The organism is Affinundibacterium danionis (assembly GCF_042432465.1).
GTDB classification, from domain to species: domain Bacteria; phylum Pseudomonadota; class Gammaproteobacteria; order Burkholderiales; family Burkholderiaceae_D; genus Undibacterium; species Undibacterium danionis.
Window position 1 is genome coordinate 1 of sequence record NZ_JBHLXJ010000005.1, and the last position, 115,343, is coordinate 115,343.

Consider the following 115,343-nt stretch of genomic DNA (forward strand, 5'->3'; position numbering starts at 1 on the left):
TACCAGGTACTTATGCTTACAGCTTAGGTGGCGGTACCGCGACATCTGGTAGCGACTACAACGCCACACCAACGTTTAGCAATGGTGTGACCTTAGTCGGTGGCAACTTGATCGTTCCAGCGGGTGTAGCGAGTTTCACGGTGACGGTAGCAACGATTGATGATGCAGTCGTTGACAGTGCATCCCCAGAAACTTTACCGTTGGTGATTGCTGGTGTGACTGGTGCCGGCGGTATCTTAGACAATGACCAACCGACGATTACGACAGTCGAACCAGGTGGCCCAGGTGTGGGTGACAACAATGTGGTCGAAGGCACGAGTCTCGTGTACACCGTCTCCTTATCGAGTACCACGACGGTACCAGGTACTTATGCTTACAGCTTAGGTGGCGGTACCGCGACATCTGGTAGCGACTATAACGCCACACCAACGTTCAGTAATGGTGTGACTTTAGTCGGTGGCAACTTGATCGTCCCAGCGGGTGTAGCGAGTTTCACGGTGACGGTAGCGACCATCGATGATGCAGTCGTCGACAGTGCGTCCCCAGAAACTTTACCGTTGGTGATTGCTGGTGTGACTGGTGCCGGCGGTATCTTAGACAATGACCAACCGACGATTACGACAGTCGAACCAGGTGGNCACACCAACGTTTAGCAATGGTGTGACCTTAGTCGGTGGCAACTTGATCGTTCCAGCGGGTGTGGCGAGCTTCACCGTCACCGTCGCGACCATCGATGATGCAGTCGTCGACAGTGCGTCCCCAGAAACTTTACCGTTGGTGATCGCTGGTGTGACTGGTGCCGGCGGTATCTTAGACAATGACCAACCGACGATTACGACAGTCGAACCAGGTGGCCCAGGTGTGGGTGACAACAATGTGGTCGAAGGCACGAGTCTCGTGTACACCGTCTCCTTATCGAGTACCACGACAGTACCAGGTACTTATGCTTACAGCTTAGGTGGCGGTACCGCGACATCTGGTAGCGACTACAACGCCACACCAACGTTCAGTAATGGTGTGACCTTAGTCGGTGGCAACTTGATCGTCCCAGCCGGTGTGGCGAGTTTTACGGTCACGGTAGCAACGATTGATGATGCGATCCTGGAATTAGCTACCCCAGAAACGCTACCTTTGGTAATCGCTGGCATCACTGGATTAGGAGGTATTACCGACAATGATAAGCCAACGATTACTACAGTAGAACCAGGTGCCCCAGGAGCTTCTGATAACAATGTGATTGAAGGGAACAATCTGGTTTATACGGTTACTCTATCTGCCGCTACATCAAACTCTTCAACCTACTCATATATATTGGGAGGTGGCACTGCGACAGCTGGTAGTGATTACAACGCCACGCCAACGTTTAGCAATGGCGTCACTTTAGTGGGTGGCAATTTGATCGTACCAGCGGGAGTGACCAGCTTTACGGTGACCGTGGCGACGATTGATGATGTAGCTTTGGAGTTAGCGACCCCAGAAACCTTACCTTTGGTAATTGCTGGTGTCACTGGGTTGGGTGGTATTATCGATAACGACAAACCAACGATTACGACAGTAGAACCAGGTGCCCCAGGAGCTGCTGATAATAATGTTGTGGAAGGTAATAATCTGATTTATACCGTTAGTTTATCGACAGCAACCACTGCGATTTCGACTTATGCCTACAGCTTAGGTGGCGGCACAGCGACATCTGGTAGTGATTACAATGCTACGCCGACGTTTAGTAACGGGGTCACCTTGGTCGGTGGAAATCTGATTGTGCCAAGTGGCGTATCAAGTTTTACTGTAACAGTGGTAACGATAGATGATGCTGTTGTTGATTCAGCTTTGGTTGAGACCTTGCCGTTAGTTATTGCGGGCGTGACAGGCGCTGGTGGTATTCAAGATAACGATTTTGCCCCAGTAGCAACGTCAAAAACTATCACTATCACTGAGGATGCAGCTTCGGTTGTCACTGGCGGAGGATCTGTTAGTGCTGCTACTTATCGTTTTGCTTGGGCTGATTTCGGTATTACTGATGCCAATGCTGGAGATACTTTGAGCGTTAAAATTCTCACTGGTCCAGCCTCAGGCGCTTTGCAGTTCTTTAATGGAACTAGCTGGGTGAGTGCGGTGGGATTAACGATTACTCAGGCTCAGGTGACTGGGAATAATTTGCGATTTGTACCTGTCGCAAATGAATCTGGTGATAGCAGTTTTGCTTCACCTGGTGTAGGTAATATGAAAAATGATTACGCTAATTTCACGTTCCAAGGCGTCGATAATAGCGGGAATCTGAGTGCGACAGCGACCTTGACAGTAGATGTACGTCCGGTGGTTGATGCGCCTAGTTTATCTGTAACCAATGTCGCGGCGTCGACTAAGTTCACGACGTCGTGGGAAGCAGCTGATACTGGCTTAACTCAGGCAGTTCTGAACGCTGATAATTCTTCGACAGGTATTAATCAAGCTGTATTGAGTGGCTGGACACGTATTGACACACCTGATACGTATGGTGCAGGTACCAATCGTTTTGAAATCTGGTCAACTAACGACTCGATGACAGCGCAAAATGGTAATACAGCGACAGTGTCCGCCATGGCTGGAAATGGTACTAACTGGCTGGAATTAAATAATGCCGATTCTATTGTTCAAACTTTGGGAATTCAGCGTGCCGTTACTACCGTTGCGGGTCGTGCATATGATCTGACGTTCGATTATGCAGGACGTAATGGTTATTCGAATGACTTTACTCTTATCACTGTATTGGTAGATGGTGTTAAAGTGGCTTCTTATTCCAACATCAGTCCTCAAGGTTCTTTGAACTGGCAGAGCTTGAAATTTAGTTTTATGGGCAATGGCGGATCGCAAACTATTTCGATTATTACCGATGCAACTCAGTTTGAGGCTGGTGGTCGTGGCGCAATGATTGACGATATAGTACTTACCGAGCGACAAGGCGTAATTGCAGGTAATGCGGGGGCAGGAAGTTTGACGCAGATTGCATTGACATCTTATGTCACAGGTAGTTTGGTCGATAATGATGGATCTGAAACACTCAGCTATAATTTCTCGAGCTTGCCAGCAGGATCGACAATTATTACTGCTGCGCATCCATCAGGCATTGCAGCAGTCGGTGGCATCGTTACCGTTCCCGCATCCGAATTTGCAACGGCTAAATTGCAATTACTTGCGTCAACGGTTGGCGACATTACGTTGGGTGTAACAGCGACATCAACCGAAACTGGTGGCACAACCTCCACAACCGCTTCGCAAAATTTGAGCTTTACGATATCTGATGGCTTAAATTCTAACGGGTATAGTCAAATTATTGGCGATGCTAATGCGAATACGATGAATGGTTCCGCTGGCAATGATTCATTGCAAGGCGGTGGAGGTAATGACACCATCAACGGTGGTACAGGTGATGACATTATTATCGGTGGTACAGGTTCGGATAGTTTAACGGGTGGAGCAGGTGCAGATACGTTTAAGTGGTCTCTAAACGATAATGGTACTACTGCTGCGCCAGCGATAGATCGTATCACTGATTTCGCGACGGCGAATTACAATGCGGGTGGTGATCGTTTAGATTTGCGTGATTTGTTGGTCGGTGAGACTAGCGCGACTTTGGATAAATTCTTGCACTTCAATTTTGACGGTACCAATACGACTTTGTATATCAGTACTTCAGGCGCATTTACAGCGGGTAATCCAGTCGCATCTAACCCAACCAATGTCACTAATAATGATGTGCAACAAATTATCTTTAATGGTGTGAATCTGACTGGTAGTTTCACGACAGACTTACAAGTTATTAATGATTTGATCGCGAAAGGAAAATTGATCACCGATTAATTTAAATCGTCGAACAAAAAAGGGACTATGTTTTCGCATAGTCCCTTTTTTACATCTGTATTATTTGAATTCTCAATTATCTGGCTATGATACTTTAAGTGAAATTAAGAATCACCGATGCTTACTTTAGTTCATAGTTCCTTTAAAGGAAACATACGACCAAGTTCAGGTCCAGTTGCGCCATCTAAACCTAACTGCTTGATCATGTCTAGTTCACCCGCACTGGTGACGCCTTCCGCAAAAATTGACAAGGCAAGTCTATGAACAATCACGCAAATACCTTTAATGAAGGCTTGATTGGCTTCATTAAGTTCAATGTTTCGCACGAAGCCGCCATCTAATTTGACGTAGTTTAGTTTTAAATCATGAATCAAATTAATCTTATCAAACTGACGACCGAAATGTTCCAAGCCCAATTTGCAACCGGTGCCGGAAATGTCTTTATGAAAGGCGCGGAACCCATCAATATTGGCAAATGCGCCGTTTTCAGGGATTTCCAACCAGAGTCGCTTACTCGCCTCTGGCTTAGCAAGCATCATACTTTTGATCTGCGCTCTGAATGAAGTACTTTGGGTAGATTGTGCGGAGATATTGACTGCAATATCATCTTTCGATGATGCTTTTTGCAGTTCATCTAATGCCAACTTAATCGCAATTAAGTCGAGCTTCTCGGTTAGTCCAAGACGCTCAGCGATAGGCAAGAAACGGCCAGCGGGGAACCATTCTCCGCCAAACATTAAACGTAATGCAGATTCTCTGTGCAATAGTTGGCCATCGGAAGAGATAACCGGGAAATAAGCTAATTTGACCCAATTCTGTTCTATCGCACGTAGAATTAATTTTGACCATTCATCAGCACTACGAGGAGCTTGGTCAATATTTAAAGGCGCTGATTTGCAAATATTGCTAATGCCATTGGCTTCTGCGCTAGCTAAGGCTGCATCAATTTGCGCTAATAAACTGCCTACGCTAATGCCATATTCGTAGTTGCCAAATCCTATAAATATCGCACAAGGTTCTGGCATTACTGCAAAGATTTTCTCGATGTCAGCTAATAATTTTTGGGCGATAGGTTCGGCATCCGCTTCTCTAAAAAGCAACGCAAAGTCGGTGCCGTTCAGACGTGCAGCAAAACCATCAGGCAGTTGCGCTTGATAGTGACGTAACAGTTTGCCTAAATCTTTAAGTAGTGCTTCGGTTTTATTTCTACCCAAAGTCTTATTTGCAAGCGCTAAACCTTGTCCAGACAGTTTGATCATTAATAAACTTCCGGCTGGCGCATTTTCTTCTTCGATGGCTACTTGAAGTTGCGCTAAGAAATGAGCACGATTAGCTAAGCCCGTCGCTGCATCTGAATTAGCTTGTTGACGTAGTGCTTCTAAACGTTCGGCTTCCGCCGCGAACATCGATTGCAATAGGCTGACGGTGGAATTCATAGCACGTGATAACTGCTTCAATTCAGGAACATTCGATTCTGGTGTAATAATAAATCGACGTTCAGTCATTCCCTGCGCTTGCGCAATGACCGCATTTAGAGGTTTCTTTAAACGTCGCAATACCAAGGCGCCTAAATAACATGCGATCAGACCTGAGAAAGTTAAAGCGATACACATTTCCTGAGCAGATTTCCACAAGGTTTGATAAGCGTCACCACTTTGACTGACCAAAGAAATAGTGCCTAATTGCTTCCAGCCACTGCTAATTTGTGCCAAACCTGGCGTCGATTGAATTGGAAATAGTTTCATAAACCAATCCGGTACCTGTAATTGTTCCGCCGCTGCTTTTTTCTCTATTAATACTTTGCCTGCCGTATCTAGTAGTTTAATCGATGCATAGTGTCCGTTATCAAACAAGGAGCTGAGAATCAACTCCAATTCAACTGGGTCTATATTTTTTTGGCTGATGGATAAGGCGAGGACGGTCGCATTATCTGCATTCTTCATCTTGAGTTGCTCATTAAGGTAAGCACGCGAACTCATCGTTGAAGCAAATAAACTGCCAGCCAGCGCAATTAAAGTGCTTAAGATAATGGCGAACCATAGTTGGCGATACATCGACATAGTCTTTCCTTTGAAAATTTTTTAATTCTTGTTACTGCGTAGTTTTTGCGTTTTTTCTGCATTGTTACTGCGTTGTTTTTGTATTTTTTTCGAGCTTGCTCATCCAATACAAATGCAAATGATGAATTAGCGACGCTTATTCAAATCCTTCTTTACGAGCTCGTTCCAACAAATCTTGCCAGCGTGAGAGACGACTAGTGCCACCTGGACCCACGGTGGCAGTGCTCGCTGAACCTGCAAATATTCCTAAGCCATTAAAACTGAAAATCGGGCTTAAATCCGTACGGCGCGAGGCAGGCCGTATATCAGTAATCAGGTTGTCGAGAATTAAGGGCTCGGCATCGCCTGAAGGATAAAATGCAAGCACCATATGGGCTTGTGTCACACTGCTGTTGGGGCCACCTATATGAGCCTTGACATAGACTAGGCGCAATTGCGTATCTGGAATATTGAGGCTCCTCAAACTGAAATACTTGGCGATCACATAGTCTTCACAGTCGCCTTTGCCTTTGGATAAACTCTCTAGTGGCGTTGCCCAGTAATCCGATTGTCCCCATAGTTCACTGTCTTCGGTATAGCTTAGTTTGCGGTTAAAAAATTGATTAACTTTTTGTAGTTTGCTATCGACGTTCGCGTCTTGTAAACCAGAGAGAAGGTTATTCCATTCATTAAACGCTTGTTCGTTGCTAGTTAGAGTACGAAAACTTTGTCTTAATTTATCCCAATTGAGTCCGTAGGAAAATGGCGCGCATAGCAAAGCAACGACAAACAAAATTATCGATAATGTAGTGACTCGAGCTTGCCGCAAATTGGAAAAAGAAGTGAACAATTTGAACTCTACCCATAGGGCAAAAAACTACATTGAAATATTTTAAGCGCAGCAAGCAAGATGTTGCTTGCTAAAGAACTAGATGTCATCTCTATTCTACAAGAAAAAATACTTCCTCCGAGAAACTAAAATCTTACCTGTTCAGTAGGTGTTGTCTGCTTACTTGTCGTTTTTTAATAGTCCGAAATTGCTCTCGTAAAAAAGCCCGCACAAAAATGCGGGCTAAGGAATGTTTATAAAAGCATGAGTGTCGCTGGATAAATCCTTATTACCATTGTTTGGCTTTGGGACCAGAAACTAACTCATTCACAATTTGCCATTTGCCGTTTACTTCTTCCCAATACAGCGTTTTCTGTAAATTATCTTGATAATTCAATGAACGATAATCTTGTTGGAAGCTAGTCGTTGCATGTTTCGCATCTTGCATATTGAATTTTATATCGGATAGATCCAAGGTGATTTTTTCGGCATTCAGCAAACGTGCACGTCTTGCAGATTTCCAAGATTCACGAGCCGTATAATTTTTGGCGTAAAAATCAAAATACGCGTCTGGATTGCGACTTATCCAAGCTTCGCGCCAGCCTTTGAGTGCATTCAAAATCGACATACGCGCGTGACTGCTTGTATCCGCTGTATTGGCTGCCACATTTGTTTTATTTGTCGTGCTGCTGTCCACTGGCATCGCCGCTGGCTTAGTCGCTTCGCTGATATTGAGACCCTCTAAGGCGCGCTTGTCTAACGCAGCCTTATTGATTACATAGGTTTCCGGTGATTCGATAGGGCAGTTGGCGGTGGCTTCGTCAGCTTTGACGTCCAACATTTTTAATGTGCCTGAGCCATCATCCCTGCGTGTCAAACCAAGCGCTGCGTGTAATTTGCCCATGCCCGCGTGGGTGCGTGCGTAAGATACGAACAAATCAATTTCAGCGTTGGTAAAAGAACGTTTGGCCTGGAACAATTCGTTTTCAGTATCTAACAAATCGAGCAAAGAACGTTGGCCGATATCGAATTGTTGGCGATAAGCGTCGCGTGCTTTTTCAATGGAGAGTTGATGCTGATCGAGAAAATTCAATTGCTCTGTTAATTTACGTGTGTCATTAAATGCAATCGCGAGCACTTGGCGTATGTCACGGCAGGTTTTGTCACGTAAATCTTTCGCCAAGTTGACTTGGTTGGCAGCTTCTTGAACGCGTGCTTTATCGCTTCCGCCATTAAACAAATTCCAAGTCATGACCACTTCAGCAGTATTGTTGTTAGTGCGCCCGGATAAATAATTAATATTGTTGGCACGTTCGGTTCTAGCTTTGAAATCAATGCGAGGTTGATAAGCAGAGCGCCGCGAATCTAAGCCGCTATTGACTGAGGCGATATTGTCAATACTTGCTAGCAGGGCAGGGTGCGTCGTGAAGGCTGTGTGCAATGCGGACGTAATGGAATTCGGCATGCCGTTAGAAAAGATGCTCAGACTTTCAAGATCCTTACCTGGCATCGTACCAACCAGCCTTTGAAAGCGCGCACTGACATCGTGCAGGTTGGAGATTTCAGTGACCAAATTAGATTCGGCTAGCGCTAGGCGTCCAGAAATTTGTTCCAAGTCGACGCGACGACTAACACCTGCTTTTGTCTTTGCCTGGATTTGCTCAAACACGGCGCGGTGGCGTACATAATTATCTTCAGAAAGCGCGACTAGCTTGCGAAAACGGACCACATCAGAGTAGGCGCGCACCACTTCCAGTGCGACGGCTTCTGACGTGTCTTGTAGTTCAAAAAAGCGAACTCGTTTTAAGTAGTCGAGCTGTTTGACTTGATTGCTGGTGAGGAAGCCATCAAACAACATTTGATTTAAGCTCAAGGCCGCGGAGTTGCGTGACAGATCAGATTTGCTCAGGCGAGTGTCATGATTATCTTTGCCTGCATCCAAACTTAAATTAACGCTAGGCAAATAACCACCAAAAGCAGCATCACGGCTAGAACTAGTCGATTGAAAACTATGCCACTTGGCTTGCACTTCAGGATTACTCAAAATGGCCTGTTGGGCAGATTCTCTTAATGTTTGAGTTTGTGCCTGTGCCCAAAATGTTAATGAAATTAAGCCAATGGCAAGGCTGAGTTTTCTTAGTTTTAATTGCATTTTTTTCTCGGAGGATCAAAGTAAGTGCGACGAAAGATATCAGAAGCTTATCGGCACGTATATTGAATAATGTAGTTCTTAATGCATATTTTTCAAAAATTAACAGATTTCGAAATGTCATGTAAATAGGCCAATGTTATTTACACGATAATTGCTCACATGTTAATCATTTACATGTTAATTCGCTAAACACGCTACGTGCTGCATTGATTGTTGTTTCTATCACTTTATCGTCGTGAGTAGCCGACACAAATCCTGCTTCGAAGGCGGATGGAGCAAGATATATGCCATGATCCAACATCTTGTGGAAGAATTGTTTAAATTGATTCGCATCCGACTTCATGACTTGTTCGAAACTCGTTGGTACTGTCTTACTAAAATACAGCCCAAACATGCCACCGATGGCATCAGCGCAAAAATCGAGTTGGGCTTCTTGTGCTGCTGCATTCACGCCATCGACGAGTTTTTGAGTTTGAGTGCTTAAATGTTGGTAAAAACCGGGTTTTTGTATGAGTTTTAAAGTTGTTAGACCTGCTGCTACTGCGACCGGATTGCCAGATAGCGTCCCTGCTTGATAGACGCCGCCCAGTGGCGCTAGATGCGCCATGATGTCGGCGCGTCCGCCGAACGACGCAACTGGCAGGCCACCGCCTATGACCTTACCTAAGGCAGTTAAGTCAGGTTTGATATTGTATAAAGACTGAGCACCGCCCAATGCGACGCGGAAGCCGCACATCACTTCGTCAAAAATCAAAATGCTGCCATGATGACTACACAGGCGACGCATCGTTTGCAAAAATGCTTCCGAGGCCTTAATTAAATTCATATTGCCAGCCACGGGTTCGACGATGACGCAAGCGATCTGGTCGCCAAATTGTTGGAATGCTGACTCAAGTTGTTCGCAATTGTTGTAATCAAGCACTAAAGTATGCTTAGTAAAATCTTCAGGTACGCCTGCAGAAGTTGGGTTGCCAAAAGTTAATAATCCACTGCCTGCTTTAACTAGGAGTGAGTCGGCGTGACCATGATAACAACCTTCGAACTTGATGATTTTGTCGCGTTTAGTGGCACCGCGGGCGAGGCGTAGAGCGCTCATGGTTGCTTCCGTTCCACTCGAGACTAGGCGTACTTGTTCTATGGACGGAACTAGTTTGCAGATTTCTTCCGCCATCAATATTTCCGCTTCGGTGGGGGCGCCAAAACTAAGTCCCAGCGTCGCTGCTTCTTGTACCGCTTGAATTACTTCGGGGTGAGCATGACCGAGGATAGCAGGGCCCCAAGATCCTATGTAGTCAATATATTGCCGGTCATCCGCATCCCAAAAGTAAGGACCTTGAGCTTTTTTGATAAAGCGCGGGGTGCCACCTACTGAGCGGAACGCGCGTACTGGCGAATTAACGCCACCAGGCGTTGTAATTTGCGCTCTTTGGAATAAAGTTTCATTTAATGACATAGGGATGTGCTCAAAAAATAATGTTAGAGTGATTTAACTATAAAGCTTTGCGTACCTATATTCATGGTCATGATTTACTATGGGGTATTGAGTTAAAGCAATATTGTTAAAATGTAGATGAAGTAAAAAGAAGTGAATAGCTAAGCTTGTGATGAATTTTGTGGAATAAAAAACGAAGATTGATTATGCTCTCGCGTTTTATCTCATAACGATGGCCTTGTACGTTAATATATTCATGACATTGTGCGCGTGATAATACCTCAAGCCATGGTTAAAGTCGTTATCTAAAAGGAATGGATCCCGTGGAATACAAGACATTGATGTGTTTAATTTGTGGCTGGATATATGATGAAGAACAAGGTTTGCCGCAAGATGGCATCCCAGCCGGTACCAAATGGGAAGATGTGCCATTAAACTGGACTTGTCCTGAATGTGGCGCTAGAAAAGATGATTTTGATATGGTGCCCATGTAATCTTGCTAATCTTGCTAATCTTGCTGTTAGTAAAATTTGATTAACAATTTGATTTTTAGTGCGCATCTCTACAATAAGTTGAGCAAATCTTGTCATTTTTTTTGTAGTGCCGTCATAATTGTTGTTTCACGGCGAAGAAAGCCTGAAAAAGTTGCTTCAAGCTAGTTAAATTTTGTTAAAGTGCTGTGTAGTAATAACTCTTTCCACTCCGAGAACGTCCCATGTCAAGCTCAACAGGCAATGAAAATTTAAGAATTATGGTGATAGATGACAGTAGTACTATTCGTCGGTCGGCAGAAATATTCTTAGGGCAAGTCGGATATAAAGTGGTTTTAGCAGAGGATGGATTTGATGCGCTCGCTAAAATCAACGATACCCACCCCCATCTTATTTTTTGTGACATTTTGATGCCTAGGCTAGATGGCTATCAAACTTGCGCCTTAATTAAGAAGAGTGCCAAGTTCCGTGATACGCCTGTCATTATGTTGTCTTCTAAAGACGGACTTTTTGATCGTGCTCGCGGTGCGATGGTCGGGTCTGAAGAGTATTTAACCAAGCCTTTTACCAAAGATAGCTTACTGAAAACCGTGCGCAAATATACTGCCGAAGTGCATACCCATACTAATTAGTTTTTATGTTTGCTTGTAATAGGTTTTTAATAAGTTTCAAATGAGTTCTAAAATATTTTTCGAGGTCGAAAATGGCAATACAAAAAATTCTAATCGTCGATGATTCTCCTACTGAACGTTACTTTTTGACAGATATTCTGGTCAAAAATGGTTTTTCAGTATCGACAGCCGAGAATGGTGAAGACGCGCTTACCAAAATCAAAGCGGATAAGCCTCAGCTCATTTTGATGGATGTCGTCATGCCAGGTCAAAATGGTTTTCAAATTACGCGTGCTATTTCGCGTGATCCAGACACCCAAGATGTGCCTGTGATTATTTGCACAAGCAAAAATCAAGAAACGGATCGTATCTGGGGATTGCGCCAAGGTGCCCGTGATTATTTGGTAAAACCCATTGATCCACAAGAATTGTTGGCAAAAATCGCGGCACTCGGTTAAACGAATCAAGCTATGACAGACAATACTCTCGATAAATTAGCGCTTACTGAACCTGAAGTAGCTAAATCCAAATCAGTCGGACGACGCGCTCGTTTACGTGATTTTCAAGCGCAGTTGATGGAGCGTATGCAGGCCGCTAAGTTGGGGTCTCACGTTCGTGCGAATCAACTCGGCGTGCTCATCGGACGTACGCGTTATCTGATCGATTTACGTGAGGCTGGTGAAATTGTTTCATCCGGCAATCTAACTCAAGTTCCTTTGACAAAACCTTGGTATCTCGGGCTTTCTAATGTGCGGGGAAGTTTGACCAGTGTGATTGACTACTCGCTGTTTGAGGGCGGAGAAGCAACCCATCAAGATTCGTCCTGCAGGATATTAGCGTTCTCGAATAGCTTATCGTTTAACAGCGGCCTTTTAGTTTCTAAGGTTTTGGGTCTGCGCAATGCGGACACTATGCAATTAATCGATGATAGTGAAGAACTGGCTGAGCAAGGAAAGGCGGCAAAGCCTTGGGTTTTAAATAAATTTATCGATGCAGACGGACAAATCTGGTCGCAGCTAAGTCTCTCGCTCTTGGTTCAAGATCAAGAGTTTTTGCATATTGGTCAATAAATAAGTACTGACGGACAAGTAATATATAGAAAGCCTAGCTTTTCAATCGTTTAGGAGATTTTGTAATGGCATTGAATACCCAACCACATTCGACTGAGGATCAAGAAGTCCAGCATTTAGACTTTGCGAATCAAGCTTCAGAGGCACCGACGCGTTCTGTCGAGAGTGAGAGTTTGCCAGAGGTAGAGATTGAAGAAGCTCAAAATGTTCGTATTGTGATCGATGAACCGATTGAAACAGTTGCTCCTGTTAAAGAGGAAATTCCGTTTGCAGATAGAACTATGGATCGCGTAGACGCGACGATAGTTGGCAATGCTATTGATAGCGGTCGCGATATCCGTTTGCCTTTGATCGGTCACTTGCCGCTACAAAAGCAAATTCGTTATTTGTTGATCGCTATGTCATTGTCATTGGCACTGAGTGCGTTCTTCGTTTGGTTGAATGCGAGTCAGTCCGCTTTGATTTCTACTCAAGCGCAGATCTCTGGTGAGATTCTGATGCACTCACAGCGTATTGGTAAAGCAGCGCCAAATGCGATTTACGGTAAGCCAGCCGCATTTTCTCAATTGGAGGAGAGTCAAAAAGCGATCAACTCCAATTTGAATATTTTGATCAATGGTGGCGACTACAAAGGTCGTACTATTTCCAAGCCAAGTTCAAGTCTGGAACCCGTTTTGAATGCAACCAAGCGCGCATGGTCAAATACCAATGCGGCGGCTTCAGTGGTATTGAAGACTAAGAAAGAATTGGCTGGGTTTAGGGAAGATCTGGAAAACATGAACTTGCTTTCTCCTACCTTGGCAAGTTTGTCGGATGAAATTTCTACGCAAAAAGTACAAAGTGGTGCATCCGCTCAAGCGATTTTCGCGTCCGGTCAATTAGTTATGTTGACGCAACGTTTAGCACGAAGCGCCAGTGAATTTATGACACCTGAAGGTATTAATCCTGAAAAAGCGTTCTTGTTAGGTAAAGATGCGAATACTTTCTTCGAATTAGTCGAAGGCTTCTTGAACGGTAGTGAAATTAATAAATTAGCGGCAACAAAAGAACCAGCAACTCGCGCAAAGTTGGCTGATTTGCAAAAAACTTTTGCGGAGTATAGAACTCACGTCAATAATATTTTGGCGAAAAATAATGACTTTATTGAGGCGAAAAAATCTGAGCAGTTAATTTTTAATGAAAACGAAGAATTAAAGCAAAAAATTTCTACCCTAGAAAAAACTTATACGGCGCAACAAGATTCTACTAATCTCTCTTTCTGGTTCTTGATTTTGACCGCGGTCTTAGCCTTGATCTCTGCGACCGGTATCGCGATTGTGTTGTTGCAAGATAGCCGTAACCGTACCAAAGAAGCGAATCAACGACGCCTTGAGGCCGATGCGCAAATGCAATTGGCGCAGAAACAAGAGGAACAAGCGAATGCCGTTAATGAACAAAATCAGGCTGCGATTTTGCGATTAATGAATGAGTTGCAAGAAGTGGCGGATGGTGACTTGACAGTTCAAGCGACAGTTTCTGAAGATATTACAGGTGCGATTGCCGACTCCGTTAATTATACGGTGGAAGAGTTGCGTGGACTGGTAGGTCGCGTTACTAATACTGCGGTACAAGTTACCAGCGCGTCTTCACAAGCGCAGACCATTTCTGATGAATTGCTGGAAGCGTCACATCAACAGGCGCGTGAGATTGTCGATGCGGGTAAAGCAATTACCACAATGGCAAATGATATTACCGAAGTTTCCCGTTCTGCGAATGAATCAGCCGAGGTTGCGCGTCAGTCGGTTGCTGCGGCAGAGCAAGGTGCTTTAGCGGTGGAAAACACGATCAAGGGCATGAACGAGATTCGTGAACAAATTCAGGAAACTTCTAAACGTATTAAACGTCTCGGTGAATCCTCACAAGAGATTGGTGAGATCACTGAGTTGATTTCCGATATTACCGAACAGACCAACGTATTGGCGTTGAATGCGGCGATTCAGGCGGCGTCAGCGGGTGAAGCAGGTCGAGGCTTCTCCGTTGTTGCGGAAGAGGTTCAGCGATTGGCGGAACGTTCAGCTGAAGCGACCAAACAGATTGGTGCGCTGGTTCGTACGATTCAAACGGATACGCATGATGCGGTTGCCGCGATGGAAAAATCAACACAGGGTGTGGTTGAGGGAGCGAAACTGTCCGACGCGGCGGGTACGGCGTTGTCAGAAATTCGTAGCGTTTCTAATCGTCTCGCGGAGTTGATTCAAGGTATTTCACTCTCCACTGAACAGCAAGCAACATCTGCGAATGGTGTTGCACAAAATATTGAACACATTTTGACGATTACTGAAAAAACGCAAAATGGTACGCAACAAACCTCTCTCTCCATTAAAGACTTGTCTAAGTTAGCGGAAGAATTGAAAAACTCGGTATCTCGATTCCGGGTTACTGCCTGATTTTAGACAGCAAGTTAATACTATTTAACTTGATCATGTATGCAACGCGAGAAACATGGTTTCTCGCCTATAGAGTTTGCGGGGTTTAAGAATGACATCAGGTTCTTCTAAGTCATCAGATTTGGGGCAAGAGCAATTTGATATTGCTCCTTTGTCTTGGGTGATGACGGAGTTGCGGGAAGCGCTCTCCAATGCAGGTAAATTATTGGTTTCTGCCATAGGGCAAGACGCAGAGGCGCAGGCAACGTCTTTATTGCAGGCTAAAAGCTATTTGCATCAGGCACATGGCGCATTGCAAATTGTTGAAATCGAAGGTGTCGCAATCGTTACTGAAACGGTTGAAGAAATCATTGAAAAAATTCAGTCTGGAAAACTCGAAAATTCACAAGATGTCGCCAACAAAATAACTGAGGCATTTTATGCCGTCTTGCGTTATTTGGAAGATTTGTTAGCGGGAAATCCGCAACAACCAGTACGACTTTATCCCGAGTATCGCGCCTTATTAGAATTAAAGGGCGCAGAACGGATACATCCAGCGGACTTATTTTTCCCTTCTTTGTCAGTACAGGAAAGAATCCCTGAGCTGACTTTGTCCGCGCATCCTGCGGCCATCAACTATGGCGCGATTCGTTTGCGATTTGAGAAGTTATTGTTGACTTTGTTAACGAGTAAAAACGCGGAAGCAAAGCAAGATTCCTCTGCACAAATGAGTGTGCTGATACTCGAGATTGAACAAGCTCAAACTACCTCACAAACCAAAGCATTTTGGTTAGTGATGCGTGCATTTGCTGAGTCAACTGCACAAGTTGAAGCGAAAGATGAGCGACATATTAAGCAAATTTGGGGGCGTATTAATTTACAGATACGTCGCCTGGTTGAGGGAAATACCAGTGTTCCTGAACGTTTGCTGCGCGACGCTTTGTTCTTTATTGCACAAGTCAAAGAGCCATCTGCATTTGTTTCACAGATTCGTAAGGCCTATCAGTTAGATAATCATGTGCCTTCAGACTATGACCAAAAACGCTATGGATTGATCGCCCCCCACGTACTGGCCTCGGCGAAAGAATTGCTGGGCAATATTAAAAACTTGTGGGGCAGAATCTCTAACGGTGATACCGGCTTGTCGGATAAATTTTTTCAGAAGATGAAAGATTTAGCCGATGTAGGTGCTGGTTTGCAATCTCCACCTCTTGCTAAGTTATTGCGTGAGTTGAACGGTATTGCAAGTCATGCCGTGCGTGCCAAGGATCAAGAACGAATGGGACTGGAATTGGCAACATGTTTGCTATTTTTGGAAAACGCGTTCGAACAAATTACTCATCTACCGGCTAATTTTGCCACCCGTGCAGATGAGATTTCAGCCCGTCTGCTATCTGTCGTCGGTGGCGAGTCACCGGGAAATCAAGCTGGCTGGATAGGAGAAATTTCACGCGAAGCTCAACAGCGTCAAACCATGACAGCTTTGGTCGGTGAAATGCAAATGAGTCTCAAGCATGCGGAAAAAGCGTTGGATGAACATTTCCGTGACGCCTCTAATACCACTATTTTGGCACCAGTTGATGGTACCTTAGCTCAGATTGGTGGCGCTTTGGCAATTTTGGATCAGGATGAAGCCTTAGCGGCGGTAGCGCATACACGTGACTTGGTAAAACAATGCATGAGCGGTGAAGCTTTGGCAGAGGCGGATGTCCCAGCTTTGCATCAAAAGGTCGCTCAAAATATTGGCGCGCTGTCCTTCTTTATCGAAACTTTGCAAAACCAGCCAGAATTAGCGAAAAAACGTTTTGTTTTTGATGCACAAGAAGGTATTTTTCAATCCAAGCTTTTAGAAAAAGCCCCGGAAAAAGAATTATTGCCTTCTGCGCCTTTAGAAGCAAATTTTACCGCTCCGCCAGTGGCGACAGCAGAACAAGATTTACTCCAGCAACAAAAAGAGTCTGAACGCTTGTTAGCTTCTCTAGTTGATGCGCCACAGAATTCTGAGTTGCAAGCGCAGCTAAAAGATTCTTTGGATCATGAACGTTCTTTTGCCGCTTTACTCGACGACAGTGAGGCCAGTGCTCGTGCTAAGACCGCGATTGAATTGCTTTCACATACGGATTTTTCCCAGCCCGATGCTGCATTGAATGAAATCGTTGCGGCTACCACTCAAACTGAAGCAGCACCTGAAATTCAGTTGACTCAAGAGTTACCAGAAACAGAAGCCGAAATAGATGCGGAGCTGTTAGAGATTTTTCTAATGGAAGCCGATGAAGTTTTAGAAGCGGTACGTGAAAATATTCCTTTATCTCGTCACGATAGTGCCAATCAAGAGTATCTAATTCGTTTGCGCCGCTCTTTCCATACCTTAAAAGGTAGTGGTCGCATGGTAGGCTTGAATGTGTTCGGCGAAGGTGCTTGGAATATAGAACAGGTCATGAACCTCTGGTTGTCTGACTCACGTTCAGGTACTGAGGCGCTGTATGCATTGTTAGAGTATGCGGCAGCGGAAATGTTTGATTGGGTAGAAGAGTTAAAACGTAATGGTAATTCCAACAGAAATTCGGATGCTATTATTGCAGCGGCATTGCGCGTCAAAGATGGATTGCCATTTAGCGTAGAGCCAGTAGCTTCGGCACCAGTTACACCTATTACACCCGTTGCTCCTATTGAGGTGATGCCACAGGTCGATGCCGTTATGGAAGCAAGGCCAGACGTACTAACGCCAGACTTAGCACCTGAGCCAAGCGTCAATGACATTACTCAGAGCTCAACTGTATTAGACTCGAATGAAGGTTCTGCTTCTGTTTTACCTGAATTGGCAGCTTTAGCCGATTTAGTTGCGCCGGAAGAACTATCGCCAGCGGTTGAGTTGAATTTGCCGATTGATCAGGGCTTAGTATTGGATCCAGTGTCATTGACAGTCGCAGAAAGCGAGATGATTGACGCGCAAGATTTGGTATTAGATACGTCCGAGTCAGTCGCGCCTCAAGCCGAGACTGAAGTCGCGGACGCAGCGATAGCATCAACAGAGGTAATAGAAGCAGCAAGCGCAGACATTCAGGCTACAACTGCTAGCGATAACTTGGATGACTTAGCATCTGAAGCACCGATCTTTGGTGATATCAAGTTTGATGAAGAAATCACTCTGGAAGCAGCTGACGTTGTCGAAGTTGATGTCGCTCATGATGAAGGCGTAATCGGACACGATGAAGATGCTGTATTGGTAGCGCACTCCGTTGAGTCAGAATTGCCGAAGATATCGGATGTTTTAAATGATTTGATGTTAGAAGCTAGTGAGTTAACTGCTACATCCGTTGAGCATGAGGTGGATGCGGAGGTAGAAGCAGACGCAGAAGTACCAGCAGCGTCCTCATTGATCGCTATCGATACCGACAGTCTTGTACAAACACCAGAATCAATTTCAGAGGCGGTGGTTGCAGACGATTTAACGTCACCGAATATGCTTGAGTCGGAAGTCGAGGAGCTTGCGGCTTCACCGGCGGAAACTCTGCAACAGACATCGCAACAAGCACAACAACAAACGGCGCAGATCATAGAGTTCCCAGATTTCTCTATGCCTGTTTTGAAAGAAAACGATAACACCAAGCGTATTGGTGAGATCGAAATCAGCCTGCCATTGCATACGATTTATATGGCGGAGACGGACGAAATTGTTCGTTTCTTACAGCAAGATTTCTCTGAATGGCGCCATGAGCCAGCACGACCAGTCTCTCGTCATGCTGTACATGCGGCCCATTCTTTAGCAGGAAGTTCTGCCACAGTGGGATTATTTTCTGTTCAGGAGTTGGCGCATAGTTTAGAGAACGTATTGCAGCGTTTGGAGCGCCATCCAGTCAACTTAGAAAATGCTGAATTTGATACTTTGGATCACGCTGTTGAATGCGTGAAATCGATGTTGCAAAAATTTGCCTTGTCTGAAATGGCGGATCGTGTACCTGCAGAGAATCAAAAACTGAGTCAATTATTGGAAGTAATCATTACTCGTTCCAACGTAGGTGATGATGAGGAATTTATTACTTCTACTAACGAGCGTTTAGACGCGGTGATGTTGGACACTAGCGCTACTTCGGCTGACGTTGCGATTGCGAATATTGACAGTAGTGATGAATCAAATGCATTGGCAGAAGTGACTGCAGATGAAGTTGTCGATGCTGTTTTAGATGCTGCGCCTGAATTGGTAAATCTGCCTGAGTCTGAGACATTGGCCGATGCAAGTCCTGTAGCAACAGAAGATGTAGAGGCCGTCCCTGAGTCCGCCGTGTTGGAATTAAGTGTTGAAGATACTTCAGCACCGCAATTCTCTGCGACTTTAAGTAATTCCGATGAGAGCAATCGTGTTGATGTATCTGGATTTGACACGGTGATTCCTGTTGTCGCAACGGCGCCAGCACCAGCACCATTGGCTGAAACGAATGCTGAAACAGAAAATCTAGCAAGTCTGGATCGTAGCTCTACCGATATTGAATTAAAAGTTCGCGATGAGATTGATCATGACTTATTGCCTGTCTTCTTGGAAGAAGGTAATGATCTGTTGCCTATGATCGGTCAGTTGTTGCGTTCATGGCAGCAAAGCCCGGAAGACGATGCGATTCCACAATCGATTTTGCGTTTAATGCATACGGTTAAAGGTAGTGCTCGTATGGCTGGCGCTATGCAATTGGGTCAACATACGCATGATATGGAAACCCGTATTGAAAACTTGATGCATACCGGTAGTACGATTCGTCAGCCTTTATTGGAAGATCTGATTGCACGTCAAGATTATGCAATGCATTTATTTGAGCGTTTGCAAAATCCTGATTTGGCTAGCGTCGAGCTTGAGTCTGAGCAAGTGGTTGAGTTGACCGTTGCACAGGAAATCAATCAATTTCAAGACGCGTTGCAATCTGGTTTTGATCCGCAGCTAGCGGCTGAAGAAGTATCGTCTGATCTATCTGAGGCGAACGAGTTAAACATCACGGATTCTGAGTCTGGACATACAACGGATCAGTTTGCAACAAATCAGGCGCCAGTAGCCGACCCAGCTGCATTAGTAGCATCGGAAACCTCAGCAGAATCTAATAAAGCACCTGAGCAAGCAAATACTGCAGTCGCTAGACCAGTCAAAATCTCAAGCGCGCCACGTCAGTTAGCGCCGCAGGCGGCAGTTTCTGCTGCTTCTGCGCCAGTACCTTTGGTGCGGGTTCGAGCCGATATTTTGGATCGCTTAGTCAATCAGGCTGGTGAAGTCTCCATTTCTCGTTCTAAATTAGAGAATGAAGTGGATACCTTGAAAGCATCTTTGTCTGAATTGACCGAAAACGTGAGCCGTTTGCGTGATCAGTTGCGTGAAGTAGAGATCCAGGCGGAAACGCAAATTACCTCACGCATGGCATTTTCGGGCGATCGTGAATTTGATCCTTTGGAATTTGACCGATTTACCCGTTTGCAAGAGTTAACTCGTATGATGGCTGAAAGCGTCAGCGACGTGGCCACGGTACAGACAGCGCTGAATCGTACGATTGAGGGCGCGACCACCGATTTGAACGTACAAGCTCGTTTAACGCGTGAATTACAGCAAGATCTGATGCGTGTACGTATGATTCCGTTCTCCAGCGTATCGGAACGTTTATATAGGATCGCTCGCCAGACAGCGAAAGAGGTTGATAAACGCGTCAATCTGGATATCCGTGGTACCTCAGTAGAGATCGATCGCAGCGTTTTGGAAAAAATGGTTGCGCCGTTCGAGCACATGTTGCGTAACGCCATTGTGCATGGCATTGAGTCACGTCAAGATCGCGTTGGTCGTGGTAAGAGCGAGGTCGGTGAGTTATTGATTGAGATTCGCCAAGAGGGTAATGAGGTTGTTATTCACTTCACCGATGACGGACAAGGTTTAAATATTAATCGTATTCGTGAAAAAGCGAAGACGGTAGGTTTACTCACCGACGAGTCTTTTATTAATGAATCGGATGTCGTAAATCTGATTTTTGAACCAGGATTTTCTACCGCTAGCGAAGTGACCGAGTTAGCCGGTCGTGGCGTTGGTATGGACGTGGTGCGTTCAGAAGCGGCGTCTTTAGGTGGACGTGTTTCTGTGACCTCAATTGAAGGACAGGGTGCGCATTTCACGATTCATTTGCCTTTGACCTTGGCGGTGACCCAAGTGGTCATTTTGAATGCAGGTGGTAAGACTTTCGCTGTACCTTCTGTGTTAGTGGAACAAGTGCAGCAATTGAAATCAGCCGCATTAGCTAATGCCTACAATGACGGTGCGATTATGTGGCAGGGTAATCGCGTGTCACTGCATTATTTGCCAAGTATGTTGGGTGAACGTGATGCAACGCCTGATACTCAGCAATACACGCCGATTTTGATTATGAAGAGCGATAACGAACGTGTTGCGATTCATGTGGATCAGATTATTGGTAATCGCGAGGTCGTTGTTAAAAACGTCGGTCCGCAATTAGCTCGTATGATCGGTATTGCAGGTGCGACTGTGTTGGGTTCAGGTAATATTGTTTTGATTTTGAACCCAGTCCCATTGGCGCAAAAACTTGAGTACGAACGTGCAAAATTACCTGATGCCAGCGTAGATAGCACGCCAGAGATGGGCGCTGTAGCCGAAATGGTAGAGAAAGTGGAAGTACCGACGACGTTGGCACCAGTTCAAGGCTTGCGTTCTCATCATATCGTTATGGTGGTCGATGACTCTTTAACGGTACGTCGTGTTACCCAACGTTTGTTGGTACGTGAAGGTTATCAAGTCGTATTAGCGAAGGACGGTATTGATGCGCTTGAGCAGTTACAGTCGATTACACCTGATGTGATGTTGGTGGATATTGAAATGCCTCGCATGGATGGATTTGACTTGACCCGTAACGTTCGTAGTGACTCCAGAACGACGCATATTCCGATTATCATGATTACCTCACGTACTGCTGATAAGCATCGTAACTATGCGGCGGAGTTAGGTGTAAATGAATACTTCGGTAAGCCGTATCGCGAAGATGATTTGTTAGCGGCGATCAGTGGTTTTGTGAATAAACCAGCGGAAGTGCTGTCATAGTCAGTTTGTAGTATGAAAAAAAACGCCTCGAATGTTTTGTTGTACTCGAGGCGTTTTGCTATTCTCCGCTAACTTTCTTAACCACGCTGTAACGTTCTAGTGTTTTTTTACGTGCCACATCATGTTCGATAATCGGATAAGGATAGTCAATACCAAGTGCCAAGTTAGCGCCTTTTAATTCGATGGGTGTGAGCTTCCATGGCGCATGAATGTGACGGGCATTTAAGCCAGATAATTGAGGTAAATAACGACGGATAAACTTGCCTTCACTATCGAACTTTTCCGATTGCGTAATCGGGTTGAAAATCCGGAAATAGGGTTGAGCATCGCAACCAGTAGACGCTGCCCATTGCCAGCCACCGTTGTTAGCCGATAAATCAAAATCATTCAAATGTAAGGCGAAATACGCTTCACCCCAGCGCCAGTCTATGCCTAAATCTTTCACCAAAAAACTAGCGACCACCATGCGTAAGCGATTGTGCATATAACCTGTCTGATTCAATTGCAGCATCGCAGCGTCGACTAGCGGGTAACCTGTTTTGCCATCGCACCACGCTTGAAATAATACTTGTGCATGGGCGTCGTTCTCCCACTGTATTGCATCGTATTCTGGTTTGAAAGATTGACTGACGACGCGCGGGTGATGATGCAAAATCATAAAATAGAAGTCGCGCCAGATTAGTTCTGATAGCCACACGCTAGCCCCAAGTGAGCTGTTGGCCGTGCGCGTATGGCGTATTGCTTGGCTCACTAAATAGCGTATCGATACCGTGCCAAATCGCAAATGAACCGATAAATATGAAGGGCCTTTAACCGCAGGAAAGTCACGTGCATCGCCATATTGGTCTATACGTGCTAGAAAATCATCTAATAGTTCTGCGCCAGCTGCCATTCCGCCTTGCAGTTTGAGTTCTTCTGCGCTGAGCGTCTCAAAGCCCATTTCCGCCATACTTGGTAAGCTAAGCTCGGTGTGTTGCGCAAAATGAGCTGCATATTTCTCTACTGGATAAGCTTTGAAGTAAAAATCCGGTTCGCCTGTGGTCTCGCTGGCTAATTTCTTTAGCCAGGCATTTTTGTAAGGGGTGAATACCGAGAAGGGCTTTTCAGCGAGACTTAGCACTTCATCCATTTCAAAAATCACCTGATCCTTGCAAGAGATAAAGTCGCAGTTAAAACTAGCTAGACTTGTACTAACAGCTTGATCGCGGGCTTTGGCCGTTGGTTCATAGTCTCGATTGACATAAACTGCGTTGACTTCTAGTTGTGCCGCAAGACGCGGAATTTCTTCTACTGGATCGCCGTACCGAACGATTAAGCCACCACCTAATTTTTCTAATTCTTGGCGTAGTTCAAGAATACTTTGATAAATGAATTGCATACGTCTATCGCGTTTGGGCAAATGCTTCAAGATGTTGTGATCGAACACAAAAACGCAATAACAAGCAGAGGCGTGTTTCAATGCTTGATAGAGTGCGGCATGATCAAAACTACGCAGATCCCGGCGAAACCAGACTAAGCTTTTTGTATAAGTCATTTTGTAAAATAAATAATTTGTGAGGGGTGTTACTGAGGTTGTGCAGTTCGCCATAACATTCAAAATGAAGCGTGAAGAATGTCATTAAGCTGCGCGCGGAACCATAGCACAGATAAAAAAAATCGGCTAAAAATGATAAAATACGTGTATGAAGAAGCAAAAAAACCTAAATTCCCTAGTCGATGACTTTGAGGGAGAAGAAATCGAGTTAGTTGGCTATGATTTCTCTGATACATTGGAATCTATGATCAAGCTTAGAGTCGGCGCTAGTAAAGACGAACGTGCAGCGCAATCACTGGATTTAAGCAATCATTTTTTGATTGCTATGCCAAATATGATGGACCCCATTTTTGGTGGCACCGTCATTTACATTTGTGAACATAACGCGCGTGGCGCCATGGGCGTGGTCATCAATCGCGCCACCGATATGACAGTCGCAGATTTATTTGATCGTATTGATCTACAACTCGAAATAATTCCTAATTCCCATCCTATGGGGCAGCATCCCGTGCTGTTTGGTGGACCGGTGCAAAGTGATCGTGGCTTTATTTTGCATGCGCCAGCAGGTTCATATTCCTCTACTTTAAAAGTCAGCGATGAAGTCAGTTTTACCACGTCTAGAGATATTTTAGAATCTTTAGCGGCAGGGGAGGCACCACAACGATTGCTGTTGAGCATCGGCTATTCGGGCTGGGGAGCGGGCCAATTGGAGCAAGAGATTTTGTCGAATGGCTGGTTGACTGCACCTGCCGATTTAGGTGTCATGTTTGATTTGCCTATTGAAGAGCGTTTCGACGCAGCGATGAAATTATTGGGATTTGATCCTTTGATGCTGGCCTCGGTGGCAGGACATGCTTGATGAATGGCATGCAATCGATTGAGACACCGCAAATCAATGGCACCGTATTGGCCTTCGATTTCGGCTTGAAGCGTATCGGCGTCGCAGTCGGCAATACCATGCTTAGGCAAGCTCAGGCTTTGAGTATTATCCGTGCGGCGAGTAACGATGCAAAGTTTGTCGCAATTGCCGACTTGATCCAAGAATGGCAGCCCGTATTATGTGTGGTTGGCTTGCCTATGCATCCTGATGGCGCGGCGCATGAAATGACCGTGCGCTGCCAGCGATTCGCCAACCAATTGCATGGACGTTACGGGGTAAAGATTGCCTTAGTTGATGAGCGTTATACCTCTGCAATGTTTAAAGCAAAGCAGGGCGAGCACATCGACGATCAGGCCGCAGCATTAATATTGCAGCAGTATTTTGATCAAGTAGGTTAGTAAATTGATGGCAATACGATGATCTCAATACGATGAGGTCAATACGATTCCATATCAGATAGACCAAATTGGAATCATCCAACCGAAGAATGAATAACGATGAAAAATCCACAGCTAAATAAACACGGCGAATTGCAACATCTGTTAGCGATTGACGGTTTGCCTAAATCTGTCATCAATCACATATTGGATACGGCCTCATCCTTTGTCAGTATCGGTGAGCGTGAGCTAAAGAAGGTGCCATTGATGCACGGGAAGAGTGTATTCAATCTGTTTTTTGAAAATTCAACACGCACTCGCACCACCTTTGAAATCGCCGCTAAGCGTTTATCCGCTGATGTCATCAATTTGAATATTGCGGCATCGAGTGCCAGTAAGGGCGAGTCACTGCTTGATACGATAGATAATTTAGCGGCGATGCATGCCGATATGTTTGTTGTGCGTCATGCCACCTCGGGTGCTCCATTTTTGATTGCGCAGCACCTCAACGATACCAAGCAACATCATGTGCATGTGGTGAATGCCGGTGATGGTCGACACGAGCATCCAACTCAAGGCTTGTTGGACATGTACACCATACGTCACTACAAGAAAGATTTTAGCAATCTGACTGTCGCAATTGTTGGCGATGTCTTGCACAGTCGAGTAGCCCGCTCGGATATTCATGCTTTAACTACCTTAGGCGCTGCCGAAGTGCGCGTGATTGGACCGCAGACCTTGATACCAAGTGGTTTGGAGCAAATGGGTGTGCGCGTATTCACCAATATGAACGAAGGCTTAAAAGGCGTTGATGTGGTCATTATGTTGCGTTTGCAAAACGAACGTATGAATGGCGCATTACTACCTTCGACACAAGAATACTTTAAGCAATACGGTTTAACTCCTGAGCGTTTAGCCTTGGCTAAATCGGATGCCATCGTGATGCATCCGGGACCGATGAATCGCGGAGTAGAGATTGATTCCGCGGTGGCTGATGGTTCACAAGCGGTCATTTTGTCGCAAGTGACATTTGGTATCGCGGTAAGGATGGCGGTGATGAGTATTGTGTCGGGTAGTCATGGTTGAAATTTCAGAAAGAACGAACATGAATCTTCATATTAAAAATGGTCGTGTGATTGATCCCGTCAGCGGTGTCGATGCCGTGCAGGATATCTTTATCAGTGCAGGTAAAATCGCCGCACTCGGTAGTGCGCCTGTTGATTTCGTCGCCGCACAAACCATAGACGCCAGTGGCCTAGTCGTGGCACCTGGCTTGGTCGATTTAAGTGCACGTTTGCGCGAGCCCGGCTTTGAATACAAAGCGACATTAGAATCAGAATTAGAAGCAGCGGTGCGTGGTGGTATTACTAGTTTAGTTTGTCCACCAGATACCGATCCTGTGCTCGATGAAGCCGGTTTAGTAGAAATGCTCAAGCAAAGAGCCAAGCTTCAGCACAAGGCCAATGTCTATCCTTTAGGCGCATTGACGATTGGTTTGAAAGGTCAGAACTTGACCGAAATGGCCGCTTTAACCGAAGCGGGCTGTGTTGGTTTTTCGCAAGCAGAAGAAGCCATCGTCGATACCAATGTGTTGCAACGCGCCTTATCGTATGCCGCCACTTTTGGTTACACCGTTTGGTTGCGCCCGCAAGATGCTTTCGTTGGTAAAGGCGGAGTTGCCCACAGCGGTCCGCTGGCATCACGTCTTGGTCTTTCAGGCGTGCCGGTGATGGCAGAAACTATCGCCTTACATACTTTGTTTGAATTGATGCGTGCCACGGGTGCGCGCGTGCATTTATGCCGAATCTCTTCAGCGGCTGGCTTAGCGCTCATTCGTCAAGCAAAAAAAGAAGGTCTGCCATTGACTTGTGACGTCGGCATTCATCATGTGCATTTGACCGATACTGATATTGGCTATTTCGATTCTAATGCACGTTTGACACCGCCTCTGCGTAGCCAACGTGATCGCGATGCGATTCATGCCGCATTGATCGATGGCACCATAGACGCAATCTGCTCCGACCACACGCCAGTCGATGACGACGAAAAAGCCTTGCCGTTTGCTGAAGCTTCGCCCGGGGCGACAGGACTAGAACTGCTTTTATCGTTGGTCATTAAATGGTCAGACGATAGTCGTGGCGCCATCAGTTTGCCACAAGCCATCGCCAAAATCACACGTGATCCTGCCAATTTGGTCGGTTTAGCTTGCGGACAAATCAAGGTCGGTGCAGCGGCGGATATCTGTGTCTTTGATCCCACTTCGCGTTGGGAAGTAAAAGCCGATGCGCTCGTGAGTCAGGGCAAACACACGCCATTCCTTGCTTACGAATTGCCGGGTGTGGTGAAAGCGACTATTGTCCATGGACGTGTTGCTTACCAAGCTTTGTGATGCTCGCGAATGCCATTTTTCAGTGAGCTAAATAGATAGCTTGGTACTCTTTTTTATTAATTTTGATTTGGTGATACATGCATAAACTGCGTTTCGCCCGTGTTTTTTTGCATGTTATGCGTGGCGTGGCCACTTGCGCATTTATTTTTCCGTGGATAGCGGCGCCTAAGCGCGAAGCCTTGGTGCGTCGTTGGTCATTTCAATTACTAGCGCTCTGCAAAGTCCGTGTTAAATTCATAGATCAAAGCGGCGGACAAATCGCCGACCATGCCTTGATTATCGCTAATCATGTATCGTGGTTAGATATTTTTGTCATCAATTCTTGGCAGGCATGTCATTTTGTCGCTAAAGCCGATATCCGCAGTTGGCCCATCGCCGGCTGGCTTAGCGCACAAGCAGGCACCATCTTTTTAGCACGCGGCAAACAACGCGAAGTGCGCCGCATTTACGAAGGCCTAGTACACCAATTAGAGCAAAACAAACGCATCGCCTTTTTCCCAGAAGGTACCACCGGTGCGCAAGGTGGCTTGTTGCCATTTCACGCGAATTTATTCGAAGCCGCGATTGAAGCCAAAGTGCCGGTGTTGCCGTTCGCGGTGCGTTATGTTGACGCGCAAGGACAACTTCATCCTGCAGCGGATTTTATCGGCGAGATGACTTTTGCAGAGAGTATGAAAGCGATTTTGCAAGCAGGTGGACTCACTGCCGAGTTGATTCAATTGCCGAATATTCCTACCGAGGGTGCGCATCGTAGAGATGTTGCCCAGCAGGCGCGGGTTGTGGTGGCTGGTGGTTTGGGTGTGGTGCTTGAGTAGTTGGATGTTTGATTTAGGAAAGCGCTGATTCAATAAGCGCAACGGTAAATTTATGTAGGGCGGGTGAAACCCGCGCTGTCAATGTTTACTCTCGATTTGTCGTTAAAATCTTCTTTGATCGTTTCAATTAACGCTACGGTATTCTTCAAATTCTGGCGGCGCGGGTTGCACCCGCCCCACGTATCGCATTTTTTTCCTCCATATTTACCGCCAAACATTCCCTTCGTTCACAGGTCGGTGGTAGACCGACAGCTACTCACTTTCTTTGCTTCGCCAAAGAAAGTAAACAAAGAAAGGCGACCACGCTGCCACTGGCCTTCGGCTTCCCAATTGTGCAGTGTGAGAAGTGGATGAGAGTCAAAAGCCATTTCAAAAGCAAGGATATTTTATCCGTCACTCAATCGGCAAACCATTCCTATTCGCGCACTGCAAAACCAAACGATCTTCCAAGCGTACCGCCGTCAATTGGCCACCCCAAACACAGCCCGTATCGAGGCTGATTAAGTTGTCGCGCAAGACTAATCCTAGGCTAGACCAATGGCCGAAAATCAGTGTGCAATCTTGGCTTCGTCGGTTGGATAAATCGAACCACGGTGTTAGATGATTAGGGGCTTTTTCTGCGCCTTCTTTTAACGCAAAATCCATGCTGCCGTCAGCGTGGCAAAAGCGCATGCGGGTGAGGGCGTTGATGATGCAGCGCTGGCGTTCTGTGCCTTGTAGTTGATCGTGCCAGAGTGTGGGCGTGTTGCCATACATATTGCGAACTAGGTCTTGCCATCGGTCGCTACGCAATTCGGTTTCGATTTCTTGTGCTAGTTGCAACGTTTTTGTTTTGTCCCAACTGGCGAAAACACCGGCGTGAACTAGCAGGTGATTTTCCATTTCTAATGCCATGGGACGATGGCGTATCCAGTGTAGTAATTCTTCTCTATCGTCTGCTTCGAGAATGTCACTCAGAGTATCGCTGCGGTGTAGTGAACGTGCGCCGCAGGCGACTGCTAGTAGATGTAAATCATGGTTGCCCAATACCGATTCTGCGCGCGTGCCTAGACTTTTTATCAGACGTAAAGTGGCTAATGAATTTGGGCCGCGATTGATTAAATCACCAGCGAACAATAAGCGGGCTTGCGGATCGATGTGGTCGATCTTGGCGATCAATTCGACTAACTGATCGTAACAGCCTTGTACGTCGCCGATGACAATAGTCGTCGTGGACATTAGTGATCTGCGCCAATACGTTTTGCTTCACTGCGGCTGATTAAAGCAGCTTGTTTTTCCTGTTCACGCATGCTGGCGGTAATCATGGTTGGCCAACCGATTAAATGTTGCTCGCTGATTTCGGCCAATGCGCGTAGCCCATCGGGCGATTCGTTTAAGCAGCGAATGTAATTAAAAGTTTGACCGCCAGCCGTTAAGAAAGCTTGTCGCACTTCCATCGCGATTTCTTCTAAAGTTTCTAAACAGTCTGCCAAAAATCCTGGGCACACCACATCGATACGTTTGACACCTTGTTTCGCCAAAGCTTGTACCGTTGGCTCTGTGTAAGGTTGCAACCATTCGGCGCGACCTAGGCGTGATTGAAAAGTGACGATGTAGTCTTCTTTGCTTAAGCCTAATTGCTCAGCCAACAGACGCGCAGTTTTATAACATTCACAGTGATAGGGGTCACCGCGCAGTAAAAATGCTTTGGGTAAGCCATGAAAACTCATGACGAGTTTTTCTGGTTTTCCATTTGTTTCCCAGGATTTTAAAATGGAATTTTTGAGAGCTTGTATGTAGGCCGGATGGTCGTGATAATTTTTGATGAAACGTAATTCTGGTAAGTTGCGAACTTGTTGGTAGTGCTGAGTTATCGCATCAAAATTAGACGCGGTAGTCGTCGCAGAATATTGGGGGTAGGCGGGCAAAATTAAAATACGCTCATAGCCGTCAATTTTTAATTTTGATAAAACGTCTGGAATCGACGGTGCGCCATAACGCATAGCAAATGCCACATGAATATCATGACCGCGTTCCCCCAAGTAACCTTGGAGTAGCAAAGCTTGTTTGCGGGTATGGACTAATAATGGCGATCCATCATTGGTCCAAATCGAGGCATATTTTTCGGCAGATTTTTTTGAGCGAAAAGGCAAGATGATGAGATTTAAAATCAGCCACCAGATGGCGCGTGGAATTTCTACGACGCGTTGATCCCATAAGAATTGTTTTAGATAGCGTCTAACGGCACTTGTAGTCGGCGCATCAGGTGTGCCCAGGTTAATTAGAACGACCGCTGTTTTGGATAATTTGCCATGCGAATAATCGGGTTCTTTTAAGAAAGCCATTTTTGTTTTTCCTTACTTTTATATTTCTATTAGGTGAGCGCACTGTCTCTAGCATTGCGGCTTTATAAAGCGAGCAGCTCTCTCGCGTGTTTGCGCGTGGTTGCGGTGATCTCTAGGCCGCCTAACATGCGAGCAATTTCTTCTACACGTTGTTTATTATCTAGTGCTGCGATTTGGGAATAAGTCTTGCCAGCGTCTTGCGTTTTGCTGACTTCAAAATGTTGGTTACCCTGACTCGCCACTTGCGGCAAATGCGTAACGCATAAGACTTGTCGATCTTGTCCTAAGCGCTTTAGTAGGCGTCCTACGACTTCAGCCACAGCGCCACCGATACCGCTATCGACTTCATCGAAGATCAAGGTCGGTGTCGCTGTTGCGCAGGAAGTGATGACTGAAATTGCTAAAGATATCCTTGCTAATTCACCACCCGACGCTACCTTAGCGAGAGGGCGCAGTTGAACCCCTGCATGCCCCGCGACCATAAATTCTATTTGCTCTAACCCAGTCGCGCTTGGTTCGCAAGCGCTTAATTCAATCGCGAATCGTCCGCCCGACATGCTCAGGTCTTGCATCGCTGTGGTGACGGCATTGCCCAAATCGTGCGCGACTTGCTGACGTTTTACGCTAAGTTTTTTTGCTACTTTTAAATAGTTTTGTTGCGCTTGCTCTTCTTGTTTTTTTAGCGACTCAATATCGGAGGCACCGGATAATTGTTGTAGCTGTGTATTCAATAGTTGTAACTCGTCGATCAAATTATCTGGCTCAACGTGGAAGCGGCGTGCAGTGCTATGCAGGCTTTCCACGCGCGCTTCGACTTCCCGTAAGCGAGCAGGATCAAGCTCTATGCGTCCGAGATAGTCATTTAATGCATACGAACATTCTTGCAAATTAATTCGCGCCGAATCCAGTGATTCAATGACTGGCTTCAATTTACTATCAAATTCTTCGAGTTTGCTGATTCTTTGCAATAGCCCGGAGACTTGCGACAGTAATGGATGTTCAGATTCTGAAATCAGATCCGCTGCTTCTTGTGCAGCTTCTAATAAACTGGCGGCGTGGGCCAGGCGACTATGCTCTTGATTGATTGCATCCCATTCGCCTTTTTTTAGCTTTAACTTATCTAACTCACCGACTTGCCACTCCAGGCGCTGACGTTCTTGCAAAATGTTTTTTGCGTTTTGTTCAAATTCTTCACGTTGTTTTGCGAGATTGCGCCAATGTTTGTACAGGCGGCCAACTTCGGCAGTATCTGCCTGTAAACCACCTTGCATATCGAGCAGATGACGTTGCGCTTCACTCTTTAACAATGACTGATGAGCATGTTGTCCGTGGATGTCGACTAAGAACTCACCCAATTCGCGTAGTTGTGTGGCGTTTGCGGTAATACCATTGATGTAGGCTTTCGAGCGACCTGCATTGTCGACCACACGTCGTATGATGAGTTGTCCATCTTCGTTAGCAAAATCTTTGTCGGTCAGCCAAGTCATGGTTTCTGCATTGCAGGAGAATTCAGCCGAGATATCCGCTTTTTGCGCGCCTTCTCTGACCATGCTGGCATCACCACGACCACCCAAAGTTAAGGCTAGGGCATCAATCAATATCGATTTACCCGCGCCAGTCTCACCCGTGAAGACGGTAAAGCCAGCAGAGAATTCTAGTTCTATCGTATCGACGATAACAAAATCACGAATAGCAAGCGTGCGCAGCATAGGTTCTAATTTAAAAGTGGAGGACAATGAATAATCAGTAATTAATAATGAGGGCGGCGTGCAATGCAAACAAGAGGCTTTTATTTTACCTTAGCGCGCTCAATCGAGTGCTGAAAACTACTGTATTAATTCACAGCTCTTTGCGGGTCAAGGGGGCAAGAATTAATTAAGCGCGCCTTCTACGGAAGGGTATTCATTCCAGTGTAATTTTTCACGTAAGGTGTGGTAATAGTTCCAGCCTTCTGGATGTAGAAAAGTAATGTGGTGCGTGGAACGGCTGATGATGATTTTATCTTTGTGATTTAAGTTAGCAAATGATTGCATATCAAAATTCACGCTAGCATCACGACCCGCCACGATTTCTACGCTGATGACGCTCGTTTCTGGAAGCACAATCGGGCGATTCGACAAAGCATGCGGTGCGATCGGCACCATGGCGATACCGCCTAGGCTAGGATGAAGAATGGGGCCACCGGCCGATAAGGCATACGCAGTCGAGCCAGTCGGTGTTGAAACGATCAATCCATCAGAGCGTTGGTTGTACATAAAATGTTCGTCCACTTCGACCCGTAATTCGATCATGCCGGAGCCTGCGCCGCGCGAGAGGACGATGTCATTGAACGCGACACCGCTAAATATCTGCTCACCCTCGCGCACTACGATTGCCTCTAACATGCAGCGTTGTTCTTCTACATGCTTACCATCCAAAATTTGGGCGACTGCGAGTATCATTTGGTCGCGTGGAATATCGGTAATAAAACCGAGTCGGCCTTGATTAATGCCAATTAAGGGAACGTCATATGGTGCAAGTTGTCGCGCAATGCCTAACATAGTGCCATCACCGCCCAAGACGATGGCGACATCCGCATTGCGTCCGATATCAGCGACCGACATGGCAGGAAATTCGTTGAGCGCTAAATTTTGGGCAGAATCTGTGTCAAACAATACTGAATGTCCAGCTTCAGCCAAAAAATGCGCTAATTCATTTAACGACTCTCCCATGCCCAATGCATTGTATTTACCAATCAAGGCGACGGTTTTGCTGGTCGTTGTCATAGAGAAGCTGCCGAGTTTTCGAGAAGGCTTTAGATTACACTATTCTTTGCGAATTGAATAAGCCCGTATTGCTAAAGCATAGGCTAAAGCGTCTGCTTTGTTGTAGATGCCGGTGTTTTTTAAGAATTCCGTCAAAGCTTGGCGCTGTTGTTTGAGTTCGTTATGTCTTTTTCTAAGCCGATTCTTTCTACGTCACATTCGTCATTTCTACCGCGTGACATCTTGTAAGTCCAAAAAGTAGTAGAACTCAGAATTTTTCTTATACCCCAAAGATTCGTATAAAGCTTGCCCTTTGATATTGTCATGGGCTGTTTCTAGGAACAGGCCCTTCGCGTGAGTGTCGATGGCAAATTGACGAGCTCTATTCATTAGTAGACGCGCTACGCCAGTGCGCCTGCTCGCTTCGGTAACAAACAAGTCGTTTAATATCTATAGTCGTTTTGCTGAGACGGACGAGAAACTAGGATAAAGCTGAACGAAACCTAAACACTGCTTGTTTTCATTTATCGCAAAAAAGAGGATGGACTCTTGTTTTTCCAATCGCTCTCTAAGAAAAGTTTTGGCTAGCGGCAGATCACTGGGCTGTTGATAAAACATACGATAGGCATCGAATAAGGGGGCAATGAGGTCAATGTCACTGATACTGGCTTGTCGTACGGTGCTTGGCATGGTCGTTTATCTTGTGGTGATTGTGCTTTGTTGAGTGCGGTTTTTAGTGAGCACACGTTGAACGTGATGCTGTGCTTTAAATCATTGGTTGAACATTATAAATCGGTATTTGCTTGCTTGAGGACACGCAGGTTTGCTCCAGCGTGATTTAAGATTTACGTATAATTCATTTTTCACTTTAGTTAACTTTATGACTCAATTTGTGATTGCAGGTGCGGGTATTGCTGGTTTGGCTTCTGCTATTTGGCTGACGCGCCAAGGACATCAGGTTAGCGTTTATGAGCAAGTCCCTGATCCTACGCCGGTGGGTGCAGGTTTACTATTGCAGCCTAGCGGGCAGGCGATGTTGCACAAAATGGGATTACTGGAGGCGGTTCGAGAAAAAGCCGCTGTAGTGCATAGTTTGGAAGGTTATACCGGGAATTGGAAAACCTTAGATCTGCATTACCAGTTCGGACAAGCCGATTGGCATGGTTTAGGCATACATAGAGCCAATTTGCATCAGATCTTGTGGCAATGTGCGCAAAGCTTAGGCGTCGCCATTCATTTGGGAAATGGAATTAAAGAATTTAGCCAAACTTCACATGGTGTAAAAATCGAACATCAACAGGGTACAGTGCAAGCGGACGGGCTGATCATAGCCAATGGCACTCGTTCCTCATTACGCGATCAATTGGATATTTCACAAACGCACCAACCTTATCCTTGGGGCGCTTTTTGGGCGGTTTTGGATAGCGCAGATTGGCCATTTCCTCATACCTTGATGCAGCGTTATCGCGGTGCGAACCATATGCTGGGAGTGCTACCGACAGGGATTAATCCTGCCAGCGGTAAGATTTGCTATTCTCTCTTTTGGAGTTTGCCCAAAACCTCATTTGCTGATTTTCGAGAAGCGGGTATGCCGCAATTAATTGCTAGTATCCGTACGATTTGGCCGGAAGTCGCGGAATGGCTAGCGCTTGCACCCGAGACGGCGATTGCGATTGCCGAATATGCGGACATTCGTCTGTCCAGATATCATCAGCAGAATGTGGTGGTACTGGGAGATGCTGCACATGCGATGAGTCCGCAGTTGGGACAGGGCGCGAATATGGCTTTGATTGATGCGATGGTATTGGCGGACTGCGTTGCGCAGGGTGTTGCTCAATGCGTGGCACCGAGTGAACCAGAAAAGATAGAACGATACAATCACAATACTCAAGGTGCACCAGATAAATCCTCTTTAGCGTCAGCGTTTGCTAGTTACTCGCAAAGACGTCGTAAGCATATAGCGTATTACCAGATGGCGAGTCGCATCATGACACCCTTGTATCAATCTCATTATCCGCTTGGGTGGCTGCGTGATATAGGAACTGTCGCTGGACGGCATTTACCTATGATGTATCGACAGTATCTATTGACGCTTTGTGGTGCCAAGCAAGGTATTTTCGATACAAAGGCCGCGATTGCAGATTTGTAAAACAATCAAAAAGTACAAAACAAATGAAAATTAAAGCGCTGATCTTTGATCTGGATGACACTTTATGGCCTGTAGCTCCTGTAATAAGTCAGGCTGAAGCAAGCCTACACGCATGGATGTCAACACAGGTGCCGTCAGTCGTGGCGCAGTATTCAATCGATGCCTTGCGTGAGCGCAGACAGGCACTAATTCCCACGAATCCACGTTTTAGCTATGATTTGTGGGCGCTGCGGCATACTTTGCTACAGCAAGTATTTAGTGAGCACGGAGTGGATGGCAGTTTGGCTGATGAAGCTATGCAAATTTTCTCCGAGGCGCGCAATCGGGTAAATTTTTTTGACGATGTAATGCCAGCGCTCGATGCGTTGAAACAACGTTATATATTAGGTTCTATTTCTAATGGTTTTGCCGATATTACCGCGATAGGATTGAGCCAGTATTTTTCCGTATCTGTGGCGGCGCATCAATTTGGTTGTGCAAAACCAGACCCTAAAATTTTTCTTGCTGTGATTGACTACTTGAAACTTAGTCCCGGTGAGCTCATGTATATTGGTGATGATTTACGTTTGGATGTGCAAGGGGCGCAGCAAGTGGGTATGTCCGCAACTTGGCTTAATCGACGTGGAATCACACTTGAAAATACTGGGCTTAATGTAAAGCCTGATTTAATTGTAAAAGATTTACAAGAGTTGTTGCGAGAGCTCAAATGAATTAAATAAGACTGATGGATTCGTGCAAAAACGATGTGTTTTCGCCTTAGTTAGCCTAAAATAAACCTATGCAACTCGATAATCGCGCTCAAACTTTATTAAAAGCACTGGTAGAACGTTATATTGCCGACGGCCAGCCGGTAGGCTCACGTGAGCTTTCAAAGATTTCTGGCTTGGAGCTATCGCCCGCAACCATACGCAATGTGATGTCTGATCTTGAGGACATGGGTTTTGTCGCAAGTCCACATACGTCTTCTGGACGTATTCCAACCCCGCGCGGATACCGTATCTTTGTCGATCAATTATTAACGGTACAAGATATTGATGAGTCCGTATTAGAAACCGCACTAGGTACGAAATTGCAGTCGTCCATTATCACTGGAATTACTGGATCGCCACAAAAAATTATTTCGAATGCGGCTCAAGTGCTGTCCTCCTTGACGCAATTTGCCGGTGTCGTTATGACTGCCAAGCAGGAGTCTATTTTTAAACAAGTTGAATTCCTGCGTTTATCAGAAAAACGTATTTTATTAGTTATCGTCGCCCCTAATGATGAGGTACATAATCGACTTTTGCTAACCGATGTGGACTACACGCCAGCGCAATTGGTACAGGCTGCTAATTATTTAAATCAACATTTTTCTGGACAGAGTTTTGATCAAGCCCGTCTAAGCATTAATCATGAGCTGCGTGCCTTGCAAGGCGATATGAATCGTTTGATGCAAACGGCGTTGGAAGCAGGCAGTCAAGCTATGGCGGATGACGCAGATGATATGGTGATCTCTGGAGAGCGTAATTTATTAAACGTCAGTGATTTGTCGTCCAATATGAGCTCTTTGCGCAGGCTGTTCGATTTGTTTGAACAAAAGAGTGGTTTAATGCAGCTATTGGATGTGTCTGGCAATGCGTCTGGGGTCAGAATTTTTATTGGTGGTGAATCACAACTAGTGCCGATGGAAGAGATGAGTGTGGTAACCGCGCCATATGAGGTTAATGGACGGGTAGTGGGTACTTTGGGGGTGATTGGTCCGACTCGTATGGCTTATGAGCGGGTAATTCCTATAGTTGATATCACTGCTAAGTTATTATCAAATGCTTTGAATCATTAAACTTTAAGCCTAAGTCTGAATTTAACTCCGAACCTAAGCCAGTTCGACTGTGATTCGATATAAAATCAGAGCAATTTCTTCAAAACTTAAATTTTAAAAAAACTAATCGACGTAATTAAAATGGCAGACAATAAAGACATCTCAGTATTGATTGTTGATGACAACGATATGACACGCGAAACTTTACGTGTGATTTTGCGTCACGATGGTTATAACGTGGTGGGTGAAGCGATGGATGGTGACGGTGCATTGGAAATGGCAACCCGCCTGCATCCTGACATTATCCTGTTAGATGTCGTGATGCCCAAGGTCAGTGGGATCGAGGCGTTGAAGAGTATCAGGATGGTGATGCAAGATGTGCAGGTGCTAATGGTGACTGCAAACAAAGATCAGGAAACCGTGACTGAAGTCGTAAAGAGCGGCATCAGTGGCTACATTATTAAACCATTTAATGCTAAAAAAGTGCTTGATACAGTACAAGTCGTTGCCTTGAAAGTGCGAGCGTCTCGCAGCGGCAAAGCGGTTTAAAATTTCAGTGCATGACCTGTAAAGTAAAAAAGCAAGCTGATTTGGCTTGCTTTTTTGTTGTGTGTTTTAGAGCTTATTATTTTTTATTTTCACAATTGATTTTTGTGCAGTTTCCATAGAGCGCTAGAGAGTGTTCCGCGATCGCAAAACCCCGCTCTTCCGCTACTGCATGCTGGCGCTTTTCAATCTGTTCATCAAAAAATTCTTCGACTCGTCCGCAATCTAAGCAGACTAAATGATCGTGATGCGAACCTTCATTTAATTCGAAAATCGCTTTGCCAGACTCAAAATGATTGCGGTGCAATAAGCCCGCTTGTTCGAATTGGGTCAATACACGATAGACCGTCGCCAAGCCTACATCCATATTTTCAGTCAAGAGTATCTTGTAAACATCCTCGGCCGTTAAGTGGCGCACTGAGCTGTTTTGGAAGATTTCTAGGATTTTGAGACGTGGCAAAGTGGCTTTCAGTCCGCTGGCTTTCAGGTCGGGCGTGTTATTTGTCATGTTTTCAGTCAAAAGAAGGCTAAGTGCTTTATGATATAGGGTTTTAGGGCTAGGTAGAAATTTCTGATATCTTATCTGAAGTTTTACCAGTTCGACATTCTTGCTTGAAAATTTGAGGTAGTTTATGCCATTGAACGTATTTAAGAAATCCCAGCGCAAGTTAGCAGTATTTGGTGCAGTCTCCCTTTTTGCCTTGCTCACTGGCTGTGCTAGCCAAAAGGCGGTGGTGGCAGAAGCGGATGCGAATGCTACAAAAGGTACGCAAATTGTAAAGCCAACTGGTTTCGATAAATTATTTGGTTTCATCTCCCCTTATCGAATTTCTGTACAGCAAGGCAACTTTGTTTCGCAAGAAATGGTGTCTCAATTAAAAGAAGGCATGACTCGCGAACAAGTGCGTTTCTTGCTCGGTACGGCACTGTTGACTGATATGTTTCACGAAGACCGTTGGGATTATCCTTTCCGTATGTTGAAACCGAATGGCGAAGTGATTTCTAGTCGTCTAGCGATTTTCTTCAAATCCAATACCGTAGAGCGTTTTGAAGGCGGCAATTTGCCGACCGAGAAAGAGTATTTGGCGCATATCACTAATTCTGCTATCGCGTCTCGTATTGAGACTATGCCAACTTCTGAAACACCTAAGAAAAAATAAGCCGAGTTAATTATGTTTGGAATGAAAATCGCTGTGGCCGGAGCTTCCGGCCGCATGGGTAAGATGTTGATTGAAACCATCGCAGCAGCTGATGACGCGAGCTTGGTTGGTGCTTTGGATACGCCGCAATCTGCTTTATTAGGCACCGATGCGGGTTTGTCTTTGGGTAAGACGACAGGTGTGTTGATTGAATCAGAATTCGCTAAAGGCTTGGCAGATGCTGAATTTTTGATCGACTTTACCCGCCCAGAAGGTACTTTAGAGCACCTTAAATATTGCGCCGAACACGGTATCAAAATGATTATCGGCACCACTGGTTTTGATGATGCAGGTAAGGCCGCTATCGCAGAAGCCGCCAAAAAAACGGCGATTGTTTTTGCACCTAACATGAGTGTTGGTGTGAACGTTACCTTGAAATTATTGGAAATGGCCGCCAAGAGCTTTTCTCACGGCTACGATATCGAAATTGTGGAAGCGCATCACCGCCACAAGGTTGATGCGCCATCTGGCACTGCGCTCAAAATGGGTGAAGTAATTGCCGACACGCTGGGTCGTGATCTAAAAGAAGTTGGCGTATTTTCGCGCGAGGGTGTAACCGGTGAACGTGATCCATCGTCGATAGGCTTCGCGACCATACGCGGCGGCGATATCGTTGGCGATCACACAGTCTTGTTTGCAGGTATCGGTGAGCGTGTAGAAATTACCCACAAGTCGTCGAGTCGCGTCACTTATGCCCATGGCAGTTTGCGTGCCGCACGTTTTCTCGCTGATAAGACAGTCGGTTTGTATGATATGTATGATGTCTTAGGGCTGAACTAGGTTTGGCGACGTTTAGAAAAAAACGCTGGAAGAACTTATCATGCCTATTACTATCACCCAATACTTGATGCAACTCGATACGCTGGGACGCGCGGTTGCCTTGCTTTTGATTCTAATGTCCCTCGTCAGTTGGTTCACGATTTTTTCTAAAGCTTGGTCATTTTGGCGCATACGTCGTGGTACTTCTGCCTTGCATTTCTTCTGGCAGGCACCCACTATGCAAGACGCCGTGAACTCTTTAGCGGTATCTGACGTCGAGAATATCTATACACCTTTAGCTAAGCAAGGCCTTGCTGCGTCCGATCCTCAAGTTCGTGCTAGGTCCATGATGGCCAATACAGATGCGGCTGACGTTATGACGCGTGTTTTGCGCGAAGAGCTCACGAGCGTTACTGTGCGTTTAGAATCTGGTTTAACCTTATTGGCATCAATCGGTGCGACCGCACCTTTCGTTGGCTTATTGGGTACGGTTTGGGGTATTTATCACGCGTTGACGGCAGTCTCTGGCTCATCGGCGATTCAAATTGATTTGGTGGCGGGGCCGGTGGGTGAGGCCTTGGTGATGACGGGGCTTGGTTTGATGGTGGCGATTCCTGCGGTACTTGCTTATAACGCCTTCAATCGTATCAATCGCATTACCTTTGCTGAATTAGATGGTTTTGCCTTTGATTTGCATGCTTATTTCACTAAGCTCAGTTGAGCACGACTAAGTCAATATGGGATTCGGTCAATTCAAAAGTTTGGGTGGTAATTCAGGCAAGCCGATGACGGCCATGTCGGATATTAATGTCACGCCCATGGTTGATGTCATGTTGGTATTGCTCGTGATTTTTATTATTGCGGCACCCTTGTTGAATCACGCCGTGCGGCTTGAATTGCCATCAGCCCAGGCACAAGCGGTTCCTCAAAGCGTCGAAACCGTGACGCTATCCTTTGATGCACAAGGTGGATTATTTTGGGATGCTGAGTTACTGCAATTAGATGAAGTGGAAAAACGTTTGACGTTGGTCGCTAAGCAAAAAACTCCACCAGAAATTTTATTGCGTGCGGATAAAGCGACCCGCTATGAATTAATCGCCAAAGTAATGGCTGCAGCGCAGAATAATGGATTGAATAAAATAAGTTTTGCAACCGAAGCAAAATCGAACACTCAGCCCGCAAAAACATCCCCGAAGAATACTGCAAAAGCTGCGAAAAACTAAGTAAAAGCGCGCTTTTTCTAAGCGGATTCCCTCATGTCTTCGCGCTTTAGCCTTATAATCTAAGGTTAATGTAGCCTTCACTTTTTACCAATTTTACTTATTTCTTCAATCGAATTGTCATGCAAGAAAAATATAGCCCAGCAGAAGTCGAATTAGCCGCCCAACAGCATTGGACCCAAACAAACGCGTTTAAAACGGTAGAGAACGATCCGCGTTTCCCCAAAGGGAAGTACTACGCTTGCTCGATGCTGCCATATCCATCTGGCAAGCTACACATGGGTCACGTACGTAACTACACGATTAACGACATGCTGGCGCGCCAATTACGTATGAAGGGCTATAACGTCTTGATGCCTATGGGTTGGGATGCGTTCGGTTTGCCAGCGGAAAATGCGGCGATTGCTTACAAAAAATCGCCAGCAGAATGGACTTACGCCAATATCGAAGACATGAAATCGCAAATGCAGCCATTGGGCTTGGCATTTGATTGGTCACGAGAAGTCGCGACCTGCGATCCAGATTACTACCGTTGGAACCAATGGTTGTTTTTGAAGATGTTGGAAAAAGGCATTGCTTACAAAAAAACCCAAGTGGTGAATTGGGACCCGATCGATCAGACTGTATTGGCGAACGAGCAGGTGATTGATGGTCGCGGCTGGCGTTCTGGTGCGATTGTTGAAAAGCGTGAGATTCCAGGTTACTACTTCGGTATTACGCAATACGCTGAAGAGCTGTTGTCCAGTATTGATCAACTCGATGGCTGGCCTGATCAAGTTCGCACCATGCAACGCAACTGGATTGGCAAGAGCGAAGGTGTGCGTTTCGCGTTCAGCCACGAAATTAAAGATGAAACTGGCGCTTTGGTACAAGACGGCAAGATGTACGTTTTCACCACACGTCCTGACACCATCATGGGTGTGACTTTCTGTGCCGTTGCCGCAGAGCATCCCATCGCTACTGTCGCTGCGAAGAATAATGCGAAGCTAGCGGCATTCATCGAAGAATGCAAAGCGGGTGGCACCACAGAAGCGGAAATGGCGACCAAAGAAAAAGAAGGTTTGCCAACAGGTTTATTTGTGACGCATCCATTGACTGGCGAGCAGGTGGAAGTCTGGGTGGGTAACTACGTCTTGATGAGCTATGGCGATGGCGCTGTGATGGGCGTTCCTGCGCATGATGAACGTGATTTCGCGTTCGCGAATAAGTATAAAATTGAGATTAAACCAGTCTATCGTAGCGTTGTAATTAAAGATAAAAACAGAGGCGAAGGACAATCGGTCGAAGATGCAACTGTCGAATTTGACTCGAATGTTTGGCATGACTGGTATGGTGATAAATATGATCTCTCTTTGTCCACAATTAACAGTGGAAAATACAATGATCTTACATTCAAGGAAGCATTCGATGCAGTTGCTGCTGATCTAGCTGAGAAAGGCGTAGGCGAGAAGAAAACCACATGGCGTTTGCGTGATTGGGGCATTTCTCGTCAGCGTTATTGGGGTACACCGATTCCTATCATTCATTGCGATGACTGTGGTGATGTGCCAGTGCCTTACGAAGATTTGCCAGTGGTGTTGCCGACCGAATGTATTCCAGATGGTTCAGGTAATCCATTAAAAACGCATGCAGCTTTCTTGAACGTGCCATGTCCGAAGTGCGGCAAACCTGCGCATCGTGAAACCGACACCATGGATACCTTCGTCGATTCCAGTTGGTACTTCATGCGTTATACCTGCCCTGATGCGACAACGATGGTCGATGAGCGTAACGATTACTGGATGGCGATGGATCAGTACATCGGCGGTGTCGAACACGCGGTCTTGCATTTGTTGTATGCGCGTTTCTGGACGAAAGCCATGCGTGATATGGGCTTGGTGGAAATTGACGAACCATTCAAGAACTTGTTCACGCAAGGTATGTTGTTGAATGAGTCTTACTACCGTGAAGATGCAAGCGGCAAAAAAGTATGGTTCTACCCGAACGAAGTGGAAGTGCAGCATGATGACAAAGGTCGTCCAATTTCCGCTAGTTTGAAGAGCGATGGACAGCCTGTGCAAATGGGTGGCATTGAGAAAATGTCCAAGTCCAAAAACAATGTGGTTGAGCCAAAAGATATTATCAGTCAATTTGGTGCAGATACGGCGCGTTTGTTCACCATGTTCGCAGGCCCACCAGATCAAAGTGCCGCATGGAGCAGCAGCGGTGTGGAAGGCGCATCACGTTATCTCCGTCGTCTGTGGGCGACGGCGTTGAAATTCTCTGCAACGATTGCCGCTGGCGCAACCCCTGCTGCGAACTACGCAGCAGATGTCAAGGCTTTGCGTTTTGAAGTACACAGCACCTTAAAACAGATCGATGGCGATTATGATCGTTTGCAGTACAACACGGTGGTTTCTGGTGCGATGAAATTGTTGAATACAATTGAATCGTTCAAATCAGAAGCAGAAGGTTCAGCCGCCGCAATGCGTGAAGCCTTTGGCATTTTGTTGCGCGCTTTGTATCCTGTTTGTCCGCATATTACGCATGCTTTGTGGAATGAGCTTGGCTATGCGAAAGACCTCGGCAGCATCATCGATGCACCGTGGCCACAAGTCGATGCTGCGGCATTGGTGCAAGATGAAATCGAATTGATGGTGCAAGTGAATGGCAAATTGCGCGGTAGTATCAAGGTCGCGAAAGATGCTGACAAAGCGACGATAGAAGCGGCAGCTGTAGCGAATGAAAGTGCGGCGCGTTTTATCGAAGGTGCACCGAAGAAGATTATTGTTGTGCCGGGTAAGTTGGTGAATATTGTTGTTTGAGTTTGCATAGTATTGCAGACGCAAAGTAAGTGGATGTCCTGTAGATTAGTTCCCTCTCCCGCAAGCGGGAGAGGGTTAGGGTGAGGGGCGTTCAGCAGTGAAAGAGTCGTAAGAAGGCAAATGAATTTGGAAAGCCCCTGTCATTTGTTTTCAATAATTTTATTCGAAGTTGAACCACCCTCATCCCCGACCCTTCTCCCGCTTGCGGGAGAAGGGAGTTTGAAATTCCAAGTTGTTAAGTAGAGTGAAAGCCTCATGAGCATAAAGCGTTCTCTAAAAATTGTTAGTTATATTGTTTTCATCATGGGTCTTAGCGCTTGCGGCTTCGCGTTACGCGGCGCAGTCGCGTTTCCGTTCCAAAGCATTTACGTCGGCTTGCCAGATAGTTCCGCTCTAGGCGGTGAACTCAAACGCAATCTACGTGCGAATGGCAAAACGGAAGTCACTACTCAAGCGACTTCGGCGGATGTGATTTTGGATGTGTTAGGTGAGTCGCGTGATAAGACGATCTTGTCACTGAATAGCCAAGGTCGTGTGCGTGAATTCAATTTACTGTATAACTTAAAATTTCGTTTGCGTGATAAGGCCGGACGTGAAGTATTAGAACCGACCACGATTAGCTTGAAGCGCAATCTCAGTTTTAAAGAAAATGAAGTCCTCGCGAAAGAAGCAGAGGAAGCTTTGTTGTATCGCGACATGCAATCAGAATTAGTACAGCAAATTATGCGTCGTCTCGCCGTTGTGAAGATGGACGCACCTGCTAAAGCAGACTAAGCAGGCTAAGGTTAAAACAGAATATGCAATTACGCTACGACGCTATTGATTCCCATCTCGCCAAAGGTTTGGCGGCGATGTACGTCATCTCTAGCGATGAGCATTTGCTAGTTCAAGAGACCGCTGACAAAATTCGTAAAGTCTCGATAGCACAAGGTTTTTTAGAGCGTGAAATTCTCACGGTGGAACGCTATTTCAAGTGGGGCGAACTGCTCGCTGCAAACCAATCACAATCCTTATTTGGCGATAAAAAACTGATTGATTTGCGTATTCCGACTGGCAAACCTGGCAAAGACGGCGGTGCGGCTTTACAAGAATATGTGCGAGATCTATCGCCCGATAATATCACTTTAATTACCTTGCCCAAACTCGATTGGGCAACGCAAAAAGCAGCTTGGGTGACGACGTTGCAGCAGGTTGCCGTCTATATCGACATCCCTTTAATTGAACGTGTTGCCTTGCCAAATTGGATAGGACAACGATTGGCTGTACAAGGCCAAAGTGCTGATCGTCAAAGCTTGGAGTTTATTGCGGATAGGGTGGAAGGTAACTTACTCGCAGCGCATCAAGAAATTCAAAAACTCGGTTTGCTACATCCACAAGGTAAATTGAGTTTTGACGTGATCCATGACGCCGTTTTAAATGTCGCTCGTTACGATGTATTCAAATTAAACGAAGCGATGTTAGTCGGTGATGTGGCACGCTTGGTCAGAATGTTAGATGGACTCAAAGGTGAGGGCGAAGCGCTACCTTTGGTCTTGTGGGCGATGGCAGAAGAGCTACGCACCTTACTTAAATTAAAATCCGGCGTCGCACAAGGACGCCCATTGGGGGCACTCTTAAAAGAGTACCGTATCTGGGGCCCAAGAGAAAAACTCATGGAACCCGCACTACGTCGCGTGAGTTTGGCGACCCTACAAGCAGCATTACAAGACGCTGCGCAAATCGACAAAATGGTGAAGGGCTTACGTGCACCAAAATTTGCTGGTGATGCTTGGGATGCTTTGTTACATCTCGGTTTGCGAGTAGCAAAAGCAAGTTAACGCTTCGCCAAATCGATTATTTGTCCGCATCGCGTTGTTGCTCATGCTCGCAATATCGGCATATAGGGTGATCTTGTAACACGTGCTCAGCATCTAGCGAAGTATCCCAAAAAGCGAATTTGCGATGCTTCGCGCCAACCAATCAATGATACTAATAGAGTTTAGATTAAACAAAAATGAGTACGGATCTCAATACCTACAATATCCAAGATTACATGCAGACATTGGGTCAGCAGGCTCGCGCCGCTTCACGTGCGATGGCTAAAGCCGATACCGCGACTAAAAATAAAGCTTTGCTGGCAATCGCAACAGCAATCCGTCGTGATGCCGCTTCTTTGCGTGCCGCCAATGAACTCGATCTAGTAGCCGCAAAAACTGCAGGAATGGATCCCGCGATGTTAGATCGACTTGCCTTGAGCGATAAAGCGATTGCCACCATGGCAGAAGGCTTGGAGCAAATTGCGCGTTTGTCTGATCCCATCGGCGAAATCTCGAATATGAAATATCGTCCATCTGGCATACAAGTTGGACAAATGCGCGTGCCGCTAGGTGTGATCGGCATCATTTATGAAGCTCGTCCGAACGTGACGGTGGATGCCGCTGGCTTGTGCATCAAGAGTGGTAACGCGACCATCTTGCGCGGTGGCTCCGAAGCTATTCATTGCAATCGCGCATTAGCGTTACTGGTGAAAGAAGGCTTAGCTGCGGCTGGTTTGCCGGAACAAGCGGTGCAAGTAGTTGATACCACCGACCGCGCAGCGGTTGGTGCCTTGATTACCATGCCAGAATATGTCGATGTAATCGTCCCGCGTGGTGGCAAGAGTTTGATAGAACGCTTGATGCGCGAAGCGACTGTGCCAATGATCAAGCATCTGGATGGTATTTGTCATGTTTATATCGATGATAAAGCGGATATTCAAAAAGCGATCGATATAGGATTTAATGCAAAATGCCATCGTTATGGTACGTGCAATACAATGGAAACTCTATTGGTGGCTGAAGCAATTGCACCGAAGGTTTTGCCCTTGTTAGCCGAGCGTTATTTGACTGAAAAAGTAGAATTGCGTTGTGATGCACAAGCAGCACAAATCCTACACGCTTATCCTCATCTAGCCCAAGTACAAGAAGCTGATTGGTCCACCGAATATTTAGCGCCGATTTTGGCAATTAAAGTCGTCGCGGACATGGCGGAAGCGATCGCACACATCACACAATATTCGTCCAAACACACAGAATCCATCATCACCGAAGACTATAGTCGCGCGATGGCATTTTTGCGTGAAGTCGATTCAGCTTCTGTGATGGTGAATGCATCGACCAGATTTGCGGATGGATTTGAATATGGGCTGGGTGCGGAAATTGGCATTTCTAATGATAAACTGCACGCGCGCGGACCCGTTGGTTTGGAAGGATTGACTTCTTTGAAATACGTGGTCTTTGGTCATGGTGAAGTTCGCCAATAACAGAAATATAGTCAAAAATAAGGTCATCCATGCTCTACGTCAAAGCATTTCATATCGTGTTTATCGCCTCTTGGTTCGCTGGCTTATTTTATTTGCCTCGTATTTTTGTCAATTTGGCGATGGAAAGTCATCAACCTAGCGTTGAACGCTTGCTGCTAATGGCACGTAAGTTATACCGCTTTATGACCATCTTGATGATTCCTGCATTGGTATTGGGCTTTTGGTTATGGCTAGGCTACGGTATCGGCAAAGGGCCGGGTAATGGCTGGATGCATGCGAAGTTAGCGATTGTAGTTTTGTTGATCGGCTATCACCATGCTTGCGGCAGTATCTTGAAAAAATTTGAACGCGGTCAAAACAAACGCAGCCACAAGTGGTTCCGCTTTTTCAATGAAGTACCAGTATTAATGATGATTGCGGCAGTGATTTTGGTGGTGGTGAAACCATTCTAAGATGTTTGTTAGCCGATAGTATTTGGTGTAAGTGATGCATTGATTGACTAATTTGTGGAGTGTCTTGCATGAGCAAAGTTTGTGATTACTATTTCGCACCCCATTCACCTTGGTCTTATTTAGGTCATCAACGCTTTATCGACATTGCAGGCAAACATAAAGTAAAAATCGCTTTAAAACCTTGTGACTTAAGCCGTGTTTTTGCAGCGTCGGGAGGTTTGCCATTAGCCAAACGCGCACCGCAACGACAAGCTTATCGTCTGATTGAGTTACAACGTTGGAGCGATTTTTTGCAAGTCCCCATGCATGTGCAACCACAGTTTTTTCCGGTTACGCCCGATCCCGCAGCGCGATTAATCATCGCTGCACAAATCGCGCATGGTAATGAAGTCGCATTGACTTTATCAACATCGATCATGCGTGCCATGTGGACAGAACAAAAAAATATCGCCGACGAAGCAACTCTAATTGGTCTCGCCTGTGATGCAGATTTAGATGGAAAGCAATTGGTAAAGTCAGCAGAAACCGCAGCAGTACAAGCTGACTATGAACGCAATACGAATGATGCGATTGCCGCCAATGTTTTTGGCGCCCCTTGGTATGTGTACAAAGGCGAAGGTTTTTGGGGACAAGATAGATTAGATTTTCTTGAACGCGCATTTGAAGAAAAATGAATAAATTTAAAGCCACTCAGCACAGAGACACAGAGAAAAAGAGTTTCTTGACTCCTGCTTTTCACCTTTACTCTGTGCCTCCGTGTTGAGAGGTTTTGTGAAGTAAGCAGTCAGCACGATTTAGTAAGCCCTCTGATCACGCAGCGTGTTCAGAGTTTTTAAAACCATGACGGAAAAAAGGTCCCCCATGAAAACACGTTATTCTTATTTTTGCCCATGCCCACGCGGTTTGGAAACGGCTTTAGCCGAAGAGCTCAACGAGATCGCCGATCTCAAATCCCCTAAGACGATACACGTCCACACACAAGTGCCAGGTGGTGTCCATTTCTCTGGTGAACTCAATGATGCGTATCGCGTCAACTTGCATTCACGTATCGCTTCCCGCGTCCTGTTGCGGATGGCGCACGGTGGTTACACCAACGAAAACGATATCTACGATTTGACGCTAGAACAGCCGTGGGAAGATTGGTTTGGCTATCACCACACGATACGCGTTGATGTCACTGCGGTGAAGTCGCCACTCAAGAGTTTAGAATTCACCACACTTAAAATTAAGGATGCGATCTGCGATCGTTTCCGCGATCAATTCACGCAACGCCCATCGGTTGATACCAAACAACCGGATATGCGCATCGTCGGTTTCTTAGATGCACACAACTACACCGTTTATCTCGATACTTCAGGTGAAGCCTTATTCAAACGCGGCTGGCGTTTAGAAACAGGCGATGCGCCTTTGCGCGAAAATTTGGCAGCAGGTTTGCTCCGTACTTCAGGCTGGAAACCAGGCGTACCTTTGTTTGACCCTATGTGCGGTTCGGGCACGATTTTGATTGAAGCAGCGCAAATGGTCGCAGGCATTCCACCTGGCATGCGCCGCGAATTTGCCTTTGAAAAATTTGCCGCTTTCAATGAAGAAGAATGGCAAGACATCAAAAAAAGCATACGCGCTAATCCATTACCAACCGAACCAACAATTTTCGGCAGCGATATTTCTGGCGACATGGTCAGCATGACGCGCAATAATTTGAACAAAGCGGGTATCAAATTTGAAGTACCACTCAAACAAATCGAAGCGCAAGAAATCAAAGCACCAACTGAGCAGCCAGGTATCTTGTTAACCAACCCACCGTACGGCGAACGTATCGGCGTACGCGGTGATCAAAGCTTCGAACCCGACGATCTAGCACGTGAATTTTTCGCCGCGTTCAGCGCCACATTGAAGCAACGCTTTGCTGGCTGGAGTGTGTTCTTGTTCACTGCCGATTTGAGTTTGCCAAAACTTTTACGCTTAAAAGAATCGCGTAAAACACCATTCTTCAACGGTGCCTTGGAATGTCGTTTATTCCGCTTTGATATGGTGGCGGGATTTAATCGTCGAGAAGCAGCTAAGCCTAAAGACGCTGAGTAATGTTGATGCTTTTTAGGTACGAATAGCGTAGCGCAGTCGTACCTATGCGTACCTATGCGCGCATCGAAAGTTCCGTAAGTCATGCCGCCGTTTTATATCTGTTTTTGATTTGTCTTTGAAGAGGGAAATTTGTGAAAAAGATTTTAGGACTATTTTTGTTTTGCGTCTTAACTGCGTCTGCACATGCACAACAAATGAGTGCCGGAAGCCAAGTGCTAGTCTCGGGTCGTGCGGATATTAAAGTAGTGAATGATCAGGCCGTGATTAGTTTTTACGCGGAAGAAGTCGATAAAGACAAAACGCTTGCCGCTACCCGCGTCAATCAAAAAATGAAAGCGGGTATCGAGTTTATTAAGCGGGAGTACAAAGAGATTGAGCTTAGTACGCGTAACTATCATTCTTCACAAGTTTATGAAGAGGTCGCGAGCAAGAATGCGAATGGTATGCCGACTGTGAAGCAGCAAGCAAATGGATGGCGCGTCGGGCAGTATTTAGATTTGAAAACGCGTGATTTAAAAAACTTGCCAGCAATGGCCTCCTATTTACAGAAAACTTTGGCATTGAATAATGTACGATTTGAGTTATCTGATGAAGCGAACAAGCGAGTTGAAGCCGAGCGCATCGTAACTGGCTATAAGAATCTCAATGAAAGAATAGCGATGATCGCACAAGCGATGGGGCGCCATTCATCTGATTTTGTAATTGACTCGGTCGATTTTGAAGGTGGTGAAATTGATCGCAGCCCTAATCGTGCTTACGGTAGAGTAGTTACCGTCTCTGCTAGCAACGTTCGTAGCGACAAAATCGTCGAGCCTGATTTTGAGCCAGGTATGAGCATGGTTAGCATTCGAGTGGACGCTAAGTTGCGGGTGAAGTAAACAAGCGTTCTTTTCGCTTTGCCGACACACACTTTTTATAACCTGTTCATATTTAAACCTCAACCACATGCGGGTTTGCAGAGAGTTGGATAAATAGTCTTTGTTTGGCACTCGTTAGACAAACGAAGCCATGAAGCCACCAACGCCCCCTGATCAATCATCTCTAAGCACCCGCGAATGGTGGAGCTGCGCTGGGATTGTCTATTTTCTTGCAGTTGGTGATCCGTTTATTGCTATAAAGATCGGGGTCGCCGCGCAGACCGGGACTAAAGACTTACGATCTACCGTCAAGCGCAGGCTCGATCAAATCCAATCCTCCAATCACGAGCCAGTTCAATTGTTTGGTCTAATTTATTTCGAGAAAAGTGTGCATCGATATACGATGTGGCAAGCTGAAGCCCTGGAACGCGAGCTTCATAATGAGTTCCAGTCTCATGCTCGTTTTGCGAGAGATACGCGAGGCTCGGAATGGTTTAATGTGTCAGACGATTTGATCAAACGTATACAGGAAATTGCAACGTCTCCAGAAAGTTTGGGACTGCCAAGATTCTTCTGTAGTCCAATTGCAGAACCTTGAGTCTGAAAGCCTTCCGGACTTCAATTGTGCATTGCAAATTGTAGTCATCAATCTAGGTCTTACCAGAACTCAATTCCTCAATGATCGCCTGAGCCGCAAAGATGGCTTTACCCACCACGAACACACGGAAACGTGGGGCCCTAGCTCCACCATAAGGTATCTTGTCTTGCCAAGATTGGATGTCGCCTTCCTTGAGTTTGGCAGTCAATCTATTCGCGTCTTCTTGAGATCGAAAAATACCCACACAGTGATCGTGGCGCATTTCCATGATGTGTTTGAAAAAGAACTCACAGGCTAGCGGCTCTTCTTTTGATACATAGATCGGTGCGTCGTCTCTGCCACGTTCGGTATAGTAAATCTGCCATTCAGTTCCGTTGTGTGTCAGACAGAACGCATCGGACGCATTTCCGCGTGTGCCGATGGCATATAGATGAGGGTTGCAGCCTTCTTCAGCGAGGCGTTCAGATAGCTGGTGGGTGTTCATGGTCTTGAATGAAGTTGGGTACGTGGGGTTTGTTTGGCATGAATCGCTTAGCGTGGATAGCTCAGTTTTTTTAAAAACAGAGGATAGGGATTTGAATTTCATAATCCAACGCCCCACCGTTGCACGCTAATTGATGTGACTTTCTCCGCGCTTGAGATTTCCACCAGCACGACAACGTCGTATTCCATTAAAAAATGATGTCCGACTTTACGTTCTATCATTAAATGATAAGAAGGACCAGGCGGCGCAGACACGCAGCACTTTAGTTCGGCACCACGCGCTCTAAAAAAATCTTGCGCTTGCAGTTTAGTCGAACCAATTGGCAAGTTGGCGCTGGTTTCTTTTTCCCAATAGTGAATTCGTGTATCGACGGCTGTTGTTGAACAGCCAGTGATAAGTGTTATTAGTAGAAAAATCAGTGGTAAATAACAGGCAGCCAAGCTTAGCGGTTGATATGAGTTGAGGTAGTGTGCTTTCATTTTTTTGACTAGATATTCATTGCAGTAGTCCTACAGTTCTGTCTACACAAGGGTTTACGTATAGGACTTAATCTTGGTGTATTGCTCGAGAAAGCTACCGTATATGTCGACAGATGCATCATAAAAATCCTGAGAGTGCGCAATTTTTTCGGATGCATCGAGTAGTAGTTTCTTCGTTTCACTCGACATCAGTTCTGGCATCTTGTCCAACAACCACGACATACGAATCAAGAATGACGATGCACCGTCTGCGTCACCGCGAGCACGTTCAGATAACAGGTAGGCGACTAGGGCAGGCGCATAGAAATTAAAAAGCCCATAAGGCATAGACAATAATTCTTCTCCGTAGAAAATGGCGTTATTTTCAAAGAGCTCCAAAGCATCCTCAAAAGATTTTCCGAAAAAGTGCTCACGTATGTAGGGCGCCTCAAGATCGTTTGGATCTAACGCCGCCCAGTCAGCTTTGCTTGGTAGTCGCATTGATAGTCTATGTTGAAGTGAACTGTGGTTTAAGAGCTGCCCGATGAAGGCTGGATGTGCGGGAGAGTATGGTACCGATTGATTAGTTCTTAATAGTATATTTTAGCGTAAATTGTTTCGTTTGCACTGAGCTGATTTCATCAGCAAAAGAGTGCTTAGGCGTGGCCTGGCGATGCCTGCGCACATCGTGTTTTGTATATTTGGTCAAATGAAGGTCAAGCTATTCAGTTGCTGTTTATTCAGTTGCTGTTGGAGAGGGCGCGTTTGCTTTTGGCTTTAAAACCGTTTGTATGACATTGGCGTCATTGAGAAAGCGTTTTGCGGCTTTTTGAATTTCTTCTACAGTGATGGCTGACATCCATTCTGGTGTTTTGATAAATAAATCTAGGCTAGTGTTGTACCTTCCAGCTTCTAACATGGCGTTACGCCACGCAATATTATTTACCATATTTTCTTTGTGGCTCAGTATGGCATTTTTCTTTACTTGTGCGAGTTCTTCTGCAAAATTTTCACCTGCAGAAATCGCCTTAATTTCTTCGAACACGGCAGCGATCACTTTGTCAGTATTTTCAGGCGCGCATGGTAGGTTAAAGGTGATCTCGAACTGAGGGTGAGGCACTCGCATATAGTCACTATCAATACTTGCTGTATATATTAACCCCAGTTTTTCTCGAACAATTTTTTCCAACTTTATTTGCAGCACTTCCATCAGCGTATAGAAGCGTGCACGTTCTTCTCTTTCGTAATCAATCGAACCTGAGAAAAATAAATTCACAATACTTTTATTGTCTGATCCGGCAAAAAAATCTTTTTTAATATTCCCTGATAGTGCTTGTAGGCCAATATCTCGATAGCGTGTTGGCTCGTCTGTACTGGGTAATGTTGCTATATATTGCTTAAGTAATTGGCGCATTTTTTTCAAGTCAAAGTTCCCCACAATGACCGCTGTGGCGCCATTGAAGTTGTTATATCTTTGCTGATAAATTTCTAGCTCGTTCTCCATATTGAGTTGATCCAAATCCTTAGGCGATAATTGGCGCGGTGCCCGAGGATGTTGGTCGTAGATAAAGGAACTACGTTGATTAAAATAGATAATTTCAGGGCTTGATGCTGCGTGGACTAGCGAGGCTTGGAAGTTTTTTCTACTCGATTCAAAAAGCTCAGTATCTTTTCTTGGACTTGTGATTCTCAGGAATAATATTTGTAAAAAGCTTTCAATATCCCTTGTGGTAGAGCTTCCATATAATGAGTCCGAGTATGTGCCTATATTCTGGATTAGCGAGTATCGTTTGCCAGTTCCAAGATCACCTAGTTCTGAGGGAGTAAACCGATCTAAACCCATCGAAGTTACCAAATGATTGGAAAAATTTGCGGCCATTATTTCGTTGTCAGGAAATAGCGATGTGCCACCAGATTTTTCTAAGGTGAATATGATTTCATCATTTTTGAAATGTGTAGGCTTTAGTAAAACCCTAATGCCATTCGATAAAATTAAGTTGCTTACGTTGAGCGCCTTGTCATAGGTCTCGTGCAATATTTTTCCTGGGATTGGTTTGTGCTCCATCAACTGAGTGAGTTGTCTACGGGTTACTGGTACGGTGACTATCGCATTCTCGGCATTCACGACTTCATCGACTAACTCTGACTCGGTTGGGATGAGTTGGTTATCCTTGCTATTACCCAGATATGCCAAGAGTTTATGTTCGGTATTTTTATATACCGTTTTTGCATGTGCATTGACATTTTCAAGGGAGATTTTTACCAATACTTGTTTGGTGTAATTCACATCTTGTTCTGTGCTGAAGATGCTTGTTCCATATAAAAAATGGTTGATGTATTCCGTAACATAGCTGTTTGATTCGTAGGTTTTTGCTTCTTTTAATTGAGTGTCTTTTGCTGCCACAATTTGCTTTTTCGCTTGATCGAACTCTGTGTCACTAACTCCGTATTCATGGACGCGTTTTATTTCTGCAAATAGCGCATCAATGGCCGCTTTGCGGCCTGCGGAACCAATTCCAACAATGAGCGAAGAAAAATTATGACTGCCAACCAGTTCGAGATCTTTTAAAGCAAAACCCGAGAAAGGTGCATTCGGTTTTTGAGTCACATCAGTTAAGCGACGGGTTATTATCTTGCTCAATAATTCTTCGATTATGGAGCGTTTATAGTCCGCTATGGTCGTGTCGTTGCGATATGTTTCGGGTGAGTAGGCGAACAACAAGATATTTTGTGTTTGTTCTTTGTCAGTCAAAATAATCGGTTTGCTAGCAGTAAATGCTGGAATGCTTTCGTTCTTTTTTTGACGCGGCATATCAGGGTTTTTCAAGCCAGCGAAGTGTTCGCGTATCAATGCTTCAGCAGTTGCTGTGGAAACATCTCCTACGACGATGACTGCCATCAAGTCAGGACGATACCAATCTCGATAGTAACGGCGTATGGTCTCAGGTTCCGCATTCGCTATAGTGGATTCTAATCCGATCGGAATTCTGATCGCGTATTTTGAATGGTTGAGGAGTTCGGGTCGTAACACGGTCATCATTCTTTCCATAGCGCCTTTTCTTAAGCGCGCTTCTTCCAGAATGATCTTCCGCTCCTTTTCTATTTCCTCGTCGCGCATGTCAAGACCGCTGGCCCAGTCTTGTAGTACCGTAAAACCTAGCCTTAAGTTGTCTTTTTTATCGGTAGGTACTGGGAGCAAATAACTCGTGTTGTCGAATTGTGTAGTGGCATTTAAATCAGCGCCAAATTGCAAACCGATTGAGCGCAGTGCGTCCACTAGACTATTACCCGGGAAATGACGGCTGCCATTGAAAGCCATATGTTCAACAAAATGGGCGACTCCTTGTTGATCATCATCTTCGTCGATTGAACCCGCTTTGATCACTAGACGGAGCTCAACTTTTTGCTTGGGATGGTCGTTTGGTTTGATGTAATACGTCAATCCATTTGCCAGCTTGCCTATTTTGACTGTGGCGTCAGTTTTTAAAAGCGTATTTTGTTCCGACGTTGACGATGTTTTGAATTTATCCGTATTCGTATTATTCGCATTACTGGCATTAGTAGGCGAAGAGGTCGCTGCTTGTGTCAATGCTGATGTCGATGTAGAGCAAAGTGCAATGCAGACCAACATACAGAAGAGGGAAATTCTATTGTGCTGAAATAAGCTCATGAGCGTATGTTTTGATGAAAAATAAGTGGCAAATTATACAATTTATTTGAATTTATATAAATATGGTTGTGATAGTTTTTTGAGTTGTTGAATAGATGATAGATAGTAGCGACGGCATGCTTATGTAAATGGTATCGCTAGGTAATACATGCCTGAGCATGTTGCTTACTTTTGGCGTATCCTTACGGTCTTCCATACTGGATGAAAATAGCGCACTTTTAGGTAGTTTTTTTGATCGTAGCGCTAGCCTATCATCTTGAAACTAGCCTCATTTACTGAACGTCATGACTTCATACACACGCCCCCAACTCAAAGACAATACACTCATCCACGACCATGCCTTCATCCAAAATAACTGGATAGAAACCCCAACAAAATTCGCAGTGCATAACCCCGCAACCGGTGCCTTAATCGCCGAAGTAGCGAACCTCGATATCTCGCATGCGCAAGACTCAATTCACGCCGCGCAAACAGCATTGCCAGCTTGGTCAGGATTAACCGGTAAAGAACGCGCGAACATTTTGCGTAAGTGGTTTGATTTGATCGTGGCGAATGCCGACGATTTGGCCGCCATCATGACCGCGGAGCAGGGTAAGCCTTTGGCGGAAGCGAAGGGCGAAGTTTTGTATGGTGCGAGTTTTGTCGAATGGTTTGCCGAAGAAGCGAAACGGGTATCAGGCGATGTATTGGCATCGACTTGGGCGGATAAACGCACGATGGTATTGAAGCAACCTATTGGGGTTTGTGCAGCGATTACCCCTTGGAATTTTCCGTTAGCGATGATTACGCGTAAGGTAGCGCCCGCGTTGGCAGCAGGTTGTACGATCGTGATTAAACCTGCGGAGCAAACGCCATTGTGTGCGTTGGCTTTGGCGGATTTGGCTTTGCGGGCGGGTATGCCGGCAGGTGTGTTGAATGTGTTGACCGCCGATGCGGAGCAATCGATCGCGATTGGTCGCGTGCTGTGCGGTAGTTCGGTGGTACGACATTTATCGTTCACTGGTTCGACCCCAGTCGGTCGTATTTTGATGCAGCAATGCGCGCCAACTTTGAAGAAACTGGCTTTGGAGTTGGGCGGGCATGCGCCGTTTATTGTGTTTGAGGATGCCGATGTCGATGCTGCGGTAGAAGGCGCCTTGCAATCGAAGTTCCGCAATGCCGGACAGACTTGTGTCTGCACCAATCGCTTTTATGTACACGAATCTTTATACGAAGAATTTTTAACGAAGTTTGCGCTCGCCAGTAAGAAAGTAGTAGTAGGCGATGGCACGCAAATCGGCGTGAAGCAAGGCCCATTGATTGATCAACAAGCTTTGGAAAAAGTACAAGCGCACGTTGCTGATGCGGTGGCACAAGGTGCTCGCGTCTTGGCGGGCGGCAAGTCGCATGAAAAAGGTGGATTATTTTTTGAACCAACCATCATTGCTGACGTCAATCATCAGATGCTGGTGATGCGTGAAGAAACCTTTGGTCCTTTGGCAGCGGTAACGCGCTTTAGTAGCGAAGAGGAAGTGATCGCTGCTGCGAATGATACGGATTTTGGCTTGGCGGCGTATTTCTATGCTCGCGATATTGGCCGCGTGTGGCGCGTTGCTGAAAAATTAGAGTACGGTATGGTCGGTGTCAATACAGGATTGATCGCGAATGAAGTGACGCCGTTTGGTGGCGTTAAACAATCTGGCTTGGGACGCGAGGGTTCTAAATATGGGATGGATGAGTATTTGGAAATGAAATATGTTTGTTTGGGTGGGATGTGATTTTTTTAAATTCTCTTCTATAAGGGATCGCTGTCATTACCTGAGGAAGGTAAAATTGTAGGGCGGGTGCAACCCGCGCCGCCAGCCCTCCGAGTGTCTATGCAGCGCGGGTTGCACCCGCCCTACGAGATAGTTGAACTTAGTGGTTTAGTCGTTTGAAACCCATCCCCATCCCAGCCTTCCCCTTGAAGGGGAAGGCGCTTCAATAACAATCAAATAATGTTGATCTGAGATTGGCAACTAATAGTCAGCGAGTCAGCGATTTTCAGTAATCATTAATATTGGCAATTAGTAGCAATTAGCTGCAATCATTAGCAAACACTAGCAATTCACCAGCATTTGTTTTGCGTAAAATAAAAAAGAACAGAAAGTAGGCGATGCATTCCAAAATTAAATTGAGTAACGCGGGTCTGGCAACTTTACTCGCTGCCTTGTCGATGCTGGGGCCTTTTTCGATAGATGCCTATTTGCCAGCGTTTTCTTCGATACAGGCTAGCTTGCATGCATCGTCGATTGAGGTGCAACAAACTTTAACCGCCTATATGTTGTCGTTCGCCGTGATGACCTTGTGGCATGGCGCTTTGTCAGATTCTTTTGGGCGTCGTAATGTAGTTTTAGTAGCATTGGTGGTTTTTGCGATTGCGTCTTTTGGTTGTGCCTCGGCGCATAGCGTGCATTATTTGTGGGGCTTTAGGATTATGCAAGGTGTTGCCGCTGGTGCTGGGATGGTGATTGGGCGTGCGATTGTGCGTGACCTGTATTCCGGTGCGCCTGCGGAACGCTTGCTATCTTTGGTAACAATGATCTTTTCGATCGCGCCTGCAATTGCGCCGATTATTGGCGGTTGGGTGGTGTCGAATTCGGATTGGCGCACCATTTTCTTGCTATTGTTTGGCTATACCGTCGTCTTATTTATTGGTTGTTATAAATTTTTGCCAGAGTCTTTGCCGGTTGAAAAGCGCCAGCCATTTAATGTGGAATTTTTGTGGCGTAGTTATGGCGATGTATTTAAGTCTCCCGGTTTTCATTTTATGGCGGGCACGATAGCTTGTAATTTTGCTGGGATATTTTTATTTATCTCATCGGCTCCCGCCTTCATCACACAACATTTGAAACTGGATGCGCAAAGTTTTGGTTGGCAGTTTGTACCTATGGTGGGAGGAATTTTTCTTGGCTCATTGGCGGCTAATCGCTTAGCAGGACGTTTGACAATTCCTAAACAGATCGGGATTGGCTTCATGTGTTTGATGGGCGCTGCAACAGTGAATGTTCTGTTCCATTTCTTTTCTGCGCCTATGCTGCCGTGGTCGGTGATACCTTTGTTTTTTTACGCTTTTGGTATGTCGATTGTATTTCCTGGTGCGACTCTGATGGTGTTGGAGTTATTCCCAAACATCCGCGGTATCGTCGCGTCCTGTCAGTCAGCTTCCGTTACTTTGTTAAGCGCATTTGTGGCCGGTGTGATGGCACCCGCACTGGATCATTCTGTGTTGTCTTTGGCTTTAGGGCAGTTAGCTTTTGCCACCATGGGATTATGTCTTTGGTATGCAGGTCGGGGTTATGCACGCTCACAAAAAGGAGAATGATCCACATACATAAAATTGTTACTATTACTCGCATTGATGATCAAACTATATTAAATCAGATCTTCTCATTTTAAATTTTCTTGCGACACAAAACGTCGCACTGTAGTGACATAATCTCTTTGCTTACCCAAAGACACTGTATCCTCACTATATGAAGTCCCAACAATGAGAACTCCACCTGAATTCGAAGATCGTTTACCTGCACTTATCGATGCCTATCCTCGGCTTTTTAAAGGTAGTGTACGAGACCCCTACTCTTATCTTGGACCTGGCTGGTTTTCGATTGTTAATCAACTCTGTCAAGTCATCAATGCAAGCTTAAGTGATGCGGAATCAGATCAATTTTACGTGACGCAGATCAAGGAAAAAACAGGTTTTTTACGATTCCGGTTTGCGTGTTCAGAAGCAATGCGTCCTCAGATTCGTGCGCTTGTGAGAGCCACAGAAGATGCCACCATGACTATTTGCAGCGATAGCGGTAAAAGCAAAGAAAAGCCCATTTAAAGACACCTACTCCAAGACTGCAAACTCGATACGTACGCGATAGTTCGTATGTGGGAATTTTTTTCGCGGGTAATAACTTAAGAAAAGGTAGAAATATGTCAGGTGAATACGAAGCATCAGATGCAAAAAAAATGGTCTTGGAAATTCTTAAACGCATTCCCAGACAAGGCTTCATTTCAACAAGCACATTACATCAACAACTAAAAAGCGCGGGTTTTGTCAGAGACAAAAGAAGCATACAGCGGCAGTTGAAAACCTTAAGCAATATGTTTGATATTGAGCGCGATGAGCGCAGTAAGCCTTATGGCTATAAATGGAAAGCAAATGCTGGTGGCCTATCTTTACTTTACCTAAGTGAACAAGACTCACTGCTGCTCGCTTTAGCGGAACAGCATTTGAAAAATTTATTGCCTGTGAGCGTGATGAACTCAATGAGCGGCTTCTTCGAACAAGCTCGACTCAATTTGAATTCATTGGAGCAGCCCCAAAAATATACGGAGGCCTCACGATCACGTGAATGGCAATCAAAAGTCAGAATCGTTCCAGAAACGCAAACACTCATTACACCTAAAGTTAAGGCAAATGTATTCGAGGCAGTCAGTTCGGCCTTATACGCTAATCATTGGTTAGATGTCTCGTATAAACGAGACGGTAAACTTAAAAAATACAAGGTCATGCCACTAGGCTTAGCGCAACAGGGGCCGCGCCTGTACTTGGTCTGCCGATATGATGGGCACACTAATGAGCGTAGTCTTGCTATGCATAGACTACTGTCAGCCACGGTGTCAACGCTCACTTTTGAACGACCAGTAGAATTTAATTTGGATACCTATACCAATGACGGACGATTTGGCTTTGGTGAGGGCAAACGCATTCAACTTATTTTTACAATCGATAAAGCCATGGGAGAACATCTACTGGAAACGCCCTTATCGAAAGACCAAACAGTGGAAGAAGAGGGTGACACCTATCGCATCAGCGCCACCGTTGTGGATACTAGGCATCTACGTAGGTGGCTACTCGGTTTTGGTGATGCGATTACTGAGATAGATGGATTTGATCTTTAGATCAAAAACGCTTGAAGGCTCAAAAAATCTCGCAACATCTAAAGTAATTTAAGGACTTGACCACTAAACATGCTTGCACCTTTTGTGCTGGCAGGGGATTTATTTTTCTTTTTTCGAGAAGATAACGTAAATACCAAGCGTATGCTGTGGTTATCACTGGTGTTTCGACACACTATTTTCAACAATCACATGGAGTTTTGTATGGGCCGCTTTCTGTATTTTTCTCTGTATTTCTTATTTATGCTACCGACGTATCTTCTTCCGTACTTAGGTTCGAATTCGTCTGTTATCCACGCCGCACTTAGCGGCGCTGCGAATAAATTATGGATATTAACCACTGTACACCTAGCCTCGTTACTCATTCTGGTGTTCGTCGCTTATCTTCGAGGTAGAACAAATGGTAAAAGCGCATTATTTGCGTTGCCTCTTTGCGCAGGTCTATTTGATGTCATTCCAATTCTCAGCCTAATTCCACTCGTCCCCACTATTTTGCATGTAATCGCTTTGGTCATGGGCATGCAGGTATCCAAAACAAGCGTAGATGAATCAAACGATCGACGGGATATGAAAAAATGTCCGCAATGCGCTGAATACATCAAGAGAGAAGCGATCATTTGCCGTTATTGCCAATGCCACCAAAATGCAGGTGTAACGAGGACTAATTCTGCACCAGACAACGCGCCTGATGCCGTGTTGTCATCCATCAAAAAAGACCAAAGCATCACCGCCACATCGACATCAGTAAATTCAAAAGAGACGCGTCAATTTACCTCGTTGAATGAATTGCGCCCATCACCAACCGATGAGGAGAAACCAAAGAAGTACTACTTTCTGATTGCGTGTGTAGTGGTTGGGTTAGGTACAGTTGGCTATTATTTTAACCATCACAGCGCACCAGTTGCAATGACACGTCAAGTTCCGTCATACACAGCACCAGCGACGATTGTGCCTCTTTGGACTACGCCAGAAGCCGTGAAAGCCTCCGTAAAACAAGCGATGACAGACATCTATGGGAACTACGATACGACGCGTGATTGCAGTTTAACTTCGGAAACCCAATACAACAACCGCTATTGCATGGAAATTTTTGAAGCGACCAAGCGACAAACTGCCACCGGAGAGCGTATCTACGTCACCCTCAGTAGTAATGCAATGAATCAAGATGACGAGATCGCTGATGGCCACGTTTCACCTGGCATGGTTGGTCTATTTGTCTTAGAAAATCAATCAGGAAAATCGACGCGCATTGCTAGTAGTCCGCAGATATTACACGGCACTTTTGGTATGCCGCCATCCGACATGAAGCTAGTCAAATTAGGCCCATCCGACTACTGGGGATGGCAGATCGCCAGCGCCGAGTGCCATCAAGGTGCATGTGCAGGTTTTAATCACCTATACGCGCCTTATGGCAAAACTATAAAAAATCTCGCAAGCATTCTGACTTCCTACCACTATGATGATGCGCATACCGATTTAGACGGAACGCTGGTAATTGATACCACCGCAATGAGCGAAAAAGTGTTTCCACTGTCAATGCGGGTGGTTGGAAAAAAAGACGGTATCGATGTCGGTGCTGCCCAATGCCTATATGCGTTTAATGCGAAGACGTGGGGGTATGTTGAGGCTAAGGATTGTCCTTTGGGGGATATTGGGTTTTAGTTTTTACGCTTTTTGAATTCGAGAATTCAAAAAAGCGCTCAAACAATCTCGTTCGTCGTGAAGTTGAAAGAATTGTTTTTTAAAAATAAATTTTGAAGTGTTATTTTTCTTTGGCAGGATTTTATGGGTTAATATAAATCCAGCATTAACTCGACACCTTTTAACCCCTTTCAAAAAAGGCGTCCATTCCAATAAAACTGAAATTTAAGGATTAGCTATGGCAAGAGCATCGATCACGAGAAGACTATTACGAAGAATGTCATTTTCTGACGTCAAATTTATCAACGCTTATTATGAATTACAAGCTCGCAAGAGCAAAGAGCAAATGATCGGCCAAGTTGTTTATCAGGTTGGAACTAACTTGCAACTATTAGTCTCTCCTAAAGGCCCCTTTTTATTAACTAGATGGAATGAGATTGTCGCTGATTTTGGTGGTGCACCTAGAAATTCATTCGAATCACTTTGCGACGAGATCGAAGCAAGTTTGGATCCGGTATTTGACGAATTGGATGGCGACATCTCAATTGTTGATCTTCGCGAAGATAAAACAGCAATTCGAACGCTTTCTGAAAAATTAGGTATTGAGCAAAGTGTACTCACAAAGACATTGGGCGAAACACATGGACGTATGCTGCTGGGTACTTTCGTAAGGCAAATGCGCGACCGTGAGGTAAATAGGATTCATATGCCGCACGTTAAATCTACATCGATCAGTATTGCGTCAACAAAAATAGAAGCAGATTCTATAGAGAAGATGTCGCTTCCTTGGATGAAGCAAAAAATGGTTGATGCCAATGAAATCGGTATTATTGCAGGATTTTATGATGTGAAATTTTTGAGATACATACTAGAGCATAGTAAAGCGACAAACATTAGGTTGATATTTAATGGTCTCGGTGGCAGACGATGCTTTGAGCAATGCGAAGAACTCAATAAACTTAAAAAGACACTTTCTTGCGTCGGACAAAATGTTGAAATTCGTCTGGCATTTGCACCTGGATTGTTTCATTCAAAGTTGTTTCTAATAGCTGAAAATGGGGTCACTCAAGCATTAATAGGATCGGCGAATGCGACTTGCGCTGCTTTCGAAAAAAATGAAGAAATATTAGTATGCTTACCTGAGGCTCAGGCATTAACTGGGTATTTTTCATTAGCGTGGGAGGAAGCTAAACCGATCGAGGATCTTCAACAACAGACCGCGTATAGTTTGATTAATTTTTTCCGAACAGGCATTCTTTACTTTAAACCTGTTGCGACGCTTTCTACAACTTTAAATCCTTTCCATGACTTACTAAAGTTGATGACAAATGATGAGCGTGCTCTACTAGGTGGAATAAAATTACCCTATGCAGATCAGGCAACAGGGATTGGTCCATTTAATTTGAAGCAAGCTGTGCAAGGTGACGAAAGTCCAAATGATTGGGATGAAAATTTAGAAGAAGCAAACGTTGAATTTGAAAAGACAACAAGAGCAAGCATTAAACCATGGTCAGTGGAAACGTGTTTTGGCTATTGGGTTCCAAGTCAAGTTGATACTGAATGGCGGTCTAGATTAGAAAAAACTGGCTCGTATAAGCATCAAAAACTAAGAGCATTTTATAAGGATCTTGTAGATACTGACGAAGATCTTCTCCTTTCTAAGTATCAAGCATATTTGGATGAAGTTCGTAACACGTTATCTGAAAAAATTCCCAAATTAAAAACGTACTTAAATAGCCTTAAGCGTGACCCATTTGATGAGTCTATTTTCACGAAATTTCTCGCTCGAGTCCGTGGTTATCTTGAAGATGAAACTCGAGTAAAACGTCTTGCAGAGCCTTTCATTTCAGGAAAAATCCCTGAAATTTGGGATGATACTCAGGCATATGAAGATTTTAGAACGAGTTTTTACGATTCACTTGACCAAGCTGCACGCCTAATGAGCAATAAGCCAAAAGTCATGAAGATAATTTTGGGAAAATTGCAAGTGACTGATCCAATCAATGACCCAGATGAATGGACTAAAATTTTTGAAGAATTTTTAGAAAATAATGGTTGGGAAAATGACGATTGGTTAGATTAAATTTCTAGCAGGAAATAACTCATCGCACAGTAGTCACATCAGGAATATTTTAGCCAAGGTAAATTCCAAAAAATAGTGATTTATTGTATGACTGTTTGTTGTGCATTACGCACCACAATGAGAAGATGAAACATCAATTTCATCCTCTCATTGAAGCACCTCAAGAAAATGCACATCAGCAAATGCGACTCCTACCATGGTCTGCCACCAGCCCCCAAATAATCAACTTCGCACTTCCACTATAGTAGCGAAAATCAAAGTAGTGCTAAGGCAATATCTAATCAATGATTTGCATAAAATATCTAGCAAACACTTACCATCACTGATCTACCCAAGCGACAGAGCGAGGTGTCGCACTCATGTTGCAATCTTAAATCGGTGTGGCGACCTTGCTTCAATTCTGCTTAGTGTATGTCGTCAAACTACCATGTATCCATATACACCTCTGCATCATCAGGAAGCATGAACCATTCGCGTAGATCGCTTTCTCGAGAGAAGTGATATTCTGAAAAAGGCGCGTCGCTAAACATCGCCATCCATTTGTCATTCTCAGCCTTGAAGATAACGCCATGTGTTAGTTTGTCTGGGTTTAATAGATCGTCTAATTTTAATGAGCTTAGTTCTGGCCAGAGTTTTAGCGCGTGCATCCATACATCGCGAGGTTCTGCTGGCGCATGGTCGGCTTCACTTTGGTAGTAAATAAAACCTATGGGCGTATCCCACCAAGTGGTGGTGCGGAGTTTGGTGGGGCGCTCGCGCGTTGGAATGCATTTACCGTGCTCGGCAAACCAGGCTTTATATCCCATGATAAAACACCTTAAGCGAGCGTCATTGCTCTCGCCTTTTTCGTCTTCCCAGTGAGCACAAAATTTGGCGAGATCTTCATCCGAGAAATCGACACGGATATCACCGAAATAGCCTTCTATCCAACCTGATCTTTCCGAGGGGGCCATTCTCTCCACTTTGACGTGTGGCAGGTGTGTTTTCAGCCATTGACGAAACTCTGAACTTGCTGGCGATTGCTCATCGATGCCATGACCAAAACCATTTTCCTTGTTTATGTCAAAAAAACGTATGAAGTAAATGTCTTTTGCTTCTTCACGAAATATCTGGTCTGGTGTTCTGATCAGGAGCGGCATGTTCTCTTCCTATTTTAATATGTCGTTAAACCTAAATTCCTATCCTACTCAAAGCTCGCGACAATTCGTGTCGTAGGCAAATGCCGTAAGCGTGTGAGTAGATTAATTTATGGCTTTTTCATAGGTACTTGAAGATTTTAATCTAGGTATGATTGCTTGCGACAGGAAACGTCGTACCGCAATGCGATGATGCTGCATCAATTTCATCATCGCATTGAAGAGGCTCTGAAAAATGAAAATCAGTGAACGTGATTTTTACTACGGCGCGGTACTCGCCAAAATAATCGACTACGCGACGACGACCAGCTTAGCAAAAGTCGAAGGCGTAAGAGGGCAGTATGTCATTAATGATGATCGTCATATCCTGATTAAGTATTCTGCAGGACAAGGACGCGAATGGACGTTCAAATTCCATCCCAATGAAATTGCAAACGCCCGACCTAATCAAACTCAGCGCTTATTTTTTATTGTTTTAGTTTGTGGCGTCAGAACGATGTGCATGCTTGATAGTGCAAGTATAGAGGCGCTATTTTCTGGTAATGCAGATCAATCTAATTCCCTCACAGTTTGTGATATCAGAGGTTCCAGATTACACGTTTATAACGATAAACAAGGTCACATGGTAGAAACGAGGTCGATTGCACGAGCCGATTTTCCATCAGTGTTGCTTGATACACCTGCACCCTATGAAGACAATTATGCTTGGCCGTCGCTCAGCACCATTAATGTCTACGATGAATTGTCCCAGCGTATATTTTCATCGAACGATCGTGGTATCGATCGCAGTGATGTATTTCCCCACAATATCCCACGCGAAGAATCACAGATCCGTTATGTCGGCGTCTCTACACAAAATAAGGCATGGGCCACTTGGGGAAAATTAGAAAAAACGCATATTGAAGAACGGCTGCGCTACCTATTAGAGCTCGAAGCGTTTGTGATCGATATTGAAGCGATTGATGATAAGGCTGTCCGTGCATGTAGCCAGGAATTTGTCTGGAAAATCGAATTTTGGCATGCGGATTCTCGTTTTGTTCGAGAGTACAAGCAAGCAGTTGATTTGGTTAAATACTATCAACGTGCTTCGGGTGCATTAATCAGTCGGCATTTGAATATCGGCTACAACAAAGCACAACGCCATTTGGAACAAATGGAAAGAAATGGCATTGTGTCTGAATTACGATCGAACGGAAGTAGAGAAGTGCTTCGTGCCGCAGATGACAAGTAAGGGAAGAAACAATGGCGAATTCAGACTCCGAGTTGCAGGATAAGTTACGAAAAGCAGCGTATTTATTGAGAGATGCAGATGGCGTGTTAATTACTGCTGGTGCAGGAATGGGTGTTGATTCTGGCTTGCCGGATTTTCGTGGAAATGAAGGGATGTGGCAAGCCTATCCGGCTTTGAAGCAAGCCCAATTGTCGTTCACGCAAATCGCAACGCCTAGTGCATTTGAATCGATGCCCGAATTGGCGTGGGGATTTTATGGACATCGCTTGCAAAAGTATCGTGATGTCGTTCCGCATGCGGGATTCGGTATCTTGCTCGCCTTGGCAGATAGGATGCCACAGGGTGCTTTTGTTTTTACCAGTAATGTGGATGGACATTTTCAAAAGGCGGGGTTTTCGGCATCAGAGATTGTCGAGTGCCACGGCTCTATACGGCACTTGCAATGCTGCACACCATGTAATGATTCCATCGTTTCTAGCGATAGTCTGGTTGTTGATGTCGATAATGAACGTTGCTTGTTGCGTTCGCCGCTCCCGCGCTGCCCACATTGTGGTGGCCTAATGCGTCCGAATATCTTGCAGTTCAATGATTCTACGTGGCTGACGTCGAGAACCGATTTACAAATTACGAAGCTACAAGCGTGGCTACAACAGATGAATTCGCAACAAAAAAAGAAGCTCGTTGTGCTCGAAATCGGTGCTGGTGTCGCCATCTCTACGGTACGTAATTTCGGCGAACGGCAACAAGTTCCCATGATACGTATTAATCCGCTCGACTATGGGGTACGCGACCTGAAAAGTGTGGGCTTGCAGTTAGGCGCGCTTGATGGATTGCAACTGCTGTGGGCGACCTTGAATGCCATCACCTGACATCGATGAATAAGGAGAATTATTGTAACCGTGTCGCAACAATCCCATCGTTTGATCTGTAATTGAAAGAATAAGACCTCCATGTGTGAATTAACGCTAGATGAGATCGAAGCGCTCAAAGAACTGAATCAGCTTCTGACGCATATTCAAATCATTTTGAAGCATCAGTGGGAAGTGTTGACAGCGAAAGCTGCTAGACGATATGAGGGCATCGACATACAGGCACAATTTTCTAAAGCAGTCATCACCGCCACTTATTTTTTACGAAAAGATGACTTTGCATTCAATCATCGCGCCAAGCATGTCATCGCGCTTCGCGCCGGAATTTTCGGAGCGCAAATGTTAGAGGCCTTTGACTGGGCTGCCGATGGCGCGGTAGATACATTTGGTTTTGATCAGCATTGTTGGCTGTTTAATCAACTCTATGCGCCTGTTCAACAAGGTTTTCCCGTTTCTATTGTTGATCTTCTACGCATAGGTGATATTCACTTTATCCTTCAATTTGAGGGATGCGAAAAAATTGATTTGTCGAGTCGTCAGTTCTGTTTTCGCTATACGCATCCCTACGACCCCGCATGGGAGACAACGCGTCAACTAAGCTATACCGGAAATTATTTGCCAGTTTTTCCAGAGACGCCAAAGCAAAATGATTTCAGGATTGAAGACATCATTCAAGGATTAAGTCATCAGTGCAAATTCTTAGGGCAAACTAGGTTTTTTTATTCATTTGCTCAGCATTCTTTGTTGGTCGCGTCTCTGTTACCTGATGAATTGAAGCCTGCTGCATTATTGGGCTTAGCACAAGTTGCCTACGCTGGTGAAATAGGCCATTTTGTACAAGGGGGACAAGCTAACTTACGACGTTACGAGGAGCGCCTACGTTCTGCTATCGGTAATCGTTTTGGTATCGCAAGAAGTCAATTTGAGGAGAGTGCATTGCTATCCGCGCGATCTCGAGTGGAATTAACTGAAAGGCGAGATGTGCTATTTGACCCCTATTTTTGTTATAGGTCGAAAGAACGACGTTTACTGACACATCCCATTATCAGCTTAGCGCCACAAGAGGTTAAAACGCAATTGACGATTGCTTTACAAAAGTATTTGCCGAATGCATTTTTATGAAAATAAATGTTAACAGACCCTAGTAATTTACCTTTGCGGTCATGTCATACAATCGTCACGATCGTGTCATATACATGTCATTTTTACTCTCTATACTGGCGCCTGTCGTTGGATCGCTGAACTGGTTCAAGGCTTTAAATTAGGCTTGTAATCCGCTTTTTGCAGTGCTATCTCGATAGTCTGTGAAAAAACAAATTTTTTAATTTTCTGGAACTTTAGCTATGAAAAAATCAATTCTTGCACTGGCACTGTTGGGTGCATTCTCTGGTGCTGCTATGGCGCAATCTTCTGTGACTATCTACGGCATTATTGATGCTGGCGTTGCTTACAAAGATGCAGGTGCAGGTAAGCTCACTTCTTTGGACAGCGGTTTGAATTCCACATCACGTTTGGGTTTTAAAGGTACTGAAGCTTTGAGCGGTGGTTTGAAAGCCAACTTCAATTTGGAAATGGGTTTGAAATCAGACACTGGCGCGAACGACACAGCCATTTTCGCACGCGGCGCATGGGTAGGTTTGTCTGGTGATGATTTTGGTTCTGTGAACTTTGGTCGTCATAAATCTTTGACTTATATCTACGGCGCGCAAATCGATCCATTCATGGACGGTTTGTTAGGTAAAACAGATTTGATGTTCAAGATTAACAATGTACGTGATAACTCTATCACTTACACATCCAATAGCTTCAGCGGTTTCTCAGTTGCTGCGCAATACGGCTTCGGTGAAAAAGCAGGTGACGCAACTGCTAATCGAGTAACTAGCGTTGCAGCTTCTTACATCAATGGTCCATTAAACGCGAACATCGTTTGGGACCAATTGAAAGATGCAAACGGTAATTTGGCGGTTGGTGGCGAAAAATTATTGGCGGGTGCTTCTTATGATTTGGGTAAAGATTTCTTCGGCGTAAAATTAAATGCGATGTACGAAGAAATTAAAGGTTCTACTAGCTTGACTAACTTGAAAGAAACCAAAGAGCAGTTGTACATGGTCGGTGGTTCTATCAAATCAGATGCAAGCACCTTTATCCTCAGCTACACAGATTCCAATGTTAAAACGAGCGTCAATGCTAATTCTAACCGTGTTGCTTTAGGCTATACCTACGATTTGTCTAAACGCACGAATTTGTACGCGTCAATTGCAAACGTTAAAAATGAAAAATCAGTTAAAACTTTGGCCGACGTGAATGGCGCAACAGCACGTTTGTTTAACGTTGGTATCCGTCATAAGTTCTAATAAATTTGGTCAGACAGCAATGCGTTTAGCATAAGCTGGTCTGTACAAGTTTGAAAAAACTGCCTATGCAAAATTTGCTAGGCAGTTTTTTTGTTAAGAATTGTTGGGAAAATGCGGGTAATTTGTTAGTAAAGTGTAAAAACGCTTGTTTCTAATAATGGTTGAACTACAATGCAGGCACTGGTTTGATTTTTTAATGTGAGGTGTCATCATGAAAAAACTCGTATTTACTTGCTTTTCAACTTGTTTGCTATTAAGCGCATTTTCTGGGCAGGCTCATGCTGGAGACGTTACGTTGAAATGGGGCAATTTGGATGATTTTACAGATGTAAACCCTGGTAACGAACTTAAGGAGCCCTTCCGGGAGCGTATGGTGAAAGACTTTGGGCGAGTCTTCTCGAAATTTGCGAAGAAGTTACCTGATGGCTATCAGTTAGATGTGATGGTAAATGATGTTGATTTGGCTGGCGATGTGCGTCCCAACATGTCATCTGTCGCTCAGATACGATTGATGACTACAATTTATTGGCCGCGTATGAAATTTCATTACGAGTTGCGTAATGATAAAAATGAGATGATTAGTTCAGGCGATGAACAGTTGAGTGACATGGGATATTTAACAAATACTCGTATGACATTAGTAGGGGCTACCAGCTTTGAGTTCGAAGAAAAAATGATTTCTGACTGGTTTAGAAAACAAACTAATGCGGGCGTGTTTCCCACCAAAGATATGAAGGCGGTCGTAGCAAAGTAAGTATCGCTTGCTTCCACCTTAAATGAGCTCAAATAGGCTAATCTTTAACTAGATTGGCCTTTTTTATTGTCCATTAGTAATTCGTAAGGTTTGCCAATTACACCTCTAGCCACGTAAAATGGCGGTTTTATGAAGTAAGTGCGCTTAAGTTGAGCTTTGATTGTGTTTTAAATAAGCTTAGTTGAGCTTAATTAAGCTAATCGTACTGATTGCTAATTTCTGATTGCTTGATCAGACCAAAAGCGCAGCAGTCATTGCCAATCTACTTCACTCATCTACCTTCTATTCGATCATGTCCACAGATAAATCACAAACAGACGTGCAAGCGACTGACGCTGCACCTAATGTTGAACACGAAGCACGCAAAGCGCTTTTTTACGATCCGACCGAGCATCGTATTCGTAGTTTCGTCACGCGCGCAGGTCGCCTGTCCGATGCTCAGGCAAAAGCCATAGAAACGCTGGGTCCTAAGTTCATGATCCCTTATCAAAAGGCATTGTTGGATGTCGATTCAGCATTTGGACGTCATGCACCAACGGTATTTGAAATCGGCTTTGGTATGGGAGAAACCAGTGCGAAAATTTCTGGCTTAATGCCAGAGAAAAATTTCATCGGGGTGGAAGTGCATACGCCTGGCGTTGGTAGTTTGTTGAAATTGACTGACGCAGCGGATTTGCAAAATCAACGCATTATTCAGCATGATGCTTATGAGGTGCTGACCAATATGATTGCGCCACAATCTTTGGCTGGTGTGCATGTGTTTTTCCCCGATCCTTGGCATAAGGCTCGCCACAATAAACGCCGCTTGATACAAGGCCCTTTGGTCGCTTTGCTTGCATCGCGCCTACAACCGGGTGGTTATTTGCATTGCGCGACAGATTGGGAAGAGTATGCGGTGCAGATGTTAGAAGTATTAAGTGCCGAACCGACTTTAAAAAATACCGCAGATGGCTATGCCCCACGTCCTGATTATCGTCCCGTGACCAAGTTTGAAAATCGTGGTTTGAAACTGGGTCATGGTGTCTGGGATTTGGTGTTTGAGAAGAAGTAAGTAAGCTTATAGACACTTTCGAGGGACTTCATAGCTACTCAATAGTTACCCTCTAGCCTTCTGTTTGAATAAACAGCTGGTGAATAATTTTCATCAGCTGTTACTGTCACAAGCGTGTCATATCGTCTTTGTAATATCCGTCGCATATGACAGATATTCTAGAAACCTCCGGAAAAAAAATTCTTATCTTAAGCGTCTCAGCCGGGGCCGGGCATGCGCGCGCCGCTGAGGCAATACGCGCCCATGCCGCGCTGCATGACCTTACTAGCACCGTGGTTCACCTTGATGTGATGGACTATGCGACGGCTGGGTTTCGCAAAATCTACACCGATTTTTACATCAAGCTGGTCAACAAAGCACCCACCTTGTGGGGCTATCTCTACAACTTTACTAATGAAGCAAAACGCGATAGCAGTATCGAGCAACTGCGTCGTTGCCTAGAACGTTGGAATGCAAAAGGCTTGTTGCAAGCTATTTCAGATTTTCAGCCTGATGCCATTATTTGCACCCATTTTTTACCCGCTGAAATGCTGGCGCGCCTGATCGCCAGACGAGAATTGTCTTGCCCAGTCTGGGTGCAGGTGACTGATTTTGATTTGCATAGAATGTGGGTACATGAAGGCATGACTGGCTACTTTGCGGCCAACGAAGAAGTCGCGTTTCGTATGCGGGCGCAAGGCATAGCGGCTGAACGAATTCATGTGACGGGTATTCCTATCATGCCTGCATTTGCCCAAAATATTTCACGTGAAGTGTGTGCTAAAGAGCTTGGATTAGATCCCAATAAATTGACATTTATGTTGATGGGTGGTGGTGCTGGTTTAGGCAATATGGAGGCGCTGGCTGCCCATTTGCTGCGCATGAAAGGCGTCTGTGGTCAGCGTGATGCAGAGTTTCAATTGATCGTATTAACTGGCAAGAACACGCAATCTTTACATGCATTGCAGCATTTGGCGAAAGATTATCCACATCGATTATTCCCATGTGGTTTTACCACGCAGGTCGAACGATTGATGGTGTGCGCAGATTTGATTATTACCAAACCTGGCGGTTTGACCACCTCAGAATGTCTGGCTTTGGGTTTGCCTATGATAGTCAATGCTCCCATTCCAGGGCAAGAAGAGCGCAATGCGGATTACGTGATGGAACAAGGTGCCGCATTGAAAGCGGTAGATAGTCTCGCCTTGGAATTTAGATTGCGCGAGCTGATTTCTCATCCTGAAAAACTATTGGCGATGCGAGCGCAGGCGCAACGCCTAGGACGACCCTATGCGGCACAAACCGTGTTTGCCTGTGTGATCGAAGATCTCGCCAAGACACAAGCTTGTCCAGTCATTGACTGAACTAGATCGACGGACTGAACTGCACCGACATCACAATAAGGAAAAGCATTATGCGAATAAGCTCGATGAATTGGAAAGCATTGTTCTTGACAGTATTTTGGGTCAGTCTGATGGCCGTATTTTTCGCGCAGGTCGAGATACAAATTGAAGGTGGTGCGGGGTGGGCAACCAGTTTGCCAACCTGGCGCTTAGAACAGCATTGGCTGCTTGATATTTTTTGGGGCGGGCGCGCGATGACTGGTTACCACGCTTGGATGTTTCCCTTTGTTGCAATGATTTTTCATTTGCCTTTTTTCTTTTTGCACACTTGGAATTGGCGTCTGCAAGCACGCGCTTTGGCTTGCATCATGTTGTTTTGGATTGTTGAGGATTTTTTGTGGTTCATTTTGAACCCAGCTTTTGGCTGGCAGCGCTTCAATGCTCTCGACGCCTTTTGGCATAAGCAATGGTGGTGGGGTGCACCTAAGGATTATTGGACTTTCTCTGTGGTGGCAGTTGTTTTGTTTTGGTATTCGTTCAGGTCTTCGGATTTGTCTTCGACTACATCTTTGGGTTTCGGCCAAGCGAGTTAGTGTCCATAAATGAATTTGTGTGGATGTTATCTTGGCTCTTCTGCTCATCGTTTTTTATCTTTGCTTTACTCATGCTGAACCTATGCGGTATCTTTGGGCTCGCTTGTTGGATGTGACCTCTTACCCGACTTATTTACCCTTCCTCCAATCTTCCTTATTCCTTAAAACTTGCTTAAAAATAATTCTTGAAATTCCAAATATACTGTATTAGTATATGCATACAGTGAATTCAAGAAGAACTTCTTATGGCAATTAATCGAGATTTACCGCCCGATATTTTTCAGATCGCGACGGGTAGTAGCGAGCCTATTTACCGGCAGATGGTTGAGCAATTGCGTCGCCAGATTCTTGGTGGGCAGATTGTCGCCGGCGATGCTATGCCTTCAGTGCGGGAAGTTGCGACTGCCTTAGGTGTGAATCCTATGACCGTATCAAAAGCATATAGTTTGTTGGAATCCGATGCTTGGCTGGCACGTCGTCGTGGTTTGGGGATGGTGGTCGCTGAGCGTGAATCTCATTTTGCTTTAACCGAATCTCGTTTGGAATTAATCCGGCCCAGTTTGGAAAGAGTCGCCTTGGAATCACAACAATTGAAATTACCCGCTGAAGATGTACTACAAATGTTTTCCGATATCCTGATGCAAGATACCGATTCCTCTTAATGCCGTTGAGACCTGCTGTTTTACTTAAATCGCTTATTTGTTTATTTATTCATTCCTTCGTTCATTCATTCGTTGCCTTACTTGTTAACTTCATAGGGAAATTATGATCTCCACTCTCCAGCAAATCAGCCTCACTATTTCAAAATTTATAGTGATGAGTGTTCTAGGTTTATTCACTTTTCTTTTTTCGACGGCCCAAGCAGAAAGTACCTTGCCAGCGAAAGATGCGACCTCCGCTGACAGCAGCACATCTGCGACTCGTGGTCTGTTATTTGAAATTAAATCTGGCAAAAATACCGCGTATCTATTTGGATCAATTCATATTGCCAAAGCGGATTTTTATCCTATGTCACCAAAAGTTGAAGCGGCCTACCTGCAAGCGGATACCGTTGCTATCGAGGCGGATACGACCGATACCAAAGCGATGCAAGCCATGTTGTCTAAGCTAAGTTATGCCGCGCCAGATAAGTTAGAAAATCATGTAACAGCAGCAACCTGGGGCAATATGAAGAGTGTATTTGGCCCCGCCATAGAGCAGATGCAGGGATTTAAACCGTTTGTCGTTACTTCTGGTTTAGCGATGCAAGTCGGTATGCAAATGGGCTACGACCCGAAACAAGGTATTGATCTGCATTTTATTAACCGCGCAAAGACCGATAAAAAATCTTTAGTTGAACTAGAAAGCGTTGAGTTTCAAGCAGGAATATTAGGTGGCTTATCTGATGAAGAGGGAGATGCTTTACTTGCTGCAACTATAGAGTCTTTAAAAAATCGTGAAATGTTTAAAGACCTTACCAGTATAGAGACAGCGTGGAAAGCAGCTGATGCGAACGCTATCGCTAAATTATTTGTGGATGCGGCGAATAAAGATGCGGCCTCAAAGAAGGTGATGAAGATGTTGATGGATGACCGTAACGAAGGCATGGTGGCTAAGATTAACGACATGATGGCGAGTGGTAAAAAACTGTTTGTGGTGGTCGGTGCTGGTCATCTAGCCGGTGAAAAAAGTGTGGTTGATCTGTTGCAGAAGCAAGGTCTAGAAGTCAAACAGATACGTTAATTTGAATCTGCTAACTGACAGAAATAAAGTCAAAAATAAAACATGCTATTCGATGCTGTTTGGCTAAACTTCATTAAAAAATTTGGGACATCGTATGCACGCTCCGATAAGTATTAAAGGCTTGAGTAAACAATTCAAACCACAAAGAGTTTTGAAAAATCTGGATTGGGAAGTAGAGGCAGGCAGTATTGTTGGCTTGTTGGGGCGCAACGGTGCAGGCAAATCGACTTTGATTGAATGCCTATTAGGATTGCGTGATGCCGAATCTGAGAGTGAAGTGCGAATATTTGGTGATGATGTGCGCCATTTGTCTGAAGCGACTAAGGCAAAAATTGGTTACGTGCCACAGACCAGTGATTTATTTGAATGGCTGACACCGCGCCAGATGTTGGCCTACTTCAAAGCCTTATATCCGCATTGGAATGACGCTAAGGTAGATACCTTAATGCAGCGTTGGGATTTACCTTACGATAAAGTGATCAGTAAATTTTCTGGCGGACAGAAACAACGCCTGTCCATTATTAGAGCCTTGGCACATGATCCAGAATTATTAATTTTGGACGAGCCCGTGGCCAGTCTAGATCCAGCAGGTCGGCGCGATTTTTTACGTGAAATTGTCGATAGCGTGATGGATCAGAATACCACCATCGTATTTTCTACCCACATTCTGTCTGATCTGGAACGAGTCGCGATGAAAGTTGCGTTCTTATACAACGGACGCATCGTGCATCAACAGATGCTAGATGACTTGATGGAAGTGAGTTTGTTGGTGACTGGGCCGACCGCCTTGGTTGCACAACTTGGTCCGAAAAAGACTTTGCAAAACACGATGCTCAACGATGGTAATACGCGCTTACTCGGTCAGTGGAATGAAGTGCAATGTGCGCAACTCATGGCACGTAGCGATCTCAAAGTTGAGCGCCTCAGTTTGGAAGATTTGTTTATTGAGATGACGAAGTAGTTGATGGCATGGTGCTGAGAGAGTGCAGAGAGAGTGGTTGGAGAGTAGACAGAGATTTGCTTATCAAGGCAACTTAGAAGTGCGTGGAGCGTATTACATGAAAAATATGGTGTCTATTTGGATGCAACCCATCTATGCCCGACTGAATACTGAAGGCGTCAAAACACTGTTATTGGTGCTGGCGATGTTTCCTTTGCTATCTCAAGTTTTAGCATTGATCTTAGAGTGGAATAAAGGCGAGGGATTTCATCTAAAAGTATTTGCGCTGGCATTGGGAATTAGTTTGTTGGCACTGCTGGTGATAGTTTTTTACGTTTGGTTTGTGATGCTGATACAAAATATTGGTATGCAATATTCACCGGCCAATGCTGCGTTATTGCCTCGGATAAAAGCCATCATGCAGATGGCCATTGCTTTGCCTATCGTACTCTGTGCCTTGATTGCGACTTTGATTGCTTGGGCTATTACGAAGCAATTTTCTATGCTTCCAGGCTTTGTCTGTGTGGTCGTTACCGTATTTTTTATGCTGATCGTTCGTAGCCAATGGGCTGTCATTCCTATGGTGATTAGCTTTCAACTTCCGGTGATATTGAAGCGCATGGGCGTTCAGAATATGGAGCAGCAGATTGAGCAAACGCTGGGCATATCCTTAAATTTTCTTTTGTTCTTTTTGTCCTTGATTATTCTGGTGGCAAGTATCCGTTGGGTATTCTCAACCAAGGATGAAGATTTATTCAATATGCATAAACGTACAGTGAGCTTTCGTCGCAATATGAATGGTGATAAAGCTTATGAAACAAAATTCATGCATGCCTTTTCTAGCCCCTTTTTTACGTGGATGAATTTTCGCGTGCGTCGTGCTTTGCAGGCCGGTGTTGCCGAGCACACGAGACAACAGCTTATTAGTTTTAGTTTGGGGCCACGCCTGCATTGGCTGACTATTTCTACGCAATTATTGGCGATGTTGATATGGGGATTGTTTTCAGTATTTGTGATAACACGATTGTCGAGCAAACAGAACGATGACTTTGTGCATGGATTTGGATTGGGATTTGGCGCGATTGTTTTAATCGCCCAACCTTTGCTCATGGGGCTGCAACTATTCTACTCTCTGTATCAGACGCGGGTCGAGCAAGCTTTGATTAGCTTGACACCTGTTGTTCAAAGCAGCATGCAACAAGACCGCATATTGCAGCAGTATTTATTCAGACAGTTTTTTATACTCTACGGTATCAGCTTGTCTGTTTCGGTGTTGATTTGCTGGCTGGTTTTTCCTTTTGAATTGAAAAGTGCCGCCATGATGTTATTTGTCAGCACCATTTTCCCTATGGTTTTAGTGATTACTCGCGATCATGCAAAAATGCGTTCAGCGTCGGATCACTCGCTACTAAAAATACTGTTAATTTGCATTGCAGTTTTCGGCGTATTTTTCTTCGCCTTGCTTCTATTACCACTGCAATTAATTTGGTTGTACTGCGCAAGTATCTTTATCGTTAGCTTGGTGTTGTTGATCAAGTCTTTGCAATCAAGAAGGCGTACAACTATGTTCCCAGTGGGGCGTGCCGCTTGATTTTGTTTTTTCTATGACGATAAGAAAATGAAAAAAATTCTGAGTATATGGATGCAGCCGGTGCATGCGCGCTTGAATATGGAGAGTAAGAAATTTCTGTATTTTTTGCTGGCTATTTTTCCGGTAGCAGGTCAGATAATCGCAGGACTCATGTTTTTTTCGCGCCCAGATAAAGTTAGTAAGACAATTTTTTTGACGGCATTATTGCTTAGTTCTGCAAGCATATTAGCGATATTGTTTATCGCTTGGTTTTCTATGCTTGTGCAAAATATTGCAATGCAATACTCGCCGTCTAATGCACGTTTGATACCTGATTTGCCTGCGATTTTAAAACGAGCGCTGAGTATTCCGATTGTGTTGATCGCTCTTTTGGCATCTGGCTTTATGTGGTTGACAACGCATCATTTTTCTTTTTTTCCTGCATTTATTAGTATTTTTGTTTTGAGTTTTTTGGTATTGATTTTTCGTAGTTCGTGGGGTGTCATCCCCTTTATTTTTTCCTTTCAGGTGCCTGCTATCTTAGAGAGTTCGGGCGTAAAACATGTAGATAAACTTTTTTCCGATAACCTAGGTTTTCTATCTGAAAGCGCCTTATTCCTGTCGTCAATATTCATCCTATGGGCGACCTTGAAGTGGACATTTAGCATGCACGGCGATGCACTATTTGAGTTGCAAGCACGTAGTCGTATGCTGAGGGATGTGGTCAGCGGTAAGAAGATAGATGAGAATAAAATTTCAATAGGATTTGCGGCAGTATTTTTGATATGGATGCGTCACTGTGTTGAACGCCGTATCAAACATAGAGCGTCGCGATTTAAGTTAGCTCCCTTTGCTTTAGGGCCGCGTTTGCATTGGACTTCATCTATAGTACAGATGATCACCATCATTCTGTTTTGTATTTTGTCCTTGATGCTGGTGAGCTTGTTAATGTCAGAAAAGAATAAAGATTTTCTGATGGTCTTGTCGGTTACGATGGCGGGATTGAGTTTGGTGATTTTGCCTTTCATGTTTAGTGGCGTGTTGTTTTCGACTTTATTTCAGACGCGGGTAGAGCAGGCTTTGATGTGCTTGTCACCTGGTAGTGGTTCTCAAGATTATCGAGATAGAGCAATATCCAATTATCTTTTGCGACAATTTTCGATTTTATATGGCTGCGGTATTTTTTTCGGTATGCTGATTAGTTACTGGATCATCACAAATCATGAAAGTAGCGAAAAATTTATCGTTGGCATAGTGCTTTTGTTGAGTAGCTTTTTTCCTATGATTTTGGGGGTTACCACTCAGTACGCACGAATGACGAGTGTCGCGCATCATCCGCTTTTAAAATTGGTTATTGTTTGCGCTTTGCTTTTTACGCTTGGACTGCTGATGATTTTTAATATGCCCTTGAATGTGACGATGATTTTTTGTGCTTTGATTGTTGTAGTCACATTGATGCTATTGGTACGATATCGAGGTAAGCAATTATCTTGTACGATTTTTCCAGTTGGACGAGCTGCTTAGTTAGCTTACGAGATGAGCGGACTTAGTTTATTCATTCCGATATTACGGTAAATGAAGTCAATTTTGAGATTGTAGTATCTATAAAAACTCGGCGATCAATTTGACCAGTTCGTCGCCGTAACTCTCTAGTTTTTTTGCGCCAACACCGGTCACGCCGCGCAGATCGTCAAGCGAACGTGGCTTGGCTTTCGCAATCTCACGTAAGGTCGTGTCGTGGAAAATAATGAAGGCGGCAGTATTGTGCGCTTTGGCCGTTTCTACGCGCCACCAACGTAAGCGTTCGAAGATCGCTTGTTCACTTTCTGACAGATTGGTTTCCGAGAAGTCTTTGGCAGATTGACGTTTATGTTTGACGGCTTTTTCTGCTTTCTTATATTGGCGTAATTGTATTTTGGTTTCGCCACGCAAGACCGCACGTGATTCCTCCGTTAATTTCAGCGAGCTGTAATTTTCGTAGTCAACGGCGACTAAGCCTAGCGCGATCATTTGACGCAATAATGCGCGCCATTCGGCTTCGCTTTTGTCTGAGCCAATGCCATAGGTCGAGAGCTGATCGTGCCGCCATTGTTTGACTCGCTCGGTATCAATGCCGCGTATCACGTCGATGACATGGCCTGCGGCGAAGCGTTGATCGACGCGGTAGATCGTGGAGAGAATTTTTTGCGCTGCGACCGTGCCATCGAATGAGCTAGGAGGTAATAGGCAGGTATCGCAATTGCCGCAAGGCTCAGACGCTTGGCCAAAGTAATCGAGGATGTGGACGCGACGACAGTTGAGCGTTTCGCATAAGCCCAACATGGCATCGAGTTTTATACCTTGGACTCGTTTGAAAGTCTCATTTGCTTCGGATTCATCGATCATGCGACGCTGTTGCACCACGTCCTGCAAGCCGTAGGCCATCCAAGCATTGGCGCTGGCGCCATCACGGCCAGCCCGTCCAGTTTCTTGATAATAACCTTCGATACTTTTAGGTAAATCTAAATGGGCGACAAAGCGCACATCGGGTTTGTCTATGCCCATGCCAAAGGCAATGGTGGCGGTCATGACAATGCCATCTTCGCGTAGAAAACGCGCCTGATTGCGGTAGCGTTCAGATTGCTCCATGCCCGCATGATAGGGTAGGGCAGTAATGCCGTTTTCATTGAGAAATTCGGCTGTTTCTTCTACTTTTTTACGCGACAGGCAATATACGATACCCGCATCGCCGCTGTGTTGGGCGTTGATGAAATCGAGTAATTGTTTGCGCCCATTGGCTTTTTCTACGATTTGATAGCGGATGTTGGGTCTATCAAATGAGGAGACAAACTGCATGGCATTTTCTAGCTGCAGTCTATGGATGATTTCATCGCGCGTTTGTTGATCTGCCGTTGCCGTCAGCGCTATTCTTGGAACTTCAGGAAAGCGTTCATGTAATACCGATAGCTTGATGTATTCGGGACGGAAATCATGTCCCCATTGCGATACGCAGTGCGCTTCATCAATTGCAAACAGCGCCAGTGGTGTGACGCTCAGTAATTCTAAACAACGTTGCGTCATCAAGCGTTCTGGTGCGATGTACACCATATCGAGTTCGCCTTCACGCATCATGCGTTCTATGCGCATGGCTTCTTCAAAACTCTGCGTGGAATTGAGAAAGGCTGCACGCACGCCAACTTCGGCCAAGGCATCAACCTGATCTTGCATCAAAGCGATTAAGGGAGAAACCACAATTCCAACGCCGTGCCGTATCAATGCAGGAATCTGATAGCACAAAGACTTGCCGCCACCAGTTGGCATCAACACTAAGGCGTCGCCGCCGTTGACCACGTGATCAACGATCTGTCCTTGTTGAGAACGAAAAGCGGGATAGCCAAAAACCGTCTGTAACAGGTGTAGAGCCTGATCTTGTTCTGGCGTGGTAACGTGTTGCATAAAGACTTTGAACCTATTCCGCCCAATGAATGACGCCGGTGTAGGCGGTTATTAAAATCATGCAGCCGAAGGCGATACGGTACCAAGCAAAGACATTGAAATTATGGGTGCTGACGTAACGTAGTAACCAGCGTACACAAAAGAAGGCTGAAATAAATGCAGCTACCGTCCCTAGACTAAACATAGGAATGTCGGCGCTGGATAATTCGTGACGGGCTTTATATAAGGAATAAACCGTCGCACCTAGCAAAGTTGGAATCGCCAGAAAGAAAGAAAATTCAGTTGCTGCTTTACGTGACATACCAAACCACATGCCGCCGATAATGGAGGCGCCAGAGCGACTAGTGCCTGGTATCAGCGCAAACGCTTGTGCCAGCCCAATTTTTAATGCGTCAAGGCTATTCATATCGTCAACGTTTTCAATTTTGGCGCTTTGCTGCAGACTATTTGCTTGATGACGACGTTCGGTCCAGAGAATGAAAATGCCACCTAGAATGAAGGCAAGTGCGACTGGCACCGGTTTAAAAAGGTAGGCCTTGATTTGTTTGCTAAATAACAGGCCAAGAATTGCCGCCGGTAAGAAGGCGATGATGACATTGAGCGCAAAGCTTTGTGCTTTTTTGTCGCGAGGCAGTCCTGTCACTACATTAATAATGCGTTGACGGTATTCCCAGCACACCGCAAAGATCGCGCCTGCTTGTATGACGATTTCAAATACTTTGACTTTTTCACCAGTGAAATTTAACAGACTACCCGCAAGTATTAAATGACCAGTGGAGGAAATCGGTAAGAATTCAGTGAGCCCCTCTACGATGCCCATGATAATGATTTTGACTGCGAGTAATAATTCCATAGCGTACTGAAGAACTCTAAATGTGAAAACGTCGGAAAGGCACGAAGCTTATCATGACAGGCTAATTTTGAAGCTAAATTCGAAGAGAAAGTGGGCGGAATAAGTCAGTGAAATAGCTGCGCTGAATTTAAGTCGCTGGTGGATTGCTTAACACCCTTATGAGCTGTCTTATGAGCTTCTATTAAACAAGTTAAGGAGCGGTCGCTTGTTCTAATGTTTGCAGCCAAAATAAGGCTTGTTCTCGCGTGTCGCCACACATCTCTTGAGATGCTTGTAAGCCAGAGCAGCAAGCTGGACGTTCAGCTTGCCCAAAAATAGCGCATCTTAGATCTGGCGTTAGCTGAATACAAGGAACGCCGGCTGGTTTGCCTTCAGGCATACCGGGAATTGGACTGGAGATAGAGGGAGCGATACAACAGGCTGCACACAATGGGCGACATTCTTTGATTTTCATTCCCGTATTGTAAACTGAGTTGTAAACCGAAGCACTTTTCGCAGGCGTTTTTGTTTCGCTAGAAATTGTTGAAAAAGGAATGGTAATTTTATATTTTTAGAGAAGAAGTAGCGCTTTGTGAGCGCGATTTATGGACTTGTCTTGACCAAAAGGAACAGAGCGCTTACATTAATGACTCTAGAGTAAGTTAATTTTTTGGTGCTTTTTTTATATGATGTCATGCCCTTTTAAGCCGCGCTGGGAGCGACGCAAAGATGCGCGTCCGCAGGAGTTGTTGGATGCGGCGCTTGATCATTTTGTAGCCCGCGGATTTGCCGCGACACGCTTAGATGATGTGGCGAAATCAGCCGGTGTTTCGAAAGGTACTTTGTACTTGTACTTCTGTAGTAAAGAGGAGTTATTCAAAGCAGTCGTGCGTGAATCGATCGTGCCTTTGCTCGGTGAGGCTGAAGTCGCTATTGAGCAATTTACTGGAACCAGCGAAGACTTGTTTCGTAATTTAATGAGAATCTGGTGGGGAAACATGGGCGCGTCTAAGCTCTCAGGTTTGCCCAAGTTAATGATGGCTGAAGCGGGTAATTTCCCCGAGCTTGCCCGTTTTTATCAAGAAGAGGTTGTTGATCGGGGCGAGAATCTAGTGATTACGGTATTGAAGCGCGGTATTGCACGTGGTGAAGTTCGCTCACTCGATTTAGAAATCGCAGCCAGAATGATTATCGCACCTATGATTATGATGATGATGTGGAAACATTCCAGTGGTGTCTGTAAAATTGAAGAAGCTAAATTGCCTGCTTATCTGGAGTATTACATAGACATGGCTTTGCGCAGTATTTTGATACAAGCGCCAAGCGCCTGAGTGGATAGTCTTAGTCTAGGCTTGGCTTAGGTAATTGCAGCGATGAGCTATTTAATGCGAATTAATGCGAATTGACTAGGTTTTTGCTCAACTATGCTGTTCAAACTCGGTAATAACTAACTAATGTAAGCAGATTTTGGCAAATATTGATGTAAACGCTTCTTTTCATTGCGTGCTTTGATAAAATGCAGTTTCTTTTTAGGGTTGAGTTTGAATAATTTGATGGTAGAAGCAATGCCCGAGAAAAATTCAGCAGCGCCTTTGACAACTAATGCAAATGAGTAAATTGACCATGAATATCGAACATGCACGTTTTAACATGATAGAGCAACAAATTCGACCAACTAATGTTAGTTCGCCAGAAGTGTTGGAATTGCTCAGTATTGTAAAACGTGAAGACTTCTTCCCTGCAGCACAAAAAAGTTTAGCTTTCTTCGATACAAGTTTACCTTTGGTTGCTGGAATCGTTTCTTTGACACCAAAATTGGAAGCGCGGATTGTGCAAGATGTCGCTGCAAAAAAGACCGACTCGGTGCTGGTGATTGATGCTGATTCAGGTTATTTGGCAGCCATGTTGGCTTATCAGGCGCGTCATGTGACGGTGATGGAAGCAGTACCCGAAGTTCGTGAATTGGCACAAAATAATATGACGAAAAATGGCGTTCGTAATGTTGATGTGCAATGGGGCGACGCGATGCAGGCAGGTAGTTTTGCTGCATTTGATGTGATCGTTGTGACAGGCTCATTAGAGTCAGTGCCGCAATCTCTGCAAGATCAACTCAATGTCGGTGGTCGTTTATTTGTCGTCGTTGGTAGCGAGCCAGTGATGACGGCACAGCTGATTACTCGCGAGTCTGAGTTATTCTTTAACACACAAAAATTATTCGAAACGTCGATTCCGCGTTTATCTCAGGTGGCGCCAGCATCGACATTTAGCCTGTAATTTCTTTGAATTAAGTTCGTCGTTTCGGTAGAAAAAATACTTATGCAACATATCACTGCACCCGAGTTAGCACAATGGTTAGCCGATTCTTCAAAAAAAGCGCCATTTTTACTGGATGTCCGGGAACCTTGGGAGTATGAAACTTGTCATATTCCCGAGTCGCAGCTCGTACCTATGCATACAGTGCCCTTGAAGTTTGAGCAGTTAGATCGTGAAGCTACGATTATTTGTATTTGTCATCATGGTGGTCGCAGTATGCAAGTAGCACATTTCCTAGAGAGAAATGGCTTTGATCAAGTTGTTAATTTGACCGGTGGAGTACATGCGTGGGCATTGCAGGTTGATACCTCGATGGCTACATATTAGGGCAGTCTTTAGTGGTGCTGAAGACGCCCGCATTTGATGTATTGACTTCATTTGTTGGTATCTGCTGATAGGTAGAACATCATTTGAAGTGATATTTAATTTTTTTCGGAGCATTTTATGCGTAAATCTATTATCGCTAGTGTTATCGCGACCGCGTTTCTTTCCTTTAACGCCGGCGCCAGCGATTTGCTGCAAATCTACAAAGAAGCTTTAGTGAATGATGCTCAATTTAGTGCGGCACGCGCTTCAAAATTGGCTGGGCAAGAGCGTTCCGTACAAGGGCGTTCAGCTTTATTGCCACGCGTGGGACTGACAGGTTCAGTCAGTAAATCTCGTTCTGAATTTGATCCAGATGTAGGCGCGACGGTAAAGAGCACGACTAATGGCAATACTATGACTTTGTCCTTGAGTCAGCCTTTGTTCAACTTGGGCGCATGGGAAAGCTATGAGCAATCAAAATTGTCAGTGATCGCTAGCGACATTCAATTTGCAGGCGCGCAACAAGACTTGATGTTACGTGTTAGCCAAGCTTATTTTGATGTCTTGGCAGCGGAAAATACTTTAAAAACTCTGCAAGCGCAAAAGGTCGCGGTTGCTGAGCAATTGGCCTCTGCTAAGCGTAATTTTGAAGTCGGTACACAAACCATCACCGATACGCATGAAGCACAGTCTCAATATGATTTGATCACGGCACAAGAATTAGCTGGTCAAGGTGATCTAGATGTAAAACGTGCCGCGTTGCGCCAAATTATTGGTAAAGATGCTGGCGATCTCGCGAAATTGAAGGATGGTGTGCAATTGACCGCGCCAGTGCCGGCTCAGATTACTGACTGGGTAGACAGTGCGGAGAAACAAAATTTCGCGGTAACCTCTTCTCAAGTTGGATTGGAAGTCGCTCAACGTGAAATTAAGAAGAGTCGTTCTGGTCATTTACCAACCATAGATTTGTCAGCAAGTACAGGTCGTAGTACTGCTAGCCTAGGCGGATCAACACCTTCAGGTGTCTCCAAACCATCAAGCATCGGTGTTTCAGTCAATATTCCGATCTTTGCAGGTTTTGGCACAGACAGTAAAGTGCGTGAGTCCATTGCTTTAGAAGACAAAGCGCGCAATGACTTAGAAACAGCACGTCGTAATGCAGCGCAGGCAGCACGCCAATCTTACATCGGCGTGGTGAGTGGATTAGCGCAGATCAAAGCATTTGAAGCCGCGGAAATCTCTAGTCAATCTGCATTGGATTCAACTAAACTGGGCTATCAAGTAGGTGTGCGTATTAACATCGACGTTTTGAATGCACAACAAAAACTGTCAAACACACGTCAAAGTTTAGCTAAGGCACGTTATGACTCGATCATGAGCGGTCTGCGTTTGAAAGCAGCGGCAGGTACTTTGAAAGAAGCTGATTTGGCTGAAGTGAATGCCTTGTTGACGCAATAAATTGCTTTAATATGAGTTCAATAAAAAACCCGCTAACAGCGGGTTTTTTATTGCCGGCAGAATGGCCTATCCGCAAGCACCCACATATCCGCAAGAGACGCAGCGCGAGCAGCCGTCGATCTTTTGGAGTGCGTAAGCGCCGCAGTCAGGGCATTTTTTTCCTGTTGCTGTGTAAGTCATGGGTGCCGATTCGACTTCATAGGCCAGATCATCCATGCCATAAGCAAGCTGTTTGTTTTTGAATTTTTCGGCTAATACGACGATAGGGACTTGATTGCCGCCCGCATCTAAGAAGCCGCGTTTCATCAGTATGCGTTGTAAAGAATAGCCAATCGCTGCTACTTCGGATTCATGAAAGAGCGGTGCTTGCGTGCCGTCGTCTTTGGTGATCATGCCGCAGCGCACCGTGCCTTTGTCCCATACGACTTCACGCATATCGGCTAAGGCTTTGGCGATAGAGCCGCCTGAACGTGCCGCCATCGACAGCAAACGCATGCTGGCGGAAATCCATTGCTGACCATCGTTCTTTTGACCCGCTGGCATGAAGAATTCAAACGGTCTTTCTATCGTCGCCAGTTCGCCGCCAACCATGCCTTGGATGTGAATGAAGCTAACAGTCAGATAGACCGTTTTCTTGCCTTCATAGGTCATGTACTGGACTTTTGAAGTGACCGATTCGAGGTCGCCAAATGGACGTCCGTCGAATTGTTTTCGTAGTAGATCATCATCGGGTACTGCTTTTGCAAGCGGTGCTACGGTTTCAGTACTGACTGATAAGACGCTACCGAGTATATTATTGGGGCGATAGGTAGCTAGACCTTTGAGGCCAGCACGCCAGGCGTCCATATAGAGATTTTGAAAATCAGCATAAGGATAGTCAGCAGGCACGTTAACCGTTTTTGAAATGGCGGAGTCGACGTAAGGCTGTACCGCTTGCAGCATCAGCATATGATCGTTCGCCGACATATTTAACGCAGTAACGAACGCGGGTGGTAACTTATGATCGTCTGATACATCATTACCTAAATGTCGATACAGTCGCCATGCGTGATCGGCCACTTCATAGATTTTGCTATCGCCCACTGCCATGCGTTTTTTGCGATTGTAAACCCAGGAAAAAGCGGGTTCGATGCCGTTGGAAGCGTTGTCAGCAAAGGCTAAAGTAATCGTTCCAGTCGGTGCAATTGAGAGCAGGTGAGAATTACGCAAACCATATTGCGCGATTTGCTGACGTAAATTTTCGGGTAAACGTTTTGCAAAAGCGCCTTGTAAATATTGCGTACTATCAAATAAGGGAAATGCGCCTTTTTCTTTGGCGAGTTCAACCGAGGCTTGATACGAGGTATCTCGCATGATCTCCGCAACTTGAGTCGCAAATGCACGTCCTTCCACAGAGTCGTAACGTAAGCCCAACATGACTAAAACGCTACCCAAACCTAAGAAACCTAATCCCACGCGACGTTTGGACATCGCCTCATCTTGTTGTTGCGGCAGCGGCCAAGCGGTCGCATCTAGGACATTGTCTAGCATGCGAGTAGCGACCTGAATTACTTCTTGAAATGCGGCAAAATCAAAGCTGGCTTGTTCTGTAAATGAGGCTCTGGCAAAGCGCGTTAAATTGATAGAACCCAAGCAGCAGCAGCCATAGTCGGGGAGGGGCTGTTCACCACAGGGATTGGTCGCCTCGATGGTTTCGCAATAGTACAAATTATTTTCCGCATTAATGCGAGATAAAAATAAGATGCCCGGTTCAGCGTGATCATAAGTGGATTTCATGACTTCATCCCACAAGTCACGTGCCTTCACGGTTTGGTATACCCATAGGCCTTGCTCATTTTGATACGCGCCGTTTTGTTTTTTGTCGTCGCTAGGTTCGGCTTTGTGAGTTAATACAAAGTCGCCATCGTTGGCAACCGCGTTCATAAAGGCATCAGTGACGCCAATGGAAATATTGAAATTTGTGAGTCCACCTTGATCTTTGGCATGGATAAATTCGAGAATGTCTGGGTGATCGCAACGCAATACCCCCATCTGCGCACCGCGTCTAGCACCAGCTGATTCGACCGTAGAGCAAGATGCATTAAATACTTGCATGAAGGAGACGGGGCCAGAAGCGCGTGATCGGGTGCCGCGCACCAAGGCGTCTTTCGGGCGTATGGTTGAAAAGTCGTAACCAACGCCACCACCACGGCGCATGGTTTCTGCTGCATCTGACAGCGCTGTATAGATGCCGGGTTTGCCGTCGGTAGTGCTAGAGACTGAATCGCCAACTGGCTGTACAAAACAGTTAATCAGGGTAGCGTGCAAATCCATACCAGCGGCGGAATTAATTCTGCCCGCAGGTACAAAACCGTTCTTCTGTGCCCAAAGAAATTTTTCTTCGTAGTAGGCTTGGAAATCGGGCGACTCAACGCTGGATAAGGCTTTGGCAACACGTGCTTGGACGTCATGGATGCTTGTTTCTTCGCCTTTTGCGTACTTTTCCAGAAGGACGTCTAGGGAAATTTCTTGGGGGGACATATCGGTTAATCCTAGGATTTTGTCGTTGGCATTCATGCTAAATTTTTTCGTAGTAGGAAGTGAGGGACGATGCTTTGCAGCAGAAATGATGATTCATTATAGCCCTCCGCACAGCTTTTTCCTTGACTCTTCTCAATTAGAAATTAATGAAATTTAGACAAACTATTATCATGCTGATTTGAACCGATAAATTGAAGAAGCATTTTTTTTGTGGCTATATATTTGGTGTTGTTGGAGTGTTGTTGGAGTGTTATTGGAGTGTTATTTTGGATGGCTCTATTAGCTATGAAGTTAGCTAATAGATGTCGATAGATAGATGAAATCAAGATCAGAAACCATACTTTGGGCTGGATTACGCCATTGATTGATGTAAGTTAAAGAATTTGACCCTGCAACTTGCTTGACTTTGATTTACTTAAGAATGATTCTCGTTTATAGTTTTGTCTTGAAACAAGTTACTTTTTATTCTCTTTATCCCCTGTTGGTTTCTATTAGTTTTTATTAATCTCGATTCTGACTCGCACTATGAACTCCATAAATATTGATATGGCAACACCAGCAAATGCCAGTTCGGCCGTTTCATCTTCTAGCTCAGTTGGATCACGACAAGCGCAGCCTTTGAGCCAATCCCTTGAGGTGCGCACGCTGGCCAATATTTCGATAGGAGAAAAGTGTGTAGTGCGCCAACTGCTCGCATCGACTAGTGTGCCTGAGTGGTTGACCCAACTAGAAGACATAGGATTTATAGCTGGCGAGCCAGTAACACTGATGGCGCGCGGCGCGTTTGGTGGTGATCCTTTAGTTGTTCGAATCGGACTGTCAACTTTTGCATTACGCAAAGCCGAAGCGGCTTGTGTATTAGTGGACGTTGCCAAGCAGGTGGTTGACGAGGATTTACAAAATAAGGTTGCTGCATGAAACAAGTTAAACCTGCAGTCGTACATTTTCATGCGAGTGGCCCCTTAATTGCCCTAGTCGGTAATCCAAATTGCGGGAAAACAGCTTTATTTAATCTACTCACCGATAGTAAACAAAAAGTTGCGAATTACGCTGGCGTGACCGTTGAGCGTAAAGAAGGGCGTTTTCAAACCAGCGCGGGTAAGACTATGCGTGTGCTGGATTTGCCTGGCACCTACAGTTTGCACCCGCGTTCTCCTGACGAGCGTGTCACTCACGATGTTTTATACGGTAATGCAGTCGGTGAAAAACGGCCTGACTACGTCGTGTGCGTAGTCGATGCAACGAATCTGCGCCGCAGTTTGCGCTTAGTCATCGCGGTGCAGCGCCTTGGTATTCCTTGTATGGTTGCGCTGAATATGACGGACATGGCGGAACAGCGTGGCCTGCATATCGATGAGCAAGCATTGGCGCGTGAATTGGGTATTCCGGTGGTGCGCACAGTCGGTATCAAACAAGGCGGTGATGTCGCTTTAAAAACCATGTTGAATGATATTCAATCCTTGAATCAACATGTACATTTGGATGACAGTGATCCGGCCATTCAATCACATACCGACTTGGATCACGAACGCGTGCGTCAGATTCTAAGTAAGTTGGGTCTGGATGAAATCGTTCCACATAATGCCAGCGACAAGATCGACCGTGTCGTGTTGCATCCTGTGTTGGGACCTACGCTGTTAGCCATCATTTTGTTTTTGGTATTTCAGGCGGTATTCTCGTGGGCCACCGTGCCTATGGATTTGATTAAAGAAGGAACCGAATGGTTAGGCGCTAGTGTTTCTCATTTGCTGCCTGAAAGTTGGTTACAAAGCTTGATCGTGAATGGCATTATTGCTGGCGCGGGTGGTGTGATCGTGTTCTTGCCACAAATTTTGATTTTGTTCTTTTTTATTTTGATATTGGAAGAGTCCGGTTACTTGCCGCGCGCAGCTTTCTTGCTGGATCGCTTGATGGGAGGCGTGGGCTTGTCGGGGCGTTCTTTCATTCCTTTGTTATCCAGTTTTGCCTGTGCCATTCCCGGCATTATGGCGGCACGCACGATTGCCAATCCACGCGATCGTATGGTGACGATTATGATCGCGCCTTTGATGACCTGTTCTGCACGTTTGCCCGTGTATGCTTTATTGATCGGTGCGTTTATTCCTCAGCGTGATGTGTGGGGTATTTTTGAATTGCAAGGCTTGGTGCTGTTCGCGTTATATGGCGCAGGCATTATCGGCGCATTGGCGGTCGCTTGGGTCTTGAAGCGTTTTACGGCGCAGAGTCAAATTCGTACTTTGATGATGGAATTGCCGAGTTATCACCTGCCAACGGTTCGCAATGTGTTGCTAGGTTTAAAGCAGCGGGTGGTGATCTTTATGAGCCGTGTCGGCGGTATCATTTTGATGTTGACGATTGCTTTGTGGTTTCTTGCTAGTTATCCTGGCGCACCTGCTGGTGCAACCGGAATGCCGATTGAATATAGTTTTGCCGGTTACATTGGTAAAGCGCTGGCGGTGGTGTTTGAGCCTATCGGTTTTAACTGGCAAATCAGTGTTGCCTTGGTTCCTGGTATGGCAGCACGTGAAGTGGCAGTTAGCTCATTAGGAACGGTGTACGCTTTAGCGGCAGCAGGTAGTGACACAGCCGAAGCCTTAGCACCTTTGATTGCACAACAATGGAGTCTTGCGACCGCGCTATCTTTGTTGGCTTGGTATGTATTTGCACCGCAATGCCTGTCGACGATAGCGACCGTTAAGCGCGAGACTGGTGGTTGGAAAATGCCTATGATCATGTTGGGCTATTTATTTGCACTAGCCTATTTGGCGTCCTTTATCACTTATCGTATCGCACTTGCCTGTGGTTTGGGTTAGTAAGCATAAGTACTGCCTTCATCTAAATAAGCTGGGCGAGTTTGTCTAAAATACCCGTCCAGCCTTGCATCACACTGGCTTCATAATCGCTCCAAACACCCTCGTGTGTCAGATGTAAAACACAGCCAAGTTCAGTCTTTTGGATGTTAACTGTGACATAGGTGGCTAGAAAAGGATGCCCACCAAAACTAAAACGTAGTTGTCGCGGTCGGTCGATCGTCAAATACTCACCACGATGTTCTGCATCTATCCCGTCTCTCGTTTCGATAATGCAAAATTTGCCGCCAACACGCGCGTCAATTTCTACTGTTTTCATGACGCCAGTAGGCGTTACAAATAAAAATTTGCCTGCTTTTTGTGGGTCTAGCCAAGCATCAAAAACTGTTTCCGCAGAAGCCTTAAATTCGCGCGATACTTCTACTATGCAGGTGGTTTTGTCCATGACGGCCTCCTTTTAAACGTTCTTTGAAATCTACTTTTATTTATTGTAAATTTAAGATCTGATAAAAGGAATCGATTGAAAATATAAAGATTGCTACAAATCATCAATTTATTTATGCCTGATATTGCATCGCATGAGTCCGGTGATGCAGCAATTGACTTGCATCAATTGGGTATATATTTAAGATGATCTAGACAAGGGTTGAAAGATCAATAAAAAATTTGTAGGCTTCTTTGGGCAATATAGAATAAGTCTAAAAAAAATCCATCCGAGATGATCGAATGGATTTTTGTATTTTGGTGGAGTCGGCGGGAATCGAACCCGCGTCCAGAAGCACTCTACAGACAGTTCTACATACTTAGTGCTGCCATTTAATTTAATCTTGACGACGCGGACGCACACGCTGCGGCAAAACGAGTTACCTATTATTTAGTCTCAAGCTAAGTAACCCAACTTAAGACGATTCCCTATAAATGACTCTATGCTGTTGCCAGCCCACCCTAGGGAAGAAGTGGTTAAGAGTTAGCGAGCGATTAAGCTGCTAATGCGTACGAATTATCGTTTGCAGTTATATAGTTCTGATTGTATTTACGAGGTAGTCAGGCCTCGGTATGCCCTGCTCTGCTTTGCAACCCCTGTCGAAACCAGGTCGACCCCAAAGCGATGCTAAGTATACTCTATATGAAGCGAGTGCTCCAAGTTTCAAGTACTAATTCGATAGATAAATTCAAGCCCTCACTATGCCGTTTGCGTTTGCAATACCTTGGCGCGCACTAGTTCTAGTAATTCTAAGGGGGAATCAAGTACGGCATTGGCTTTCCAATGGGTTGGCTCCGTTGCTCCACAATAACCCCAAGCTGCAGCAATGCTGGTCATCCCAGCCGCTTGGGCAGCTTGAATATCGCGTAAATCATCGCCGACATACCAACATTCAGATGGCAGAACTTGAATTCTACGCGCTGCTTCTAAGAGTGGCTCTGGATGTGGTTTGGCATGAGGTGTCGTATCGCCAGAAATAACGCAGGCTGCATTGGCTAATTCGAGTTGTGGAATCAAAGGATTGGTAAATCGTTCGGCTTTATTGGTAATGATGCCCCATGTGACGTTTAAGGCTTCCAGTCCTCTGAGTAATTCTTTGACACCTGAAAAAATTTGGCTGTGTACCGCAATCGCTGATTCATAATTTTCCAAAAACTCGATACGCATTGCTTCGTAGTCCGAGTGTTCCGGTGTAATTTGAAACCCTGCACCTAGCAGGCCGCGTGCACCAGCTGAGGCAAATGGCCGCAGGCTGAGATAGGGGGCGGCGTCTAAGCCCCGTTTGATGCGCATGACATTGACTGCGGCGGCTAAATCAGGCGCGGTATCAGCAAGGGTGCCATCTAAGTCAAATAGGACTGCTTTGGGTGTAATCATAGTGGGCGAGTACAGGCGACTAAATAATTGACGCTCGTATCTTGATTGAGCGAGTAAATTTTTGTGATTGGGTTGTAGCTCATGCCTTTCATGGCATCGACGATCAGCCCAGCATTGCGGATGTCCTGAGTCAATTCGGCTGGCGTGATGAATTTTTCGTAATCATGGGTTCCCTTGGGGAGCATCTGTAGTAAATACTCAGCGCCAATGATGGCGAACAGATAGGCTTTGGGATTGCGATTAATTGTGGAGAAAAACACTTTTCCACCGGGTTTAACCAATTTCGTGCAAGCGCGGATCACCGATGCTGGATTCGGAACATGTTCTAGCATTTCCATGCAAGTTACGACGTTATATTGCTCGGGCTCACGTTCTGCCATGTTTTCGGCAGCGATATTCTCGTAGCGAACTTGCACACCGGATTCTAAGCTGTGTAAATCGGCTACCTTTAATGCTTTTTCTGATAGGTCAATGCCCGTCACATCAGCTTTTTTCTTCGCCATTGATTCAGCCAAAATGCCGCCGCCACAGCCTATGTCAATGACCTTTTTGCCGGCCAGTGACGCTACATTATTGATCCACTCCAGCCTTAATGGGTTGATCTCATGTAGAGGTTTAAATTCTGAGCTGGGATCCCACCACCGATGTGCTAGATCGCTGAATTTTTGAATTTCGGAAGGATCAACATTGGCGCTTGCATTGTCGGGGAGGGTAGTAGACATATTTATTGGAAATGTTGAGAAAGTATATGCAAACAAGTGATAGAGAGGCTTGGACTGAATCTAAAAAACAGACGTCATTTTAAAGTAAATGGGGATGAAAATTAACTCCACCAGTGCCGGGCATGAAAGAAATCTTAACTTTCTTGATCGACCATAAAAAAACCCGCCGAAGCGGGTTTTTTGTCAGTAATTTTAAAAATTACTTAGTGATAGTGCGTGTACCAACCACTTCGATTTCAACGCGGCGGTTTTTAGCGCGACCTTCTTTAGTTTTGTTATCAGCAACTGGTTGTTTTTCGCCTTTACCTTCGGAGAAAACACGTTTTGCATCGATGCCACGGCTGATGATGTAAGCTTTTACGGCTTCAGAGCGGCGTACTGACAATTTTTGATTGTATTCGTCGGTACCAACAGAATCAGTATGACCTACTGCAACGATGACTTCCAAATTCACGTCTTTTAATTTGGATGTCATGTCATCCAATTTAACTTTAGCTTCTGGTTTCAAGATTGCTTTGTCAAAGTCAAAGAACGCATCGGCTGCAAAAGTGACTTTTTCAGAGGTTGGAACTGGTGCCGCTGCTTGTACAGGAGCTGGTGGTGGCGGTGGTGGCGCAACAGGTGCTGGTGGGGCAACTGGCGCTGGTGGTGCTGGAGGCGCGAGCGGTAAATCACAACCTGCTACTGCATCAGCTGGGGTGTAATACCCTGTGCGCCAGCATAAACCGAATGGGTCACGAACGATGATACCGCGCGCATCTTGTACGTAGGCGCTGTATGGTGTGTTCGCTTTGATGTCAGTGATAGTTTGAGCAGATGCCGAAAATGCGGCAACAGCACTAGCTGCGATGGCGAGCTTGACTAAAAGTTTCATATTTTTTCCCTCGGTTGAGAATATTCGCAGAGAACTGCGTTAAAAGATGCAAAAGTGCAAATGCAAAGTACATAAAAATAGAATTTTAACACGTGCTCGATGACATGACTATGACAAGCACCGTGCTGTAAAGAAATTTTTCAATTGTCTTGTGCAATGCGGTGAATTGATTCTGCCATAAGTTGACTTCGCAGCATTGAAATGAATTCGAGTGCAAACTCGGTATTGATCTCTTTTGTCTTTTTCTGGCAACAAGATAAATATCTTTCTTGAATCTTTCAGGCTTGTGGTGTTTTTAGTAAATAAAGTGAAAGTTGTTGGTCGCGCATTTCCGGATTTTAAAAGATCTCGTTTCGGGTGAGTTTATGCACTATTGTGGCAGTTTATAAAAACGATGGTAGAGAAGGGGAGCCGTGCTAAAATGAGCAGTTGAATACTAAATGTTGCCGTAGTTGTGATCGCTGAATAGATAGAGATGTCGCGATGTCACTATTTTGATGGTGAGTTTAGTTAATAGATTATCGATGTTAATAGATGTAGGTCTTCCGCCAGCCTCGTGCTGGCTTGTTATTTTAACCAAGCTTACTGCTGATTTTTTAAGCAAATATTTAAGCAATTAGACAAGTCTGACCGCCAATGGATCAATTCGCAAAAGAAACACTCCCGATTTCCCTTGAAGAAGAAATGCGCAAGAGCTACCTTGATTACGCCATGAGCGTGATCGTAGGTCGTGCTTTGCCGGATGTGCGTGATGGTTTAAAGCCTGTGCATAGACGCGTTTTGTTCGCGATGCATGAAATGAATAACGTCTACAACCGCCCATTCGTCAAATGTGCGCGTGTGGTCGGTGAAGTTATGGGTAAGTATCACCCGCATGGCGATGCTTCTATTTACGATACCTTGGTGCGTATGGCGCAGGACTTTTCCTTGCGTTACACGCTGGTTGATGGTCAGGGTAACTTTGGTTCGGTCGATGGCGATAACGCTGCGGCGATGCGTTATACCGAGTGCCGCTTGGACAAGATCGCAAATGAAATTTTGGCAGACATCGACAAAGAAACAGTCGATTTCGTGCCTAACTATGACGGTAAAGAAAAAGAACCATCGGTTTTGCCAACCCGTATTCCGAATCTGTTGATCAACGGTTCTTCCGGTATTGCGGTTGGTATGGCGACCAATATTCCGCCACACAATATTACAGAAATCATCAATGGCGCTTTGCATGTATTGCGTAACCCAGAATGCACGATTGATGAATTGATCGAAATTATTCCTGCACCAGATTTTCCAACTGCAGGTTTGATTTACGGCGTATCCGGTGTGCGTGATGGCTACCGTACTGGCCGTGGTCGTGTGGTGATGCGCGCCAAGACGCACTTTGAAGAATTTGGTAAAGAAGGTCGTACCGCAATCATCGTTGATGAGTTGCCGTACCAAGTGAATAAAAAATCCTTGTTGGAGCGTATCGCTGAAAACGTTCGCGATAAAAAGCTCGAAGGTATCTCTGATATTCGCGATGAATCCGATAAGTCGGGTATGCGCGTTGTGATCGAATTGAAGCGCGGTGAAGTTCCTGAAGTCGTCTTGAATAACTTGTACAAACAAACGCAATTGCAAGATACGTTTGGTATGAATATGGTGGCCTTGGTCAATGGTCAACCGAAGTTGTTGAACTTGAAACAAATGCTCGAATGCTTCTTGTCGCATCGTCGCGAAGTGGTCACACGCCGCACCGTATTTGAATTGCGCAAAGCGCGTGATCGTGGTCATGTGTTGGAAGGTTTGGCAGTTGCCTTGGCAAATATCGATGATTTCATCGCGATTATTAAAGCAGCACCAACGCCACCGATTGCAAAACAAGAATTAATGACGCGCGCTTGGGATAGCTCTATGGTGCGTGAAATGTTGACGCGCACAGCGGCTGATAATCCTGGCGGTATCGAAGCATTCCGCCCTGAGAGTTTGCCTAAGCACTATGGCATCCAGCCAGATGGTTTGTACAAATTGTCTGACGACCAAGCGCAAGAGATCTTGCAAATGCGTTTGCAACGCTTGACCGGTTTGGAACAAGATAAGATCGTTAATGAATATAAAGATGTGATGGCAGAGATCGCTGATCTCTTGGATATTTTGTCTAAACCAGAACGCGTCACTGTCATCATTACCGATGAAATGACAGCCTGCATGAACGAATACGGCATTGGCAATAAAGATGCACGTCGTTCCGAAATCGTCTTGAATGCGACTGATTTAGAAACCGAAGATTTGATTACCCCTGTCGATATGGTTGTCACCTTATCGCACACAGGCTATATGAAGTCACAACCATTGTCCGAATACCGTGCTCAAAAACGCGGTGGACGCGGTAAGCAAGCCGCAGCGACAAAAGACGACGATTGGATCGAACAACTCTTCGTCGCGAATACCCACGATTACATCTTATGCTTCTCTAACCGTGGCCGTATGTACTGGTTGAAAGTGTATGAAGTGCCGCAAGGTTCACGTAATTCACGTGGTAAGCCGATTGTGAATATGTTCCCATTGCAAGAGGGCGAAAAGATCACGGTGATCTTGCCATTGTCTGGCGATAATCGCAGCTTCCCTGAAGACCATTATGTCTTCATGTCGACCAGTCTTGGTACTGTGAAGAAGACGCCATTGACTGATTTTAGTAATCCTCGTAAGGCGGGCATTATTGCTGTTGATCTGGATGAAGGTGACTTCTTGATTGGTGCTGCTTTGACCGATGGTAAGCACGACGTGATGCTGTTCTCTGATGCAGGCAAGGCAGTGCGGTTTGATGAGAACGATGTGCGTCCTATGGGGCGTACAGCACGCGGTGTGCGCGGTATGAATCTGGAAGAAGGTCAACAAGTCATCGCCTTGTTGGTCGCCGAAAATGAACAGCAATCCGTCTTGACCGCGACAGAGAACGGCTTCGGCAAACGCACGCCAATTACAGAATACACACGTCATGGCCGCGGCACCAAAGGCATGATTGCCATCCAAACTTCAGAACGTAACGGTAAAGTCGTTGCCGCGACCTTGGTCGAACCAACTGATGAAATCATGTTGATTACCACCGGTGGCGTGTTGATCCGTACCCGTGTTTCTGAAATTCGTGAAATGGGTCGCGCAACACAAGGCGTGACTTTGATCGCGGTGGAAGATGGTACGAAACTTTCTGGTTTGCAGCGTATTGTGGAGACGGATGCTGATCCAGAAGTTGAAGGTGGTGATGCAAGCGGTGACGCAGCTGTCGAAGAATAATCGTAGGGTGGGCACGGTGTATGTGCCCACGCGTTACGCTTAAATTACTTCGGAAAATGTTGAAATAAATCTCCGGCGTTTGCCGGACACGTGGGTGCAAAGCCGTGCCCACCTTACGTTTAATACTACGGTTTGAAAACCATGACGACGATCTACAATTTCTCAGCCGGCCCAGCCGTCTTACCGAAAGAAGTCTTGCAACAGGCAGCGAGTGAAATGTTAGATTGGCATGGCAGTGGCATGTCGGTGCTGGAAATGAGTCATCGTGGTCCAGAATTTATGTCTATCTTGGCGCAAGCCCAAGCCGATTTGCGCGAGCTATTGAACGTACCTTCCAACTATAAAATCTTGTTTTTGCAAGGTGGTGGCCTTGGCGAAAACGCGATCATTCCTATGAATTTGGTCGGGCGTAAAGTACAGCCTGCGACGATTGATTTTATTCACACCGGATCTTGGAGTGGAAAATCAATTAAGGAAGCGCAAAAATACGCAAACGTGAATGTTGCAGCGTCGAGTCAAGCGACGGGTTTTGACGTGGTTCCAAACCCAAGCACTTGGCAACTAAGTGCTGATCCTGCTTACGTGCATGTGTGTACCAACGAGACTATAGACGGCGTCGAATATCATTTTGTCCCGGACGTCGCTGCGCAAACCAATAATGCCCCTTTAGTAGCCGACATGTCCTCGCATATTTTGTCGCGCGAGATTGATGTTACTAAATACGGCGTGATTTTTGGTGGTGCGCAAAAGAACATCGGCCCTGCAGGTTTGACCTTGGTCATTGTGCGAGAAGATTTATTAGGCTCTGCCTTATCCATTTGCCCGTCGGCTTTTGATTGGAAAAATGTGGCGGACAATGATTCCATGTATAACACGCCACCGACCTATTCCATTTATATCGCTAGCTTAGTGTTTCAATGGTTGAAGCGGCAGGGCGGCGTAGCGGCTATGGAGCGTCAAAATATCGCGAAAGCCAATTTGCTGTATGACTTTTTGGATAGTACCGACTTCTATGTGACGAAAGTCGCGAAAGAATTCCGTTCACGCATGAACGTGCCGTTCTATTTGAAAGACGAATCCTTAAATGCTGCGTTTTTGACAGCGGCGAAAGAACGTGGTTTGTTGCAGTTGAAAGGACATAAATCAGTCGGCGGCATGCGCGCCTCGATTTATAACGCGATGCCGATTGAAGGCGTGCAGGCGTTGGTGGCGTTTATGCGGGATTTTGCGATCGCAAACGGCAAGTAAGATTCGTTAAATATTAGATTCAAAATCATCAGCCCTTTCTTCGCATGGCACCCACCATCACCTAGAAACCGTGGCGCTGATGAATCAAGTCAAAAGCTTGAATTAGATTGAGTAGAAATAAGATTTTTTTCAATCGTGCTTTAGGCACGTTTGAACCCAAAACGGTTTTTAGGTTTTCAAATGAACGACAATAAATTACTTCCTCTTAGAGAGAAAATCGATGCGATTGATGCAGCGATTTTAGAGTTGCTAAATCAACGTGCCAAAGTTGCGCAAGAAGTTGGGCATGTGAAAGCAGAGACTAATGCCCCCGTGTTTCGACCTGAGCGTGAGGCACAGGTCTTGCGCAATATGGCTGCAAAAAATACCGGCCCTTTGCTGAATGAAGATATTCAATTAATTTTCCGCGAAGTGATGTCCGCCTGTCGTGCGCTAGAGCGGCGTGTGGTGGTGGCATTCTTGGGTCCCGTTGGTACTTTTAGCGAGCAAGCGGTGTATAAGCAATTCGGTCATGCGATCGAAGCTTTGCCTTGCATTTCTATCGACGAAGTATTCCGTGCGACCGAAGCAGGTACCGCTGATTTTGGTGTAGTGCCGATCGAAAATTCTTCAGAGGGCGCTATTAACCGCACCCTCGATTTGCTATTGCAAACGAGTCTGGCGATTAGTGGCGAAGTCGCGATTCCTGTGCAGCATAGCTTGATGAGTAAGTCCGGTACGATGGAAGGTGTGACGCGTATTTGTGCGCACTCGCAAGCACTGGCGCAATGTCAGGCTTGGCTTAATCAACATTATCCGCACGTCGAGCGACAAGCCGTTGCCTCCAATGCAGAAGCTGCGCGCATGGCGAGTGCCGATTACAGCGTGGCTGCGATTGCGAGTGAAATCGCTGGCCATCAATACAATCTAGGGATTGTCAGTGCGCATATTCAAGACGATCCACATAACCGCACGCGCTTCGCGGTGGTGGGGCGTTTGAATACGACGCCTAGCGGCAAGGATCAAACCTCTATCGTGTTAGCAACGCCGAACAAGGCAGGTGCTGTTTACAATTTGTTGGCGCCTCTGTCTAAACACGGTGTATCAATGACACGCTTCGAATCACGTCCGGCACGCACCGGCAATTGGGAATATTACTTCTACGTTGATGTCGAGGGGCATGCAATGGATGCCAAGGTCAAGGCAGCGATGGATGAATTGAATCAGGATGCGGCCTTCTTTAAAATTTTGGGGTCGTATCCTTGCACTGTTTGATGTCTGAATCGGTATCGGTTGTACTCGCACTGTCAAATTGATGAAACTCCTGAACCAATAAGTTCGAATAATATCCCCTCTCCCGCTCGCGGGAGAGGGCTAGGGTGAGGGTAGTTCAGAAATTGTGAGACTAATTTAGGAGTGTGAATATCGCTGCTTTTGATTCTCCTGTTTCTAAATGTTTTTCTGGAATCTGAATCACCCTCATCCCCAACCCTTCTCCCGCTGGCGGGAGAAGGGAGTAGTCAAAACGTGTTCTAACAAAATAATTGTTGATAGTGATTTTAAAAATGAAGAATGATGAGACGTCTACACGTCCACTCTTTAATAAAGTTGTTTTGATCGGCGTCGGCCTGATTGGCGCCTCCTTCGCTTTGTCATTAAAAAAAGCGAGCGCAGTAACGCATGTCGTCGGTTTGGACCGCCACTTAGCGTCTTTGGAGGCAGCGAAGCAGTTAAATATTATCGATAGCTTTACCGACGATATCGCATCAGCGGTTGTCAATGCGGATTTGATTGTGATCGCGACGCCAGTTGCTCAAACCGAAAAGATACTCAGCGCGATTTACCCGTATTTGGGTGCGAACACTTTAGTCACTGACGTTGGCAGCACTAAAGCCGATGTAGTGCGCGCTGCACGAAATGCCTTGCATGAAAAAATCGCGCAATTTGTGCCAGCTCATCCGATTGCCGGGCGTGAAAAAAATGGCCCTGAAGCAGCCATTGATGATTTGTATGTTGGCAAAAAAGTGGTGATTACCCGCCTAACGGAGAATGTGGATTCAGCTGTTGAGTTGCTTGCGCAAACTTGGCGTTTATGTGGCGCGATTATTCATTATTTAAGTCCTAAAGAACACGATCAAGTGTTCGCGTCAGTGAGTCATTTGCCGCATCTGTTGGCCTATGCTTTAGTAGATGATATCGCTGCAAAACCGCACGCTGATCGCCTATTTCAATATGCAGCAAGTGGCTTTCGAGATTTCACACGTATTGCAGGGTCTTCGCCAGAGATGTGGCGCGATATTAGTCTGGCTAATCGTCATGCGATTTTGGAGGAGTTGGATTCATATAGTGCCAAACTAAAACAATTGCGAGCAAGTTTAGAGGCTAATGATAGCGCTGCTTTGGAAGCAATTTACAGTCGTGCACAAACCGCGCGGCTGAATTGGATTACAGCAATCGAGGCAGCAGAAGCACAGAATAGAGATGGCGGCGATTAAGTAGGTATAAGTAAGTATAAGTAGATATGAATAGCTTGCGCCGTGCGCACTGAGCACTGAGGCGATTGGTTAATAAAAGTGTGTACAGCCCACACTACGCGAATAAATTCTGTTGTATTTAAATAGAGAAAAAGCATGAAAGAACACAGCAAACATTACCCACCATATCTTGACTTGCATCCCGTGATGAAAGTGCAGGGCACAGTCCGCTTGCCGGGTTCTAAGAGTATTTCGAATCGGATCTTGTTGTTGGCGGCCTTGTCTAAAGGCACAACACAGATCCATGATTTGCTCGCATCCGACGACACGATGGTGATGTTGAATGCACTGCAAAAACTCGGCGTACATTGGACCCAAGAAGGCAACACGCACAACTATACGGTGATCGGTGCGAATGGTGTTTTTCCGAATCATCATGCGGATTTATTTATGGGTAATGCGGGTACCGCAATTCGACCGCTAGTGGCTGCGCTTGCAGTGCTAGGTGGCGATTACACCGTACACGGGGTAGCGCGCATGCATGAGCGTCCGATTGGTGATTTGGTCGATGCGTTAAACGCCGTGGGTGCGCAGATTGATTACACAGGCAATCCTGGCTATCCACCTTTACACATTAAGCGCGGGCATATCCATGCGCAGAAGATGCAAGTGAAGGGCAATGTTTCTAGCCAATTCTTAACTGCTTTGTTGATGGCTTCGCCACTTGCTGCACAACATAGTGATGTGGTGATTGAAGTGGTGGGCGATTTAATTTCTAAACCCTACATCGAAATTACTTTGAATTTGATGGCACGTTTTGGTGTCGAAGTCGTGCGCGATGGTTGGCAGCGTTTCACGATCAAAGCAGGCCAGCATTATGTCTCGCCTGGCGTGGTGTATGTGGAAGGAGATGCTTCTTCAGCATCGTATTTCTTAGCGGCTGGTGCGATTGCGGGTGGACCTATTCGTGTTGAAGGCGTTGGTAGAAATAGCATACAAGGCGATGTCCGTTTTGCTGAAGCGCTAGAAAAAATGGGTGCCAAAATCACCATGGGGGATAATTGGATTGAGGCTGAAACACAAGGCCCACTGCGAGCAATTGATATGGATTTTAACCATATTCCCGATGCGGCGATGACGATTGCGATCGCTGCTTTGTATGCGAACGGTACCACCACTTTGCGCAATATCGAAAGCTGGCGCGTTAAAGAAACAGATCGCATTGTGGCAATGGCAACAGAATTGCGTAAACTTGGCGCGATTGTTGAGGAAGGTCAAGACTTTATGACGGTCACGCCACCAGCCGAACTTGCGCCGGCGACGATAGATACCTATGATGATCACAGAATGGCGATGTGCTTTTCATTGGCGACCTTAGATGGTGTTGCGCGTCGAGGTGCAGCGATGCGGATTAACGATCCTAAGTGCGTTGCTAAAACTTTTCCCGACTTCTTCGAAGCTTTTTTGAAGATCAAACACGAGGATTTATTTTGAACGGTTCTACCAATATTCCTGTCATTAGTATTGATGGTCCTACCGCTTCCGGTAAAGGAACGGTCGCCCATCGTGTGGCGAAGCAGTTGGGTTTTCATTACCTCGATTCGGGCGCGCTGTATCGTTTGACTGCCTTGTCCGCGATACGTCATGGGATCGATTTATGGGAAGAGCAACAAATTGCTGATTTGGCACGTGTATTGCCGTGTCGATTTGAAAAAGGCCATGTATTTCTCGCTGACGATGATGTGACGGACGCGGTAAGGCAAGAAGCAATTGGCGTTGCTGCCTCGAAAATTGCTGTTTTACCATTGATTCGAAAAGCCTTGGTCGAGTTGCAAGTGTCATTTCGTCAATTGCCCGGTTTAGTGGCAGATGGGCGTGATATGGGCACCGTGATCTTCCCTGATGCAATCCAAAAGGTCTTTTTGACCGCAAGTGTGGGAGCACGTGCAAATCGTCGTTATAAGCAATTGATTGAAAAGGGTTTTCCTGCTAATATGGAAGACTTGGTAAAAGATTTGGCAGAACGTGATGCTCGCGACATGGCTCGCACAGAAGCGCCTCTCAAACCCGCACCAGGCGCGTTTATCTTAGATACGTCTCATATCACAGCGAACGAAGCAGTGCATCAGATACTCAGTCTCTATACTGACGCGGTAAGAAGTAAAAAATAATCGTCTTATTTTTTTGCGTAAGAATCCCCAAGCTCAGATCGTCTGCTGGGCTTGTTGATAGGTTCTCATTTAGGCGCAAAGTCTGAATGAGTTTGTTTAACTCAACCCGGTAAATAGACCTTTTGTCCTATTCCGGCTAACTCGTAAATATTATGTCTACAGTCTACATGTCTCAAGATTTCGCAACTGGTGCAGATAGCTTCGCAGCTTTGTTCGAAGAGTCTTTGTCACGCCAAGATATGCGTTCCGGTGAAGTGATTTCTGCCGAAGTCGTTCGTATCGACCACAACTTCGTGATCGTGAACGCAGGCCTCAAATCTGAAGCCTTTATCCCTGTTGAAGAATTCAAAAACGACCAAGGTGAATTGGAAGTTAACGTCGGTGATTTCGTATCCGTAGCGATCGAATCATTGGAAAATGGTTTCGGTGACACAATTTTGTCCCGTGACAAAGCAAAACGTTTGGCATCATGGCTCGCGCTCGAAAAAGCGCTCGAGTCTGGCGAAATGGTTGTTGGTACAGTAAATGGCAAAGTTAAAGGTGGTTTGACTGTTTTGACAAACGGCATCCGCGCATTCTTGCCAGGTTCTTTGGTCGATACACGCCCAGTGAAGGATACAACTCCTTACGAAGGCAAGACTATGGAATTCAAAGTTATCAAGCTCGATCGTAAGCGTAACAACGTTGTGTTGTCTCGCCGTGCTGTTGTTGAAGCATCGATGGGCGAAGAACGTCAGAAACTGATGGAAAACCTCAAAGAAGGTACAGTGGTTACTGGCTTGGTTAAAAACATCACTGACTACGGTGCGTTCGTTGATTTGGGCGGCATCGATGGTTTGTTGCACATCACTGACTTGGCATGGCGCCGTGTTCGTCACCCATCTGAAGTTCTCACAGTGGGTCAAGAAATCACTGCGAAGATCCTCAAGTTTGATCAAGAGAAAAACCGTGTTTCTCTCGGCGTTAAACAATTGGGCGACGATCCTTGGACAGGTTTGGCACGTCGTTACCCAGCAAACACACGTTTGTTCGGTAAAGTAACAAACTTGACAGACTACGGCGCATTCGTTGAAGTTGAACAAGGTATCGAAGGTTTGGTCCACGTTTCCGAAATGGATTGGACAAACAAAAACGTTGCGCCAAACAAAGTTGTTCAGTTGGGTGACGAAGTTGAAGTTATGGTATTGGAAATCGACGAAGAACGTCGTCGTATCAGCTTGGGCATGAAACAGTGCAAAGCAAATCCATGGGATGACTTCTCCTTGAACTTCAAAAAAGGCGACAAAGTTAAAGGCGCGATCAAGTCTATTACTGACTTCGGCGTGTTCATTGGCTTGACAGGCAACATCGACGGTTTGGTGCATTTGTCTGATTTGTCTTGGAACGAAACAGGCGAAGAAGCAGTTCGTCGCTTCAAGAAAGGTGACGAGTTGGAAGCAGTTGTGTTGGCGATCGACGTTGAACGTGAACGCGTTTCTCTCGGCGTAAAACAATTGGAAGGCGACCCATTCAACAACTATTGCGCAATGAATGACAAAGGCGCATTGGTGACTGGTACAGTGAAATCTGTTGAAGCTAAAGGCGCAGTAATTCAATTAGCTGATGAAGTTGAAGGCTACTTGCGTGCATCTGAAATCTCCCGCGATCGCGTGGAAGATGCTGGTACACACTTGAAAGTTGGCGACACAGTTGAAGCATTGGTATTGAACATCGACCGTAAAGCACGTGGTATTCAATTGTCTATCAAGGCAAAAGATACAGCGGATACACAAGAAGCAATGGCAAAAATGTCGACAGACTCTAATGCTGCTTCTGGCACAACAAGCCTCGGTGCTTTGTTGAAAGCTAAGCTCGATAACAAGAACTAAGCAACGACCTAGTCAAAGGCTTCATTTATGACCAAGTCAGAGCTAATTGCTCGTCTGGCCGAGCGATATCCGCAACTGGTAGCGAAAGATGTGGATATTGCGGTGAAAACTATTTTGGACGCGATGTCTGATGCCTTGGCCACTGGTCAGCGTATAGAAATTCGCGGCTTTGGTAGTTTCGCTTTAAATAGTCGCCCGCCACGTATCGGACGTAATCCTAAATCTGGCGACAAAGTGATGGTGCCCGAAAAACGGGTACCGCATTTCAAGCCAGGTAAAGAATTGCGCGAACGGGTAGATGCGACAGTTGGCCAGCCCATACTGCATGATTAGTATGCATAGTGTGGAAAAAAGTGAGTAATTTGCACTAAGAAAACAAAACGGCATAAGGGATTTCCCGATATGCCGTTTTTTTTCACGTACAATTTCACTTGTTGAATCACTGTCTTGAGTATGTTGATAAATCAGTAGTGGTCGATTGACTGATTTGTAAAAATGTACCACTTTGATTGCTATTCGCTACTTTGGCAAATTAGGTTAATTATGAAAATTATTTCTAAATTTATTTGGTTACTGGTATTTATCGCATTTTTAGGCTTTGCGCTGAAAAACGATAAAATCGTGACACTAGAATATTTCTGGGGCTATCAACAATCAGCACCTTTGGTGATCTTGTTATTATGTTTTTTTGTTGCTGGTGCCGTGTTTTGCTTGTTGGCGATGGCACCGATGGTGTTTCGTCATCGTCGAGATATTTCACGTCATAAAAAGACGATCGCAGAAATCGAAAAAGAACGTCAGCTCGAACAAGCAACTGCGAATCAAGCACCGACGCCTGACGCGATTCCTAACGTTATCCGTAATCCATAATGAGCAATCCTTATTGAGCAATCCTCAATCTGCAATTCTTGATTTTTAATGTTTAATTCCTCCACTGAGACCCGTCACTATGGAATTTGAAATCTGGTGGTTACTAGGTATTCCTTTCTTTTTTAGCTTAGGTTGGATCGCTGCTCGGGTTGATATCCGCCAATTGATTTCCGAATCAAGCAGTTTGCCCAAAGGCTATTTTAAAGGTCTAAATTTTCTGCTTAACGAGCAGCCTGATAAAGCGATTGACGCTTTTATCGAAATTCTAAAACTTAATCCTGAGACCGTGGAATTACATTTCGCACTTGGTAATTTATTTCGCCGCCGTGGTGAAACTGAACGCGCTATTCGTGTGCACCAAAATTTGTTATCTCGTCCTGATTTGCCGATAGAGCAGCAAACTCAAGCGATGTTTGAATTGGGTCAAGATTATTTGAAGGCTGGTTTGCTTGACCGCGCCGAAGAAACGTTCAATCAACTAGTCGCAGGGCAGTATGCGATTCCAGCGCGTAAAGCTTTGCTTGAGATTTACCAGCGTGAAAAAGAATGGTTGCGCGCGATAGATGCGGCGTATGCATTGCAAGAGTCGGGTGCCGGCGGAAGGCAAAAAGAAATTGCCCAGTTCTACTGTGAAATTGCACAAGATGACTTGGTTCACACCAATCCAGAAGCCGCGATGCAGATGTTAGACAAAGCGATCGCTACTGACCGTCATAATGTCCGAGCAGCGATTTTGACCGGTGATATACATTTGGCCAGAGGTGATGTGGAGCAAGCGGTATTGGCTTGGCGCAGAGTGGAGCAGCAAAGCGTTCCGCATGTGGCTTTGGTGGCACAACGCTTGATGGATGGATACCGTAAATTAGAGCGGCCACAAGAAGGTTTGAAGTTGTTGAAATCTTATATGGCTGAAACACCGTCTATTGATTTGTTGGAAGTGGTGTTTAAAGCGACTCTGGAATTAGAGACTGTGGTAGAAGCTAATCAACTAGTTAGTAGTGAATTGCGCCGTACACCTACTCTGTTGGGACTTGATAAGTTGCTTGATGCGCGCATGATGACTGCTCCACCGGAGGTTCTACCTGAACTGTCTATTGTAAAGAATTTAGTAAGCGGGTATGCGCAAAAATTTACCCGTTACCAATGCACGCATTGCGGCTTTAAAGCGCGTCAATTCTATTGGCAATGTCCAGGGTGCAGCAAGTGGGAAACCTATCCACCGCGTCGGACTGAAGAACTAAATGTGATGAATTAAGAAATTCAGTATCTCCTGAGCTCTGAGGCTTCTAGGCGTCGAGACGCAGAGTGGCACCGAGAAAAGCAAAATACTTCTTATGGTTCTGTTTTCTTCTTCTTTCTTCATTCTTATCCCTCATCGCCTCTAGGTTTCGGCGTTGAGGGGTTTTAAAGTTGATTTTCAAAAGTTTTTTGCACGGAATTTCAAAAATGAAAATAACAATTATTGGTACAGGTTACGTTGGTTTGGTGACTGGCGCATGTTTGGCTGAAGTTGGGCACGATGTGTTTTGTTTAGATGTGGATCAGCGCAAGATCGATATTTTGAATGGTGGCGGCATTCCGATTCATGAGCCAGGTTTGGATGAGGTGGTTGCGCGTAATGTAGCGGCTGGGCGTTTGCGTTTTTCTACTGATGTTGCCGCGAGTGTGGCGCACGGTGATGTGCAATTTATCGCGGTGGGTACACCACCAGATGAAGATGGCTCTGCAGATTTGCAATATGTGGTGGCTGCTGCGCGAAATATTGGTAAGCACATGACGAGTTTTAAAGTCATCGTTGATAAATCTACTGTGCCAGTTGGTACAGCGGATCGTGTCTCTGCTGCGATTGCTGACGAGTTAAAGGCGCGTCAATCTGATTTAGATTATGCCGTTACTTCAAATCCTGAATTCTTGAAAGAGGGCGCGGCGGTTGCTGATTTTATGCAGCCTGATCGCCTCGTGATCGGTCATTCAAGCGATGCTCAAGGTCAACGCGCGCAACAAGTGATGTGTGAGGTATATGCAAGCTTTGAAGCTGCGGGTCATAAAATTTATTGGATGGATGTGCGCTCGGCGGAGTTTACCAAATACGCTGCAAACGCCATGTTAGCCACGCGTATTTCATTCATGAATGAATTGGCGAACTTAGCAGATAAAGTTGGTGTAGATATTGATGCGGTGCGTCAGGGTATCGGTTCTGATCCGCGTATTGGTCCAGGCTTCTTGATGGCTGGTTGTGGCTACGGTGGCTCATGTTTTCCCAAGGATGTGCAAGCATTGGTGCGCACTTCGCAAGAGTACGGTCATGAACTGAAAATCCTGCAGGCAGTTGAAGATGTGAATGAAAACCAAAAGCATGTTTTGGGATCGAAAATTTTTGCGAAGTACGGTAAGGACTTGCAAGGTTTGAGATTTGCTTTGTGGGGTTTAGCGTTTAAACCTGACACAGACGATATGCGCGCTGCGTCTTCACGTGTGTTGATACAAGAGTTATTGCGTGCAGGTGCGAATGTTGTGGCATTTGATCCGGTCGCGATGGACGAAGCGCAACGTGTGCTGGCCTTGGATTTTGCGGATGCGCCTGAGTTATTAAAACAGTTTAGTTTTGCTGCAGATCAGCAGGCAGTTTTGCCAGATGCTAATGCTTTGGTGATCGTCACGGAGTGGAAAATCTTCCGTGCCGCAGAACTTAATCAAATAAAAACTTGCTTGAAGCAAGCAGTTATTTTTGATGGACGTAATTTATATGATCCACAGTTAGTTAAGTCTTTGGGTATTGAATATCACGCGATTGGTCGTGCCGTATTAACACAAAACTAGGTCATCATTGAATTATGACGATTACACAAAAGCGTATTTTGGTGGCGGGTGACGTGATGTTGGACCGTTATTGGTTCGGCGAAGTCAATCGTATTTCTCCTGAGGCACCAGTCCCTATCGTACGCGTGGAACGACGTGAAGAGCGTCTTGGCGGTGCTGCAAACGTGGCACGTAATGCAGTGGCGCTAGGCATAGACACTAGTTTGTTAGGCGTGATTGGTGAGGATGAGGCTGGGCGCAATGTCGAAGCTTTGCTGAGTGAAGTGGGGATTCGAAGTTATCTGAATCATGACCCTAGTATCTCGACAATTATCAAATTGCGCGTGATAGGTCGTCAGCAACAATTAATCCGTATTGATTTCGAAGAGAAGCCGACTGAGCAGATTTTGCAGGATAAATTATCACGTTTTAACAGCTTGATTGCCGAGCATGAAGTGATCGTCTTATCTGACTATGCGAAAGGTAGTTTGGTGAATGTAGCGACCATGATTGCGCATGCAAAAAGCTTGGGGAAATACGTATTGGTTGATCCTAAGGGGAGTGATTATTCCATCTACCAAGGTGCCAGCCTGTTAACTCCCAATAAATCAGAATTGCGTCAAGTGATTGGTAGTTGGAAAGACGAAGCAGACTTAACCCAAAAGGCGCAGACGCTGCGTAAAGAACTAGATATCGCTGCGTTGTTACTCACTCGTTCTGAAGAAGGCATGACTTTATTCACAGATGAAGAAATCTTACATGTCCCAACCATGGCACGAGAAGTATTCGATGTTTCTGGTGCGGGTGATACGGTGATCGCGACTGTGGCAGCAATGTTGGCAGAAGGTAAGAATTTGCATGATGCGGTATTGATCGCGAACCTAGCTGGTGGCATTGTTGTTGGTAAATTGGGAACAGCGACCGTCACCAGAGAAGAATTATTTCAAAAAGTGTAGATTTTAAAATAATTTAATGTAGTATATATTTGCAATGATAAATTTGTATTTTTATTTGCATTGTAAGTAAGTCACATTTTATTAAATTCATTTTTTGGGAGTTTGTGATGTTGAAAAAAATCATATTTGCGCTTGCTGCTTTGTTTGCTGGAATCAGTTTTGCGTTTGCTGATGTCGATGTTAATAAGGCAGATCAGGCGGCCTTGGATGGTGTTAAAGGAATCGGTCCGGCTAAGTCGAAGGCTATTCTGGCTGAGCGAACTAAAGGTGGTCAATTCAAAGATTGGGCTGATTTTGAGAGTCGTGTGAAAGGTATCGGTGGGAAGAACGCGATTAAATTGTCTTATGCTGGTTTGACGGTGAATGGGCAAGCTAAGGTAGGTAAAGTGGATGCCAAGCCTGAACCTAAATCTAAATCTGAAAATAAGGCAAGCGAAAAAGCTAACTCAAAAGCAGTTAATAAATGATCAGTAGTTCTTAGGCTCGATGAATTTGAAAATCCTCATTATTTGAGGATTTTTTTTGGCCAAATTAGAAATGAATGTGTAAGTAACTTGATGCATATTCACATTTTTCTTTGCTTTTCAGCAGAATAATTGTACAAGGTTTAGAATGTGATTTTGTATTTCTATTACGCCTTATTACTATGAGTTATATAACGATTGAAGACACCATAGGCAACACACCTTTAGTTCGCCTGCAACGCTTGCCAAGTGAAGAATCGCGTCGCCGAAATAATATTATTTTAGGCAAGTTAGAAGGAAATAATCCTGCTGGCTCAGTCAAAGATAGGCCTGCGCTTTCTATGATTAAGCGGGCTGAGCAACGTGGGCAAATTAAGCCAGGTGACACCTTGATAGAGGCGACCAGTGGGAATACTGGGATTGCCTTGGCGATGGCCGCCGCTATGCGTGGTTATAAGATGGTTTTGCTCATGCCCGAACATTTGAGTGTTGAGCGTCGTCAAAGCATGGCCGCTTATGGTGCGCAGATTATCTTGACTCCACAGGCTGGTGGTATGGAAACAGCGCGCGATTTGGCAGAGCAAATGCAAAAAGAAGGCCGCGGCCTTATTTTGGATCAGTTCGCTAATCCGGATAATCCATTGGCGCATTATGAGGGTACTGGTCCCGAGATTTGGCGCGATACCCGCGGTCAGGTCAGTCATTTTGTGAGCGCGATGGGAACCACGGGGACTATCATGGGGGTGTCAGCGTATTTGAAAGAACAAAGTGCTGCGGTTCAAATTATTGGCGTACAACCGGATGACGGTTCACAGATTCCAGGTATCCGAAAATGGCCTGAAGCCTATTTGCCGAAAATTTACAATAAAGCCCAAGTTGATGCGTTGGAATCAGTTAGTCAGGCGAATGCGGAATTGATGGCGCGACGTTTGGCGGTCGAAGAGGGGATTTTCTGCGGTATTTCGGCTGCTGGCGCCTGCGAAGTTGCCTTGCGAATTTCGGAAACAGTAGAAAATGCGACGATTGTATTTATTGTGTGTGACCGGGGGGATCGTTATTTATCTACCGGCGTGTTCCCTGCGTAGATAAAACCAAAAACTAAAGTGTTTGTTGTTTTTAGGCAACAAATTATTCATCTTATCGTTGCTCAAATAACAAAAAATCGAAGTCAGTAAAAACTGGACTTCGATTTTTTTTGTGGAAAGCCATGAGGAATTAGCCGTTGTTTTCCGTATCTTTTGGCTTGAATTGCTTATCGCTAATACGGAATTTCGCGCGGCGATCACCCATTAAAGCGCGTAAATCTTTGATACTGACATCACTGATTTCATGCATGCGGATTAACAGAGACGCACCGACTGGCAGGCGACGGTGACGAATTTTACTAATGACTGGTGGGGCAACTTCTAATGCTCTGGATAGAGCCGCATCATTTTTCAAATGCAATTGCTTAATTAAGGTATCCAAAAGATTATTTGGATCGTAGTCGATTTCATCCGATTCTAGTTGAGTCAAGTTTGGCATCATTACCTCATTATTTGTTTATTGATGTTGCAGCAGGGTGTAGTAATAAATTACTTAATCAGTAATACTATATCTTTAAACCAAATTTATCTACTTTTTAAATAAAATAAGTAAGAAAAATAAGTGGCAAATTCATTGAATCTATTGACACTTTCTGCAAATCATATAAATGTATCATTAGATAACATTACTCTAGTATAAAAAATTCTTATTTGCAATATTTTTTATTGCGTATTTCTTAAATGAGACGATGCTATTTGGCCAACAATAGGCTAATTCAGCGTCTTATTCACTTTTTTTGCGAGCAAGGCTAATTACTTTACCCAAGTCTATGACCGACATGGCATAAAAGTAGCTGCGGTTGTACTGCGTGATCGCAAAAAAATTGTCGGTGCCCAGCCAATATTCCGTTGGGTTTTCTCCGTTTTGCAAATCAATGAGGCCATATTTAATGTTGCGAGGCGCATTTTCATCTGGTGTGCTGACCAATGGCCTTAATTCATCAAGCGTATAGCTTGCTTTCAAACCTTGGTTTAAGGCAGCGCTTAAATGCTTTTCGTCGATTTTTTCACTACTTAAACTCGCCGGAAATGCGTAAGGTAAACCCTTTTTCCAACCGTGAGTCACTAAGTAATGTGCCACACTGCCTATTGCATCGGCTTCGGATTCTTTCAAATTGATTTTGCCATCATTATCGAAATCAACTGCGTATTGACGCAAACTGCTGGGCATAAATTGCGCCAAACCTAGTGCGCCTGCATAGGAACCTTTGACATTAAAAACGTCAATTGCGGATTCGCGAGTCCACAGTAATAGTTCACTCAATTCTTTTCTGAAGAAGGCCATGCGCGCCTCTTTAGTCGGTGTTTCTGGATAAGAAAAGGCCAAGGTCGTTAAGGCATCAATGGCTCGAAAATTACCTGTGTTTTTGCCATAAATAGTTTCTACACCGATTAAACCGACAATGATTTCTGCCGGAACACCATACAAAGTTTCTGCTCGGTTGAGCGTTTCTGCATTACGTTCCCAAAATGCGACACCCGCATCAATACGCGCGTTTTCCACAAATCGCGCGCGATAGACTTTCCAGTTTTTAGGTTTACCTGCTGGCATAGGTTTAATGAGTTGAACGACCGATTCGACATAGCGTGTTTTGGCAAAAATGGCGCTTAACTGCGCTTTGTCGAATTGATATTGAGTCTGCATCTGTTCGATAAAATCCTGCACCTCTTTCCACTCTAAATAGTGTACATCTTCAGATGAAGCGGATTGGAGCGCCTTCGGTGCGGTAACTTTGTTTTTTACAGCAGCTTTTTTTGCCGAATGTGTTTTCTTCTTCGAGCTGCTTTGTTTCTTGACAGGTGTAGTTGGGTTGGCATCGGCGATCGGGCTCATCGCTGCGCCCGTAATAAAGAACGAAGTAAGAGCAAGGCTAAGACTGATGTTGCGCAGTAGGCGCTGGTTGAGCAAAGAGATTTTCAAAATAGGAAATTCGTAAAGGTGATAGATAATAGGCTTTTATTTGTTCTGTTGGTTTCGTTAATCCCAACATGAAGTCGTGGATTTTCAGTCTCAATTTGACATTAATGACCATGCGAGCTTAGCTCAGCACATTCTAGCCATCTAGTTATAAAAGCGCTTATTTTAGCTGTTTCAGCAAGGATTTGAGTTGTTGAATTTTTTCTTCACGATTCGTTGTCGGTTTACCGTATTTTATTTGTAGATAGATAGCGATAAATTGGTCAATGATGTGACTTTGTGATGACGTTATTTGTGTAGGCGAACCACTTAAGTCACCTAAGCCACGTAAGCGTAAAGCAAAACTTGCAGGTGCTTCGTGCACTGCCGGAGTTAAACCGTAACGGCGCATTTTTTTACAGAAGCTGAAATACAGCTTGTCGTAAGTACTTAACTTTGTTCTGTGCCAAAGTAAAGGAATGGCAAAGACCGTGAGTACTAGTAAGCCCACACCAAAAATAGCGATGAGCGTTCTTTCCCAGTTGATAGTAGAAAATCCCAAGCTCTCCCACAGGCTTTCTTGTTTCGTTTGATTGTAGTTTAAGATCCATTGGTTCCATGCATTATTAACGGCACTCCAGCGCATGCGCATTTCATTCGCCCAAGAGTTTTGTGTAATAAATTCACTGACCATACCAGCTATCCCAGTATTTTTTTGAGTGGCATTCAGATTTTTTAAAATTCTGTCTGGTGCCACAGCTGCCGTTGGGTCAACTCGCATCCAGCCATTGTGTTCTATCCACACTTCGGCCCAGGCGTGTGCGTCCGATTGCCTGATTTCGTAGTAGCCATCTTGTGTATTGCGCTGGCCACCTTGGTAGCCGGTGACGACTCGTGCTGGAATTCCCATCGCACGCATCATGAACACGAACGCGCTGGAGTAATGCTCGCAAAATCCGGCTCGCGTGGAAAAAAGAAATTCATCTATGCTGTGTCGTCCTAATGCTGGCGGCTCTAGCGTGTAGAAGAATTTTTCTTGCCTAAAGTGACGTAATACAGCGTCGATTCTGCTTTTTTGATCTGGATAGGTTTGCTGTAGCTGTTGTGCAAAACGTCTAGTTTCTGGGTTGGAGCTTCTAGGTAAATACAAGTTGCTTTGTATTTGCTGCCCGTCGCTGTCGGCATCAAGACGATAGTCTGTATATGAGCTAACTTGATAGCGAATACGTTTATTAATCGGGGCGACGCTACGTATTTCTCCTAAGGCGTTCAGATATGCGCTTGTGCCATCGATTTCAGGTGGGACGTGGACATTATCAAGTCCGAATAAGTAATAATTATTGCCCGGCTCTAAGGTGATTTCTTGGGTGAGCGGCTTGCCACTTACGGCTAATTTTATCGCTCTTTGCGAGTTAGTTTGCGCTGCTGGCGTCCAACTGCGACCATCGTATTGCGACAAAATAATGGCACGCCAATACATCGCTGATTTGGATGGCGTTTCATCTAAAAATTTGACGCGAAAAACTAACTCCTCAGACATCGCCAATTTGCTGATATTTCCCGGCGACATAGAATCTGATAAGCCGCTACGCGCGAT

95 protein-coding genes and 1 other RNA gene (1 of these 96 running past the window's edge) are annotated in these 115,343 nt (G+C 45.2%); 68 read left to right on the top strand and 28 right to left on the bottom strand.

Annotation, left to right across the window (positions count from 1 at the left end):
• Positions 1-2,904 precede the first annotated feature (2,904 nt).
• Positions 2,905-3,837, top strand: coding sequence for a calcium-binding protein (locus ACFFJH_RS20255; protein ID WP_446697461.1), 933 nt, complete (start codon positions 2,905-2,907; stop codon positions 3,835-3,837).
• 131 nt (positions 3,838-3,968) lie between these two features.
• Here ACFFJH_RS20255 and ACFFJH_RS05215 read toward each other — a convergent pair whose 3' ends face one another.
• The 4 genes from ACFFJH_RS05215 to hemL form a co-directional block, all read right to left on the bottom strand.
• Positions 3,969-5,897, bottom strand: a complete 1,929-nt coding sequence (locus tag ACFFJH_RS05215) for an EAL domain-containing protein (RefSeq protein WP_390210613.1) — start codon at positions 5,895-5,897, stop codon at positions 3,969-3,971.
• Positions 5,898-6,033: 136 nt separating this feature from the next.
• A complete protein-coding gene (locus ACFFJH_RS05220) occupies positions 6,034-6,726 on the bottom strand; it encodes a transglutaminase-like cysteine peptidase (RefSeq protein ID WP_390210614.1) in 693 nt (230 codons plus the stop codon).
• Between the two features lie 268 nt (positions 6,727-6,994).
• Positions 6,995-8,857 (bottom strand): TolC family outer membrane protein, encoded by a 1,863-nt coding sequence (locus ACFFJH_RS05225; protein WP_390210616.1) that lies wholly within the window; start codon positions 8,855-8,857, stop codon positions 6,995-6,997.
• 166 nt (positions 8,858-9,023) lie between these two features.
• Positions 9,024-10,310, bottom strand: a complete 1,287-nt coding sequence (gene hemL, locus ACFFJH_RS05230) for a glutamate-1-semialdehyde 2,1-aminomutase (RefSeq protein WP_390210618.1) — start codon at positions 10,308-10,310, stop codon at positions 9,024-9,026.
• Between the two features lie 302 nt (positions 10,311-10,612).
• Between hemL and ACFFJH_RS05235 the strand changes: the two genes are divergently transcribed.
• The 6 genes from ACFFJH_RS05235 (at position 10,613) to ACFFJH_RS05260 (ending at position 21,938) form a co-directional block, all read left to right on the top strand.
• Positions 10,613-10,783: a rubredoxin gene (locus ACFFJH_RS05235; protein ID WP_390210619.1), complete on the top strand. Its 171-nt coding sequence runs from the start codon at positions 10,613-10,615 to the stop codon at positions 10,781-10,783.
• A gap of 221 nt (positions 10,784-11,004) precedes the next feature.
• Entirely contained in the window at positions 11,005-11,412 is a 408-nt protein-coding gene (locus ACFFJH_RS05240; protein WP_390210620.1) for a response regulator, read from the top strand.
• Between the two features lie 71 nt (positions 11,413-11,483).
• On the top strand, positions 11,484-11,849 hold the full coding sequence (locus tag ACFFJH_RS05245) for a response regulator (RefSeq protein WP_314858805.1): 366 nt from the start codon (positions 11,484-11,486) through the stop codon (positions 11,847-11,849).
• Positions 11,850-11,861: 12 nt separating this feature from the next.
• Positions 11,862-12,461 (top strand): chemotaxis protein CheW, encoded by a 600-nt coding sequence (locus tag ACFFJH_RS05250; RefSeq protein ID WP_390210622.1) that lies wholly within the window; start codon positions 11,862-11,864, stop codon positions 12,459-12,461.
• A gap of 281 nt (positions 12,462-12,742) precedes the next feature.
• Positions 12,743-14,887 carry a methyl-accepting chemotaxis protein gene (locus ACFFJH_RS05255; RefSeq protein ID WP_390210807.1) on the top strand — a complete coding sequence of 715 codons (2,145 nt, stop codon included), beginning with the start codon at positions 12,743-12,745 and terminating at the stop codon, positions 14,885-14,887.
• Between the two features lie 91 nt (positions 14,888-14,978).
• Positions 14,979-21,938, top strand: a complete 6,960-nt coding sequence (locus ACFFJH_RS05260; RefSeq protein WP_390210624.1) for a hybrid sensor histidine kinase/response regulator — start codon at positions 14,979-14,981, stop codon at positions 21,936-21,938.
• Between the two features lie 58 nt (positions 21,939-21,996).
• Here ACFFJH_RS05260 and ACFFJH_RS05265 read toward each other — a convergent pair whose 3' ends face one another.
• Entirely contained in the window at positions 21,997-23,472 is a 1,476-nt protein-coding gene (locus ACFFJH_RS05265) for a cryptochrome/photolyase family protein (RefSeq protein ID WP_390210625.1), read from the bottom strand.
• 244 nt (positions 23,473-23,716) lie between these two features.
• Between ACFFJH_RS05265 and ACFFJH_RS05270 the strand changes: the two genes are divergently transcribed.
• From ACFFJH_RS05270 to ACFFJH_RS05290, 5 genes are all read left to right on the top strand, one after another.
• Positions 23,717-24,331 carry a YqgE/AlgH family protein gene (locus tag ACFFJH_RS05270; RefSeq protein ID WP_390210809.1) on the top strand — a complete coding sequence of 205 codons (615 nt, stop codon included), beginning with the start codon at positions 23,717-23,719 and terminating at the stop codon, positions 24,329-24,331.
• A complete protein-coding gene (gene ruvX, locus ACFFJH_RS05275; protein ID WP_390210627.1) occupies positions 24,331-24,750 on the top strand; it encodes a Holliday junction resolvase RuvX in 420 nt (139 codons plus the stop codon). The genes ACFFJH_RS05270 and ruvX overlap by 1 nt, the downstream gene beginning before the upstream one ends.
• 99 nt (positions 24,751-24,849) lie before the next feature.
• Positions 24,850-25,815, top strand: coding sequence for an aspartate carbamoyltransferase catalytic subunit (locus ACFFJH_RS05280; protein WP_390210629.1), 966 nt, complete (start codon positions 24,850-24,852; stop codon positions 25,813-25,815).
• Positions 25,816-25,834: 19 nt separating this feature from the next.
• Entirely contained in the window at positions 25,835-27,118 is a 1,284-nt protein-coding gene (locus ACFFJH_RS05285; protein ID WP_390210631.1) for a dihydroorotase, read from the top strand.
• A gap of 77 nt (positions 27,119-27,195) precedes the next feature.
• A complete protein-coding gene (locus tag ACFFJH_RS05290; protein ID WP_390210634.1) occupies positions 27,196-27,933 on the top strand; it encodes a lysophospholipid acyltransferase family protein in 738 nt (245 codons plus the stop codon).
• Between the two features lie 393 nt (positions 27,934-28,326).
• Here the strand turns inward: ACFFJH_RS05290 and ACFFJH_RS05295 are convergent, their stop codons facing one another.
• The 5 genes from ACFFJH_RS05295 to ACFFJH_RS05315 form a co-directional block, all read right to left on the bottom strand.
• Entirely contained in the window at positions 28,327-29,151 is an 825-nt protein-coding gene (locus ACFFJH_RS05295) for a symmetrical bis(5'-nucleosyl)-tetraphosphatase (protein ID WP_390210636.1), read from the bottom strand.
• A complete protein-coding gene (gene hemH / locus ACFFJH_RS05300; RefSeq protein ID WP_390210639.1) occupies positions 29,151-30,257 on the bottom strand; it encodes a ferrochelatase in 1,107 nt (368 codons plus the stop codon). The genes ACFFJH_RS05295 and hemH overlap by 1 nt, the downstream gene beginning before the upstream one ends.
• Positions 30,258-30,319: 62 nt before the next feature.
• A complete protein-coding gene (gene recN, locus ACFFJH_RS05305; protein ID WP_390210812.1) occupies positions 30,320-31,966 on the bottom strand; it encodes a DNA repair protein RecN in 1,647 nt (548 codons plus the stop codon).
• Positions 31,967-32,128: 162 nt separating this feature from the next.
• Entirely contained in the window at positions 32,129-33,022 is an 894-nt protein-coding gene (locus ACFFJH_RS05310) for an NAD kinase (protein WP_390210640.1), read from the bottom strand.
• A 207-nt stretch (positions 33,023-33,229) separates the two neighbouring features.
• Entirely contained in the window at positions 33,230-33,439 is a 210-nt protein-coding gene (locus tag ACFFJH_RS05315; RefSeq protein WP_390210641.1) for a GNAT family N-acetyltransferase, read from the bottom strand.
• A 442-nt stretch (positions 33,440-33,881) separates the two neighbouring features.
• Between ACFFJH_RS05315 and ACFFJH_RS05320 the strand changes: the two genes are divergently transcribed.
• From ACFFJH_RS05320 to ACFFJH_RS05335, 4 genes are all read left to right on the top strand, one after another.
• Complete coding sequence (locus tag ACFFJH_RS05320; protein WP_390210643.1) at positions 33,882-35,150, top strand: FAD-dependent oxidoreductase; 1,269 nt, start codon at positions 33,882-33,884, stop codon at positions 35,148-35,150.
• Positions 35,151-35,173: 23 nt separating this feature from the next.
• Entirely contained in the window at positions 35,174-35,860 is a 687-nt protein-coding gene (locus ACFFJH_RS05325) for an HAD family hydrolase (protein ID WP_390210646.1), read from the top strand.
• Positions 35,861-35,928: 68 nt separating this feature from the next.
• Complete coding sequence (gene hrcA / locus ACFFJH_RS05330) at positions 35,929-36,969, top strand: heat-inducible transcriptional repressor HrcA (RefSeq protein WP_390210648.1); 1,041 nt, start codon at positions 35,929-35,931, stop codon at positions 36,967-36,969.
• Positions 36,970-37,089: 120 nt separating this feature from the next.
• A complete protein-coding gene (locus ACFFJH_RS05335; RefSeq protein ID WP_390210650.1) occupies positions 37,090-37,497 on the top strand; it encodes a response regulator in 408 nt (135 codons plus the stop codon).
• A gap of 76 nt (positions 37,498-37,573) precedes the next feature.
• Here the strand turns inward: ACFFJH_RS05335 and fur are convergent, their stop codons facing one another.
• Complete coding sequence (gene fur, locus ACFFJH_RS05340) at positions 37,574-38,002, bottom strand: ferric iron uptake transcriptional regulator (RefSeq protein WP_390210651.1); 429 nt, start codon at positions 38,000-38,002, stop codon at positions 37,574-37,576.
• Positions 38,003-38,126: 124 nt separating this feature from the next.
• On the opposite strand from fur, the gene ACFFJH_RS05345 reads away from it, so the two are divergent.
• From ACFFJH_RS05345 to ACFFJH_RS05405, 13 genes are all read left to right on the top strand, one after another.
• Entirely contained in the window at positions 38,127-38,654 is a 528-nt protein-coding gene (locus ACFFJH_RS05345; protein ID WP_390210652.1) for an outer membrane protein assembly factor BamE, read from the top strand.
• Between the two features lie 12 nt (positions 38,655-38,666).
• Complete coding sequence (gene dapB, locus ACFFJH_RS05350) at positions 38,667-39,473, top strand: 4-hydroxy-tetrahydrodipicolinate reductase (protein ID WP_390210654.1); 807 nt, start codon at positions 38,667-38,669, stop codon at positions 39,471-39,473.
• Positions 39,474-39,513: 40 nt separating this feature from the next.
• Positions 39,514-40,173 (top strand): MotA/TolQ/ExbB proton channel family protein, encoded by a 660-nt coding sequence (locus tag ACFFJH_RS05355; protein WP_390210655.1) that lies wholly within the window; start codon positions 39,514-39,516, stop codon positions 40,171-40,173.
• A gap of 16 nt (positions 40,174-40,189) precedes the next feature.
• Complete coding sequence (locus tag ACFFJH_RS05360) at positions 40,190-40,675, top strand: ExbD/TolR family protein (protein ID WP_390210657.1); 486 nt, start codon at positions 40,190-40,192, stop codon at positions 40,673-40,675.
• A 119-nt stretch (positions 40,676-40,794) separates the two neighbouring features.
• Positions 40,795-43,476, top strand: a complete 2,682-nt coding sequence (leuS, locus tag ACFFJH_RS05365; protein WP_390210658.1) for a leucine--tRNA ligase — start codon at positions 40,795-40,797, stop codon at positions 43,474-43,476.
• 255 nt (positions 43,477-43,731) lie between these two features.
• Positions 43,732-44,250, top strand: a complete 519-nt coding sequence (locus tag ACFFJH_RS05370) for an LPS-assembly lipoprotein LptE (RefSeq protein WP_390210659.1) — start codon at positions 43,732-43,734, stop codon at positions 44,248-44,250.
• 23 nt (positions 44,251-44,273) lie between these two features.
• Entirely contained in the window at positions 44,274-45,293 is a 1,020-nt protein-coding gene (gene holA / locus ACFFJH_RS05375) for a DNA polymerase III subunit delta (RefSeq protein ID WP_390210660.1), read from the top strand.
• 176 nt (positions 45,294-45,469) lie between these two features.
• On the top strand, positions 45,470-46,756 hold the full coding sequence (locus ACFFJH_RS05380; RefSeq protein ID WP_390210661.1) for a glutamate-5-semialdehyde dehydrogenase: 1,287 nt from the start codon (positions 45,470-45,472) through the stop codon (positions 46,754-46,756).
• Between the two features lie 29 nt (positions 46,757-46,785).
• A complete protein-coding gene (locus ACFFJH_RS05385) occupies positions 46,786-47,208 on the top strand; it encodes a CopD family protein (protein WP_390210663.1) in 423 nt (140 codons plus the stop codon).
• Between the two features lie 68 nt (positions 47,209-47,276).
• Positions 47,277-47,882, top strand: a complete 606-nt coding sequence (locus ACFFJH_RS05390; protein ID WP_390210665.1) for a 2-hydroxychromene-2-carboxylate isomerase — start codon at positions 47,277-47,279, stop codon at positions 47,880-47,882.
• 187 nt (positions 47,883-48,069) lie between these two features.
• Entirely contained in the window at positions 48,070-49,290 is a 1,221-nt protein-coding gene (locus ACFFJH_RS05395; protein WP_390210667.1) for a THUMP domain-containing class I SAM-dependent RNA methyltransferase, read from the top strand.
• A gap of 131 nt (positions 49,291-49,421) precedes the next feature.
• Complete coding sequence (locus ACFFJH_RS05400) at positions 49,422-50,168, top strand: SIMPL domain-containing protein (RefSeq protein WP_390210668.1); 747 nt, start codon at positions 49,422-49,424, stop codon at positions 50,166-50,168.
• A 130-nt stretch (positions 50,169-50,298) separates the two neighbouring features.
• Positions 50,299-50,745, top strand: a complete 447-nt coding sequence (locus tag ACFFJH_RS05405) for a GIY-YIG nuclease family protein (protein WP_390210669.1) — start codon at positions 50,299-50,301, stop codon at positions 50,743-50,745.
• Positions 50,746-50,797: 52 nt separating this feature from the next.
• Here ACFFJH_RS05405 and ACFFJH_RS05410 read toward each other — a convergent pair whose 3' ends face one another.
• The 4 genes from ACFFJH_RS05410 to ACFFJH_RS05425 all read right to left on the bottom strand — a co-directional run bounded on the left by ACFFJH_RS05410 (position 50,798) and on the right by ACFFJH_RS05425 (position 55,357).
• On the bottom strand, positions 50,798-51,229 hold the full coding sequence (locus ACFFJH_RS05410; protein ID WP_390210671.1) for an SPOR domain-containing protein: 432 nt from the start codon (positions 51,227-51,229) through the stop codon (positions 50,798-50,800).
• 98 nt (positions 51,230-51,327) lie between these two features.
• Positions 51,328-51,708 carry a hypothetical protein gene (locus ACFFJH_RS05415; protein WP_390210672.1) on the bottom strand — a complete coding sequence of 127 codons (381 nt, stop codon included), beginning with the start codon at positions 51,706-51,708 and terminating at the stop codon, positions 51,328-51,330.
• Between the two features lie 54 nt (positions 51,709-51,762).
• Positions 51,763-52,188 carry a hypothetical protein gene (locus ACFFJH_RS05420; protein ID WP_390210673.1) on the bottom strand — a complete coding sequence of 142 codons (426 nt, stop codon included), beginning with the start codon at positions 52,186-52,188 and terminating at the stop codon, positions 51,763-51,765.
• A 235-nt stretch (positions 52,189-52,423) separates the two neighbouring features.
• Entirely contained in the window at positions 52,424-55,357 is a 2,934-nt protein-coding gene (locus ACFFJH_RS05425; RefSeq protein WP_390210674.1) for a M16 family metallopeptidase, read from the bottom strand.
• Between the two features lie 284 nt (positions 55,358-55,641).
• Between ACFFJH_RS05425 and ACFFJH_RS05430 the strand changes: the two genes are divergently transcribed.
• The 6 genes from ACFFJH_RS05430 to ACFFJH_RS05455 all read left to right on the top strand — a co-directional run bounded on the left by ACFFJH_RS05430 (position 55,642) and on the right by ACFFJH_RS05455 (position 63,992).
• Positions 55,642-57,114 (top strand): NAD-dependent succinate-semialdehyde dehydrogenase, encoded by a 1,473-nt coding sequence (locus tag ACFFJH_RS05430; RefSeq protein ID WP_390210675.1) that lies wholly within the window; start codon positions 55,642-55,644, stop codon positions 57,112-57,114.
• A gap of 377 nt (positions 57,115-57,491) precedes the next feature.
• Positions 57,492-58,700: a multidrug effflux MFS transporter gene (locus ACFFJH_RS05435; protein ID WP_390210676.1), complete on the top strand. Its 1,209-nt coding sequence runs from the start codon at positions 57,492-57,494 to the stop codon at positions 58,698-58,700.
• A 165-nt stretch (positions 58,701-58,865) separates the two neighbouring features.
• Positions 58,866-59,204 (top strand): hypothetical protein, encoded by a 339-nt coding sequence (locus tag ACFFJH_RS05440; RefSeq protein WP_390210677.1) that lies wholly within the window; start codon positions 58,866-58,868, stop codon positions 59,202-59,204.
• A 95-nt stretch (positions 59,205-59,299) separates the two neighbouring features.
• On the top strand, positions 59,300-60,271 hold the full coding sequence (locus ACFFJH_RS05445; protein ID WP_390210679.1) for a helix-turn-helix transcriptional regulator: 972 nt from the start codon (positions 59,300-59,302) through the stop codon (positions 60,269-60,271).
• 201 nt (positions 60,272-60,472) lie between these two features.
• A complete protein-coding gene (locus ACFFJH_RS05450; protein ID WP_390210681.1) occupies positions 60,473-61,930 on the top strand; it encodes a hypothetical protein in 1,458 nt (485 codons plus the stop codon).
• 217 nt (positions 61,931-62,147) lie between these two features.
• The gene (locus tag ACFFJH_RS05455) at positions 62,148-63,992 is read left to right on the top strand and encodes a phospholipase D family protein (RefSeq protein WP_390210683.1); all 1,845 of its coding nucleotides are present in this window, start codon (positions 62,148-62,150) and stop codon (positions 63,990-63,992) included.
• 422 nt (positions 63,993-64,414) lie between these two features.
• On the opposite strand, the gene ACFFJH_RS05460 is transcribed toward ACFFJH_RS05455, so the two are convergent.
• On the bottom strand, positions 64,415-65,131 hold the full coding sequence (locus tag ACFFJH_RS05460; protein WP_390210685.1) for a hypothetical protein: 717 nt from the start codon (positions 65,129-65,131) through the stop codon (positions 64,415-64,417).
• 232 nt (positions 65,132-65,363) lie between these two features.
• Here ACFFJH_RS05460 and ACFFJH_RS05465 point away from each other — a divergent pair, with 232 nt between their 5' ends.
• The 13 genes from ACFFJH_RS05465 to ACFFJH_RS05525 all read left to right on the top strand — a co-directional run bounded on the left by ACFFJH_RS05465 (position 65,364) and on the right by ACFFJH_RS05525 (position 79,058).
• Positions 65,364-66,359, top strand: a complete 996-nt coding sequence (locus tag ACFFJH_RS05465) for a DNA translocase FtsK (RefSeq protein ID WP_390210687.1) — start codon at positions 65,364-65,366, stop codon at positions 66,357-66,359.
• Positions 66,360-66,370: 11 nt separating this feature from the next.
• Complete coding sequence (locus tag ACFFJH_RS05470; RefSeq protein ID WP_390210688.1) at positions 66,371-67,228, top strand: SIR2 family NAD-dependent protein deacylase; 858 nt, start codon at positions 66,371-66,373, stop codon at positions 67,226-67,228.
• 81 nt (positions 67,229-67,309) lie between these two features.
• Complete coding sequence (locus ACFFJH_RS05475; protein WP_390210690.1) at positions 67,310-68,350, top strand: hypothetical protein; 1,041 nt, start codon at positions 67,310-67,312, stop codon at positions 68,348-68,350.
• A 221-nt stretch (positions 68,351-68,571) separates the two neighbouring features.
• Positions 68,572-69,582 carry a porin gene (locus ACFFJH_RS05480; protein ID WP_390210691.1) on the top strand — a complete coding sequence of 337 codons (1,011 nt, stop codon included), beginning with the start codon at positions 68,572-68,574 and terminating at the stop codon, positions 69,580-69,582.
• 211 nt (positions 69,583-69,793) lie between these two features.
• Entirely contained in the window at positions 69,794-70,336 is a 543-nt protein-coding gene (locus tag ACFFJH_RS05485; RefSeq protein ID WP_390210692.1) for a DUF3016 domain-containing protein, read from the top strand.
• Positions 70,337-70,625: 289 nt separating this feature from the next.
• The gene (gene trmB / locus ACFFJH_RS05490) at positions 70,626-71,387 is read left to right on the top strand and encodes a tRNA (guanosine(46)-N7)-methyltransferase TrmB (RefSeq protein WP_390210815.1); all 762 of its coding nucleotides are present in this window, start codon (positions 70,626-70,628) and stop codon (positions 71,385-71,387) included.
• 146 nt (positions 71,388-71,533) lie between these two features.
• Positions 71,534-72,730 (top strand): MGDG synthase family glycosyltransferase, encoded by a 1,197-nt coding sequence (locus ACFFJH_RS05495; RefSeq protein WP_390210695.1) that lies wholly within the window; start codon positions 71,534-71,536, stop codon positions 72,728-72,730.
• Between the two features lie 50 nt (positions 72,731-72,780).
• Positions 72,781-73,302, top strand: a complete 522-nt coding sequence (locus ACFFJH_RS05500; protein ID WP_390210696.1) for a hypothetical protein — start codon at positions 72,781-72,783, stop codon at positions 73,300-73,302.
• A gap of 245 nt (positions 73,303-73,547) precedes the next feature.
• Entirely contained in the window at positions 73,548-73,964 is a 417-nt protein-coding gene (locus ACFFJH_RS05505; protein WP_390210697.1) for a GntR family transcriptional regulator, read from the top strand.
• A 103-nt stretch (positions 73,965-74,067) separates the two neighbouring features.
• Complete coding sequence (locus ACFFJH_RS05510; RefSeq protein ID WP_390210698.1) at positions 74,068-75,024, top strand: TraB/GumN family protein; 957 nt, start codon at positions 74,068-74,070, stop codon at positions 75,022-75,024.
• A 94-nt stretch (positions 75,025-75,118) separates the two neighbouring features.
• Positions 75,119-75,985, top strand: coding sequence for an ABC transporter ATP-binding protein (locus tag ACFFJH_RS05515; RefSeq protein ID WP_390210699.1), 867 nt, complete (start codon positions 75,119-75,121; stop codon positions 75,983-75,985).
• Positions 75,986-76,082: 97 nt separating this feature from the next.
• A complete protein-coding gene (locus ACFFJH_RS05520) occupies positions 76,083-77,555 on the top strand; it encodes a hypothetical protein (protein WP_390210700.1) in 1,473 nt (490 codons plus the stop codon).
• Positions 77,556-77,582: 27 nt separating this feature from the next.
• Positions 77,583-79,058 carry a hypothetical protein gene (locus ACFFJH_RS05525; RefSeq protein WP_390210701.1) on the top strand — a complete coding sequence of 492 codons (1,476 nt, stop codon included), beginning with the start codon at positions 77,583-77,585 and terminating at the stop codon, positions 79,056-79,058.
• 78 nt (positions 79,059-79,136) lie between these two features.
• Here ACFFJH_RS05525 and recQ read toward each other — a convergent pair whose 3' ends face one another.
• From recQ to ACFFJH_RS05540, 3 genes are all read right to left on the bottom strand, one after another.
• A complete protein-coding gene (gene recQ, locus ACFFJH_RS05530; RefSeq protein WP_390210702.1) occupies positions 79,137-80,969 on the bottom strand; it encodes a DNA helicase RecQ in 1,833 nt (610 codons plus the stop codon).
• A gap of 13 nt (positions 80,970-80,982) precedes the next feature.
• Positions 80,983-81,822, bottom strand: coding sequence for an undecaprenyl-diphosphate phosphatase (locus ACFFJH_RS05535; protein ID WP_390210704.1), 840 nt, complete (start codon positions 81,820-81,822; stop codon positions 80,983-80,985).
• Between the two features lie 190 nt (positions 81,823-82,012).
• Positions 82,013-82,276 (bottom strand): YkgJ family cysteine cluster protein, encoded by a 264-nt coding sequence (locus tag ACFFJH_RS05540; RefSeq protein ID WP_390210706.1) that lies wholly within the window; start codon positions 82,274-82,276, stop codon positions 82,013-82,015.
• A gap of 211 nt (positions 82,277-82,487) precedes the next feature.
• On the opposite strand from ACFFJH_RS05540, the gene ACFFJH_RS05545 reads away from it, so the two are divergent.
• From ACFFJH_RS05545 to ACFFJH_RS05560, 4 genes are all read left to right on the top strand, one after another.
• Positions 82,488-83,132 (top strand): TetR/AcrR family transcriptional regulator, encoded by a 645-nt coding sequence (locus ACFFJH_RS05545; protein ID WP_390210708.1) that lies wholly within the window; start codon positions 82,488-82,490, stop codon positions 83,130-83,132.
• A 292-nt stretch (positions 83,133-83,424) separates the two neighbouring features.
• Entirely contained in the window at positions 83,425-84,075 is a 651-nt protein-coding gene (locus tag ACFFJH_RS05550) for a protein-L-isoaspartate O-methyltransferase family protein (RefSeq protein WP_390210709.1), read from the top strand.
• Positions 84,076-84,117: 42 nt separating this feature from the next.
• On the top strand, positions 84,118-84,441 hold the full coding sequence (locus ACFFJH_RS05555; RefSeq protein WP_390210711.1) for a rhodanese-like domain-containing protein: 324 nt from the start codon (positions 84,118-84,120) through the stop codon (positions 84,439-84,441).
• Between the two features lie 117 nt (positions 84,442-84,558).
• Positions 84,559-85,878: a TolC family outer membrane protein gene (locus tag ACFFJH_RS05560; protein ID WP_390210712.1), complete on the top strand. Its 1,320-nt coding sequence runs from the start codon at positions 84,559-84,561 to the stop codon at positions 85,876-85,878.
• Between the two features lie 66 nt (positions 85,879-85,944).
• Here ACFFJH_RS05560 and ACFFJH_RS05565 read toward each other — a convergent pair whose 3' ends face one another.
• Positions 85,945-88,434: an adenosylcobalamin-dependent ribonucleoside-diphosphate reductase gene (locus tag ACFFJH_RS05565; RefSeq protein WP_390210714.1), complete on the bottom strand. Its 2,490-nt coding sequence runs from the start codon at positions 88,432-88,434 to the stop codon at positions 85,945-85,947.
• Between the two features lie 489 nt (positions 88,435-88,923).
• Here ACFFJH_RS05565 and ACFFJH_RS05570 point away from each other — a divergent pair, with 489 nt between their 5' ends.
• Complete coding sequence (locus ACFFJH_RS05570; RefSeq protein WP_390210715.1) at positions 88,924-89,316, top strand: FeoA family protein; 393 nt, start codon at positions 88,924-88,926, stop codon at positions 89,314-89,316.
• Positions 89,313-91,211, top strand: a complete 1,899-nt coding sequence (gene feoB / locus ACFFJH_RS05575; RefSeq protein WP_390210716.1) for a ferrous iron transporter B — start codon at positions 89,313-89,315, stop codon at positions 91,209-91,211. The genes ACFFJH_RS05570 and feoB overlap by 4 nt, the downstream gene beginning before the upstream one ends.
• Before the next feature lie 22 nt (positions 91,212-91,233).
• On the opposite strand, the gene ACFFJH_RS05580 is transcribed toward feoB, so the two are convergent.
• The 5 genes from ACFFJH_RS05580 to ompA all read right to left on the bottom strand — a co-directional run bounded on the left by ACFFJH_RS05580 (position 91,234) and on the right by ompA (position 94,665).
• Positions 91,234-91,653, bottom strand: a complete 420-nt coding sequence (locus tag ACFFJH_RS05580; RefSeq protein WP_390210718.1) for an SRPBCC family protein — start codon at positions 91,651-91,653, stop codon at positions 91,234-91,236.
• A gap of 297 nt (positions 91,654-91,950) precedes the next feature.
• Positions 91,951-92,310, bottom strand: a transfer-messenger RNA (tmRNA) gene (gene ssrA, locus ACFFJH_RS05585).
• Positions 92,311-92,391: 81 nt separating this feature from the next.
• The gene (locus ACFFJH_RS05590) at positions 92,392-93,069 is read right to left on the bottom strand and encodes an HAD family hydrolase (RefSeq protein WP_390210720.1); all 678 of its coding nucleotides are present in this window, start codon (positions 93,067-93,069) and stop codon (positions 92,392-92,394) included.
• On the bottom strand, positions 93,066-93,791 hold the full coding sequence (gene ubiG, locus ACFFJH_RS05595) for a bifunctional 2-polyprenyl-6-hydroxyphenol methylase/3-demethylubiquinol 3-O-methyltransferase UbiG (RefSeq protein ID WP_390210722.1): 726 nt from the start codon (positions 93,789-93,791) through the stop codon (positions 93,066-93,068). The genes ACFFJH_RS05590 and ubiG overlap by 4 nt, the downstream gene beginning before the upstream one ends.
• Before the next feature lie 199 nt (positions 93,792-93,990).
• Positions 93,991-94,665, bottom strand: coding sequence for an outer membrane protein OmpA (gene ompA, locus ACFFJH_RS05600; RefSeq protein WP_390210724.1), 675 nt, complete (start codon positions 94,663-94,665; stop codon positions 93,991-93,993).
• Positions 94,666-95,301: 636 nt separating this feature from the next.
• Here ompA and gyrA point away from each other — a divergent pair.
• From gyrA to cysM, 14 genes are all read left to right on the top strand, one after another.
• Positions 95,302-97,935 carry a DNA gyrase subunit A gene (gyrA, locus tag ACFFJH_RS05605; protein ID WP_390210726.1) on the top strand — a complete coding sequence of 878 codons (2,634 nt, stop codon included), beginning with the start codon at positions 95,302-95,304 and terminating at the stop codon, positions 97,933-97,935.
• Positions 97,936-98,076: 141 nt separating this feature from the next.
• Positions 98,077-99,183 carry a 3-phosphoserine/phosphohydroxythreonine transaminase gene (gene serC, locus ACFFJH_RS05610; protein WP_390210728.1) on the top strand — a complete coding sequence of 369 codons (1,107 nt, stop codon included), beginning with the start codon at positions 98,077-98,079 and terminating at the stop codon, positions 99,181-99,183.
• 180 nt (positions 99,184-99,363) lie between these two features.
• On the top strand, positions 99,364-100,437 hold the full coding sequence (gene pheA, locus ACFFJH_RS05615) for a prephenate dehydratase (RefSeq protein WP_390210731.1): 1,074 nt from the start codon (positions 99,364-99,366) through the stop codon (positions 100,435-100,437).
• A 290-nt stretch (positions 100,438-100,727) separates the two neighbouring features.
• Positions 100,728-101,657: a prephenate dehydrogenase gene (locus ACFFJH_RS05620; protein WP_390210733.1), complete on the top strand. Its 930-nt coding sequence runs from the start codon at positions 100,728-100,730 to the stop codon at positions 101,655-101,657.
• A gap of 135 nt (positions 101,658-101,792) precedes the next feature.
• The gene (aroA, locus tag ACFFJH_RS05625; RefSeq protein WP_390210735.1) at positions 101,793-103,130 is read left to right on the top strand and encodes a 3-phosphoshikimate 1-carboxyvinyltransferase; all 1,338 of its coding nucleotides are present in this window, start codon (positions 101,793-101,795) and stop codon (positions 103,128-103,130) included.
• On the top strand, positions 103,127-103,807 hold the full coding sequence (cmk, locus tag ACFFJH_RS05630; protein WP_390210736.1) for a (d)CMP kinase: 681 nt from the start codon (positions 103,127-103,129) through the stop codon (positions 103,805-103,807). The genes aroA and cmk overlap by 4 nt, the downstream gene beginning before the upstream one ends.
• 152 nt (positions 103,808-103,959) lie before the next feature.
• A complete protein-coding gene (rpsA, locus tag ACFFJH_RS05635) occupies positions 103,960-105,675 on the top strand; it encodes a 30S ribosomal protein S1 (protein ID WP_390210738.1) in 1,716 nt (571 codons plus the stop codon).
• Between the two features lie 27 nt (positions 105,676-105,702).
• Positions 105,703-106,008, top strand: a complete 306-nt coding sequence (locus tag ACFFJH_RS05640; protein WP_186889975.1) for an integration host factor subunit beta — start codon at positions 105,703-105,705, stop codon at positions 106,006-106,008.
• Positions 106,009-106,218: 210 nt separating this feature from the next.
• Positions 106,219-106,545: a LapA family protein gene (locus ACFFJH_RS05645; protein WP_390210740.1), complete on the top strand. Its 327-nt coding sequence runs from the start codon at positions 106,219-106,221 to the stop codon at positions 106,543-106,545.
• Positions 106,546-106,624: 79 nt separating this feature from the next.
• The gene (lapB, locus tag ACFFJH_RS05650) at positions 106,625-107,800 is read left to right on the top strand and encodes a lipopolysaccharide assembly protein LapB (protein ID WP_390210742.1); all 1,176 of its coding nucleotides are present in this window, start codon (positions 106,625-106,627) and stop codon (positions 107,798-107,800) included.
• 191 nt (positions 107,801-107,991) lie between these two features.
• On the top strand, positions 107,992-109,365 hold the full coding sequence (locus ACFFJH_RS05655; protein WP_390210744.1) for a UDP-glucose dehydrogenase family protein: 1,374 nt from the start codon (positions 107,992-107,994) through the stop codon (positions 109,363-109,365).
• A gap of 14 nt (positions 109,366-109,379) precedes the next feature.
• Positions 109,380-110,300, top strand: a complete 921-nt coding sequence (rfaE1, locus tag ACFFJH_RS05660; RefSeq protein WP_390210746.1) for a D-glycero-beta-D-manno-heptose-7-phosphate kinase — start codon at positions 109,380-109,382, stop codon at positions 110,298-110,300.
• Between the two features lie 107 nt (positions 110,301-110,407).
• Positions 110,408-110,767, top strand: a complete 360-nt coding sequence (locus ACFFJH_RS05665) for a ComEA family DNA-binding protein (RefSeq protein ID WP_390210748.1) — start codon at positions 110,408-110,410, stop codon at positions 110,765-110,767.
• A 179-nt stretch (positions 110,768-110,946) separates the two neighbouring features.
• Positions 110,947-111,849 (top strand): cysteine synthase CysM, encoded by a 903-nt coding sequence (gene cysM, locus ACFFJH_RS05670; RefSeq protein ID WP_390210750.1) that lies wholly within the window; start codon positions 110,947-110,949, stop codon positions 111,847-111,849.
• 130 nt (positions 111,850-111,979) lie between these two features.
• Here cysM and ACFFJH_RS05675 read toward each other — a convergent pair whose 3' ends face one another.
• The 3 genes from ACFFJH_RS05675 to ACFFJH_RS05685 form a co-directional block, all read right to left on the bottom strand.
• The gene (locus tag ACFFJH_RS05675) at positions 111,980-112,291 is read right to left on the bottom strand and encodes a hypothetical protein (RefSeq protein WP_390210752.1); all 312 of its coding nucleotides are present in this window, start codon (positions 112,289-112,291) and stop codon (positions 111,980-111,982) included.
• 282 nt (positions 112,292-112,573) lie between these two features.
• On the bottom strand, positions 112,574-113,683 hold the full coding sequence (gene mltB / locus ACFFJH_RS05680; protein ID WP_390210754.1) for a lytic murein transglycosylase B: 1,110 nt from the start codon (positions 113,681-113,683) through the stop codon (positions 112,574-112,576).
• A 244-nt stretch (positions 113,684-113,927) separates the two neighbouring features.
• A protein-coding gene (locus ACFFJH_RS05685) for a transglutaminase TgpA family protein (RefSeq protein WP_390210756.1) crosses the window boundary here: on the bottom strand, positions 113,928-115,343 show its 3' portion. Its footprint extends 639 nt past the window's final position; 1,416 of the gene's 2,055 nt are visible here — the last part of the coding sequence; its start codon lies off the right edge, out of view; its stop codon occupies positions 113,928-113,930.

Bases quoted from the DNA above. Each gene is read 5' to 3' on its own strand.
- ACFFJH_RS20255 (WP_446697461.1), top strand. From the start codon at position 2,905: ATGATTGACGATATAGTACTTACCGAGCGACAAGGCGTAATTGCAGGT.
- ACFFJH_RS05215 (WP_390210613.1), bottom strand. From the start codon at position 5,897: ATGTCGATGTATCGCCAACTATGGTTCGCCATTATCTTAAGCACTTTA.
- ACFFJH_RS05225 (WP_390210616.1), bottom strand. From the start codon at position 8,857: ATGCAATTAAAACTAAGAAAACTCAGCCTTGCCATTGGCTTAATTTCA.
- hemL (WP_390210618.1), bottom strand. From the start codon at position 10,310: ATGTCATTAAATGAAACTTTATTCCAAAGAGCGCAAATTACAACGCCT.
- ACFFJH_RS05240 (WP_390210620.1), top strand. From the start codon at position 11,005: ATGTCAAGCTCAACAGGCAATGAAAATTTAAGAATTATGGTGATAGAT.
- ACFFJH_RS05245 (WP_314858805.1), top strand. From the start codon at position 11,484: ATGGCAATACAAAAAATTCTAATCGTCGATGATTCTCCTACTGAACGT.
- ACFFJH_RS05250 (WP_390210622.1), top strand. From the start codon at position 11,862: ATGACAGACAATACTCTCGATAAATTAGCGCTTACTGAACCTGAAGTA.
- ACFFJH_RS05255 (WP_390210807.1), top strand. From the start codon at position 12,743: ATGGATCGCGTAGACGCGACGATAGTTGGCAATGCTATTGATAGCGGT.
- ACFFJH_RS05260 (WP_390210624.1), top strand. From the start codon at position 14,979: ATGACATCAGGTTCTTCTAAGTCATCAGATTTGGGGCAAGAGCAATTT.
- ACFFJH_RS05265 (WP_390210625.1), bottom strand. From the start codon at position 23,472: ATGACTTATACAAAAAGCTTAGTCTGGTTTCGCCGGGATCTGCGTAGT.
- ACFFJH_RS05270 (WP_390210809.1), top strand. From the start codon at position 23,717: ATGATCAAGCTTAGAGTCGGCGCTAGTAAAGACGAACGTGCAGCGCAA.
- ruvX (WP_390210627.1), top strand. From the start codon at position 24,331: ATGAATGGCATGCAATCGATTGAGACACCGCAAATCAATGGCACCGTA.
- ACFFJH_RS05280 (WP_390210629.1), top strand. From the start codon at position 24,850: ATGAAAAATCCACAGCTAAATAAACACGGCGAATTGCAACATCTGTTA.
- ACFFJH_RS05285 (WP_390210631.1), top strand. From the start codon at position 25,835: ATGAATCTTCATATTAAAAATGGTCGTGTGATTGATCCCGTCAGCGGT.
- ACFFJH_RS05290 (WP_390210634.1), top strand. From the start codon at position 27,196: ATGCATAAACTGCGTTTCGCCCGTGTTTTTTTGCATGTTATGCGTGGC.
- ACFFJH_RS05295 (WP_390210636.1), bottom strand. From the start codon at position 29,151: ATGTCCACGACGACTATTGTCATCGGCGACGTACAAGGCTGTTACGAT.
- hemH (WP_390210639.1), bottom strand. From the start codon at position 30,257: ATGGCTTTCTTAAAAGAACCCGATTATTCGCATGGCAAATTATCCAAA.
- recN (WP_390210812.1), bottom strand. From the start codon at position 31,966: ATGCTGCGCACGCTTGCTATTCGTGATTTTGTTATCGTCGATACGATA.
- ACFFJH_RS05310 (WP_390210640.1), bottom strand. From the start codon at position 33,022: ATGACAACGACCAGCAAAACCGTCGCCTTGATTGGTAAATACAATGCA.
- ACFFJH_RS05320 (WP_390210643.1), top strand. From the start codon at position 33,882: ATGACTCAATTTGTGATTGCAGGTGCGGGTATTGCTGGTTTGGCTTCT.
- ACFFJH_RS05325 (WP_390210646.1), top strand. From the start codon at position 35,174: ATGAAAATTAAAGCGCTGATCTTTGATCTGGATGACACTTTATGGCCT.
- hrcA (WP_390210648.1), top strand. From the start codon at position 35,929: ATGCAACTCGATAATCGCGCTCAAACTTTATTAAAAGCACTGGTAGAA.
- ACFFJH_RS05335 (WP_390210650.1), top strand. From the start codon at position 37,090: ATGGCAGACAATAAAGACATCTCAGTATTGATTGTTGATGACAACGAT.
- fur (WP_390210651.1), bottom strand. From the start codon at position 38,002: ATGACAAATAACACGCCCGACCTGAAAGCCAGCGGACTGAAAGCCACT.
- ACFFJH_RS05345 (WP_390210652.1), top strand. From the start codon at position 38,127: ATGCCATTGAACGTATTTAAGAAATCCCAGCGCAAGTTAGCAGTATTT.
- dapB (WP_390210654.1), top strand. From the start codon at position 38,667: ATGTTTGGAATGAAAATCGCTGTGGCCGGAGCTTCCGGCCGCATGGGT.
- ACFFJH_RS05355 (WP_390210655.1), top strand. From the start codon at position 39,514: ATGCCTATTACTATCACCCAATACTTGATGCAACTCGATACGCTGGGA.
- ACFFJH_RS05360 (WP_390210657.1), top strand. From the start codon at position 40,190: ATGGGATTCGGTCAATTCAAAAGTTTGGGTGGTAATTCAGGCAAGCCG.
- leuS (WP_390210658.1), top strand. From the start codon at position 40,795: ATGCAAGAAAAATATAGCCCAGCAGAAGTCGAATTAGCCGCCCAACAG.
- ACFFJH_RS05370 (WP_390210659.1), top strand. From the start codon at position 43,732: ATGAGCATAAAGCGTTCTCTAAAAATTGTTAGTTATATTGTTTTCATC.
- holA (WP_390210660.1), top strand. From the start codon at position 44,274: ATGCAATTACGCTACGACGCTATTGATTCCCATCTCGCCAAAGGTTTG.
- ACFFJH_RS05380 (WP_390210661.1), top strand. From the start codon at position 45,470: ATGAGTACGGATCTCAATACCTACAATATCCAAGATTACATGCAGACA.
- ACFFJH_RS05385 (WP_390210663.1), top strand. From the start codon at position 46,786: ATGCTCTACGTCAAAGCATTTCATATCGTGTTTATCGCCTCTTGGTTC.
- ACFFJH_RS05390 (WP_390210665.1), top strand. From the start codon at position 47,277: ATGAGCAAAGTTTGTGATTACTATTTCGCACCCCATTCACCTTGGTCT.
- ACFFJH_RS05395 (WP_390210667.1), top strand. From the start codon at position 48,070: ATGAAAACACGTTATTCTTATTTTTGCCCATGCCCACGCGGTTTGGAA.
- ACFFJH_RS05405 (WP_390210669.1), top strand. From the start codon at position 50,299: ATGAAGCCACCAACGCCCCCTGATCAATCATCTCTAAGCACCCGCGAA.
- ACFFJH_RS05410 (WP_390210671.1), bottom strand. From the start codon at position 51,229: ATGAACACCCACCAGCTATCTGAACGCCTCGCTGAAGAAGGCTGCAAC.
- ACFFJH_RS05415 (WP_390210672.1), bottom strand. From the start codon at position 51,708: ATGAAAGCACACTACCTCAACTCATATCAACCGCTAAGCTTGGCTGCC.
- ACFFJH_RS05420 (WP_390210673.1), bottom strand. From the start codon at position 52,188: ATGCGACTACCAAGCAAAGCTGACTGGGCGGCGTTAGATCCAAACGAT.
- ACFFJH_RS05425 (WP_390210674.1), bottom strand. From the start codon at position 55,357: ATGAGCTTATTTCAGCACAATAGAATTTCCCTCTTCTGTATGTTGGTC.
- ACFFJH_RS05430 (WP_390210675.1), top strand. From the start codon at position 55,642: ATGACTTCATACACACGCCCCCAACTCAAAGACAATACACTCATCCAC.
- ACFFJH_RS05435 (WP_390210676.1), top strand. From the start codon at position 57,492: ATGCATTCCAAAATTAAATTGAGTAACGCGGGTCTGGCAACTTTACTC.
- ACFFJH_RS05440 (WP_390210677.1), top strand. From the start codon at position 58,866: ATGAGAACTCCACCTGAATTCGAAGATCGTTTACCTGCACTTATCGAT.
- ACFFJH_RS05445 (WP_390210679.1), top strand. From the start codon at position 59,300: ATGTCAGGTGAATACGAAGCATCAGATGCAAAAAAAATGGTCTTGGAA.
- ACFFJH_RS05450 (WP_390210681.1), top strand. From the start codon at position 60,473: ATGGGCCGCTTTCTGTATTTTTCTCTGTATTTCTTATTTATGCTACCG.
- ACFFJH_RS05455 (WP_390210683.1), top strand. From the start codon at position 62,148: ATGGCAAGAGCATCGATCACGAGAAGACTATTACGAAGAATGTCATTT.
- ACFFJH_RS05460 (WP_390210685.1), bottom strand. From the start codon at position 65,131: ATGCCGCTCCTGATCAGAACACCAGACCAGATATTTCGTGAAGAAGCA.
- ACFFJH_RS05465 (WP_390210687.1), top strand. From the start codon at position 65,364: ATGAAAATCAGTGAACGTGATTTTTACTACGGCGCGGTACTCGCCAAA.
- ACFFJH_RS05470 (WP_390210688.1), top strand. From the start codon at position 66,371: ATGGCGAATTCAGACTCCGAGTTGCAGGATAAGTTACGAAAAGCAGCG.
- ACFFJH_RS05475 (WP_390210690.1), top strand. From the start codon at position 67,310: ATGTGTGAATTAACGCTAGATGAGATCGAAGCGCTCAAAGAACTGAAT.
- ACFFJH_RS05480 (WP_390210691.1), top strand. From the start codon at position 68,572: ATGAAAAAATCAATTCTTGCACTGGCACTGTTGGGTGCATTCTCTGGT.
- ACFFJH_RS05485 (WP_390210692.1), top strand. From the start codon at position 69,794: ATGAAAAAACTCGTATTTACTTGCTTTTCAACTTGTTTGCTATTAAGC.
- ACFFJH_RS05495 (WP_390210695.1), top strand. From the start codon at position 71,534: ATGACAGATATTCTAGAAACCTCCGGAAAAAAAATTCTTATCTTAAGC.
- ACFFJH_RS05500 (WP_390210696.1), top strand. From the start codon at position 72,781: ATGCGAATAAGCTCGATGAATTGGAAAGCATTGTTCTTGACAGTATTT.
- ACFFJH_RS05505 (WP_390210697.1), top strand. From the start codon at position 73,548: ATGGCAATTAATCGAGATTTACCGCCCGATATTTTTCAGATCGCGACG.
- ACFFJH_RS05510 (WP_390210698.1), top strand. From the start codon at position 74,068: ATGATCTCCACTCTCCAGCAAATCAGCCTCACTATTTCAAAATTTATA.
- ACFFJH_RS05515 (WP_390210699.1), top strand. From the start codon at position 75,119: ATGCACGCTCCGATAAGTATTAAAGGCTTGAGTAAACAATTCAAACCA.
- ACFFJH_RS05520 (WP_390210700.1), top strand. From the start codon at position 76,083: ATGAAAAATATGGTGTCTATTTGGATGCAACCCATCTATGCCCGACTG.
- ACFFJH_RS05525 (WP_390210701.1), top strand. From the start codon at position 77,583: ATGAAAAAAATTCTGAGTATATGGATGCAGCCGGTGCATGCGCGCTTG.
- recQ (WP_390210702.1), bottom strand. From the start codon at position 80,969: ATGCAACACGTTACCACGCCAGAACAAGATCAGGCTCTACACCTGTTA.
- ACFFJH_RS05535 (WP_390210704.1), bottom strand. From the start codon at position 81,822: ATGGAATTATTACTCGCAGTCAAAATCATTATCATGGGCATCGTAGAG.
- ACFFJH_RS05540 (WP_390210706.1), bottom strand. From the start codon at position 82,276: ATGAAAATCAAAGAATGTCGCCCATTGTGTGCAGCCTGTTGTATCGCT.
- ACFFJH_RS05545 (WP_390210708.1), top strand. From the start codon at position 82,488: ATGATGTCATGCCCTTTTAAGCCGCGCTGGGAGCGACGCAAAGATGCG.
- ACFFJH_RS05550 (WP_390210709.1), top strand. From the start codon at position 83,425: ATGAATATCGAACATGCACGTTTTAACATGATAGAGCAACAAATTCGA.
- ACFFJH_RS05555 (WP_390210711.1), top strand. From the start codon at position 84,118: ATGCAACATATCACTGCACCCGAGTTAGCACAATGGTTAGCCGATTCT.
- ACFFJH_RS05560 (WP_390210712.1), top strand. From the start codon at position 84,559: ATGCGTAAATCTATTATCGCTAGTGTTATCGCGACCGCGTTTCTTTCC.
- ACFFJH_RS05565 (WP_390210714.1), bottom strand. From the start codon at position 88,434: ATGAATGCCAACGACAAAATCCTAGGATTAACCGATATGTCCCCCCAA.
- ACFFJH_RS05570 (WP_390210715.1), top strand. From the start codon at position 88,924: ATGAACTCCATAAATATTGATATGGCAACACCAGCAAATGCCAGTTCG.
- feoB (WP_390210716.1), top strand. From the start codon at position 89,313: ATGAAACAAGTTAAACCTGCAGTCGTACATTTTCATGCGAGTGGCCCC.
- ACFFJH_RS05580 (WP_390210718.1), bottom strand. From the start codon at position 91,653: ATGGACAAAACCACCTGCATAGTAGAAGTATCGCGCGAATTTAAGGCT.
- ACFFJH_RS05590 (WP_390210720.1), bottom strand. From the start codon at position 93,069: ATGATTACACCCAAAGCAGTCCTATTTGACTTAGATGGCACCCTTGCT.
- ubiG (WP_390210722.1), bottom strand. From the start codon at position 93,791: ATGTCTACTACCCTCCCCGACAATGCAAGCGCCAATGTTGATCCTTCC.
- ompA (WP_390210724.1), bottom strand. From the start codon at position 94,665: ATGAAACTTTTAGTCAAGCTCGCCATCGCAGCTAGTGCTGTTGCCGCA.
- gyrA (WP_390210726.1), top strand. From the start codon at position 95,302: ATGGATCAATTCGCAAAAGAAACACTCCCGATTTCCCTTGAAGAAGAA.
- serC (WP_390210728.1), top strand. From the start codon at position 98,077: ATGACGACGATCTACAATTTCTCAGCCGGCCCAGCCGTCTTACCGAAA.
- pheA (WP_390210731.1), top strand. From the start codon at position 99,364: ATGAACGACAATAAATTACTTCCTCTTAGAGAGAAAATCGATGCGATT.
- ACFFJH_RS05620 (WP_390210733.1), top strand. From the start codon at position 100,728: ATGAAGAATGATGAGACGTCTACACGTCCACTCTTTAATAAAGTTGTT.
- aroA (WP_390210735.1), top strand. From the start codon at position 101,793: ATGAAAGAACACAGCAAACATTACCCACCATATCTTGACTTGCATCCC.
- rpsA (WP_390210738.1), top strand. From the start codon at position 103,960: ATGTCTACAGTCTACATGTCTCAAGATTTCGCAACTGGTGCAGATAGC.
- ACFFJH_RS05640 (WP_186889975.1), top strand. From the start codon at position 105,703: ATGACCAAGTCAGAGCTAATTGCTCGTCTGGCCGAGCGATATCCGCAA.
- ACFFJH_RS05645 (WP_390210740.1), top strand. From the start codon at position 106,219: ATGAAAATTATTTCTAAATTTATTTGGTTACTGGTATTTATCGCATTT.
- lapB (WP_390210742.1), top strand. From the start codon at position 106,625: ATGGAATTTGAAATCTGGTGGTTACTAGGTATTCCTTTCTTTTTTAGC.
- ACFFJH_RS05655 (WP_390210744.1), top strand. From the start codon at position 107,992: ATGAAAATAACAATTATTGGTACAGGTTACGTTGGTTTGGTGACTGGC.
- rfaE1 (WP_390210746.1), top strand. From the start codon at position 109,380: ATGACGATTACACAAAAGCGTATTTTGGTGGCGGGTGACGTGATGTTG.
- ACFFJH_RS05665 (WP_390210748.1), top strand. From the start codon at position 110,408: ATGTTGAAAAAAATCATATTTGCGCTTGCTGCTTTGTTTGCTGGAATC.
- cysM (WP_390210750.1), top strand. From the start codon at position 110,947: ATGAGTTATATAACGATTGAAGACACCATAGGCAACACACCTTTAGTT.
- ACFFJH_RS05675 (WP_390210752.1), bottom strand. From the start codon at position 112,291: ATGATGCCAAACTTGACTCAACTAGAATCGGATGAAATCGACTACGAT.
- mltB (WP_390210754.1), bottom strand. From the start codon at position 113,683: ATGAGCCCGATCGCCGATGCCAACCCAACTACACCTGTCAAGAAACAA.